This is a genomic window from Ignatzschineria sp. 22MB058224, from assembly GCF_058188435.1.
In genome coordinates, this window is record NZ_CP187366.1 from 799,725 (window position 1) to 915,067 (window position 115,343).

The window sequence follows — 115,343 nt, forward strand, 5'->3', positions numbered from 1 at the left end:
TTTTTAGCAACTTCTAACAGCGCTTTTTCACCTTTAGCTTTAGTAGAAAAAAACGTTCCTGGCGCGTTTTCAGATGCTCCTAACGCACTAAAATGAATCATTTTTTTTATTCCAAGGCTATCCGCTATTTCATAAATCTTCGTTGGATAAGTAACATGTGCTTTCATTGCACGACGCTTACTATTATCAAACGTTCCGACAAGATTGATCACAAAATCTGATCCTTCCATATGATGACGAATAAGCGTTTCATCTTCAAGTTTACATTCATCAATAAATTCAACATATGGCATACAGGAAGCATCATTTTGCACATTGCGATTGCGTGAAAATACCGTTACTCGATAGCCATTTTTAGCTAATGCCGTAGTTAAGAGAGAACCTATAAAACCGGTTCCACCAAAAATGCTTACCTTTTGTCGATTCATTGTCACTCCTGAATTATCAATTATTAATTCCTAATTGCAAAACAGTATAACAAATTAAAATTCCCTGAATAGCCTAATTTAAGCCAACAAAATCGAATTTTAATCATAAAAGCAGTGAAATAAACGTGAATGTTTAACATCTTGAAAAGAAAGATTCTCCCATAAATAGAAATCTACGCTAGAATATTGCCCATTATTTGCTTTTAGAAGGATATTAATAATGAGCAGAACCTATTTTGGAACAGATGGCATCCGAGGAAAAGTTGGTGAATTTCCTTTAACGGCAGAATTTGCATTAAAACTTGGCTATGCTGCCGGTAAAGCACTTGCGAATGGCCAAAAAAAAACTTCTATCCTAATTGGAAAGGATACTCGTATCTCGGGGGATATGTTTGAATCAGCACTTGCAGCAGGATTAACATATGCCGGTGTTAATGTAATTCTTGCGGGAATTCTACCAACTCCCGCAATTGCCTATCTCACCCAAAAATATCACTGTATTGCAGGGATTGTCGTTTCCGCATCACATAACCCTTATTTTGATAATGGTATAAAATTCTTCAACAATCATGGTGAAAAACTCGATGATGAAATTGAATTACTGATCGAATCATTTATCGATGAAGAGCTGATCTTTGGTGGTGAAGTATGTCTTGGGACAATTACGTATCATCCATCTGCTGCGATTGAGTATATTGATTTTTGTTTAGAAAGTGCCAAAAATTTATCTCTCAAAGGTAAAAAGATTGTCATAGATTGTGCTCATGGAGCAACATCTTCAGTTGCTCCAGAATTGTTTGAAAAACTCGGTGCCACCGTGATTACGATTGGTGCATCTCCTAATGGAATAAATATTAATGATGCTGTCGGATCGACTGCCCCAAAAGCTTTACAAGAAAAAGTTCTCGCAGAATCTGCATATTGTGGCATCGCATTTGATGGGGATGGCGACCGATTACTCATTGTTGATGAGAGGGGCCGACCATTTGATGGGGACGATATACTCTACCTTCTGGCAATAGCAAACCAAGAAAAGCGCATCGTAGGAACCGTTATGAGTAATTTAGGATTTGAAAATGCCTTAAAAGAAAAAGGTATTGACCTCCTTAGATCAAAAGTTGGAGATCGTTACGTACTTGAATTATTAAATCGAGAAAAACTCACTATTGGCGGCGAAAATTCAGGTCACATACTCTGCTTAAATATTCACTCAACCGGCGATGGATTGATTGCTGCAATCCAATCACTTAAAGCAATTGAAACACTTAATTCATCTTTTGCAAAACTTCGTGATTCTATCTCGAAAACGACTCAAGTTATGCACAATGTTCGTATTAATAAAGGACAAGAGTGGAATACTCGCCTACTAAATGAACAAATTCAAAAAATTGAATCTCAACTAGGAAGCGAAGGACGAGTATTAATAAGAGCGTCCGGCACTGAACCTGTTGTGCGTGTTATGGTTGAATGCGGTAATTTAGAGCTTGGTGAAAAATATACATCAGAGTTAGCTGCAATCATTCAAAATCAGGCATAATAAAAAATCCTCAGAATAATAAATATTCTGAGGATACCCCTAACCCACCCATATAGAAAATCAGTACTTGGTAGTAAATTGTAACGGTAAATGTTCTGTAGCAAGCTACTGTGTAAACTGTTCTTAACGTTACTTGTTAAGAGTTTGCGCTGTTAACGCTACAGTGTATTTTTTTGCACTCGCCTTTTCTATACTGCCTATTTCAATTGTATCTAAACGAGTTCCGTACGCCAATTAATCGCTTGAATTTTGTTATCGAGCTCTCGCCAAGATTTTGACAGTGCATCATATTCTTTAGTCAATGCTTGAACATCTACAACTGTTAGGAACTTGATCTCCGACATACTGTATCGATTCTCATTTTCCGATGCTTTTTCAATCATCTGATTAATTACTTGTCTTTTTTTAAGTAGATTCTCACGCTCTATCAAAGCATCAGCTAATGATTGACTCTCGGAAAATTGTGTTTGATTGTTGGTTTCATTAATTTTACCAACTAGCTTTCCCAATGTATCAATAGCGATAAAAATCTCTTTTTTAAGATCCGCTGGAAAAAGCGTGGGGTCATCACCTTCCTGAACTTTTATATTTTCTGCCAATCTCGCGCTCAATTGACTAATTCGTGTTTGTAAATCTGATCGCACATTAAGTGCCTCTCCAAGTGTCATAAAATTTCCTTTCTAATATTGTTTATGAGTTCATTATAAAAGATATCGGGAAAAGTTTTTAGAACTTAGCGCTAAAAGCATTAAATTTGTAAATTTTTATAAATTTAATAGTAATATTACTAATTGGCACGTTTTAGATTACCGACAGAGATGAATTTAGCTCAACTTCAAAAATTTCTTACAAAAATTATTCGCAAATTACTTAAAAAAAAGCAATGGACATATCTCATTGCAGCATTAATTTGTATTATTATAGGCAATGTTTTTTGGACGCTAGACTATACACAATTCATTATTAGGAACGAATCGTCACCAAAAACATCTCTTCAAAACTTTCAAAAAGCTAAAAATTATCTTACAAAGATCTATCAAAGTCATCCTCAACAACGAGAATTTTACTGCGATTGTAAATTCATTTGGGAAGGGAAAAAAGGCATCATAGATCTTGAAAGTTGCGGCTATAAAGTACGAAAAAATAACGTACGTGCTAATCGCATCGAGTGGGAACATGTTATGCCAGCACATACTTTCGGTCATCAATTACAATGCTGGCAACAAGGTGGCCGAAAAGGCTGCAAAAAATCGACCAATTATAGCGAAAAGTTTAATAGAATGGAGGGCGATATGCATAATATACAGCCCGCGGTCGGTGAAATTAATGCAGATCGCTCTAATTTCAGATTTAGTGAATTTACTCGCGATTTTAATCAATATGGGCAATGCCAATTTGCAACAGATTTCAATCACCGAATTGTTCAACCCCGCGATGAAATTAAAGGTATTATTGGACGAGCATATCTCTATATGGCACAAAAGTATCAATTGAATTTAGCAAGACAAGAAAAACGATTAATGCAGACTTGGGACAAGCTATACCCACCTACAAAATGGGAATGTGAACGAAACCAACACATAAAGAAAATTCAAGGAAACGATAACCCTTTCATTACTCAAAAATGCCAATGACCAACCATAAATCTACATGAAATAGGCACATCAACAGTGCCTTTAATGATTATTTCAATATTGACTTTATCCAAAATATTATTCAACAATTGTTGCCGCAAAGCCAATATCATCTATTACTTCAATAATTTCTCCTTCAGTTATCAACTTTTCTTCAAACTCAATAACCGTCTTTTTTTCATCAATACTCGAAGTTACAGAAATAATCCCCGTCAAATCTTTTAGTGCATTATCAATGCTTGAAGTGCAATGGCCACAACTAATTTCTGGAATACTCAATACAATTTTTTTCATAGCTTCCTCCTAAATAATATTTCAAATTTATGCATTCAGTTTAACAAAAAAAGATCACCGTATGATAAATTTTCGATTTAATTAGCCATTTATCAACTATTTTAAAAAATATTTAATAATATCCATTCAATAATTTGTTAAGATCAATAGTACATTTAAAATCTCCATAAAGATTTACGTCAACGGACATATTTTTCTATTGCGAAGTAATAATGCAAACATTAAAGGATAAATCAAAAGTCGCTATCATTGGCGCAGGCTGGCTCGGATTCCCACTTGCTACAACGCTTTCAAAAGACGGTTTTTCCGTAATAGCTACTAAAACATCCCCTAAAATAACTCAGCACTTGCAAAAGCAATATGGCAAAGATTCATTGGAATTTTTACCATTTGATCTTTTTGGTATGTTCAAAAAGCGCTCGATAGATATTTCGGATCATACTTACTATCAAAAACTTTTTTTCGATCGCCATATCATTATAAATATTCCGCCATCACCTTTTATCGAAACAGCCCTACATGAAGCGGCTTTTTCCTACTCTGATGCTATTGAGTACATCGTTTTGCAAGCGAATAAGTGGGAAGCAAAATCAATTTTTTTTACAAGCTCCATATCTGTATATGGTAAAAGTAGCGGCCTTATCAATGAGGAGCTTCCGGTAATACCGGAGTCAATTAATGCAAAAGCAATCGTTGAAGCAGAAAATACATTGCGCTCTCACACATCACTTCCGACCGTAATTCTCAGGCTTGGGGGTTTAATCGGTAATGGCCGCCACCCTATTTATTCTCTTACTGGCAAAGAAAATATACGGGAACCCAATAATGCTATTAACTTAGTACATATTTCTGATGTTATAAACGCTATTAGAGCCTTACTTAAACGCAATATAGCTGCAAAATATCAAGTTTTTAATATTGTTGCACCTGTCAATCCTAATCGTCAGCCGTATTATAAGGCAATAGCGCAACATTTATCACTAACAGCGCCAAAATTCACAACAGAACAACCACTTTTGAAACGAATTATTGATGGTAATCGAATTACTGAAAAAGGTGATTTTACTTATCAAGTCTTAGATCTTGTTAAAGCGCCTTTATAAAAAATTATTTTTTGCTGAGTTGTTCACCATGCAGCTTGATACTTGAAGGTTTATTATGAGTCATTCAAAAATCCACATTCACTACTTTCGGGATAGTTTCGTTTTTTTCGGTAGTATGCTTTTAAGTGCCATAATTGCAGCCCAATTTATTGGAATTCGTAGTGCAATTGCCTGGACATCATTTTCTGTGCTGTGTACTTACTCCCTTTACAATGCTAAACCTGACCGCAGCAATCTTCTCTATGTCATTTTTTGGATGTTATTAGTACTTGCTAGCGCCTACGTCGGACGATTCTTTCATCTATCATGGAAATATTATCTCTACCTTTTTGGTATAAGCTACTTCTATTACTATTTTTTTGGTCAAGATCCTGTTTTTGATCGAGCAATTCGGTTTATTATTATTCTTTCCACAATAGGCACTGCACTTCCTCAAATTACAGATGGTCTTCCCATTGGATCCTCAATCGGTACCTTGTCTGCATTATTTGTTTGCCATCTGTTACTCCGAAAAAACACTGATTTAGAGGCATTCAAACAAGGACTTTTTAGCCATGATATTTTTCGTCTTCAAACACATCTTATACCTAGAGCTTTCATATATAGTCTTGGGCTATTTTTAACACTTTTAATTCCGCATTACCTCGGCATTGAAAAAAATTATTGGGCAACTATTACCTATTTGATGGTCATGCCTCCAAAGGCAACAACCGTTTTTAATAATTCTGTTACCCGTTTTACAGGCAGCATTTTTGCAGTTATTGCCCTATTTTTACTATTTCAAATTCCCTATCAATCAGTCCATATTACCACAACCCATTATTTAATCTCTTTACTCTTCCTATTTTCCTTCTTTTTACCACTCTCTTTTAATAAAAGTTTCGGCGTTATTACATTTACAATGACTTGTTACAGTCTAGTTCTTGTTGAACTTGCAATGTATTGGAATCATCCAGTATTAGGATTATTAATTGATCGTGTGACCGAAACAGCAATCGGTGGCACTATTGCCGTTATAATAAGCTATCTTCTAAAATGGATTCGAGGTCAATAATTGATATTTTTTCAATGATAAAAAAGAGCCAGATCCCAAAAGGTCTGACTCTTCTCTAATGCGCATGTTATTAGATTAATACTTAAAATAATACACTATTCATTCGGGTTAGATCCCACTTCATAGTCTGAACGCATCTCATAATTTTGAATGAAATAATGATGGCTTGTATATTGGTCAACAATATCATTCATCACATTCTCTTTTGTGTAACCCATGATGTCATATCCCTTACTACCATCATCTAGATAAACTTCTGCTCGGAAATATTTTTGATCTTCCTGATCAGACTCCTCATCTAAAAGGGTAAAGCTTGGTTTGAGATAGTGTTTTGCTTTCACACGATAGACAAAGTTTGCATTTTCACCGTGATCTACTTCAAAAATAATATCATCATCATTTTCAGTATTAATCGTAACATTCAACCCTTGTTTTGTGAGCTCTGTTTTTACTTCTTCAAATGCTGGAATAACTACTAATTCCATGAATTTAACAACATTTCCACGACGTGGATAAACCATCACATTACGAAGGCGTTTTTGCCACCCACCTGAATCAACTGTCGAAGGTTGAACAAACATATTTGCTTTGCTACGAATATCAATTTTACCAACATCCATCCGAAGCGCTTTAATCAACCCATAGATAGAGATCAAAATCACAATACTAAATGGAAATGCCGTAGTTGTTGATACTGCTTGTAATGAACTTAAGCCACCATTCAATAATAGGACAATAGCAATCACACCAGTAATAGATCCCCAAAATATACGTTGCCACAGAGGTGTAACTTCAACCTCTTTTTTACTTGAGAGCATATCCATTACAAGCGCCCCAGAATCAGCACTTGTAACAAAGAATACAGCAACCATTACTACTGAGATAAATGAGATTGTGGCACGAATCCATTCAGCTGGAATAATTGTTTGCACCCAATCAGATACTGGGAAATGACTAATAAATGCAAAAAGAGCCTTGGAACTACCATCTTGTCCTAAAAGTGTTTCTTTTAAGCTGAGGATCTTATCCGTCTCAATCATATCGATTGCTGAGTTACCAAAGACTGTCATCCAGAAGAATGTAAAGCCAGCAGGAATTAATAAGACACCACCAACAAAGTTACGAATCGTACGTCCTCGAGAGATTTTTGCAATAAACATCCCAACAAATGGTGACCAGGCAATCCACCACCCCCAATAAGAGATTGTCCAACCACCTAGCCAACTATCGATACTCTGGCGCAATTCAGGCGATGATGCTGCTTCATAGCTATACATATTGAAAGTACTACCAAAAATACCCGAAAAATAATTCCCAATATTTTGGAGTAGTACTTGTAACAAGAAAAGCACTTTTCCGCCAAATAAGAAAACGAATAAGACTAGTGCAAATGCTAAAATCAAATTCAATTCCGAAAGGAATTTAATTCCTTTATCAAGCCCTAAACTCACCGACAGAGTTGCACATGCAGTTGTGACAATAATCAATACAACCTGTGTTGTCGATGCAACGGGAATAGATGGGAAAAGATAATTTAATCCCGTGTTAATCTGCATCACACCAAAACCAAGCGTAGTTGCTACACCGAAAACTGTACCAATCACAGCAAATGTATCAATTGCATCTCCCCAACGCCCATAGATACGATCACCAATCATTGGATAAAGCGCAGAACGTAAGGCTAACGGTAAATTCATACGGAAACTAAAATATGCCAATATTAAACCGACAACCCCATAAATTGCCCATGCATGAATGCCCCAATGGAAAAAAGTGATATTCATTGCGGTTTTAGCGGCTTCGATTGTTTCACCATCACCTACCGGTGGACTTAAATAATGTAATAGCGGCTCGGCAACTCCAAAGAACATGATTCCAATACCCATTCCGGTAGAAAAGAGCATTGCAAACCAACTCTTATCACTGTATGCCGGCTCAGAATGATCTGGCCCTAATTTAATTGTGCCATAACGACTTAAAGCGATATAAATAAATGCTAAAAGCACCACCCCTACGGCTAACAAGTAATACCACCCAAGATTTTCAGTAATCCAGCTCAACACTGAGGCGAAAAAACTTGGTGCTGAAGGATGGAAGATTGCTATTAATATTATTGCTAAGATAATCAGATTTGCACTAATAAAGACGGGAAGATGTAAGGAAGAAAATATCCCTTTACGTTCTTCTTGGGATGCTGCTTCTTCCTTCGGCAAATTCCCTTTAATATTTGTTGCGACCATAAATATATTCCTTTCTCAATTCAAATATTGAGACCTTTAACATCTCAAAGACCCCATGTCTTTATGGAGCTAAAGGCTATTTCAATTTAGAATAACTGGAAAATAATAGCACAATATCAATAAGTTCTCATTTAAAGGCGCCTAAAAAAAATATTTTATGCTTAATTTTTAAGCATTTTTTTGCAAAAAATAACCACTTTTTAATACTTTTGGGCGTCAAGCGAACTTATTGAAAGAAAAAAATATCAACGGATATTAACATTAATATTCAATAAATTAATCACTATGTTGAGGATAAAAAATTATTAGAATTTTTATTATTTATACTAGTATTCTCTTGAATCAAAATAAAACATTAACGATTATAAATTAATAAAATTTATACAAATGCTTGACAGACAATTGTGAAAATTAGATTCAAGATACATATTCTCTACCTAGTACACTTTATATATTTGAGGCAAGTTATTTATATAACATATAGATGGCGCAAGAAAGGCAAGATAAAATCTTGCCTTTCAACACTGCCGAATTCACATAAATTATCGTTTAAACTGTTTATAGCCGATATCTGATCGGTAAAAAGTGCGCTCTACTTTAAGCTTTGGCATATTACTATAAGCTTTTTCAAAAGCACCTTTAAATGTATCAGCAATCGCAACATTAAGTAGAATTCGACCACCATCACTCAAAAGTTTGCCATTCTCTTCCCGAACACCGGCGTAAAAGATTAATTCATCTTCTCCATTAAATTCGACCAAATTTAATAGACTTCCTAAATTAGGAGATTCTGGATAACCTTCTGCAGCTAAAACTATACCGAGAGCATAAGCTTCACGCCATTCCATCATAGGAATATCTCTGCCATCGATCAGACTTACAAGTAATTCAATAAGATCTGTTTTTAACAGTGGTAAAATAATTTGCGCTTCGGGATCGCCAAATCGAGCATTAAACTCTATAACTTTAAAGCCATCATCTGTTAAAAAAAGTCCCCCATATAAAAAACCGGTATAAGATATCCCTTCTTTAGATAATCCATTTACAATAGGTTGCATAATCGTTGTAACGGCTGTTTTAACTTGCTCGCTATCAGCAGAAAATATTGGTGCATAAGCACCCATCCCACCGGTATTGGGACCTTTATCGTTATCATAAGCCCGTTTATGATCTTGAGCCATCACCATTGGTATAACTTGATTGTTATGTACAAAACACATCAAAGAGAACTCTTCACCTTCTAGCATCTCTTCAATCAAAATGCGAGAACCCGCTTCACCAAAAAGATTCCCTCCGAGCATATCATCAATAGTTAAAAATGCCTCTTCAAGTGTATTAGGTATAACGACCCCTTTCCCCGCAGCGAGTCCATCAGCCTTGATTACAATTGGTAAACCTATTTTTCGAACATAATCTTTTGCTATTTCGCTCTCTGTAAAACTCTCAGAGTGAGCAGTAGGCGCACCATATTTAACCATCATTTTTTTAGAGAAATCTTTACTACTCTCGATCTGTGCTGCTACTTGAGTTGGTCCCCAAACACGAAGATTTCGCTTGTTAAATTCATCTACTACTCCAGCAGCTAAACTTGCTTCGGGCCCTATGATTGTTAAATCAATTTGCTCTTTTAATGCAAAATCTGCTAATGCATTAACATCTGTTTCATCAATATCAATTAGTGTTGCATCTTTTTGCATACCTGCATTACCAGGCGCAACAAAAACCTTTTCCACAAGAGGACTCTGCCTACTTTTCCATGCTAGTGCATGTTCACGACCACCTTTACCAACTATTAATACTTTCATTCTTAATCACCTAAATACATTTGAACAGGAAGCGCTCAGGACAATTTTTAAACCTACAAATTTCGATACAAGCACATTTTTAATTGTAATATTGTAAATCGTAATTAATTGCAAATTTTAGCATATCTTAAAGAAGAAATATGCTGACACATAAAATCTCTTTAACAATTTTTAAACCTTATATAAAAAGCTGTTTCATTCATAGATTCAGCAAGCTTTTTGCCATTAGAGACAATAATTTTGTGATATGATTTAAACCAACTTTAAATTACTAAATCATAATCTTTCTATAAATGAATAGGTTGAAGTATGCCTCACATAAAGCCAACAGCATCTCTTTTTAACATTATCACTCTGTTGATACTGATATTAATGTTGAGTGCATGTAAACCCATCATTAAAGAAGAACTTTATAAAATCACCGACATATCCATCACATTCCCAGAAGTTTTACTGAATAGTGATGGAAAACAAGAATTTTTTGATAACTTAGGTTTTAAACTTGCTAACCGTTTTATCAATAGTTTCATTGACTTTCGGGAAGGAAATGTCCGTTTTTATCAATATTATGAACTTGATTCAGGAATACTAAAAAAAGATACTATCTATTTTACCAACGGTTCTTTTAAAATTGAACAAACAAATTCTGCAAATTCTCATAAAGATGAGGCAATTATTCTCTCAAGCAACAACTATGATTTATGTGCAAATTGGGGGTGTAAGATTCAAATCGAAATAAAAGAAGATACTGTTCATAATCCTGACTTTGCTTTTCTGATCACACAAATCGCAGAATCTAAAAAAAAGCTACAAAAAGCAGATCTTCAATTACAACATGACATTAGTAAACGCCTTAATGACGATTATATTGGTGAATGGGTAGAACTTCCCTTTCAATACTCTATAAAACTAACACCATCCCAAATTCTAACATTCACACCAGCCACTCTTTCAGATTACCGCCAATATCAAGGATTAATACTTGATCCGCACTCAAAAAATTTAAAGGTGTTTAATTTTTATAATTTTTCTCCTCAAAATGAGGATTTAGTAATTATTAATACATCGGCCATTTTAATCATTGCGCCTTCCGAGAAAGATACCGCTGCTTTTGATCATCTTAAAAAAAAGCTCACGAAAATTATCTTTGAAGATCAGTATGGGTTTATCGGAGAACATCCACTCTTAGGAACGGTCGCCTTTTATCATTATTATGACCCTGAACGCGGTTACTACATTCTCGGACAATCAAGCGGCGATAAACACACTGTCATTGATCATTTTATAAGCTTTACTACTATCTCTCATAAACGAATGAGAGATATACGAATATCACTTGAGGATATTATTCTTTCAAGCGAACAATTTGAGGATCGCTATGGTATAAGCTACCAATTTTTCACTCAAAATCAAACTGAAGTCCCGAGTTATTTCAATGCTATTGCAAATATTATACGCAGTCAAAATATAACAAATAACCAAGAAAACATAGCGCTTTCTGTTACTTTCGCCCCTAAAATATTAGCGCCTATCAATACTCAGATCAAGATTCATTCAGCTCCACTCAATAGTGTTATGCAAGAATTAGCAAAAAAATACTCCCAAAGCGCCCGATTAGATAACTTTTTAATTCATTCTTCTAGGCTCAAGACGCCATCAGGGATTACCTATCTTTATCCACTCAAAGAGCAACAGACTTTAGAGATTGAAATCCCATACTACATAGGTACAACTTTTGAAAAACTACTGTATGCTAAACAACTTGAAGCCTTAGATTTTTCAAAGTTGTCGAATTTGTAAGAAAAATCGCTGGTCTTTTGATGCTAAAAACAATTTGTAAATAATTTTATATGATAAACTGCGCATAGTTATCACCTAAATCATTCTATGCAACAGAAAAAGGAGAATATTAAATGCGTTTAGCAATTGCAATTTTTTTGCCTTTTCTACTCTTTTTTACCATTGAGCGACCACTCTCAGGGGTTATCTGTTTAATATTGCAAATCACCCTTATTGGATGGCTACCAGCCGTAATCTGGGCAGTTTATGCACTATCACAATATACAACTGATAAGAAGATAGATGCTTTTAGGCGTGAACGCGATAATTTTTAATGCATTCTTATTAAAATTTGCTGTCACGGTCAATTTTGACACTTTCATCTAATGTTTAGAGACAAAGCGAACCAATAGATTCGCTATATACTCTTAGTAGCCTTAAATCAAACGAAAGCTTCTGATCATTCAATCTCATAACTAACATCTATATATGTAAAAAACTATAAATTGATATATATAGACATAAATATGTAAATTAACTAATATGGATAAATATTTGTAGCAACTAAGAAATCTAATAGTCATCGTATAACTATTGTTTAAGGAATAGACAATTTTATTATTCACTCTGTAATACGTCTTGCTCGCAAATAAATTCTTTGAACAATATTAAGAGAAGTAATTATGAAAATTAGCCTTTACAATAGAGAGGATCAAGGCTCTATTTTTAGATCTTACCGTAATATCCTACAATTTTTAATATTTGTAGCTGCGTTGCTTCTCGTAATGTTTTTCTCATTATTCTATGGAAGTATACAAATTCCATTTATCGAAAAACTTTCGACAGTATTTAAAATTGTCTCGTTACAAATAGACCCGGAAAATCTTTCGCCAATTGAGACAATTATTTATCACATTCGCTTACCACGCATCATCTTAGTGGCTATTACAGGTGCGTCCTTATCCCTTGTAGGCATCTTAATGCAAACTATTTCGCGTAATGAGTTAGCTGATCCATACATTCTTGGGGTATCTTCTGGTGCAAGTGCCGGCGCTGTATCGGCAATTGTACTTGGATTATTCTCTTTTATCTCTCCCTATAATATCTACTTTGGAGCATTTGTAGGAGGTCTTATTGCAACAAGTGTAGTTGTTCTCTTCAATATTAATCGTAATAATATGAGCAATCTAGTCTTAGTGGGCATTGGAATTTCGAGTCTCTTTTCTGCAATCACTACCGCAATTATCTACCTTTCTAAAAATGAGAGCCAAGTAAAAAGTGCTATGTTCTGGATGCTTGGGAGCTTTTCAGGCGTTAAATGGTCATTTATTACTTTACCCCTTATTGCTCTGATTATTATTCTCACTTTCTGCTTACTCTTTAATCACATTCTCGATACGCTTTTATTAGGTGGTGAGGCATCACAACAGTTAGGAGTTAATGTTGGCGCGATTAAATTAGCCATTATCCTACTCTCTTCATTTGTCGTTTCGATTATTGTGGCAAATGTCGGAGTTATAGCTTTTATTGGCCTTATCATCCCTCACATTGTACGACAGATTATTTCTGTCAAACACTTTAAACTTGCTCTCTATTCAGCCTTTGTAGGGGCTATTTTCCTAGTCATTATTGATACGATTTCAAGAAGCTGGTTTAAACCTGAAGAGATTCCTATCGGCATTCTTACATCATTAATTGGAGCGCCACTCTTTGTCTATATTATTATTAAAGGGAGCCGTCGATCATAATGCACAATATCACGATTAATAATCTTAATTATAATGGCATATTGCATAATATTTCGCTCTCTTTGTCTAATCACGACTTTATTGGGATTATCGGCCCTAATGGATCCGGAAAAACAACCCTTTTACGCCATATCTACCGAGACATAAAGACAAAGAATACCGTTTTTTTAAATAAAAAGGATATTGCACATTTTTCGATTAAGTTGTTAGCACAAAATCTTTCTGTATTAACTCAATTTAATGAGCAAGTCGAAGGTAAATTAACTATTGAAGATATCGTCATTATGGGTCGTATGCCATATAAAAAATATTATATGGGATATCGGGAAGAAGATTTCAAAATTGCCGAGCGCTACATTCATCTTTTTGGGCTACAAAAGATGATACATAAGGAATATTCTCAACTTTCAGGTGGAGAGAAACAGCGCGTAATGCTCGCAAAATGCTTTTCGCAAGAAACAGATCTCTTAATTTTAGATGAACCAACTAATCACCTTGATATTCGCTACAAGGTTGAAGCCATGGAACTTCTAAAAAAAACGCCGGCGACTGCTATTGTAACGATTCACGATATAAATTTGGCATCTAAATATTGCCAATATCTGATCCTCATGAAGGATGGACAAATATTCACTCAAGGGACACCTCAAGAAGTCTTAACAAAGGAAAATCTGTGGGATGTATTTGAGGTTCATTTCAATATTCAACAGATGCAAGATCATATTGCTATTTTTTTATAAATGAGGAAATTATGAAGAAACTATTACTCAGTGCTGTTATTACAGCTTCTCTATTTTATAGCCCGTTAGCAGCAGATGAACAAAAAGATATTGCAACTGCTGCTAACATTCAGAAATCACCCGATAAGCCCATTGAATTTGAAGCAAATCTTGATGGTCAGCTCTATCAGTTTAAACTAAACCAATATCCCTCTCGTATTGTTTCTCTGAATCAAATCACCACAGAGATGCTACTCGCATTGGGATTAGAAGACCGAATGGTTGGTACGGCTTTTTTAGAAGAACCTATCTACCCCCCGATCAAAGATGCCTATGAAACTGTTCCTGTGCTTGCCGAACGTTGGCCATCATATGAGGTATTTATGGCTGCAAATCCTGATTTTACAACGGGTTGGGGAAATTCTTTTACAAAACTTGCACTTGAAGCAAATAAAATCGTACCTGAAGGCGTATCCATTTTTATTCCTGAATCAATGACTTCTTCAACCGCCGATGTTAATACCTATTTTAACGATCTTCAAAAATTTGGTGAGATTTTTGGAATTGAAGAAGAAGCCGCAGCTTATGTTGCCAAAGAACAGGAAAAACTTAATGATGTCATGGCTCAAATCGAAGAATATCCTGTTAAAACAGCATTTATTTTTGATGCCCAAGATGGCAAACCCTACACATTTTTTGATGGTTATACCACTGAGATGCTAAAACTGATATCAGTACAAAATATCTTAGCGGATAAAGGGGCTAATAAGACTTGGGCCGTTGGAAATTGGGAAGATGTTGTGATGGCTAACCCCGAATATATTATTATTCCAATTTATAAAGGATTCCGTAACGATGATGATTATGACCGTAAAATTGAGATTCTTGAATCAATGCCAGAAATGCAAGGTGTAACGGCAATCAAAAATAAAAACTATATTAAAGTGAATCTCTCCGAAATCGTACCAGGACCGAGATCTATCGACATTTTACCGCAACTTGCAAAAGAGATTCATAAGCCTGATGCCTCTCAAGAATAGAACGTAAAATAGATTTTGTCTGGTAATCAAAAGGTATCTTCCTCGTTTAAAAATAATCTAACAACGAATGAGATACCTTTGCTATTAATGGGTTACGATTTGCTCCTTTATCAAAGGATTTATGTTCTTTTCGTAAATAATGCCCCTAATCTATATCCTAATGCAACCACTACAAATCCAACTAACACACTGCTTGCGATATATATAATCGCAACCTGTATATTACCTTCACGCATTATCTCAAGTGCTCCATAGATAAAACTTGAAAAAGTCGATAATCCCCCCATAATTCCTGTTGCAATAAAAGCATTCAATCGAGTACTAATTATCTTGTGACTCATCAGTCCAGCGGTCACTCCTAATAACAAAGATGCGATAGTATTCGCAAAAAAGATATCCAGTGGAAAATGATCACTCATTGGGGGAATGAAGAGCATTAATGTTTCACGAATAAGTGCCCCGGTCCCTCCACCTAAAAAAACTAATACAGCAATTCTCATAAAGTTTCCTTATCTTGCTAAAAACACTCCGACAAAGGCAGAAACTAATCCTAATATAATTGAGACAAAAAGGTAGCATACCGCTAAAGATCGAGCACTTTTATTCACTAGTTTTAAAGTATCGAGCTGCATACTACTAAAAGTCGTATAGCCTCCTAAAAGTCCCGTTAATATTGCAGAATGAAGAAATGTCCCATATCGATTTTGCCAATCAAGCATAAAATAAGTACTTAAATAACCAATTGCAAAGGCCCCAGTAATATTAATTAAAAAAGTACTCAATGGAAACAGACCGTGATATTTTTCACTAACAATCTTGCCAATTGCCCATCTCACGACAGCCCCTATTCCACCGCCCAAAGCCACCAATAAAAAATCAAAAATATTCAATTTCATTCCCTAGATAAAAGAGATATCTATACTAGAAAGATAAAGCGCTACAATTGCTATCATCATGCAAATAAGCGCAATAGCACCTCCAGACTTTGTAAATTCCCAAAAAGAAATTTTAACTCCATGAGCTTTAGACTGTTCTACGGCTGTGATTCCAGCGATACTACCAAAAATAAAGATGTTACTCGTAAAGCACGCACCTAAAATTAATGCTGCTCCCAATGCATCAGCATTGCTGTTAGGTGTAACATACTGAATTATAAGCATTACAGCAGGAGTTGTCCCCACAAAAATGCTCATGATTGAGGTCACTAAAAACAGCGTAATAGGATGATTAAGATTGATACCTGCATTTATGAGATAACTAAGTGTTTCTTGTGGTACGCCCGTTTTTGATAGTGCAGCATTGACAATAAAAAGCCCCATTATTAATAGTAAAAGATTACCATCTACTTGCTTGAGCATATCGCTTGAGGCTATTTTTCGATTCAATAATAGAAAGCTTGCTGCTGCAAGCGCAGTCACTTCCCTTGGTATTTCTGTAAAAATAAAGCATCCCATTACAATAACGATAATCATTGTGGCTTTAATTGTTTCCCATCGATTAAAAGCAATAACCCCTGACATTTTATTTTGACTATTCATAGGTTTTATAGCTTTGTTCTGTATAGAAGATGCCATTACCCAATGATTTCGATAACGCCAAGTAATAATTCCCCAAATAATCATTAATGATAAAAGTACAGGAATCCAGGTTATTTCTAGGAGCCCTGAAAATGAGAGATGTAAACTCTGAGCTGTGATCATGTTCTTAGGACTACCAATCAAAGAGCCTGCGGCTCCATTATTCGCAGCAAAACAAAATGCAAGCAGAAATGGTACAGGATTCAATCCCCTAGCAAGAGTAATTGAGACAAGCAACGGTGTCATTGCCACAACAACGATATCATTTGTTAAAACAGATGCAAGCCCAGCGGCAACGATAATAAAAATTGCTAAAAGCTTAGGTGGTGATAGTGATAGACTAGCTACTTTATGAGCAGCTTTGTGGTAAAACCCTGATACAACAAAGGATGCTGAGATTACCATCAAGCCAAATAGAAGTCCAACTGCACCATAATCAATCGCATCCCAAGAGGCTTTGGGGGTAATCGCACCAATACCAATCATCGCTAGGGCACCTGCTACCGCTGCACCAGTACGATCAATTTTAATCCCAGGAATCATACCAAAAGCCATCGCAATATAGACAAGGATAAAGATAATAATTGTAAAATCCATAGATCCTAATCTTTTAACTATCTAAAACCGTACTAGAAAATAAAATATTTTCAATAACCTGATTGTCGATTCCTTCGCCAAAAAGCATTTTTAACAGCACTTCACTTCCCAACGAAGACAATGATATTAAAAGATCAGTGTGAAGTAATTTCATATTTTCAGAATTCTGATCATCATTCACTAATACAACACTCTTAATATTAGTGCCAACAAGTTCTTTAGCGGCAAGTACTGTCAAAGTATTTTCAGCATCAGAGTCTCCTAAGATAAAAATACCTTTTGCAGTCGTTAAATTAACTTTTCTTAAGGTCTCTTTTGTAGCACGATCAGCAACAATAACAGTTGCATCATCTGGGTATATTTTTCGCCCCTCAGCATCACAGAGAATCATGATATTAAGTTCCCTTTTTTTGAGTCCATAATATGTATGAAGTGATAATGGACTTGCCCCTACAATAACGTAATGATCCCGCATTTTAAATAACCTTTTTTTAACAATTGCTTGTGTGTCTTTTGCTAGCACTCCAAGAACATAGAGAACTGAAGTAGTGAAAATAGTAATACCTAAAACAACAATCGAAACAGTAAAAAGCCTTGCCTCGACACTAATGGGAACAATGTCACCAAAACCAACCGTAGTAATACAGACTAAAGCAAAATAAAATGCCGATGAAAAATCGGTAACATGCGGTTGAAATTGATCCCCAAGGTATAGTGTTCCAAAAACAGAAAAACCAAGTAGCGCAGTTAGGCTGATAAAGGCGACAAAACCAGCAGCCGAGAGACTATGCTGATGAAATAGTTTCCAATTAACCAATGAAAATCCTAAAAGCATCAAGGAGAATGTACCTACTAATACATTTTCACGTTCCAAGACTAAGTTTAGAAGGACAATCACAAAGAGAATAAAAGTACTAAATAACCAGCCAATACGCGTTCCTGAAAAAACAGGAAAGGCCAAAACTAGTAGTAAAATACCCATAGCAAAACGTGGGATATCGAGTAGCTCAATAATCCCAAAGGCTTGTAACCAACCGTTAATATCTCTCTGATGTATTAAATGGCTATCATAAGCAGCAAGCATTGGCAAAATAATGAGTAAACCATCAATAAAGAGCAAAATTGCTAATAAACCACGGGAGGTTCTAACTGCTTTAATATATTTATATAGTGTATTTTTAGTCATTGCAATAATCTAACCTGCTATTTACGATGGCTCGGCATGATATCGTGATTTGGCACTAAAAACAGCCACGAGGCTAAAACAAACGGCATGGTTAATGTTGGAATGCCCATGGGATCAAGCACAACATTTAATGCACCTTGTACAAAAACTGTAAAAATCACCCCAATAATTGCAAATACAATTACGCGAAGACTATTTGGCTTATTAAAAGTTGAACCCAGTGCAATAGCTGTTAAAACAGCACTAAACGAATAAAGCCCGGTATGAATACTAGTAACGTCGGCTTTAAGCATCATTGCGATTAAAAAAGCAAGTAGTGACCCTAAGACAGCAAATATAGCAGCCCAACAAGAGCTAACAGCCAAACCGATTACAAAAATAATACCAACCGTAACGCTACTGAAAAGAAAAACTTCTGAAATCCCTCTAAAAATATTCGCTATAAGATCACTATGAGGAATATGTCCCATAATTTCTACATATCGATGAGGAAATTCAGGTTCTGGTAATGAAACCCCTTCTATCCCTAAAAAGCTATAACTCGCTAATAAGATAGTCCAAGAAACGAGTACAAATGGAGCTGTCAATGCAGCAACTTTCCACTGCTTCAAAAAGTCCATAAGTGCAATCGTAGAAATCACCGAAACAATACTACCAAGGATAATTGATAACCACACAAAAGGACTATCCGCTAAAAAAGTAGGCAATGCAACACCAACAAGACAACCGTTATAACTAAATAATCCAACTCGTAAAGAATCTTTATCAAGTTTACTAATGTAAGCAGTTAACGTTGCTACCGATGTTCCTAACAAACATCCTAAAGCAACCTCTGGCATCTTTTCCAAAAAAGCCCCTGTAAAGATTGCAACCATAAATAACAATCCCGTCAAAGCATTATTTTGAAACATTACTTGTGAGTAACCACGTAATACTACATCAATAAACTGAATAATTTTATTGCTCTCGACGAGTCGTTGCCAAACAGATGGATTCATTACTTGAGCTCGCATAGAACTCTCCTTTTAATACAATATTAATCTTAGCGCCATAAAAATGGATCTTGTAACGTTACACCCAAAATTTCTTCACGTGCGATTTTCCAAAATTCTCGAACTGTATTACGAACATCATCACTATGCACTCCAAGAACTTTAAAGATAATACCCGATTGATTCGGCAATAAAGATGCACCATAAGCAATCTGTTTATCAGGCTCAAAAACAGCTTTTACACGCACCATAATTCTCTCGTGATTCTCTTTGGGAGTTAATAAGATCACATTTCCAAATATTTCAAACTTCCCCATTACTGCAATCGCAGTCAGTGGATCTTGTTTCGGTTCTAATATATATTTTTCAATAAATATCTCTTTTCCATCTGAAAATTGACCACGAATTTTAGAAGAGAAGATATCAAATCCAAATACTTCATCTGGATGATGGAACTTACGACCCGGCATTAAAATTTCGGAATAGATCATTGATGCCGATGGATCAATCAAAATCTCAGTGTCAGTTATAAAACGTGATTGCCGGTGAGGAATAATAGGATCTGGCAGATACTCAAGATATCCCCCCTCCTCTACTATAATCTTTTGATATTGCGTGGCGTAGTTACTATCCATCATATGAATTTTAGTAGCTGACTGCGTCGTTACATGAGCATAAGCACCTTTCTCTACAATAATATCGAGTGCTTGACGATCTCCTTGTAAAAGCCCACCTGAAGTCGAAATCATCGTAACACAGGGTAATACTGGCAATTTCTCATCCCAATAGAGTGCTTTTTGTGCCAGTGAGGGAACTCGACGCTCCATCTCCACTAATTCACTGCGATGAGAACCTTTTTTAAAGCGAAGTTTCAAATAACCACTTTTCCCAACTGCTCCACTTTGCATCTGTTTAGGCTCATCTTGATAAAGAGCCATCTCTAAAGCCTGGCTCCCTAAATAATGTGCTTTAAGACGAGAAGGGATTTTAGCAATTTCTCCTCTTAAATTTTCCATATTATTGTCTCGCTGCTGAGTGAGTGAAGAGAAATTTATCCATAATCATATCCACTAACTCTTCGATACCTTCACCCGTTTTGCAGTTGGTTAAGATATAAGGGCGATCGCCCCGAACAACCTTCGTATCATGCTCCATGACTTCTAAACTAGCCCCAACATACGGTGCTAAATCGATCTTATTAATAATAAGAATATCAGCTTGTACTAATCCAGGACCATTCTTACGAGGAATTTTCTCTCCTTCTGCCACATCAATCACATAGATGTAAAAATCCGCCAAAGCTGGACTAAATGTCAGAGTTAAGTTATCTCCTCCACTTTCTATTAAGATCACATCACTATCGGGGAATTTTTCTTCCATCTCTTCCACTGCCGCAATATTCATACTTGGATCTTCTCGAACAGCTGTATGAGGGCATGCACCAGTCTCAACTCCGAGGATTTTTTCTTCGTCCAAGATCCCTTTTAATGTACGTTTGACTTGCTTAGCATCTTCTGTCGTTACAATGTCATTTGTAATAATTAACGGCTTAACACCTCTTTCAATCAATAACGGAGTTATGACTTCAATAATTGCTGTCTTTCCCGATCCAACCGGACCACCAATTCCAATACGTGTCATTTTTTTCATAATAAATCCTTTAATTTTTTTAGTTCATAAATAAACGCACAAATGATTGTGTATGAATAGAAGCTAAGAGATCAATCACAGGAACATAGGTTGCCATCTGTTCCACATCACCACATTCTGCAATTTTACAAAATTGTTCAATTTCCTCATTCAACTCGAATAAAATATGCTGAGTTTCGTAATGGGTGACACGCATTAATCGCATTGCAGCACTTAATATAGTCATTGCAATACCATATTGATGCATGACCATGACATCGCGCTCTGCAATGCCTTGCTCCGCCATTAAAATTGCTTGCGTAACGGGATGTGTTCCAGGAACGTCTCCCGATTTAATAATTTTTAACCATTCAGTAATCTTCGGCATATCTGTTGTATGAGCGGAAATTTCAGCGAGCTTTTTCCCCATTCGCGTCGTCATTAGCCTCGCTTCTTCATTGAGCTTACGATTGAAAACCGCCCAATCAATTTTTTTTAGGGCATCAAAATCATTCTTCAGAAGTGCTCGATGAGCCGCTATTAGCGCAATACCGTCACTTTGAGCTGCAATCTTTAACGAAGTTTTAACAAAAGACCGCAAGGTCTCCTTATCTTTTACAACCCCTTTTTGAATTGCAGCTTCAACTCCATTTGAGAAGGTAAATCCACCAATAGGTAGTGCAGAGTCTGCAAATTGTAATATTCGAATAAGTTCAGATGCTTTCATACAGATCCCAAGATTATGATAAACAGTAAAAATTAATCACATCACATGTTATTTAATGCTTGCGCGCATGTGAGTGTAAATGTGGGTGATCTTCTGTATCATCTTTATGCAAGTGCTCATGCGAATACTCATGGCTATGTGAATGAGAGTGACTATGTGAATGCTCATGAGAATGAACGCCAGAAACATGAATATGCGTATCAGTCTCTTCTGATCCACCAAAAAGTAATCTTGCTTCTGAATGTGACATTTTTGGAAGAATTGCATCTCCAGAGACAAACTCAAAAGAATCTTCACCGAAATTATGAGTCTTCATCACTGAACGCATTACCTCTTTACTCACCGAGAGCGGTACATAAACAAAGTTATCTTTCAATACAGCTTTCCAATGTTGATTTCCTAATGCGTGACCGAGCTCAAAAGAAACTCGAACCTGCTCTTCTACTGGAAGTGCTTTTAACCCTGCCAAATTTACAACCATCACTTCACGAAGAGATATCTCGACGACAATCATTGTATTGGCACTTTCATCAAAAAGGATCACATCACCATTTGTCAATAAAACATTGCGGTCAAGAGCAATACCTAAATCTTGCCCTTTCTCCGTGTGTTTACGACAACGACTTTTTTGCGCATCGCGTTGGTCGAGTATTAGCATATCAACATCGGCTTGCTCTTTGCGAGCCTTCCAGATTGGATCTTTGTAGATATTGCCTAGGATATGTTCGATAATAATCATCTGTTTGCCCTTTGTATATCAAATTTCTGCCCACAAACAGATGTAGGCAGAATTTTTATTAAGATGTTCATTAACTAAAGAAATAACGTTGGTTCATAGCCGCTGTCGAAATTGGTTGACATGTTGCATGTTTACCATCGACTTTTACAGCGAACGTTTCTGGATCAACATCGATATGAGGAGTAACATTATTGCGCACAAGATTATGTTTTCCGATTGCACGGCAATTATTGACTGCCATTACTTGTCGATCTAAACCCGCTTTTTCCTTAATTCCATCATCAAGAGCTGCTTGCGATACGAATGTCACACAGGTATCTTGCATAGTTTTACCCATTGCACCAAACATCGGACGATAGAATACGGGCTGTGGTGTTGGGAGTGAGGCATTTGGATCCCCCATTGCAGCCCAATTAATCATTCCGCCTTTAATGACTAATTTGGGTTTAGCTGCGAAGAAACGTGGATCCCATAGTACTAAATCAGCCATTTTTCCAACTTCAATGGATCCTAAAACATGACTCACACCTTGTGCAATTGCCGGGTTAATCGTAATTTTTGCTACATAACGTAAAACGCGGAAATTGTCATTGCCTGGTGCATCTTCAGGAAGCTTACCTCGTGCGGCCTTCATAGCATTTGCGGTTTGAATGATACGCAGCCAATTTTCACCAACACGACCCATCGCCTGTGAGTCACTTGAGAACATCGAAATAACGCCCATATCATGAAGAACATTCTCCGCAGCAATTGTTTCTGGACGAACCCGACTTTCAGCAAATGCAACATCCGATGGGATATTAGGATTAAGATTGTGACAGACCATAATCATATCGAAAAGCTCTGCCTGACTATTTACACCAAAAGGTAATGTTGGATTAGTCGAACTAGGTAAAACATTCGGTTGACTCACAACCTTTAAAATATCTGGAGCATGCCCACCACCAGCACCTTCTGTGTGATACGTGTGAATTGTACGCCCTTCGAATGCTTCGATAGTATCCTCAACATAACCGCCTTCATTAAGACTGTCAGTATGCACCGATATCTGTATATCATATTCATCGGCAATTCTTAATGCATGACGAATTGCATTACCGGTCGCCCCCCAGTCTTCATGAACTTTTAAACCTGCGGCTCCTGCAACAAGCTGTTCAATTAAGGGGCCTCTTGCATATGAGTTCCCCTTCCCTAAAATACCAACATTAATGGGTAAACCTTCAACTGCACGAAGCATTTTTCGCATATTCCATGGACCTGCTGTTACAGTTGTTCCATTGGTTCCATCTGTTGGTCCAATACCACCACCAAAGAAAGTTGTAACACCATTCGAAAGTGCTGCATAGGCTTGCTGAGGTGAAATATAGTGAATATGTGAATCAATGCCAGCAGCAGTCAAAATAAGATGTTCGCCGGAGATAGCATCTGTTGAAACACCCGCCACCATGCCTGGAGTTATATTATCTTGGATATTAGGGTTTCCACTCTTGCCGATACCAGCAATTTTTCCATCTTTTATCCCAACATCTGCTTTAATGACGCCTAAACGAGCATCAACGATTGTGACATTTGTAATTACTAGATCTAGTACACCATTATCACTTGTTAAAGTATTATTAGCACCCATTCCATCTCGGAGTGATTTTCCACCACCATACACAGATTCCTCTCCGTAACCACGGAGATCTTTTTCAATCTCAATATACAGATCGGTATCACCTAAACGAATTTTATCACCGACTGTTGGACCGAATAATCCACTATACTGTTGTCTAGAAATTTGAGGCATAACTTTTTCCTTCTAATTTATCGAGAGCTTCACTGCGAAATAAAGAAATATCTCGCAACTATCCCATTTCATTACTCTGGACTATTTTTAAAACCGTGCGCAATTGCTTTTTCCAGCGCAATTGCTTTAGCTGGTCTTTCAGTTTTAGCGACATTTTCGCCCGTCCATCCATCAACCACATTATTAAATCCATACACCGTTTGTGTACCACCGTAAGGGATTAAGCTAACCTCTATCTCATCACCTGGTTCAAAGCGAATAGCAGTGGTAGAAGCAATATTAAGGCGTTTTCCATAGGCTTGGGCTCTATCAAACTCCAAAGCGCGATTTACTTCAAAAAAATGAAAATGTGAACCAATTTGTATTGGTCGATCTCCTGTATTTCTCACTTTAAGTTTAGTAACAGGTTTATCTTCATTAAATGTTATAGGCGCATCGGCTAACACAACCCCACCAAGTGGCGTTGGAATAGGTGTATCATTAATGTTTGCTTTACTAGGAGTAGACGGTGCTACTTTTGTGCTTTTTTCCGCATCAATTTTTGTATTACTCATTTCAACACCTCATCAACTATTTAATAGGATTATGAACCGTTACAAGGCGTGTTCCATCGGTAAAGATAGCCTCAACCTGAACTTGAGGGATCAAGTCACCAACGCCTTGCATAACATCATCTTTTGTTAATACTGCTGCTGCCTCTTTCATCACATCTTCAACAGACTTTCCATCTCTTGCGCCTTCTAGAGCTGTCACGGTAATAATGGCAACGGCTTCTGGATAATTTAATTTAACGCCTCTAGCACGACGTTTTTCTGCGACATCTGCCAAGGTATACACCATTAATTTTTCGATTTCGCGGGGGGTTAATTGCATAACATCTCCTAAATTCACATAATCAAGAACTCAAAACAGTAAGGATTTTTTGTAAATTACGACTAAAAATTCAAATATCACAAAATAAAAAAACTGCTTATTTTATTAAGGGCTTAAATCAACAGTTCGCAGTCATACGACATGTGGATTATATTTCTCAGTGTATCCAAACAACCAATAATATCAAATATTAATTTATAATCGTTGACTTAAATTTAATATATCAAACTTCTTAATCAACCATTGCGAAATTGAATATTTTTGAACTCTAAGATCAGAGAAAATCACACAGAGTCATTCCTTTTGATTTACCCCATGTTTTTTTGATTGAAAAAATAGACTTTGACAATCCAAGGTGTTATCATCCCGTATCGTTAAGTGTTTATTAGTTATTATTACAATCAAAATTAAAACCTTTCATATAACGACACTTAGAGATAATTCAGGTATCTAATTGCGAGCAATTAGAAGTTTTAGACAAACATCATTAAAAGAAAATTAGACAATTTTAATGAATGTTAAAAATGTGTTTGCAACACATCCAATGTATATTCTTTCTGTCATATGATAATGAGTGGAAAATGATAGAAATGAAATTAAGCAGATAAATATCATTTAACAATGTACGAATGTAAAAAAAACATTTAATGTAAACTAAGCTTCATTCAATTAAATATTTGAAGCTTATTGCAATGAAAAATCTTTTGCGTTGCATCCTACCAATAAAAACAATAATTATTAGGAGATTTTAATTATGAATATAAAACAACCCATTGATAGAAATGGAATTACTGTGACTGTTGGCAATAGTCTAGTAAAAGAAAATCGCTGCGAAACAATCATTCGAGTAGATAATAATACCGAACAAGTTTGGTACAAGAATGGCGGCTTTGACTGGTTCGAAGAGATGAAACACTATGTTCAAAAGCCAACAGGATCCTGCTAATCATGGACACTCAATCATTATATTATGAATTACAGTTCATTGATAATGAATAAAAGCCCGCAAAATGCGGGCTTTTTTACTGTTTCAATCCACTAAATATTTTGGATAATTTTGCTAAGAATTTAAATAACCAATTGTAAACTTACTATTAAGCTAAAAACCTTTAAAATCTAATATAAAACATCCCGCTTTTCACGGGATGTTTTAACAATTGAGACCTTTAGAAAACCTTAAGGCAAGTACTATTAATCGCTTAAACTATGAAATGTAAAAATTTACTGGTTCCAAAATTCTGTAACTAATAGAGATGTTGAACCTTCATAGCTACTAAACACTAGATCTACTCCATCGTATTCCTTAAATAATACTGAATCAAACTCCGCCAAAGGAACTACTTCACCTTCAAAAATTAACTCACATGCCTCAAAAACTGTCACCAACGTAAAATCACCTTTACGATTATAGACATCACCTTTCTGAAGGGTAATACATGAAAGTTCATGAGTACTATTCTCATCGCGGCTCATCACGTTATAATCAAGAACGGGACCATTGACACTTAAAACCTCAGCATGATCACCACCATCAAATTTAACTATGGGGCCTTGATATGAGAGTATTTGTTTCATCCCCCCTAATTTAAGCTCTGCACTTTTACCAGCTAAAACACTAAGACTACGAGAAACACCGGGATAGTGTGAGAAATTTCCAGGGAAGATAATGGAAGCCGCGCTAACTCGCCAATGGAAATTCGCTAAGTCGGCATCTAATGGCCAAATGATGATCTGCCTCGTTGTTCCAAGTCCATTTTTCCAAGGTTTTTCATCCAAAGTGCTGTATTTAATCAGTTCCATAATATAAATATCTCTTTAAAGAATTAAAAGAATCTATCAAAATCCCAAAAACGAATTCAAATAAGATACAAAAAATAATTGCCTACCCCTTAATGATATTGATTTTTACAATCTTTTGCAAAGATTCATCAAAAAGTAACCAGCATTAAATGCCCTGCTTTTCAAGCTAAGAATTTTTCTTGTAATTTAGTTATAAAAATCCGTAAAATGATAGGTTAATAACTTTTCATTAATAAAGAGAGTCAGTAAATGTGTGGAATCTTTGGTGCAATCAGCCAGCAGAAAAATATTCTCCCAACCCTTTTACAGGGCTTAGAACAACTCGAATACCGAGGTTACGATTCTGTTGGGATTGCTTTTTTAGAAGATGGTGAGTTACGACGAATCCGTGCAGTTGGTCGCGTGCAAAATCTCCTCAAAGATGCAGAAGGGCTATGCAGTCATATCGGCATCGGCCACACACGCTGGGCAACGCACGGTGGTGTTTCTGTTGAAAATGCTCACCCACATCAATCGCACAACTTAATGATTGTTCATAATGGCATTATAGATGCCTATGAAGAGCATAAAAAACGTCTTGAAAAAGCAGGATATCTCTTTACTTCTGAAACTGATACTGAGGTTTTAGCACATCTTCTACATGAAGCAACAAAAAGCACACCTGATCTTCTTAGTGCTATTAAAAAAGTAATCACTACTGTTTCGGGAAATTATGCACTATTAGTTCTTGATCAAAATAACCCAACCCAATTAATCGCAACAGCCCAAGGCTGCCCTTTAATTGTAGGGTTAAAAGATGATAGTACCTTTATCGCTTCAGATATTGCAGCAATTGTTTCAGAAACTGATCGCCTCATTCACCTTGAAGTAGGTGATATTATCGTAATGGAAGCCGATCAAATTCCTTACTTTTCAAATCTTGCAGGTCAAGAACTAACGGCAGCAGAAATCTCTGCTAAAGTGCATATTTCGAACCTTACCATTGAAAAATTAGATATCGGTAATTACCAACACTTTATGCTTAAAGAGATTTTTGAACAGCCAGTCGTTATTGAAGACACAGCTAAACAAGCATTAACAAAAAAATTTGATGCTACACTCTTTGGAAATAAGGCAGAAAGTATTTTTAAAGAGATTAAGCAGATCCAAATTCTTGCATGCGGTACCTCCTATTTTGCAGGATTAGTTGCAAAATATTGGTTAGAATCTATCGCTAAGATCCCTACATCTGTCGAAATTTCCAGCGAATACCGTTATCGTAATATTTTAATGGGTGATAAAACACTTATCGTTACTATTTCACAGTCCGGCGAAACCCTCGATACCATCGAAGCGATGAAGCACGCAGAAAATAGTGGTGCATTTGCAACACTCTCGATCTGTAATGTCAAAGAGAGCGTTCTACCTCGCACAAGTGATTGCCATTTCTATACAGAAGCAGGTATTGAAGTTGGTGTTGCTTCTACTAAAGCCTTTACAACCCAACTAGTTGCTCTCTTTATTCTAGCCAATAGCATTGGAAAAACTCAACGTATTCTCGATGAAAAAACTTTAACTAAGAATATTCAACGACTACATGAGTTACCAGCGATGATCGTTCAAAGCTTTAATTGCCAAGAAGATGCAAGTCAATGGGGAAATCTTTTCACCAATGCTCACAGCGCCCTCTATCTTGGGCGTGGAATCCATTTCCCTATTGCAGCCGAAGGTGCTCTAAAACTAAAGGAAATCAGTTATATTCATGCAGAGTCCTATCCTGCCGGTGAATTAAAACATGGACCTTTAGCATTGGTCGATGATCAAATGCCAATCATCGCCCTACTTCCTGACGATGAACTTTTTGAAAAGGTACGTGCAAATTTACATGAAGTTCTTGCTCGTAAAGGTCAACTCTTTATTATAACGGATAGTAAAGTTGCATTAGATGATTTGAAAGGTGCGCATATTATGCATGTACCTGAGGTATGTGATGCACTAAGCCCTATTTTATTAACTATTCCTGTGCAGTTAATTGCCTATTATGCCGCATTAGTGCGTGGAGAAGATATCGATAAACCTCGCAATCTAGCAAAATCTCTGACTGTTGAATAAGTTTACTCCATCAAGGTAAAATCACCCATAAAGTATTATAAAAACGACTTTTTGGGTGATTTTTGTCATTTTATTACTACTTTTCGAGCTACTCCTTGCGAAGATACTCCTATAACTCTAACTTTGTCGATATAAAACTAAAACGATTTATAAGAGATTTTCAAATCCATTCAATAAATTGATGAACCAGTAGAATCAAATTAATGATAAAGTAGATAGAACTCTATTTTCAATGACTAAACTCATCTGATGGGTGGTTTTAGCCTCAATTAGATATACCAATATCTATATCAATCCATAAAGGAACAAATAATTAGTGAATGATGTAACCAAAAATCTTGAATATTTTGCCAAATATTTTGAAAATGACGCAGAATACCAAGAACAAAAAGAACAATACGGACGGGCTATACCGAGCCGAGCATTTATTTTAGAATTAATACAAAGCCATTCTAATCTTGATTTTGAAGGGATGGCAAAAATTTTTAAACTCCGTAAAAATTGGGAGCTTGATGCATTAGAAAATCGTCTTAATGCAATGATTCGTCAAGGTGCACTCTATCTTGATCAAAATGATAAAATTCATATAATCAATCAAGAGCAAATATTTACCGGTATTGTTTCAGGACATGCTGAAGGTTATGGCTATCTTGATATTAAAGGTGAACCTTCTCTCTACCTATCGCCCCAGGAAATGAAAAAAGTGCTTCACGGAGATACTGCCGAAGCAGTAATTTCTGGAATCGATAATCGAGGTCGTCGAATCGGTACCATCACGAACATTGTGGAACATGCTCTTGAAGAGATTATTGGCCGTTTTTATCGTGAAGATGGGAAAAATATTGTTATTCCTGAAAATAGAAAAATTGCTCAAGAGTTTTTCATCTCGGAAGATAAAACCTTAAAAGCTAAGAATCTTGATATTGTTCGCATTAAAATCACACAATATCCTTCAGAAACAAAACCATCTATGGCAGAAGTTTTAGAAGTATTTGGGAATGAGATGACCGTTGATATCGAAATTATGCAGGCAATTTTAGAGCATAATATTCCCCATCAATTCTCGAAACAGACAGAGAGTGAGATCAATAATATTGCTGACTCTGTATCAGATAAAGAAGCAGCAACACGAAAAGATTATCGCAATCTACCATTAGTCACCATTGATGGAATTACCGCGCGCGACTTTGATGATGCGGTCTATTGTGAGCCTTTAACTAATGGGCGTTATAAACTCTATGTTGCGATCGCTGATGTTGCGCATTATGTCCATCGAGATTCCGCAATTGATCAAGACGCATATCTTCGTTCAACCTCTGTCTATTTCCCAAACTATGTTGTACCGATGTTACACCATAAACTTTCAAATGGTATCTGTTCACTCAATCCTGATGTTGATCGTTTGACAATGGTGGCTGAATTAATTATCGATTCGCAAGGCGACCTCATTGAGTATGCATTTTATGAAGGAGTAATGCGTTCTCACGCACGCCTGACTTATGAACTTGTTCAGCAAATCATCGATGGTGATGAAGCATTAAGGACGAGTTATAAATCACTAACGCCTCATCTTGATCACCTATATGAACTCTACAAAATTCTTCGTAAAGCTAGAAATGAACGAGGCACTATCGATTTTGATACCGTTGAAACACTTGTTTTATACGATAATGATGGAGAAATTTCCAAAATTGTTCCCGATGCACGATTTAATTCTCACAAAATTATCGAAGAATGCATGATTACTGCCAATATTGCAGCAGCAAAATTTGTAGAAGAGAGTGGACTTCATACTCTCTACCGCGTCCATCCAAAACCTGATGAGAAAAAACTTAATACATTAAGAGAATTTCTTAAAGAATTTGGTCTTGGTCTTGCTGGAGGGCTTGAGCCAACACCAATGGATTATGCCAATACTTTAAATGCCGCAAAAGAGTTGCCAGCATTTAACATGATTCAAACAGTGATGCTCCGCTCATTGAGTCAAGCAATCTATCAACCTGAAAATGATGGCCATTTTGGTTTAGCTTTGAGCCATTATGCACATTTCACTTCACCAATTCGTCGTTATCCAGACCTGCTACTTCATCGAGCCATCAAAATATTGCTTCGAAAAGAAGATAAACAACAGTTCTATAATGAAAAACAGATGATTGAAATGGGGGAGCATACATCAATGGCAGAACGCCGAGCCGATGATGCAACTCGAGATGTGATGGACTGGTTAAAAGCAAAATATCTCGCTCGTTTTATTGGTGATGAATTTGAGGGAAAAATTACTAGCATCACAAGTTTTGGCATGTTTGTAGAGCTCGATAATATCTATATCGAAGGTTTAGTCCATATCTCTAAACTTCAAGGAGATTATTTCCTGTATGATGAAACTAAGCATCGTCTCATTGGTGAAAGAACTGGGCAGCAATATCGTCTTAGTGATATCGTTCGGATCAAAGTTGCAGATTCGAATCCTGAAACGAAACATATTGATTTTGACTTAATCTCACCAGTAATCGAAGGTAGTGAAAATAGTAAATCAAAATACTCAGTCCCCAAACATTCAAAGAAATCTTCTAAAGAACGCGAGAAAAAACATCGTCCTAAAAAAGGCTCGCGTATCAATCGCAGTGAAAAAGGTTCTGAGAAAAAATCTCACAAGAGACGGAAAAAGAAATAACACTCTATTCGTTCAGTAATTATTACAAACGTCTTAAGGTACATTTCAAAAGTAGCGTTTTCCATTTAGAAAACGCTATTTCTCCTATAACAACCACTTCATTTTATAAAGGAACTAATGATGCCTAATCAAAAATTAGACTTTCATACTGCCGCCTGTAAGGGCGATATCAAAACTTTAGAAACGCTACTTGCAAAAGGATTTGACATCAATCATACCAATCGTCAAAAACAGACAGCTATTCTTCTCGCTGCGATGTTTCAACAATATAGTGTAATCGAGTTTTTAATCAAGAAAGGAGCCGATATCAATGCTCAAGATGAAACCTGTCTTAATCCATTTCTATGGGGTTGTTTAAATAATGATCTAAAGTTAGTGCAGATAATGCTAAATGCTGGTGCAGATCTTGAACGATTAACGCGCTTTGGAGGCGTTGGTATCACTCCAGCTGCAGAAAAAGGCCATCTTGAAGTTGTTAAAGAACTTTTAACCACTGATATTAACCTCAATCATACTAATTTTGTAGGATGGACGCCGCTCATTGAAGCCATTATTCTCAATGATGGCGGGAAAAAACAACAAGAAATTATATCCCTACTGCTTCAACATGGAGCAAATCCCACAATGACCGATAAGTATGGTAAATTGCCAATAGAACTTGCTAAAGAGAAAGGATATAACGAAATCGTATCACTTCTCGAACAAGCGATGAATGGGAAGATTTAGTTCTACTAAAGCAATTTCACCATTTAGGGCTTTCAGTTTATAAATAAGCTTATGCACGATAATATTATTACCGCCCGTAAAATTGTACATGTCGATATGGATGCTTTCTATGCTTCCATTGAGCAACATGACCATCGTGAATATCGCAATAAACCACTTGTTGTCGGCTCAATGGACGGACGCGGTGTCATTGCTGCTGCTAGCTATGAAGCTCGTAAATATGGTATTCATTCTGCAATGCCGGCGCGCAAAGCTCAAGAACGCTGTCCTGAACTTATTTTTGCAACACCGCGATTTCCTCGTTACCGCGAAATTTCCCAACACATTCGTAAGATATTCCTTCAATATACTGACCTTGTAGAGCCTTTAGCATTAGATGAAGCGTTCCTGGATATCACGCAAAATCATGCGGGAATTGATGATCCTGTTGAGATCGCATTAAAAATTAAAACACAAATTTTTGATGAGCTCGGGCTGACTGCTTCTGCTGGAATTTCCTACAATAAATTTCTCGCAAAAATTGCTTCTGAACAGAATAAACCTAATGGACATTTCCACATCTCTGAAATGGATGCCTTGCCCTTTCTCGATACACTGCCTGTTGAGAATTTCTTCGGTGTAGGAAAAGTTACAGCACAAAAAATGCATCAAATGGGGATTAAAAATGGGCTTGATCTTCGAAATGTTGAACAGAAAATATTAACCCAACACTTCGGTAAAGCCGGAATAAGTTATTATAACTACGCAAGAGGCATCGATAACCGTCCAGTACTGCCGAATCAACCTCGTAAATCTGTCGGCGTTGAGGAGACATTTTTTCATGATCTACTCATTAAAGAAGAAGTGATTGAAGAACTGGAAATTGTGGCACAAGAATTGATTCATCGCGCGGAACGAGCACAGTTTCAAGGACGAAATTGTACTCTGAAAATCCGCTATAACGATTTTACACAAATATCCCGTAGCCAAACGACCCATTTCCCGCTTGGAAACGACCTTGAGGAATTATGGCAAGTAGTATTATTACTTTTGAAAAAAATAGATTTACGTCCCAAAAAAGGCATTCGCCTTTTAGGATTAAGTATTGCAAATATTGATATCGATAAGGATGCCTTTAATAATGTCCTTAACCAAGAACTATTGCCGCTTTAAGATTTCAAATGTGCTATGAGATGCTCTTTCCACCAATTAAGCGCCAATCCTTCATCTTTGGTACGCCATGCCAAATAAAGCATTTCTGTTCGATGTTCTTCCATCACTTCTTTTTGAACTAATTGACCGCTTTCAATATAACGCTGCGCAATGGTACGTGGAATAAAACCATGTCCGACACCACATAGTTGAAGAACGATTTTGTCTTCAAAAGTTGAAACAACAATACGACGTTGTTCTTTATATAAACCTGCAGTTCTCAAAGGCATATATCGGGCACTATCGGCTAAAACAATCGCCGGATATGCAAGTAGATCATTTTTGGTTAAAACACGATTCATCGACGCTAATGGATGAAAAGGGGCAATGCAAAAAACAAAGTCTATCATTCCAATTGGATAAGTGCGATAACCACCACCAGAGGGTCCTTCCCCAGCGGCGATAATTAAATCCGACTTAAATTGCAGTAATGATTCCCAAGTACCCATCATCACTTCCCGATTAATATTGAGATGAGTATCACAGGAAGAGTTTTTAAATTCTTCTATTAATGGCGTTATTGATTCAATTGGAAAAACTGAATCAAACGTTAGAGTGATAGATTCTTCGATACCTTGAGCCATTTTCTGAAGGCGGCTTTCAAGTTCATTTGCTGCTGAGAGCAGTACTCGCCCCTCTTCTAACAAAATTTTCCCTATTGCTGTTAATGAAACATGAGGACCATTTCTGTCAAAAAACCGAATATTTAACTGTTCTTCTATCTTTCCAACACTATAAGAAATTGTTGATGGCGCTTTATGTAACAACTCAGCAGCCTTTGCAAATGAACCAGTATTGGCAATCATATCAATTGTTTGAATCGCTTCTAATGTTAGTTTCATTATTTTTTGTCTTTACGATAGCTATATTTTTATGTTCGAAAATTTAGATGATAACATTGAATTATATTCATTTTTAATCATGAAAAAGACAACTTATAATAGATTTATTCGATAACTTCAAATATTTAATTAATTTAACTAATAGGAGCAATCTATGTTTATCCTTAGAGCGGCAAACGAGCGAGGCTATGCCAAACATCGTTGGCTAGAAACTTTTCACACTTTTTCGTTTGCAAATTACTATGATCCTGCACATATGGGATTTTCGGATTTACGAGTTATCAATGATGATCGGATTTCACCCAACAGAGGTTTTGGCGCACATCCACACAATGATATGGAAATTTTTACCTATATTCTTGAAGGTGAATTAACACATCAAGATTCCATGGGAAATGGTTCCACGATAAGACCCGGTGATATACAGCTTATGAGTGCAGGAACAGGTGTTGTTCATAGTGAGGTCAATAGCTCACTGACTACCCCCGTTCATCTTTTACAAATTTGGATTTTACCCAATCAAAAAGACTTAACGCCAAGCTATCAGCAGACTCATTTCTCACCTAAAACGTTACAAAATCAATTACGTTTAATTATTTCTGAAGATGGGAGAGAAGGTTCATTGAAAATTCATCAAAACCTTAATATCTACGCATCAAAGCTTGAACAGAATCATTCAATTACGTTTAACACCATGGAAAATCGAACCTATTATCTCCATTTAGCCACAGGGAAAATAACGCTCAATGGGAATATTCTCTCTGCTGGTGATGGTGTAAAAATTATCGATGAAAAGACTCTTGATTTTCATGCTTCAGAAAATGCTGAATTTTTGCTCTTTGAATTACGAGCCGAAAATTAATATTTATAAAAAAGGTTTCTACGATGAACGTGGAAACCTTTTTTATTAACTTCACATACCCTTTAAACGGCTTATGATATATCTTTTAAGATTCTAAAGCGTGCATGCGCCACCTGCACATCCTGTATCTTCAACCTCTTCTGGTTCTGAAGTATCAATTGGGTTTGCAGAGTTCCCAGCAACACCTTCATATAAATTATCAAGGTCAAATGTTAAATCATCTAGATTATCGCTCATTACAATACTCCTTTTTTCAAGTTCACTAATTATATCGTAGTTACTATTGGAATATGAGGATTTTACGATTCTTTATTATGCATTTAAAAGTATTTATTTTCATAAAAATCCCGAAAAATCGGGATTTTTTAGAATTATTTGCTATAAAACCAGTATGAAGCAATATAAAACTAAAGCGTTGCTAAAATCTCATTAAAGATCACACTTGGACGCATAGCTTTTTCAGCTTTAGCATCATCTAAGTGGTAATATCCCCCAATCTCTTGTGCTTTACCCTGAGCATCTATGAGCTCTTGGTTAATACGCGTTTCATGGTCAAAAAGTTGTTGATAAACCTTAGTAAAAATTGCTTTCAACTCAGCATCCTCGGTTTGCTCTGATAATGCTTTTGCCCAATACAGTGCTAAATAAAAATGAGAGCCACGATTATCAAGCTGACCAAGTTTACGTGCAGGTGATCGATCTTCTTTTAGGAATTGGCTATTTGCACAATCTAAAGCTTCCCCTAAAACCATTGCCTTATTATTATTTTGTGTACGTGCTAAATGTTTCAAGGATTCTGCTAGAGCCAAAAATTCTCCGAGTGAATCCCAGCGTAAGTAGCCTTCTGTCAAAAATTGCTCAACATGTTTTGGCGCTGAACCACCCGCACCTGTCTCAAATAGACCACCACCTTGCATTAACGGAACAATTGAAAGCATTTTGGCAGAGGTCCCAAGTTCTAAAATCGGAAAAAGATCCGTTAAATAATCACGCAAAACATTTCCTGTCACAGAAATCGTATCTTTCCCTTCACGAATACGCGCTAGACTATATTTTGTCGCCTCAATAGGATTCATAATTTTGATATTAAGTCCTTTAGTATCGTGATCCTGAAGATACTTCTCCACTTTTTTGATCATCTCGCGATCATGTGCTCGATTATCATCTAACCAAAATACCGCCGGAGTATTCGATAATCTTGCACGAGTCACCGCTAATTTTACCCAATCTTGAATCGGCGCATCTTTGGCTTGGCACATTCTGAAAATATCACCTTGCTCAACAGATTGAGACATTAAAATATCACCATTTGTAGTCACAACATTGATAATCCCATCAGCTTTCGCTTGAAACGTTTTATCATGTGAGCCATATTCTTCTGCTTTTTGTGCCATCAGACCAACATTAGGAACACTACCCATTGTACGAGGGTCGAGAGCACCATTTTCAATACAATCTTCAATCGTTGCTGAAAATACTCCCGAATAACAGCGATCAGGAATCAATGCCAAAGTATCTTCTTGTTGATTATCCTTATTCCACATTTTCCCGCCAGCTCGAATCATTGCCGGCATAGAGGCGTCCACAATGACATCTGATGGAACATGGAGATTCGTAATACCCTTATCAGAATCAACCATTGCGAGACGTGGCCCTTTCGCAATAATCGCATCAATCATGCTAAGTACTTCAAGCTCTTTTGCATGGCCTTTTACTTTAACGTAGATGTCGCCTAAACCATTGCGAGTATCCACCCCTAATTCATGAAAAAGATCACCATATTTTTCAAATAACTCTGCGAAATAGACCTCCACAATCGCACCGAATATGATAGGATCAGAGACTTTCATCATTGTTGCTTTAAGATGAGCCGAGAGTAAAACATTATCCGCTTTTGCTTCTTTAATCGTTTCTGCAACAAATGCCTTTAATTTTTTTAAACTCATGACTGAGGAATCGATAATTTCCCCTTTCTGTAAAGGTGCAAAATCTTTGAGTAATATTTCACTTCCATCTTCTGCTATAAATGTGATCTTATATTCGGTTGCTTCTGGTATTGTGACTGATTGCTCTGTTCCGTAAAAATCCCCCTCATCCATTGAGGCAACACCTGTTTTAGACGTAGAGCGCCATTCTCCCATCTTATGCGGATTATTACGTGCAAACTCTTTAATGGCAGCAGGTGCTCTTCGATCTGAATTCCCTTCCCGAAGAACAGGGTTCACCGCAGAACCTAATACCTTTGAATAACGTTTTTGGATTGCTTTTTCTTCATCTGTTTGAGGAACCTCCGGGTACGCAGGAATTGCAAATCCTTGGGCTTGTAACTCAGTAATTGCCTTTTTCAACTGCGGAATAGATGCAGAAATATTGGGGAGTTTAATAATATTCGTAGCTGGATCTTGAGTAGCTTTACCAAGTTCTGCTAATGCATCTTCTGTACGTTGATTCTCCGGCAATATGTCAGAAAATAACGCCAAAATACGTCCACTTAATGAAATATCTTTAACTTCAATAGCAATTTTTGCAGGTTTAGTAAAGGCCTTCACAATTGGTAAAAAGGAATATGTTGCCAATAATGGTGCTTCATCTGTCTTCGTATAAAAAATTGTCGCTTTTGACATGAGTAATATCCTTCCTTACTTGATTAAAAAATAGTTAATGAGTTCTTTAGAGAGGCTCTGACTAAATGGTGCCTTGAGCCATTATTACATTTCAGATTATGGCTTTAGATAAATCGATAATTCTCTCATTTTAGGTATTTTTATCGTTTTGAGAGGTACATCAGAGCTTCCATTTTGACATTCTTTAGCAGTATATAAGAGAAATCTTCATAGAACAAATAGGGGATAATATCGCACGCGATTGGAGAGACTTATACAGCGATTGTCATTCGAATATAATCCATCACAATAGAGAGGGCTCCTTGATTATTGAGCATTGTTCTCTTAGCAGAGCTCCCAAATTCAACGGCCATTTTACGATCGTTATAGAATTGAAATACCGACTGTGCAAGATTTTCAGCATCAGTTTGCACAATCGCTCTACTATCCAAAAACAGTTGTAATGTCTCTTCATTCTCTTCCATATGAGGCCCCACAATAATTGGCTTACCAAAATAAGCGGGCTCCAAAACATTATGACCACCAATTGGAACAAAACTACCACCGACTGTAACAATATCTGAAAATGAATAAAAAATTAGAAGTTCACCAAGAGAATCAAGCAACCATATATCGGCATTTTTATCCAACATTTCTAAGCTTTTGCTACTTCGCACATCAACTTTAAAGTCATGTGCGTCAGCATATTCTGTTAATAGTGATTGAACGGTATGGAAGCGTTCTGGGTGCCTAGGTGCTATTAAAAGCTGCAAGTTAGGTACTCTCTTTTTTAACTCAATGTACGCGTCCATGACAATCTCTTCCTCTTCATCATGAGTGCTTGCACAGAGCCATCTTTGTTCATCACGCCCATAGGTTTCAAAAAGCAAATTAGAGGCCTCAAGCACCTCCGGTGCAATAGTCATATCATATTTGATATTCCCCATTCGAATTGCGGATTTGACCCCTAACATCTCAAAACGTAGAACATCCTCGTTGGTCTGCGCTAAAACATCCACATTTTGTAGTAAGTATCGTGCAGTTTTAGGTATTTTCCGAAACCGTCGATAAGAACGATCCGATAAACAAGCACTGATAATTGCTATGGGGATTTTCTGTTTTTCAGCCTCTTTAAAGAGATTTGGCCAAATTTCAGTCTCCATGATTAATATCGATTTTGGTTTAAGTCGTTTTAAAAACGAACGAATTGATAAATGGAAATCAAGAGGAAGATAGGTATGTGTTAATTGATCTTCCTGTAACTCTTTGGCAAAAGAGCGTTGAATTTGCTCACTGCCCGTTAAGGTTGTAGCCGTAAAAAGAATTCGAAGTGTTGGATAATCACTTAAAAGTTTTTTAACAAGCGGCGTAACTGCGCGCACCTCGCCTAATGAAACAGCATGAATCAATAGATCTGATGATGGAATATTTTGTAAACCAAAACGCGATGAAAAATGGCGAACACCGAGCGGTGAGCGCCAATCTTTAAAAAATCGCAGTAAAACAATCACCGGTAATAATACCCACCATAAAATGCGATAGAGGGTAAGAATGATCATTTTTTGCCTTTATATACTATTTAATTAACAACAATCAATTATTAAATTCTACAACTACTAAATTTTATCCGACTCTACATTTGGTGTATTTTTATAGCCAAACTCAGGTAAACGCGCATCATATGGAAAATTGAAACGCAAAACATCGATGCTCTTTTTCGCTAAATCAGGTAAGCCTAGTGCTTCATAGGCTTTTGCTTGTATATAGAGCGCATTTGAAACTGAAGTTGTTGCATCATAATTATCTAACACATATTGCGCACGATTAATCGCTCCAACATATGCATGACGATCATAATAGAAATTCGCTTTATGTATTTCTGCTTGAGCAAGCAAATTACGAAGATAGATAATACGTTTTGCGGCATCCTCTGCATATTCACCATCAGGATATCGATCAACCACAGTCATAAATGATGCAAGTGAATCGCGCATTTGTCGTTGATCAATTTTTGAGCGATCTGGTGGCATTAATTTATCCAGAATTGACTTTGCTCTATCAAAGTTGATTAAACCCTGAAGATAAAAAAGATAGTCAATGCTCTCGTGGTTTGGATAAAGTTTTATAAACTCATCAATACCCTGTAATGCTTGATCAAATTGACGATCATTATAGTTCGCGTAAATTTTATTTAGCTTTGCTTGTTGTGCCAGAACAGTATGTGGAAAACGAGCCTCTATTGCCTCATAATGTTGAACGGCAATTTCATAACTTGAACCTTCTAGGTTCTTGTTCCCTTCCTCTAGCAATTCCTGTCCTGTCATTGCATAGTACTTATCATCTTTCTTTGCCGAAGATGAACTACAAGCAGTTAAGATCCCCGCAGAAATCAGCACTACAAAAAATTTTAGTGTTTTAGCTTTCATTTTATTACTATAGACCTAACAAATTGAATTAATTCTCCGAGATTATACAGATAAAATATGAAACAGTCAGAAACTTTTACCATTCTTGTTCCAGATCACTTAGATAATCAACGTCTTGATGTTGCTCTACCTGTTTTACAAGAAAACCTCTCCCGTAATCAAGCACAAAAATTAATTAAAAATCATAAAGTGTTACTAAATGATGAAATTCCCCGCCCTAAAGACCCTATTTCTACCGGCGATAAGATAACAGTCACCATTGAAGTTCATGAAGATGTTCCTACAATGATGCCAGAAAAGATAGCTCTTGATATCATCTATGAAGATGAAGACTTGATTGTCCTCAACAAGCCCGCTGGCATGGTTGTCCATCCTGGCGCCGGCAATAACCAAGGAACTTTAGCAAATGCGCTATTACATCATTGTCCTGAACTCGCTAATTTAACTCGTGCAGGCATTGTACATCGATTAGATAAAGAGACATCAGGCTTACTTATTATTGCTAAAAATTTAGAGGCAGAAACCGCTCTTATCGAGCAATTTAAGGAGCGTACACCGGAAAAAACTTATCATGCACTAGTCATTGGTGAACTTATTTCGGGCCGCACTATTGATGAACCGATTGGCCGAAACCCCTATCGACGTAAACATATGTGGGTTCCTGAGCCTGATGAGGATGGAAATGTTGATGGTAAAGAGGCGATTACCCACATCCGTGTAAAAGAACGTTTTCGGGCGCATACTCTTGTAGAAGCAAAAATTGAAACTGGACGAACACATCAAATCCGCGTGCATATGCAACATATTAATTATCCGATAGTAGGTGACAATGACTACGGAGCTCGTTTAAAATTGCCTAAAAAGTTTGGTCCGCATGCTGAAAATGTTTTAAGAGGATTTAAACGCCAAGCGCTCCATGCATTTGCAATTGGATTTAAACATCCGCGCACTAGCGAAGACCTCTATTTCGAACAACCTTATCCTAGTGATATGACACAACTCATCGAAGCAATTCGCCAAGAGAGTATTGAATATGAGCAAAATAATTAAGGAAACGACAAGTGGAATTGAAGTAATTGCTCCCAATTGGCCACTTTCCTCGAAAATTAAGGCCTTTACGACGACTCGTAAAGGCGGTGTGAGTGAAGGGGCATTTGCTGGATTAAACTTAGGCTTAAGCACACAAGATGAGCCTCGCAACGTGATAGCGAATCGAGCATTACTCTATCAAGCCATGAATGTTCCCGCTAATAACTTCTATTTAACCCAGATTCATTCTAATATTTGTGTACCAATCGCAGAGAAATGGAATCATACTGGTGCGGATGCTTCTTACACTGAATTAGTCAATCAGCCTTCTATAATTTTAACCGCTGATTGCTTACCAATACTGATTGCTGATGCTAAAGAGACAATTGTTTGTGGTATACATGCTGGTTGGCGTTCCCTCCTAACAGGAATAATTGAAAACAGTGTTGCATCTTTAACAAGAAAACCTGGAGAGCTTTTTGTTTGGCTTGGTCCGGCGATTTCCCCAAAAGCATTTGAAGTTGGGGCTGAGGTGATGACGGCATTTCAATTTTGTAATTCCCAGTTAAAAAATATCTCGATAAAAAAGAAATTAGTGCAAGAACTCTTCCCCCCCTCTAAAAACGAGGGAAAATATTATGCTGACATCTATCAGTTAGCACGATTAAGACTTCTGAATCTTGGAATCCCTGAGACGCAAATATACGGTGGCGAGTTTTGTACTTACAGTGAACCTGATCGATTTTATTCTTATCGCCGAGACGGTCTACTTTCAGGCCGACTTGCAAGTTTTATCTGGATTGATAATTCCTAATGTTATTTCAATATTCTTCAAAATAAATATCTTTTAGCAGTATCGTTAAAACGGTACTGCTAATTTTTTACACATAAATAAAGTAACCTGAAGTTATCCCTAAAATAGGGTAAAATACTCTATTCAAATATTGACATCCAACTACGAGATTTACTTAATAATTATGTCCACAGCGCAATATAAAAATTTCTATATCCAAACTCAAGGCTGCCAGATGAACGAGTATGACTCCAAAAAAATGGCGGATTCCCTAAAAGCATTTTGTAACCTTGAACAAACTAAAGAGATCGATAACGCTGATGTCTTCATTCTTAATACTTGTTCTATTCGTGAAAAAGCACAAGAAAAAGTCTTCTCAGAACTTGGTCGTTGGCGCAAACTTAAAGAAGAAAATCCACATATTGTAATTGCAGTTGGCGGCTGTGTTGCTTCCCAAGAAGGTGAAGCAATTAAAAAACGTGCACCCTTTGTAGATATTATCTTTGGACCACAAACACTGCACCGTTTACCTAAAATGCTTCACGATGTATGGCAAGGAAATGGAACTCAAGTCGATGTTTCATTCCCAGAGATCGAAAAATTTGATCATCTTCCAAAACCACGAGCGGAAGGCGTTACGGCATTTGTCTCGATCATGGAGGGATGCAATAAATATTGCTCATTCTGTATTGTGCCCTACACTCGTGGAGAGGAAATATCACGACCTTTTATTGATGTAATCGCCGAGATTGCAGAACTTGCAGGTCAAGGTGTAAGAGAAGTGACACTTCTTGGGCAAAATGTGAATGATTACCAAGGAGAGATGCCCGATGGAAAAATTGGGGATTTGGCACTGTTAATAGAATATGTAGCACAAATTGAAGGTATCGACCGTATTCGTTTTACAACATCACATCCAATAGCGTTCTCTGATCGTCTTATTGATGTCTATGCACGTGTACCAGAGCTAGTATCTCATCTCCATCTGCCTGTACAATCGGGGTCTGATCATATTTTAATGATGATGAAACGTAATCATACTGTCCTAGAGTACAAAGCAAAAATTAAAAAATTACGGGAAATTCGCCCCAATATCTCTATTTCGACAGACCTAATTGTTGGATTCCCAGGAGAAACAGCCGCAGATTTTGAGGCTACAATGAAACTTGTAGAAGATATTCATTATGATTTTTCGTTCAGTTTTATCTATTCAGCTCGCCCTGGTACGCCTGCTGCAAATCTTCCTGACGACGTCACAATAGAGGAGAAAAAAGAGCGTTTAGCTCGATTACAAACAAAGCTGACAGAACAAGCAAATGCAATATCACAAAAAATGGTGGGGACAATTCAGAAAATTTTAGTCGACCGCCCTTCACGCAATAATCCTAAAGAGCTTGCTGGCAGGACGGAGAATAATCGCGTAGTAAACTTTGAAGCACCAGCAGAACTAATCGGTCAATTCTGTAATGTACTCATTACAGAGGCGCAACCAAATTCTCTCCGTGGCCGTTTAGTACTCGAACAATAGATATTAAATTATTTGTAAATTACATTGGATCCTTGGGGTCAACCATTTAATTACCATTAATTAGGAGTTATATATGAACTTAAATCGTAACGCTTACCACTTGGCGAAAGAAAGTGTTCTTAAACACGAAAGCGATTGTCTTGTTGTTGGCGCTTTTGAGGGAGCTCTTACTGATACCGCTAAAAAAATTGATGAGACACTTAACGGTCAACTTTCTGCTTTAGTTGAGAGCGGTGATATTAGTGGTAAAATCGGGGAAGTTCTTCCACTAATGAGTATTCATGGTATTACCGCAAAACGTCTGATCGTTGTCGGACTTGGAAATAGCAAAAAATATAACGTCGATGTTTTACGTAAAGCTACTCAAGCGGTTACGCGTTGTGCAAAATCAATGCCAATCAAATCTCTCTCTTTTGCGCTACTTGAAAATTGCAAAAACAAAGATCGTTCAATTCCTCAACTGATCCAGGCAGTGAATGATGTGCTGTATCAATTTAATGCACCTAAAAAAGAAGCTGTTAAAGCCTTAGATCTTACAGATATTTTCATCGTTGATGAAAATGCAGACCATAATGTGAAAACTGCTGTTGAGTATGGTCAAGCACTCGTCAACGGTATGACACTTACAAAAGATCTTGCAAACATGCCTGCAAATATGATGACTCCGAAAGATTTAGCAGAAGCTGCAATGGATCTTGCAGATGAATTCCCAAGCATTAAGGTCACTGTGCTTAAAAAATCTGAAATTAAAGAGCTTGGCATGGGAGCATTCTTAGCAGTTGCGCAAGGCTCTGAAGAGAAACCACGCTTTATTATTCTCGAATACATCCATGATGATATGGCTGAAACTGCGCCAATTGCACTTGTAGGTAAAGGCGTTACCTTTGATACAGGTGGTATCTCATTAAAACCTGGCGCTGCAATGGACGAAATGAAATACGATATGGGCGGTGCTGCATCGGTGATTGGTACATTCCGCGCGCTTGCTGAACTCAACTTAAAAACAAATGTTATTGGTTTAATTCCTGCAACAGAAAACATGCCATCTGGCGATGCCGTTAAACCGGGCGATGTTATCACATCAATGTCTGGTCAAACTATTGAAGTACTAAATACTGATGCTGAAGGGCGTTTAATTCTTTGTGATGCACTCACTTATGCAACACGTTTTAAACCTAAAGCAATCATCGATATTGCCACATTGACGGGAGCAATCATTGTTGCTTTAGGTCATGAAGTTTCAGGTCTATTTAGTAACAATGATGAATTAACTACTAAAATAAAATCATCAGCTGATACAACACGGGATCATGTATGGCAATTCCCTATCTGGAGTGAAATTTTCCAACCCATGTTAGATTCAAACTTTGCAGATATGGGGAATATTAGCGCTGGTCGTGGCGCGGGGTCGATTACAGCAGCTTGTTTCTTAGAACGCTTTGTCGAAGAATATCCTTGGGCGCATCTTGATGTTGCCGGTACTGCATGGACATCTGGTAAAGAAAAAGGTTCAACAGCCCGCCCTGTACCATTATTACTTGATTTTATCAAAAATCATCAAGAATAAATTTCTTTTTTAAATTTCTATATATGTTATTTTGTTTTTGTAAAAGTAATTTCCCAACTCAAAAGGAGATGTCACATGGCAATTCGTGTAGGTATTAATGGTTTTGGCCGTATTGGTCGTTTTGTTTTCCGTGCTGCATGCGAGCGTAATGATATTGAAATTGTTGGTATCAATGATTTAATTGATGTTGACTATATGGCATATATGCTTAAATATGACTCAACACATGGCCGTTTCAATGGATCTGTTGAAGTGCAAGATGGCCATCTTGTAGTGAATGATAAAAGAATTCGCGTCACTTCAGAGAGAGATCCTGCAAATCTTAAATGGGACGAGATCAACGTTGATGTAGTTGTTGAAGGTACAGGACTTTTCTTAACTGATGAGGCTGCACGCAAACACATCACAGCTGGTGCTAAAAAAGTTGTTATGACCGGCCCTTCAAAAGATAAAACACCGATGTTCGTTATCGGCGTTAATGAAAACACATACAACGGTGAAGATATTGTTTCAAATGCATCTTGTACTACAAACTGTCTAGCACCTATTGCGAAAGTTCTTAATGATACTTGGGGAATCGAGTCAGGTCTTATGACAACGGTTCATGCGACAACAGCGACGCAAAAAACTGTCGATGGTCCATCGGCGAAAGATTGGCGTGGTGGTCGTGGCGCATCACAAAATATTATTCCATCTTCGACAGGTGCTGCAAAAGCAGTAGGTGTAGTTATTCCTGAGCTTAATGGAAAATTAACAGGAATGTCATTCCGTGTTCCAACACCAAATGTTTCCGTTGTAGACCTAACTGTAAATCTTAAAAAACCTGCAAAATACGAAGATATTTGTGCAAAAATGAAAGAGATGGCAGAAGGTGAATTAAAAGGTATTTTAGGCTATACCGAAGATGCTGTTGTTTCAACAGATTTTCTTGGTGAAGTATGTACTTCTATCTTTGATGCCAAAGCAGGTATTGCCTTAACAGATACTTTTGTCAAAGTTGTTTCTTGGTATGATAATGAAATCGGCTACTCAAATAAGGTTCTCGATTTAGTTGCACATATTTCTAAATAAATCGGACAATAATTGCATTTTAAAATTTATATAAGCTCCATATTTTGGAGCTTTTTTATTATTTGAAAATATTTAAAAATAGGCTAATAATAAATGTAAATAATTGCAATTTTGATTATAATAAAAATAAGTGTTTATGGTTGTTTAATCTACTTTTTAGGAGAATGGTATGAGTTCACATTACAATACAATTTTAGTACCTGTCGATGGTTCTGAAGCTTCATTAAAGGCACTTCATCGTGCAATTGAATTAACAAAATTTTACGATAGTAAATTAATTATCGCACATGTAATTGATGTACGATCTTATTCACTTGCTATTGCTTACCGCGAACCTCTTGAGCAATATGCTGAAGATAATGCTAAAAAAATATTAGAGGATGCTGAAAAACGGGCTAAAGAGGCGGGTCTAACAAATGTTGAAACGATGACAAAAGAAGGATCTCCTCGCTCGGTAATTGCAAAAAAAATTGCTCCTGAAGTTCAAGCAGATCTCATTGTTATGGGCGCTACTGGTTATGGGATGGTTGAAAGAATGTTTGTAGGTTCGGTTTCAGAAAGCACTGTTCGTCACTCTCATTGCGATATTATGATCGTTCGCTAATTATTACAATAAATATAAATAAATAGAGCCCTTTTTATAAAGGGCTCTGTTATTATGGACTTCCTTTTCTTTCTATTTCACTAATATTCTCATGCCAAAATTAATCGTTGATGCAGATGCAATTCCTAACGCACTGAAAGAGATCCTTTGTCGCGCTGCTATTCGTGAAAAATTTAAGATTCTTTTTATCGCCAATCAACCACTAAAACTACCTCGCTCATCTTATATTCAGTCATTACAAGTATTGTCCGGATTCGATGTAGCGGATCATAAAATTGTCGAAATGACACAAGAAAATGATTTAATCATTACCGCAGATATCCTCCTTGCGAAAGATGTTTTACTCAAAAAAGGGTGTGCGCTTAATCCTCGCGGCAATTTTTATGATATTGGCACCATTGATGCTAAGCTGACTATGCGCGATTTTAACGATACACTTCGAGGCAGTGGCATTCAAACAAAAGGCCCAGCACCTCTTACAGCCAAAGACCGGCAACTATTTACCAATGGGTTAGATAAATGGTTAAGAGATTATATTCGCTGAATAATCTTACATAATTTTCTCTTTTACTCTCAACACTTCTTCGTATCATTAGCTCAATTAATAGGTGATAACATAATAATTCCACTCAAAAATTGGTACACTTAAGATAATCATTTAACACATTATTTATAGAGGAATCCGATAATGAAACTCATTCGTAATATTCTCGGGAAAACAATTATTTTCTTTGACAATACCTTTGCACCAACACCTATTAAAAGAAATCCTGAAGCACAACAAAAAATCAATGAAAAGACAAAAAATTTAGTGCTTTTTCAATATCATATGTGTCCATTTTGTGTCAAAGTTCGCAGAACCATTAAGCGTTTAAATTTAAATATTGAATTACGGGATGCAAAAGATGACCTCTATGGTGCTGAACTCGTAAATGGCGGCGGCAAGAAACAGGTACCATGTTTACGTATTCAAAATAGTGATGGGAGCTTTAATTGGATGTATGAATCTGATACCATCAATCAATACCTTGAAAATCTCGTTCGTACACAATAATATGCCTCATCCCTCAGCTGATCTTGTTCCAATCCTTTATAAACGATATGGTAAATTATGGCGTAAACTGCGGCGGCAGACAGAGTTTGTTGAAAAAAACTGGCTTGATTCTTTTAGTAATTTTATCGCGCCGGAAGGAGAGATATTAGACCTTGGTTGTGGCGATGGTTTTCCCATTGCGGAATATTTAATTTGTAAAGGATTCTCCATTACAGGGGTTGATATCTCCAGACCTCTTATAAAGTTAGCTAAAAAACAATTTCCTGAACAGCAGTGGTTTTTAGAAGATATGCGTTATTTTGAACCACAAAAAAAGTTTGATGCCATCATTGCATGGGATTCTTTATTTCATCTACCACAAGCTGATCAACATCATTTAATAGAACGTTTTGCTCAGTGGCTTACAAAAGATTCCCCACTTCTCTTCTCTACGGGACATATTGAAGGAGAAGCAATTGGTGACTTTAATCATTACCCACTCTATCATGCAAGTTTATCTGAGACTGCATACCGTCAACATTTAATTGAAAATGGCTTCGGTGTGCTTAATTATAAGGTTGAAGATCCTCATTGCGGCAATCGAACAATTTGGCTCGCAAAAAAACGCTAATCCCTTTAGCACTTTTTTATTTTACTGCTGGCGTTAATAAAAAAGACATACAGATAGCTCTATATGTCTTAACTGTATACAATCAGGTATAAGATAACTTATCTTTATTTCATACTCTACTTATTTAAAAAAAGCTGCTTGAATTGCTCTTCAGAAAAGCCCACAGATACCTGATTATCTGTAATAATTAATGGACGTTTAATTAGAGTTGGATGAGCTTGTAAAACTCTAATTGCAGTTTTTTCATTCATCACAGCCTGTTTTTCATTTTCTGTTAATGCTCGCCAAGCAGTACTTCGCTTATTAACTAGTTGATCAAGACTAATCAAAGTTAAGATCTTTGTCATCTCATCTATAGTTAAGCCTGGTATACGATAATCTTGAAAAGTATATGTCATAGAATGGTTATCTAACCAATCAAATGCTTTTTTCATCGTACTACAATTTTTGATTCCATAAACAATCATATTTATCTCCTTCATTATTTATTTTCTTCATTAAAGATCTACCAATCGCTTTTAAACTAATATACCGCTATTCTAGCACTCAATTTTATCGCCCTTTTAAAAGCAATTGCGCATCAATTGAACAAAATTTTTATAGGGGATCGAAGCAAACTTTAGTACACTAATTTTTTTCACACCTGACTCAATTGTAGGAGCCTAGATGTACAAAACTATTAAATATTTCTTTTCCTTACCTACCGCCGGTGGCATTATCTTAATGCTCTCCGCAATTATCGGCTTAATTGTCGCTAATAGTGGATTATCCGACGCTTATTTTGGTATTCTTAATACTTATATTGGCGGTTTAAGTATTCTTCATTGGATCAATGATGCCTTGATGGCGATTTTTTTCCTCTACGTTGGTCTTGAGCTAAAACGTGAGTTTATCAATGGTGAACTTGCAACAAACTCTCAACGAATTCTTCCAGGATTAGCTGCATTTGCTGGTCTCGCAGTTCCTGCGATAATCTACTTTATCTTCAACAGTGATAATGACCCAGCAATCAATGGCTGGGCCATTCCAACAGCAACAGATATCGCATTTGCTCTTGGAATTGTCGCACTCCTTGGCAGCCGAGTTCCGTTATCATTAAAGATCTTTTTAACAGCACTTGCCATTATCGATGACCTAGCAGCGATCTTAATTATTGCACTGTTCTATAGCAATGAATTGAGCGTAGTCTATCTTTTAGGTGCATTAGTATCACTCATTATTTTAATTTTCTTAAACTTCAAAAAAGTTACATATCCTATTTTCTACATTATTATCGGCCTATTTCTTTGGTTTTTTGTTCTTAAATCAGGAATTCATGCAACACTTGCTGGTGTTGTTTTAGCAATGACGATTCCATTAAATAATGTAAAAGAAAATACAAAAGGTGAAACACCACTCATTGCATGGGAACATTCTCTAAGCAATTGGGTCAGCTTTCTAATTATCCCTCTATTTGGTCTTGCTAATGCAGGTGTTTCCTTTGCTGGGATCGAACTTTCAATGCTAACGCATCCGATTGTATTAGGCGTAGCTTTAGGACTCTTCTTCGGTAAACAGGTCGGTGTATTTGGAATGGTCTTTATCGGTGAAAAACTTGGTGTATTTAAACGCCCTACTGGCGCAAGTTGGTTACAAGTTTATGGTATTGCACTTCTTTGTGGAATCGGCTTTACCATGAGCCTTTTCATCAGTATGTTGGCCTTCGCCGATCCAACATTACAAGATCTAAGCAAGATTGGTGTTTTTATAGGTTCTATCCTTTCGGGGGTTTTAGGATATCTTATTCTTCGATTCCATCCTGAAAAAAAATAGAAAACTAATAACAGTTTGATTCAAGAAGCAACATATTATTGAAATATAAAAAAACCTATTCATATTCTGAATAGGTTTTTTAGTATTCATTGATAGGTGAAAATTACACAACTGTCTCTAGCGCTTCATCTTCAGATACCTTACCATCTAATGCATCATATAACTTATCATAATCAAGCGCATTATCCCAACGTGCGACAACAACAGTTGCACATGCATTACCTACAAAGTTTGTTAGAGCCCTACATTCAGACATAAAGCGATCAATACCAAGAATCAATGCCATTCCTTCAATTGGTACAGCTGGAACAACGGATAATGTCGCGGCTAACGTGATAAAGCCGGCACCGGTTACTCCCGCAGCACCTTTAGAGCTGAGCATCGCCACTAAAAGTAGCAAAACCTGCTCACCAATACTTAAATCAATGCCACAAGCTTGAGCAATAAAGAGCGCTGCCATCGTCATGTAGATATTTGTGCCATCAAGATTAAACGAATATCCTGTTGGTACAACTAATCCCACAACAGACTTATCACATCCCGCTCTTTCCATCTTTTGCATTAATGTTGGAAGCGCTGCTTCAGAAGAACTTGTTCCTAAAACCAACAATAATTCTTCTTTAATGTAACGAATGAGTTTCAAAATAGAAAACTTGTTATAACGTGCAACTAACCCTAAAACAACTAACACAAATAATAATGATGTGACATAAAAGGTAATCACTAATAAACCTAAGTTAAGCAGTGTATCAATACCATATTTACCAATCGTAAACGCCATAGCTCCAAATGCACCAATCGGAGCAAACTTCATAAGCATTGAAACAATTTTGAATACCGGCGCGGCAAATTGGTTTAAAAAATTCACAATCGGAACACCCTTCTCACCAATACTCGATAATGCGATACCAAAAAGTACCGCCACAAATAAGACTTGAAGAATATTCCCTTCAACCAATGGACTCACTAATGTTGTTGGCAAAATACCCATTAAAAATCCTGTTAAAGAGCTATCTTGTGCTTTTTCAACATACCCTGCTACTTGATCTGCATGTTTTGAGAGCTCTACCGGATCAATGTTCATCCCTGCACCAGGTTGCACAACATTAGCAATAATCATTCCGATAATAAGCGCGATTGTTGAAAATGTTAAGAAATAGATCATTGCTTTGCCAGTGACTCGGCCAACTGTCTTCATATTATTCATACCACCAATACCTGTCGATACAGTAATAAAAATAACCGGAGCAATAATCATTTTTACAAGTTTTATAAAAGCATCGCCTAGCGGCTGCATTTTTTGGCCGATATCCGGTGCAAAGTGTCCTAATAAAATACCAATAACAATAGCGGCAATTACTTGAACATATAAGATTTTATAAAAACGTACCTTTTTTTTTTCGCCGGGTATGTTTTTAGGTGGTATTTCTGCAACAATGGAACTCATTCGATGAACCTCTCCTTGGTATTTTAGAAAAATCAATACTCTTTGAATGTCTTAAGAAGTGCACTGTTTACAGTGGCAAAACTTAGCCATCATCCTTATTTGTTTCTCACTACAACAATTTTCAGCAAAAATGCTCTAAACCCCTCGTAGCGTAACCGTTCTATGTTGCCGAATAAAATGTAAAAAAACATAAAGTTACAAGTGATTCAATAGCGTGATTATTCATCAACTCGTCCCTCCTTTTTGTGTCAGTACACAATTTATCGATATTTTTATTCCTTTTTTATAGAATGAGATACTTTCGTGTTTCGTATTATTTCTATTGAACAAGAGGAAAAATTAGTCAATAAATAAACGATAAACCCCTTTTAAATATGGATAGGAAATCTCTACCTTTAAAGATTGGATCACGTAAAATAGAATTGAAGAATATTTTATATAAAACCACTTAAGAAATAAGGAAATAAGATTTATGAGCGCACAAAATATTAAAAAAATTGTTGTTGCAGGTGGCTGTTTCTGGGGAGTTGAAGAGTATTATAAACGCCTTAAAGGCGTTATTTCCACGCGCGTTGGATATGCTCAAGGAATTACTGACAATCCAACTTACCAAGAAGTATGTACTATGGAGACGGATCATGCAGAAGTGGTAGAAGTCACCTATGATGCCGATACTATTCCTCTTGAAATGATTTTAGAACATCTATTTAGAATGATTGACCCGCTTTCACTCAATCAACAAGGCGGTGATGTTGGTACACAATATCGAACCGGTATTTATTATAGTGATCCTCAAGACTTACCGACGATTAAATCATTCATTGCAAAAGAACAGCAATCCTATTCAGCACCGATTGCCGTTGAAGTTGAACGCTTACAATCTTTCTGGCAAGCAGAAGATATGCATCAAAAATATCTAGAAAAAAATCCAAATGGCTATTGTCATATTAATTTTAACCTCATAAAACCGCGTGAATTGAAAGATTAAAGTAGCTTTAAAATCTTAATGATATTTTTCGTTATCTGACCTCTGTCAGATAACGATCACTTATTTAACAACTTCCAGAATGATTGCGCTAATATTTTCAGAGTAATATTTTTAATGTATCTTCATTAACATTAAGGATATGTACTAACCTATATTTCTTCCCTAAAACGTTTTTTGGTTGGAATTAGCAATTCGAGGATAGTATGCAATCTACATTGAATAATAGTGACATCATTCATCTTTATAAGACAGTGAATCAATTTAAAGAAATTCATTCACTCAAAAATGCTATTAAAAATAAGCAAATCGATGAGACCTCTTCCGAAACGATCGCAATTATTGTCGAAAAATTAAAAGCACTACCAATGAGTGAACTCTTACACTTTCGGCTCTGTAATTATAATCAAACGCCAATTACGTCTAAACTGTTACTTGAAGCACTATTATTAACACAAGAAGTACAAGAAGAATTACAACAAACGATCGATCTATCTCTCTCTATCACCACTTTACTTGATCTGGCAATCTTTCAGTCTGCTAAAGAGGATAATAGCCATCAAAAAATTAATGATATAAGAGAACATCTATTCTCTCAGGAAGATTATATTCTACAAATTGAGTATACCATTGAGCTTCGTTCAACTTGTCATAATGAAGATGTACATGATCAACTCCAAGAGAAATTAATCGAAGATTATCATAATATGAAACAATATTACGATGAGGTTGATAGGCTATATCAGGCACTTTTAAAACAACTAGATAAATAACAAATAGCTACTTATCATGCGAAGTTCTCTAATTTAAAAAAGAGCACACTACTCACTTCAACATAGGCGCTCTTTTTTAAAACCTTAGCAAACACGGTTATATTGCTAAAGGAAATAGAATAGGAATCAAGAATACCGCAATAAACATTACAATAATTACAAACGGAACGCCTATTTTAACGAAATCTCCAAAACTATATTTACCGGGTGCAACAACAAGTGTATTCACCGGTGAAGAAACAGGAGTCATGAAAGCTGCGGAAGCTGCAATTGCAATCACCATCGCAAATGGATATGGCGATACACCAAGAACTGCGGCTGTTTGAATAGCTATTGGTGCAAGCAATACTGCTGTTGCAGTATTGGAGATAAAGAGACCAATAATTGCGGCAAAGGCAAACATAATACCAAGCAATACACGGGGACTTGAATTGCCACTAATATCAAGTAGGAAATTTACCGCTAAATCGACACCGCCGGTATTTTGAAGAGCAATCGCAAATGGGAACATTCCGACAATCAAAATAATACTTTGCCAATGGATCGATTTGTAGGCACTATCCATCGTAATGCAACCAAATGCCCCCATTAACAGGGCACCAAAAATAGCAATCAGAACATTTGGGAAAATTCCTGAAATCATTAATCCTACCGTAATCAGAAGCGCAACAATTGCATAAGGAGCCTTGTCCATAGCTGGTGCAACTTCATCAATTTCTGCTGGCACAGTTAATACAACGAAATCGTTTTTCATGCCTTGTAATTGCCGGATAGCTTTCCACATTCCTACAACAAGCAATGTATCACCTCGTTTAAGTTTTTCATCTAGCAGTTCTGTTTCAAGCACTTTTCCCTGACGTTTAATCCCCATGACGTTTAAACCATATTGAGATCGAAACGCATTTTCTAATACAGTTTTATCAATCAGTTTTGAATCGGGATGAATTGCAACTTCAACCATCCCAATTTCTCGTGCATGTTCATTGAAGTAACTATTCATGAGTGGCAGCGAAATGAGATTAAATTTTTGTAGAAATAGACCGACCTGCTCAGGATAAAAAAAATCAAAGAGCAAGACGTCATTTTCTTGAATAACCCTGTCAGGAACGGCATCGAGTACAACATTACGAAGACGGTTTAAACGCCGTTCAACAGCAACAATATTCGCGCCATGTTTCTCACGAAGATGCATCTCTGAAAGTCGTTTACCAATCAGTGGCGAACCTTTGCCTACTTGCGCTCGGTAATTACGCCCTTTGAGTTGATATTCATTAACAAGATCATCAAAATTAATACGCGTACTACCGACAGTCTCTTGCTCAGGTGCTTTTTTCCCTAAAAAACGGCGAGCAAAAAGCATATAAAAAATACCCACAAAGAGAACCACTAACCCAATCGGCGTAAAGGAAAAAAATTGAAAAGGATTAAATCCCGCCAATTGTAATTGACTCGAAACAACTAGATTCGGAGTGGTTGCAACCAGGGTTAACATGCCACTAATCAAACCAGCAAAACTCAATGGCATCATTAAACGACGTGTATCAGCTTTCATTTTTGCAGCCACACTAAGGACAATCGGAATAAAGATCGCCACAATTCCTGTTGAACTCATCACAGAACCCAAAAGTGCTACCGCTAGCATAAGAAGAACAATTAATCGTGTTTCACTATTCTTCGATTGTTTAACCAACCAATCTCCCACTCGAAAAGCTACACCCGTTCGCACTAGGCCATCACCAATCACGAAAAACACAGCCACAATAATGACACTGCTATCACTAAAACCAGCAAGGGCTTGCTCAAGCGTCACACTACCTGTTAACGGTAATGCTAATAACGCACAAACCGCCACCACATCCATTCGTGGTTTGTTCATCATAAAAGCAATAATTGCCGCGAAAAGCAGTACTAAAACAATGATCAGCTCTTGTGTCATATTCACTCACTCATACATGGAGAAATTACAGAAAATTGATTGCGCTTATTTAATCAACTTACTAATAACTTTAAAATCATCACGATTATCTGCAGACTCAAGTAATTCAAAGAGTGCCATCTCGACACTGGTTAAATCAGCGCCTAATTGAATTAACTTATTCAGGCCAAGTTCAGTATTGGCTTCTACTCGAGACGAGACTGCATCGCTTACAATTTCGACATCATATTCATTTTGTAATAGATCACGCGCAGTTTGATAAACACAAATATGGGTTTCAATCCCTGCAACCATAAAATGGACATGATCATATTGTTCGATCGCTGCTTGAAATTCAGGATGAGCATAACCACTAAATGTCATTTTCTCGATTGGTTTTAAGCCTCTCTCTTCTAATAAAACGCGTAAAGATTCAACGGTTCTCCCAAGCCCCCGTGGATATTGTTCTAACCAGATAATTGGTACACCAAGTGCAATAGCACCCTGTAACAGTATTTCAAGATTTTTCAGTAGCTGCTCTTTTTTGTTCATCACGGCAAGTAATTTTTCTTGAACATCCACTAAAATTAAAACAGTATTCCCTCGATGTAACATTTTATCCTCCTCATATTTTATGACATAAAAAAATATCACTATTAATTTATAATAGCGATATTTTTAAAAGTTACTCTTTTTTCTGTTGCATCCCTTTGGTTAACTCAACCTCACGGTGATAGAGAGATTCTAATCCTGTATCGGGGACATAATACTCAACGACCTCAACTTCTTCAGCATGATCTTCATAGAGCATAATAAAAGGCATTGTAATCATATAGATTAAGCCGATCACTAACACGGCGAAGAATATGTAGAATAATTTACGCATCTAAAAACCTTTTGATAATAAAATTGAAACATGATTTCTCAGTATCTTTATTTTTCTAAGGCTGATTATACGATAAATTCGGGTATTATGTTATTTCTCATTTGAAAATCGACCGTCTCACCATTCTTTAAAAAAGATCAGATCGTTGCTGCTTTCATTGACTTTGTAAAATCCTTCACAACATCAATCATTTTTGTCGTATCGCCTAGATTTTCACGAATCAATTTCGTTACTGCTGATCCACTTATAATACCGCTAATGTTACTTTCCATAAAATGCTCCACCTGTCTGGGTGTTGAAATACCAAAACCTTGAATGATCGGTGGAGCACCTGCATTTTTCAATCGTGCAATATTGTTTGTAAGTGATTGATCCTCTTCAAAATGATCAACCCCCGTTACGCCTGCCCGCGAAACTAAGTATGTATAGCCTTTTCCTAATCGAGCAATCTCATAAATCGTTTCATCGGTTGCATCCGGAGGACAGATAAAAATCGGTGCAATATTATATTTATTAGCAATGGCAACAACTGATTCAGATTCTCGCAATGGGATATCTGCCACTAATACAGAATCTACGCCAATATTTTGACAACGCTGATAGAATCGTTCAAACCCATAAGCATTGATAAGATTAGCGTACATCAATAAGCCGATAGGAATATCAGCATTAATCGCTCGAATCTCTGTAAGTAATTGAAATGATTTTTCTAAAGTCATTCCATTGTTAATTGCGCGTAATGTTGCCGCTTGAATTTCTGGTCCGTCGGCTAAAGGATCAGAAAATGGAATACTGAGTTCCAATCCATCTGCACCTGATGCCATTAACTCTATAATAATTTGTTTCGACTCCTCATAACTAGGATCACCTAACACCACAAAAGGAATAAATGCACCCTCTTTTTTGGCTTCCAATGCCTCAAATTGTTGTTGATAGCGATCCATTATGCTCTCTCCTCTAAAATCTTAATTACTGAAAATATATCTTTATCGCCACGGCCCGATAGATTCACCACTAATAGTTGCTCCTTTTCAGGATTTTCCTGAATCATTTTAAGCGCATAAGCTAACGCATGAGATGACTCTAATGCGGGTAATATTCCTTCTTGAGAAGCGAGTTTTTGAAAAGCCTCTAACGCTTCATCATCAGTTACTGAGACATATTCAGCCCGACCTATCGTATGTAGATGTACATGCTGTGGGCCGACTGATGGAAAATCGAGCCCAGCAGAAATAGAGTATGAGTCTTTAATCTGCCCCTCCTCATTTTGCATTAGATGCGAACGCATTCCAAAATAGATGCCAGGCGTTCCAAATTTCAATGACGCGCCATGCTTTTCAGTGTGTATTCCTTTGCCTGCTGGCTCAACGCCTATCAAGCGGACATCTATTTCTGGAATAAAATCCGTAAACATTCCAATAGCATTTGACCCCCCACCAATACATGCAATAACAGCATCAGGTAAACGTCCTTCTCGACGTAAAATCTCGGCCTTTGTCTCTTCTCCAATCATTTTTTGAAATTCACGCACAATCGTTGGAAATGGATGGGGACCTGCTGCTGTGCCTAAGAGATAATGCGTTGTTTTATAACTCCCCGACCAATCACGTAACGCCTCATTACAGGCATCTTTTAATGTGCCGGTGCCGCTATCAACCGAAATAACTTCTGCACCCATTAAACGCATACGAAATACATTTGGCGATTGGCGCTCCATATCTTTTGCGCCCATATAAATACGGCATTTCATATTTAGGAGCGCGCATGCTAATGCCGTAGCAACTCCATGTTGACCGGCTCCCGTTTCAGCGATAATCTCTGTTTTGCCCATGCGTTTTGCGAGTAATGCTTGACCTAAAACTTGGTTGGTTTTATGCGCACCACCATGAAGTAGATCTTCCCGTTTCAAATAAAGTTTTGTATTAGTCCCAGCAGTTAAATTACGACACAATGTTAATGCAGTCGGTCTACCAGCATAATTTTTTAGGAGATCCATAAATTCATGCTGAAATTCAGGATCATTTTGCGCTTTAATAAATTCAGCTTCGAGTTGATCCAATGCCGGGATCAATAACTCAGGGACATATTGCCCGCCGAACTCACCAAAATAAGGATCTAATTGTCTCATTTTCTCTCTCTTTTAATTTTAATCTTTAATATATATAGATGTTTTATTGGTTGACTACCCGAAGATATACGACTGTTATAGTCTGTTGTAATATTGCTCAATCTCATTAAAAAGCGCTTCTAACTTAATCGGGCATTTCTCCCCCGGTATTCGTTCAACGCCTGAATTAATATCTAACGCAAACGGTTTCAACCTTAATGCATCAATAATATTGTTAATATTCAAACCACCCGCAAGGATGATTCGCGAAAGATCGTTTTCTTGTAACAATCGCCAATCGAAGGGTTCTCCACTTCCCCCTTTTTTGCCATCTAAAAGATAGTAATCTACATTGTCATAATTCATACTTGGAAGTGATTGCATCGAATCGTCAATATTGAATGCTTTAATAATTTTGACTGTGTGTGGCAATTGATGACGTAACTTTGTTATGTACTCCTGCGGCTCTTGCCCATGTAGCTGCACTGCATATAACCCCACTTTTTCTGCAATAAATGCAATGGTGTCGATATCATCATTTTGAAATACACCGATATAATTCAGCTGTACCGATTGAGTGATCTGTTCTGCTTGCTTGTATGTAACACCACGAGGACTTGATAAAATAAAGATTAGACCACCATAAGTTGCGCCCGCTTTCTTCGCCGCTTGTGCATCTGCGATTGTTTTCAAACCACAAACTTTATGCCCACCGATTAATAGCTCACGAAGCGCACGATCGAGATTATCACTTCCCATTAAATGACTCCCAATCAAGAACCCATCAACAATTGCTGAAAGATGGCGGATAGTACTATTATCACGAATACCTGATTCACTAATCACTAATTGATCGGCCGGCATCAGAGCTCGTAATCTTGCTGTTTTAGTCAAATCAATCGAAAGATCCCGCAGATCACGATTATTGATTCCAATTACTTTGGCTTGTAAACGTAATGCCCGGCGAACTTCATCTTCATCATTAACTTCAGTTAAGACCCCCATTCCTAGCTCATGAGCAATATTTGCAAAATAACGGTATTCATCGTCTTTTAATACCGAAAGCATTAATAAAATCGCATCAGCACCATAAAAACGCGCAAGATAAATCTGATAGACATCTATTACAAAGTCTTTACATAAAATGGGGCAGCTCGTGTTCTCTTTTGCTATGACTAAATCTTTAAAATTCCCACCAAAATGAGCATTTTCGGTTAATACAGAAATGGCTGTTGCAAATGGTGCGTAACTTTTGACGATTTTAGGCAAATTAAAATCAGCCTTTATGAGCCCCTTCGATGGTGATGCTTTTTTACATTCTAAAATAAAGGCAGGTTTTCTTTCGTCGCGCTTGCCCTCAATTGCTTGATAAAAACTTCGTTCGCTCTTTTGTAGCGATATTTCAAAGTTTGTCAGAGGCTGCTCTAACTTCATTACTTCAATGTCTACTCGACGTTGTTGAGTGATTTTCATTAAGATTGACTCGTTCATTTTAGACTCACTATTCTTTTTATATTTAGTACGCAGATTATGCTTCTTGTAAAATTTCGTTAAATTGATTGCCGGTGATTTTTTCGAGTAATGCCAATCCTTTACCAGTTCTAATCGCATCGAGAGCTTTTACTGCATTCGCTTTTAAATCATTGTGGCCAAAAAGTGTTAACAAGAGTGCTACATTAATAGCAACTGCTTCTTGATGCGCTTTAGGGGCTTTACCATGCAACAACATTAATAGAGTACGGCGATTTTCTTGAGCATCACCACCTTTAAGAGCTTCTATTGGGTGCACACCTAAATTAAAATCTTTGGGTGAAAGATAGTAAGTCGTGACTTTCCCTTCTCTTAATTCGCTCACTTTTGTTGGTGCATGTAAAGCAACTTCATCCATGCCACCACCATGAACCACTAACACATGTTTATATCCAAGAAGCTTAGCAGTTTCTGCCACTAACTCTGTCAGTTCAGGAGCATAAACACCCATCAAAGCACGCTTAGGACGGGCAGGATTTGTTAAAGGACCAAGGAGATTGAAAATTGTACGCGTTTTAAGCTCGGAGCGAGTTTTAGCGGCATGCTTAAAACCCGTATGATAATGCGGTGCAAACAGAAAAGTAATATTGTTTTCATCAAGTGATTGCCTTGCAACTTCAGGCGGTACTAAAAGATCAACTCCAAGTGCTTGCAGAAGATCTGAAGAGCCCGTTAAGCTCGAAACACTACGATTTCCATGTTTAACAACTTTAACACCACATGCTGCGGCTATAAGAGCACTTGCTGTTGAAATATTAACTGTATTAAGTCCATCGCCACCGGTACCAACAATATCAGCAAATGGATAATCTGGAGAATCAAAATTCTTAGCAGAGGCAACAAATGCAGAGGCAGCACCGGCAACTTCGGCAGCAGACTCTCCGCGGAGTTTTAAAGTAACAAGCGCTGCACTTAATTTAGACTCTGATATCTTTCCATTCGCAATCGCACTAAAAAGTGTAAAACTCTCAACTTGCGATAATTTATCACCGGCATAGAGCTTAGTAAAAATTGCAGGGATACTATTTGTATAATCTTCAATCTGTGGCATTTTCAATTCCTCTTAAAACGACTCATTGCGATATTTGGTATAACTCAATACTTTTCTGCGCGCGGGTCTTAAGATTATTGCTATTGAAGACGTAAAAAACCCGCAGCTAGTGCGGGTTTAGGTACAGTTTTGTGCGCTATTTTTAACGCATAAAGTGACCATCCCGCATTTGCGAGATTTGCCACCAATAACTATAAAATCGAACTGTACTCATGAAAATTCCTTATTTTAATTTTATCTTGCTGACACAAGTTCTTAAATTAACTTGTTAATAGATATATAACGATTTTTTTAAAGAGTCAAATTATTTTTAATTCTCTTTCAGAAAAGGCTTACTCGTAAAAAATATTAAAAACCAAATTGTTTAAACATATCATTACTTGCCGCATCAAATTCATTCATACTATCAATTTGATGAATCATTCCTAAAACGGCACCAATCGGGCCATTAACATTTACACCAACACTGCTTGAACGACTTTTAGTCTTACTGGTACTCTTTGTTTGACTGCTACTATTACACTTACTGCTGCGAGTCGTTGACATACCATTGTCATGAGGAGTAGAAATTTCAGACCCTGTACAACTCCCTTGTGAAGTTGTATTACTATCATGCTTTGTGGAACTACTTCCTGTTGTGTGCCATTCATTATAATTACCTGTCGGCATAATAATTGCCGGCATTGCTTGATAAATAATTGGAGAAGCACCAAAATCCTGTATCTCCATTGATGAACCCTGATATGGTTGCGGCATTGTGCCACATGCACTAAGAATAAAGGAAACTGTCATAATCGCTATAAACTTTTGGGAAATTGAATTTTTCATACTGTTTCTAAAATTAATCTATCAAAAAAGATTGAGGATCAAAAATATAACATAATTTTACTTATGTTTACAAACTTTATCTATTGTTTTTTCATGATAAATTTCAAACATCTCTAAAAATCAGTTATTTCAAATATATGTTTGTGCCATTTATAAAAAACTGTTATCGACTTAATAGCAAAAGTTAAATACCACATAATCCGAATGTGTACCAAATCGGAACTTACCTCCCCATAGACCTAACCCTGGACTAATCACAAAATATGCCTTATCAATAGAATAAAATCCCGAAAGAATGCCATTAACCATCTTTGCAACATATTGGAAAGGCCAAATTTGTCCATCATGAATATGTCCTGAAAATTGTAAAAATGGCATTGAATATTGACCGTCATAAATTTTATACGGCTGATGATCGAGTACAATCATCGGCTTATTCCGATCTAAACCTTGTATCAATTCCGCAAAAGATAACCGATCTCGATTGGTACGATCATCACGACCTACGAGATAGATTCCTTCATCTAAAAGTTGCACTTTATCTCGAAGCAGCGTGATATTACTCTGTTCAATAAAGCGAATGCTCTTTTCCACACCCGCATGATATTCATGGTTACCTAACACCATATAGATACCTTTTGGAGCTTTAATTGTGTTCAGAGCTTCGATAACATTCTCTTGATACAGTGGACGTACATCTGTATCAATCAGATCCCCTGCTATAAAGAGATAATCAGGATTTTCACTGTTAATGAGTTTTATCCACTCTTCAAGTTCACCTCTGTGAATCATATACCCTAGATGAAGATCGCTAATCATAATGATTTTTAAAGGGCGTTTGTCTAATTCACATTTATTAACACAACTGATTAACTCTGATTTTTGAAGATCAAACACATATTCTGTCCGAACCTTATTATGATAATTTTGATTGCCCCAATAGAAAAATAGTGAAAAACCAACTAATAGGAGTATTGCAGTTTTGCCATTATTCAGACGAATATGATCGAGAATATGCGGTTTTACCAATTTTGTAAGACGATTGAATAGACGAAATAGATCCATCAAAAATGGCGGCACGACAAAATAGACAAGTCCTACCATCCACGAGGTACCAAGAAAATAGAGAGGTGTGATCAACCACAGCGGTAAAGATTTCCCGAAAAATAGCGCGACCGGCATACTAAAAAAGAGGATGACTGATACCATTAAACCTAAGCGTTTAAGCCATTTTTTTTGCGGTAATAATTGATAGTACCGATATAAAATATAGGTTTGCACTGTAAAATAGAGCACAAGAATCAGATAAAACATACAACTCCCTTTTCAAAAACAGAGAGTTATAATATGAGAAATTGATTTCAGACGCCAATTTTTATCCTCAATACAATTCATTGAAGATATTCCAGAAACTTTTTAAATCAAGAACGACAAGGTGTTTTCGGAAAACGCGGCATCGCTCGCTTATGATGGGAACGATTATGCCAATAATCAATTCGCTCAAGCACCTCCGGAGAAACTGCCTCACCTTTTAGATGGCGATTAAGCTCTTTATAAGTAACCCCCATCTCATCTTCATCTGTCTGTGCTTCCCATAGCCCTGCCGAAGGTTTTTTATCGATAATTTTTTGCGGGACACCTAGAATTTTTGCAAGTTCAAAGACTTCTTCTTTATCAAGATGAATTAAAGGCGCAATATCAACGCCACCATCACCAAACTTCGTAAAGTAACCAGTATGCCATTCAACCGCATTATCTGTCCCGACGACAATTCCATTTTTGACCTGTGCAATAGTATAAAGCGTTGTCATCCGCAAACGAGCACTAGCATTTCCCATAATCACGCGATCTTTTTTGGGGTCTCCCGTATGCGTGAACGCTTTACCTATCGCTTGCATGAGTTGATCATGCGTTTGGGTAAGATCCACAATATGATATGGAAGATTTGCACTCTCCATCACTAGTTTGGCATCATCAAGATCATTACGATGACTATGCGAAGGCATCATAACTCCGAGAGTCTTTTGGGGGTATTTACGTGCTAATAGAAAAGCAATTACCGCTGAATCAACACCACCACTGACACCAAAAATAAATGAATCTGCATGTCGATATCGCAATTCAGATGCTAACCAAGTTTCTAGCTCTTCAATATAGCGCTCTAAATAATTCATACAACATTCTCTCTTTAATTAGGCTTTTTCAACACTGTTATCGTTGTAAAACACCCGTTCTAATCGGGGATTTGGTCGATATTTACGACCAGCTTTCGCTTGTTTTTCACCATCAAGCAATACGTTATCGCCCGTAAAACTCATATTCACTTTTAATAAACTAGAACCTACACCATAAAGATCAACCGGCGTATTCAGTGCTTCAAAAAGTGCTATTTTTTCGGCATTAAAACCGCCACTGACAACGATTTTTACATTTTGGAATCCTTCATTATCCAATGCTTCACGCAATGCAAAAATCAATGTTGGATTTGTTCCTCGAGGATCAAATGTACCGAGTTTTTCTTGATGACGCATAAAATATTGATCCACCATTGTATTTGAGGTATCAATTCGAACTGCGGATAATTTATCCCCAAAATGACGCGCAACACGAAGTGATTCTTCCACTGCATCATTATTGTAATCAACTAACACCATTAATTTATCGTCAGGGAAAATTTTATGGTACGCTTTGGCTGCTTCTAATGTATCACCATTAAACAGCTGAATAAGTGCGTGTGGCATAGTACCTAACCCTTCTATTCCCCACCACTCATTCATTGCATGGGTAGCTTGAGCGGTAGAACCACCAATAAATGCGGCATAACCATCCCCTGCTTGTTGACTAAAATGATCATCGCGATCCCCCATAAAGATGACTTCTTTATCGCCTGCTGCCTCAACTACTTCTAATACATGTGTTGCGACCGATGTTCTACGAGCAAGAATTCCATCAATAATTCCTTCAAGGTAGCCAAAGTCTTGATAATGTCCGGTAATCGTCAGTACCGTTTCAAAAGCATCAATCCGATCACCATCATTGAGCGCCCAGATTTCAAGATTTTCTGGATTATGCGCGAATGTATGCAAGAGTGAGATCGCCTCATCAATACCGCATAAAACAGCCCCATTTTTACGTTGAAAAAATTGCATCGTAACAATTTTTTCAGGTGCGGATTGTTTGGCAATTTCTGCCGTTTTGAGAAAATAAACTGCAGAAAACCAGCCATCACCAATACGTTCATCAAATTTGAAAGTTTTATTGGTTAAACGCTTAATCTTGCCGCTATGCTTTAATTCATACTCTTTAATATCATTTTTCGCTGTCATTTTCTGATCCAGTTACCACCAAAGAGGGGGAATCCCATTAATTACTCTAGAATAAGCTACTATAACAACTATCCACTTCTATTTTCAACGACTATCATCTTTTCAAAGATCATTGCGAAAATTGATCATTTTTTAAATATAAAAAAACCGAAGTATCACTACTTCGGTTTTAATTTGGCTCCTCGACCTGGGCTCGAACCAGGGACCCCTTGATTAACAGTCAAGTGCTACTACCAACTGAGCTATCGAGGAATTGAGAAACAATTATAGCTAAATTTTTCAATAAGACAATAGCTCTATTCGTATATTTTTTATACAAAAAATCTATCTCATTGATTTATAACTTTTCTAAGCGGGAAATATCCCGTACTGCACCAAATGCAGCAGATGTTGCTAAAGCACCGTAGACTTTTAATGCATTAGATACTTTACGAGGACGCTCTTTTGCAGGTTTAAAGCCTATCGCACGTTGCGCTTCAAGTCGTTTTGATATCTCGGCTTCTGGAACATTTAACACAATTGTACGATTAGGAATATCAATTGTAATCTCATCTCCATTTTCAACTACTGCAATCACCCCCCCTTCAGCAGCTTCAGGCGATACATGACCTATTGACAAACCAGATGTACCACCAGAGAAACGTCCATCTGTTAATAATGCACATTGAGCATCTATCTTTTTGCTCTTTAAATAAGAGGTTGGATAGAGCATTTCCTGCATTCCTGGCCCACCTTTAGGACCTTCATACCGAATGATAACAACTTCCCAAGGATGCACTTCATCTCCTAGAATTCCAGCTACTGCGGCATCTTGACTCTCATAAACGCGCGCTTTACCGGTGAATTTAAGAATAGATTGATCAACGCCGGCAGTTTTAACAATACAACCATCAGTTGCAAGATTTCCATAGAGAATTGCAATACCACCATCTTGACTATACGCATGAGCAATCTCTCGAATACAACCATTCTCTCGATCTAGATCGAGCGTTTCAAAATAACGATCCTGTGAAAAAGCTTCTGTCGTACGAACACCACCCGGCGCTGCACGATAGAATTCATGATGTTTATTCGAACGGCGAATATCCCACTCTTCAAGCCCCTCTTTTAATGAAGAATGAAGGACGGTTGGTTGATCTGTATGCAGACGTCCAGCACGCTCAAGCTCACCTAAAATTCCATAAATACCGCCGGCACGATGGACATCTTCCATATGGTATTTATTCGTTGAAGGCGATACTTTTGAAAGATGTGGTACTTGTCTTGAGAGACGATCAATATCTTTCATCGAGAAGTTTACGCCCGCTTCATGTGCAGCCGCTAGCAGGTGTAATACTGTATTACTTGATCCACCCATAGCAATATCAAGCATCATGGCATTTTCAAATGCATTGAAATTCACAATACTTCGAGGAAGTACTTTATCATTACCATTCTCATAATAATCTTTAGTAATCTCGACAATTTTACGTGCTGCGTCTAAAAAAAGCTTCTTACGCAGAGCATGCGTTGCCACTAATGAACCATTACCTGGTAAGGCTAATCCCAATGCTTCAGTTAAACAATTCATGGAATTTGCTGTGAACATCCCCGAACAAGAACCACAGGTGGGGCATGCAGCACTCTCAATTGCCGATATTTTCTCATCAGATGCATCATCACTTGCGGCAATCACCATAGCATCAACTAAATCCAACTTTAATTCATTCCCTTCCCATGAAACCTTTCCTGCCTCCATCGGACCACCTGAAACAAAGATTGTTGGAATATTCAGTCGGAGTGCCGCCATCAACATTCCTGGAGTTATTTTATCGCAGTTTGAAATACAAATTAATGCATCTGCACAATGTGCATTGACCATATATTCTACTGAATCAGCAATTAAATCTCGACTTGGCAAAGAGTAGAGCATGCCGTCATGTCCCATCGCTATTCCATCATCTACGGCAATAGTATTAAACTCCTTCGCAACACCTCCAGCAGCTTCGATTTCTCTTGCAACCATTTGACCAAGATCTTTTAAATGGACATGCCCCGGTACAAATTGAGTAAATGAGTTGGCAACAGCAATAATAGGTTTTTTAAAATCTTCATCGTTCATGCCTGTTGCGCGCCAAAGTGAACGTGCGCCAGCCATATTACGACCTTGCGTTGATGTATGTGATCGATATTTTGGGTTGTGAACCATTTTTTCCTCTGCTCTCCAAAAAATTTGGGTCAATCATTCAAAAAAAGTGTCGATACAAGCTCTTCATGAATATTCTATTTCATTGAATTATATTTTATTTATCAATTGAACAGCCAATTTTCATTGATGAAATCATAAAATAACTATTCTTAATTTAAAAATAACACGCTCACACAATAAAACAAATGGAGAACAAAAAAATTTCAATTCAAAATTTTGATTATCCCCACAGCGATTAGAATATCTCACCATCAATATAGACTAATTGATCATTTTCTATGATAAATCGACTTCGTTCCTTCAATTTCCCGACGCGATTATCTTTTCGAAAGCGAGCCTCAAATGTAACAAATTGTTCACCAATTTTATTTGAATCTACTGCGATGATCCTTAAATAAAACCATTTTGCATCGCTCTCCTCTAACTGCTTAGGCCGTGTTGAAGAATGCCAACTTTTTAAAATGTAGGGTTTTAGATCAAGCGCAAAAGCGCTATATCTAGAGCGCATTAAAGATTCTGCTATCATCGTAACTTCGCCTAAATGGAATCTTTGGCAACAATTTCGATATTTTGCTCCACTTTGACATGGACATTCAAGTTGCTCTAACATTTTCGCTCTCATTCGTTAGCCTCTTCATTCTTTTCTTTACCAAAATGCCAAATTTAGCTCTACCCTTATCACAGTATTATCATCACCTGTGAACCACATCCTTATGATCCATATTACCATCGCCTTTCTTTTGTCTGCTTTATGGATTATTTTTTCCCCATATTCTCTCGGAGTTACTCTCTTATCCATTACAATGGTCACAGGGATTCTCTTATTCGTGTTAATCTATCATGGATTAAAATGTCGAATCCATTTTGCAAGCTGTTTTGCCTTAATTGGCATTTTATTAGGAAGCTACCTGTATAGTAATGAACTCCAAAAATATCAATTAATATCCAAAAATCTTCCGTTAACCATCTGTGCAAAATTTAATATTAAACAGAAAAATAATTACTCTGTAACAGTCACGCTTCAATCTATTGATGATGTTAAGACAACGCCTCAATCTTTCGACATAAAAGATCGTTTAAAAGAGGTTCTTAAAGGTCGTGAAATTACACTCTACTCTGCTAATCATCTATTCCCTCAAAAAACATCAATTGTCGGCCAGTATTATACGGCTAAAATCAAAATAACGCCGCGAACCTACCGCAACATCCCAGGTAATAGTCAGCAAGTCTTGCGAGATCTTGGACGCAATAATATTGGCTATGGGAACATTATCTCTGAACTAAACCTCGATCAACCCGCCTCGACCATTACTAAATTACGTTATAAAATTAGTGATTATTTAGTAGATAACTTCACTACTGGTGCTTATCTAAGTGCTCTTTCAGTTGGAATTACCGATCATTTAACGCCGAAAGATTGGCAGATCCTCAGACGAACCGGTACGATTCATTTAGTATCAATATCCGGTTTACATCTTTCATTAACTGCTTTCTATGCATTTATAATTTTTCGCATCATATTCGGATTAACGCTACCACGATTTTGGATTTCTCCTTATAAAAATGCTGCATTTTTAGCAATTGTTATTGCTTGGGGTTATACGTTACTAGCAGGAGGTAGCTTACCGACCATCCGAGCAGCTATTATGTTCTCGATTGCAATGGTAATACTCATTCTCGATAGACCAATATTTTCCTTCCAATCACTTGCTGTTGCAATTTTAGTTGTTCTTTTCATCATGCCACTTTCTATTGTAACCGCCGGTTTTTGGCTCTCATTTTCTGCAGTAACAATTTTAGTAGTCTGTGCACAACGTATCCACTCACCATTAGCCGTACTATTGTTAACACAGCTTGTTATTTCTCTATTACTGATTCCCTTATCAATCGCTTTTTTTGGAGAATTTTCATTAGTCAGCCCGATTATTAATCTTTTTGCTATCAGTTGGACAGCGACAATGATTATGCCCTTTCTTCTTATCGGCGTTTTACTGCTATTTTTTACCTCTACCATAACAGCACCTTTTCTATCAATTGCTAATCAAGCAATATGGGTATTAATGATTTCCATAAATTACGCTGCCCAATTGCCCTTTGCATATATAAAAATGGCCAAAATCCCATTAATTTTATCCATAATAATCACTTCTTTTTTAATAATAACGCTTTATTTTTCAAATAAATCTATCAAGTACTTTAATGTATTATGGCATCATCTAAAATATTTAAGTACTTTCACCATAAAACGGTCAGCATTACTGATATTCACTCTCCTCTGCCTTTTTAGTTCAGCTAAAATTACTCTCAAAAACACGAATTACAATCAGATTAAAGTCTATCTTTTACCCGTTGGTGAGGGACTTTCGGTACTATTTCACTCTAAAAATATCACCTTTTTATATGATACGGGCAATCGCTTCCGACAATTTGATGCAGGCAAACAAATTGTTATTCCCCTATTACAAAATTTAGGTATCGAAAAAATTGACTATATCATTCTCAGCAATGATAGTTGGCAACATATTGGCGGAAATCGAACAATAAGAGGCAACTTCCCTGAGGCAAGTATAATCGCCTACCCTAAACTACTGCCTTTCTTAGATAAAGGGTTCTCTTGTAATGGTTTCTCTTATAAAGAACAAAATATTCTGATCGAGGCGATTAAAACATTTTCTACAAGCTGCGGATTTAAAATTACACTATTTGATCACACTGAACTGTATCTAATATCAGATCTTACAAAAATAGAATGGTTACAATTTATTTATGAATTAAACCAAAAACAAAATATTCATACTTCAGATTTATCACCAAACAAAGACCATCTTCAACTAAATAGCTTTATTCAGAACAGCAAAATTTTTCTTTTTCCTCATCAAGGACGACATCATTATCCGTTGATGGAACGATTACAGAACTTTTCTGATATAACCTATTTATTCTCAACAAAAAAAATTAATACTAACATTTTCAATCAATTATCGAACAGTGATTTTACTATCTATAATGCATATTATGGGGCTATTGAAATATCAATTCCTAAAATAAATGCGAAACCTTATAGAAGATTTCGCATTAAAGAATACTCTGATAAAAAGCAGTTCTGGTGGTACTCACCCACCCATTAATTCTCTGAAGTCAAAAGTGTAATATTACGATTATGCAACATCATTGTAATATCAGCAGGCAAAGGTTTATCTGTAATAATTGTATCAAATACACTAATCGGTAATGCTAAATAAGTTGCCACTGCTCCATACTTGGTATTATCTGCGACTAAAATCAGACGTTTAGAGACATCAGGTAGGATCCGTTTAATAGGAACTCTATCCTCTGTTGGTGTTGAAATTCCCTTAATTCCCCAAGATGCTGTTGAGACAAAAGCAACATCGATCAAATAATTCTCAATACCACGCGCAGCACTTTCACCGATGCTACAGTTTGTTTTGGTGCAGACTGTACCACCTGTATGAATAAATTTCCCACGACCATTTTCGATCAAATAATACATAATAATAAAATCGTTGGTGATGATTGTTAAATCTTCACGATCTTTAATTTGCCGTGCAATCGCAAGCGTTGTTGTTCCTGAATCTAAAAATACACAACTATTTTTAGGAATCTCATTTGCAGCTAATATGCCAATAAGGCGTTTGCCTTCTTCATTCATCGTTTCTTTCACCTTATGTGAAAGTTCTGTCGATAGTCTTTCCGCCGCTTTAACTCCACCAGATACCGTAACTACTTTGCCTTGCTTCTCTAACTTCTGTAAGTCACGCCGAATTGTCATATGAGAAACATCTAGTAACTCAATTAATTCATTTATGGTGGCAATACCTTTTTCTGCGACTACAGATAAAATTGCTTCATGTCTTTCTATGGGAATCATAGCCTGCCTCATTCGTTTCTTATGATCTAAACCTTACTACAACATTCGACAGATGATGTAATGTTGAAATATTCCATTTTTCTTTATAACTCATTTACACCAACTAGGTAAAATAAATTATTTTTTGTAATTATACTTCAAAAAAAGAACTTAACATACAAATAATAACAAAATTATTTATTTACTCAATTTAATTTAAAAATAAAAATTTTATTTGGATAAAATAAATATTAATCTCAACACATCATTAAAACAATATAAAAAACAAATATATCACTGATTTATATAGACATATCACTTCATAAAATTTATCAAAAACAACTTTTTATCTACACAAAAGCTAATCTATATCAAAAACTCTCAAAAAAAACACCTCAAATTTTATACAAAAAAATTTGAGGTATCAAAATTTAACGTATTAGTTTATTGAGAAAAAGTATTAACATTATATCAAAAATATTAATTTAACTTACTAATAATTATTTTATTAATTATTGCAGGATCCGCTTTTCCTTGACTCTTTTTCATCACTTGACCGACAAAAAAACCAAGAATCTTAGTTTGCCCGGATTTGTACTGCTCAACTTGCTTTGGATTATTCGCAATAACTTCATCAATCCAACCTTCTATTGCGCTCGTATCTGTTACTTGTTTTAAACCTTGCTCTTCAATAATTTCATCAGCCGATTTATCACTTGAAACTAATAAACCAAACACTTTACGTGCGATATTATTCGAAATTGTTTTATCGGCGATACGCGCTAAAAGTTGCGCTAAACGCTCTGGCGCTACCGGCAATTGAGCAATATCTAATTCATGTTCGTTCAAATAAGCAGAAATATCTCCCAATAACCAGTTAACAGCTATTTTAGCATCAACATGTAAGTTCAATAATGCATTAAAATAATCCGACATTGCCCTCGATTGCACAATGATACCCGCATCATAATCAGATAATTCATAATCTTGCATCAACTTAGCTTTTAGCTCTTCCGGCATCAATGGGAAGTTTGCTTTAACCGCTTCAATACGTTCATCTGAAATAATAATAGGTGGTAGATCTGGATCATGAAAATAGCGGTAATCATTTGCTTCTTCTTTTGCACGCATTGAGCGCGTCTCATTCTTATCTGAATCATAGAGACGCGTTTCCTGAATAATTTTACCACCAGATTCAATCACTTTAATTTGACGAGCAACTTCATAGTTGATCGCCTGCTCGATAAACCTAAAGGAGTTGATATTCTTTAATTCAGTACGTGTTCCTAACGGCTCTCCGGGACGACGAACAGAAACATTCGCATCACATCTAAATGAACCTTCTTGCATATTACCGTCGCTTATATCGAGCCATGTTACAATTTGATGCAATTGACGAAGATAACTAATGGCTTCGCTTGCAGAACTAATATCAGGCTCGGACACAATCTCAAGAAGTGGTGTACCTGCACGGTTTAAATCAATACCCGTCATTCCTGGAACGACGCCATGACGAGAGCTACCGGCATCTTCCTCTAAGTGTGCACGATTAATACGAATTTTTTTCAATCCACTATCTGTTTCAATCATCAAGTAGCCATCATAAACAATCGGCGCATCCATCTGACTTGTTTGATAGCCTTTAGGAAGATCTGGATAGAAATAATGTTTACGTTCAAAAATTGTACGTTGTTGTACTTTCGCATTTGTCGCAATAGCAAGACGAATAGCTTTATCAATGACCGCTTCATTTAATAATGGCAAAACACCCGGTAACGCAATATCAAAAATACTTGCCTGTGTATTAGGTTCTTGTCCGTACAGTGTGCTTGTCCCTGAAAATAATTTTGTCTTTGTTGTTAACTGGGTATGGACCTCTAATCCGATGACAACTTCCCAACTCATAATAAATTCCTCTTAATGATCTTTATAGATTTTGAATTCTCAGTCTAAGCAAAGTTTGTTGGACGTAATGTATGCCACTCACTATTTTGCTGATATTGATGGACTGCTGCTAATAAACGAGCTTCATCAAAAGCACGACCGATTAATTGGAATCCAACAGGCATTCCTTGGCTCATTCCCATTGGGTGGCTAATTGCCGGAAGTCCAGCGAGGTTGGCACCAATAAGGTTTGCATCGAATAATGAGTTTTGAATACTAGATGCTTTATGATTTTTACTAAATGCAGCTCCTGCAACTGTTGGTCCTGCGATAAAATCTACATCTTTTAAAATTTCATGATATTCATTAGCAATTAAACGGCGAATTTTCTGTCCTTTAATAAAGAAATCTTTATAAAGAATTTCTGTTTTTGCGTATGTACCCATTAAAATTCTACTTTTGACTTCATCGCCAAAACCTTCTGTACGTGTACGACAATAAAGGTCACTTAAATTTTGCGCATCTTCAGCACGATAACCAAAACGAATACCATCAAAACGTGATAGATTACTCGCTGCTTCTGCCGGGGCAATCACATAATAAACAGGCGTAACAAGATCATGATATTTAAGATCGACTTCCACAAACTCCACACCCAACTTACGATATAACGCTAAAGTTGTATCAATCGCTTTCGCGGTATCAGCATCTATTTCCCCTGCAAAGAAATCACGAGGAAGCGCCATTTTCATCCCTTTTAACGAAAGGTCTAAAGAGCGTGAAAATTGAGGTTTTGGTTCATTCGCTGATGTTGGATCTTTAGCATCAAACCCTGACATTCCTTCTAAGACAATTGCGCAATCTTCAGCCGTTTTTGCCAGCACACCACCTTGATCTAGGGAGGAGGCAAAAGCAATCATTCCAAAACGAGATACCCGACCATAAGTTGGCTTAATCCCCGTTACACCACAAAAGCTAGCAGGCTGACGAATTGATCCGCCGGTATCGGAACCCGTTGCTGCCAACACAAGTCCTGCTGCCACTGCTGCTGCAGAACCGCTCGAAGAACCACCGGCAACATGATCTAGGTTCCAAGGATTACTTGTAATTCCATAAAAACTTGTACCACCCGTCGATCCCATCGCAAATTCATCGAGGTTTAATTTCCCTAATGATACTGCACCTTCTTTACGAAGATTATCCGTAATTGTTGCATCAAAAGGAGGCACATAGTTGCTTAACATTTTAGAAGCTGCAGTTGTTAATACCCCTTTTGTTGAAATGAGATCTTTATGAGCAATTGGCACCCCAGTTAATAGACCGATCTCTTTTTTAGCAATCTGTTGATCTGCTAATTTTGCTTCTTCTTGGGCATTTTCAAATGTCGTTGTAATAAAACTATTGATCTTAGGATCAAAGTCTTCAATTCTTTTTTGAAAATATGATTGAACCTCAACAGCAGAGACTTCACCTTTATCGAGCTGTTGGCGTAATTCTGTAATACTTTTAGTATGCATAATTTAAAACTCTTCTATTCGATAACTTGAGGGACTAAATAAAGGCCACTTTCAACACTTTGAGAGAGTTTTTGTAGCTCATCACGTTCATTTTTCACAGTTACAACATCCGCACGTAAGGTTAATGTTGCGTCAAATGGATTTGTCATTGGAGCAACATTATCGGTGTTAACCTCTTGGATTCCACGAATAACTTCTGCCATATTTTCAAGACGCATCTGTTGATTCGCAACTTTTGTACTATCAACACTTAATTGCGCTAAATATGTCAGCCACTCTACTGTCTTATGATCTATTTTCATCTTTTAACCTTTTTTGGGTGTCTCTATTTTTTCACTATTCAAGGATTGTTGGTCAAGAGTATCTATTTTTTTGTTTTTTTCATCTTCAAGAGGACGAATATCCTCATCAAATAAAATTTGATGTGCAGGACCTTCAAGATCATCAAATTGATCTGAACGAACCGCCCAAATAAAAGCATACGCCGCTGCAATCATACCGGCAAGCGTTAATGGTAACAATATAAATAAAGCATGGCTCACTTTGCTCGCCCCTCCCGAATCCTTAACGTATTTCCAACTACAATCAGAGAGCTTAAACTCATTCCTAATGCAGCCATCCATGGAAGTACAAAACCTGTCATTGCGCATGGAATCGCTACAATATTATATAATAACGCCCAAAACAGATTTTGAGTAATAATTTTATCAGTTCGTTTAGCGAGCGTAAGCCCTTCAATCAATGGCTTTAAATGATTATCCATCATCAAAATCATGTCTGCTGTCGATTGTGCTAAAAGCGCCCCTTGTCCAATTGCAATAGAAACATCCGCTTTCGCTAACACCGGTCCATCGTTAATTCCATCACCAAGCATTGCTACAATTGCTCCTTTCGATTGAAGTTGCGCTACATACTCTAACTTATCTTGCGGTAACAAATCCCCTTTTGCCTGGGAAATACCCAATGTCTCATTAAAGAGATTCACGGTTTGTTGTCTATCACCGCTCAAGATATGCAGTTCATAACCTGATTGATGCAAGCTATCGATAACTTCTTTGGTGTCATCTTTGAGATGATCAAGTAATGAAAAAGCTGCTAATAACTGATTACCCACTCCTAAACCAATCCATAAACCATTACTGAAATCTACTTTATCACCATTTTCAAACCAATCTAATCGACCAATTTTATATGTTTGCCCATCAATCACTCCGGTTATCCCCTTACCCACGACATTATCAATGTCGCTTACCGAAAGCAGTTCGACACTATTTTTATAGACCCACTCATTGAAACCAAATGCAATAGGATGATTCGAGGACGCTTCTAATGTAGCAGCAACAGTTAAAAGCTCTTTGTCTGAAAATAATTGTGAAAAATTTCGTATTTCATCTATCGTTAAACGCCCTTCTGTAAGGGTTCCTGTTTTATCAAAAACAATGTCTGTCACTTTACCCAACGTTTCAAGCGCCCCCCCACGAGTCGCAATCAGGCCTTTCTCAATAATAGCTTGGTTACCAGCGCTGAGTGCAGAAGGTGTTGCTAATGCTAATGCGCAAGGACACGAGACAACTAATACCGCAAGTGTCACTTCAAATGCCTTCGATGCTCCATCTAAATAGAACCAAATACCAAATGTTAACGCACAACAGATTAATAATCCGAGGACAAAATAGGTCGAAATGATATCAGCTAATTTCGCCATTTTAGGTTTTTCACTCATTGAGCGATCAATAAGACGTGACATTTGTGATAAAACGGTTTCTGCACCGACCTTAGTCACCTCCATCATTAATGGCTGTTCATAATTCACAGATCCCCCAATTAAAGGATCACCAAAGTGCTTTTCTATTGGCAAGCTTTCACCCGATAAGAGTGATTCATCAACCATTGCAATTTTATCAAGTAATACACCATCCACAGGAATACTATCACCGGGTTTAATCCGTAATTTATCTCCAACTGCAAGACGGCTAGTCGCTATTAATTCATAAGAACCGTCTTCTAAAAGCCGCTCTGCAAAATTAGGTTTTAATTTTAAAATATCATCCGAAATCAATAATGATTTATGGCGTGCACTTGTTTCTAATACTCTTGCACCCAAAAGCAAGAAAACAAACATCGTAACACCTTCATAATAGGTTTCACCAATCCCCATAACGGTATTGTAGGCACTCCACACGGTACCTGCAATCACCGCTAAAGAGATATTAACATTCATCGTCAATCGGTGATTTTTAAGATCAGAATACGCGGATTTATAAAAGCTTCGACTTGAATAAGTAGCGCAAGGTATTGTTGCAAAAAGGCTAAACCATCGCAAAAGACTCAATGAGCTATCAGTCATATCTCCAGAATAATAACCGAAATAAAGCGCAACAGAAATTGTCATTACCTGCATTGAAAATAGTGCTGCGATACCAAATTCCATTAATAACGAACGCCATTCTTTCTTTATTTTACGTTGCTCTATTTGTTCATCATAAGGAGTACCTTGGTAACCCAGCTTTAAAATCTCAATAAGTATCTCAGATATTTTAATTTTTTCAGGATCAAATGTGAGATGCGCCCGATGAGTAGTCAAATTAATATCAAATCGAGTGACTCCAGCGAAACGCTTTATGCTATTTTCGAGCAACCAAACACACGCAGCGCAAGTAATTTTATCAATGATTAAATAAGCATTTGCTAAAGTTTTGCCATTTTTATCTTCAGATTTCGATATAAATTGGACAGCGACATCAGGATGGTCATAAAAATGCATCTCCTGTTTCAGAGCTTCAGGGATAAGCATCATTTCTGTATCTGGTCGAATTGCTGCTTCTGAACGAAAGTCATAGTAGCGAGTTAAACCAGATTGATCAATCATCTCAGCAATAGCTTTACAGCCTGCACAACACATTGGCTGATCTTTATTTTGAATTTTAGCGGTAAATGGAGCTCGACCATTAATTGGGAGCTCACAGTGATAACACTTAAGTTTAGCTACTGTTGCCATATCATCCTATGATTCTTATTTTTTATTTTTCCATTATAAAGCAATCTTGCCACTACAAAAATAGAGTTATGGCTTAATAGTATAACTCTACATAAAATTGGTTGAAAAATCGTAGCTACTCTGAAATAGAAAAAGAGCATTGCTGCTCTTTTCTAAATATGTCTTTTCAATGAACTCTGAGCTTTTCTTCAAGATCACATTGTATATCAGGAGGACAATTTATCAAGGTTCGCCCTACCAATTCATGAGTATCTTCACCCCGCAGAATATCTAATTCCAATCCCCAAGGGCCAACACGTTCAAATTGAACTGGAATAGAATACAGACCAGGTTCAATCATTTCAAGTGTATATTCTCGATCAAGCTCCTGCTCTGCTGAGCGATTAAATTTTGCAACAATCTCAGCATTATCGAGAGGAACCCCTTCCTTATCTTTTAATTCAACAATAAAAAAATTTTCTTGATCTACAAACGGCTTTTTAGCAAAACCAAAGTTCACTTTCCAACCACGAGCTTCTTGTTCTGCAAGACGTTTTTGATAAGCATTATAATAAGCTTCTTTCTTATGATATGCATTCGGCACCTCTCCTGGGAATCGCGTACTAACAAAAGAATCTTCCGCTTTACTCTTAAAGATCAAGCCCTTTTCAGCCATCACAACAAACGCACCATTCTGAATAGTCAACACTAAAAAGAAACCCAAAATTGTAATGGGCGCCCAATGCATTCGCTTCCCATCTTTACCACGCAAACTTTTGACTCCACCAGAACTAATCAAGTAATAGGCAAAAGAAGTCATCAAGTTACAAGTGATGTAAAGTGTAAATACATCTCCACCACGCCAATGTAAAATTGAGAATGGGACAACAACTGCAATCCCCATTAACGCAGTAATACTTGCTGCTTGCATTGGAGTAAACCGTAAAAATTTATGTAAAATTAAACATAAAACTAATACGGCCACTACACCAAATAGCATAATCGCTACTGTTTCATTCATTTAAGTCAATCCTTTGGCTCTTATTTTTTTAAGAAAATTGCTTTCAGTTTCTGCGTATCAATCACATCGCCTGTTTCAGGATTTGTAATGGTCAGAACGAAAGTTACATCCGGAATAAATGGTACATCTTTATCTTTACGCACACTAGCATTCAGTGCAACTCTTTGACCTGGTTTTAACTCAATATCATTAAAACTCATTGCCAATTCGTAACCAGGATCTTCCACTGCGACATGAAGTTTTTGTGGATCAAGTGTTAGATTATTAAACTTCAGTTCGTAAGTATTTTGTATACGGCCATCACTTAGCACAGTTGCAGGTTTTCTTGATGATTCTACAATATAATGAGCTACATCGCGATGCGAAATACTCCAAGCCAAAATTGCTGCAATTACGATAATTACAACACCATAACCAATATTACGAGGTCTAAAGTAATTCGTTTTCTTACCCTCTAATCCTGCTTCTGAATCATAGCGAATGAGCCCTGTTGGGTATTTTAAACTAGTCATCATATTATGACATGCATCAATACAAAGACCACAAGTAATACAGCGATAATTAATACCTTCACGGATATCAATACCTGCCGGGCAAACCTGTACACATAGGTCACAATCGATACAATCACCATAACCTTGTTGGATTCGCTCATCATGATCACGTAATTCTTTTGTAGGCTTTGCACGACCCTTTTCACGCTCACCTCGCTTAAAATCATACGTTACAATTAATGTATCGCGATCAAACATTACCCCTTGGAAACGTGCGTAAGGACACATATAGGTACAGACCTGCTCTCGTGAGAAACCCGCCATAATAAATGTTGCAGCCGTAATAAATGCGATCGTTCCATATGCTGCAAATGGCGCATCACCAATAAACACAACTTTAATCAACTCAGGTGCTGGCATCCAATAAGACGTAAAAGAAAAACCAGTCCAAAAGGCAACCACTAACCAGGCTAACCATGTTAAGCTGATCTTTGTGATTTTTTCAGCATTCCAGGGACCTTCATGCAGTTTTTTACGAACATTTCGATTTCCTTGAATCCAACCTTCAATCATAATAAAAGCATCGGTCCAAAGAGTTTGGAAACAAAAATAGCCGCAAAAAACACGCCCTAACACTGCGGTAACAAAGAAGAGTAAAAAAGCAAAAATTGCCAACACCCCGGCAAGCCAAAATATATTCTGAACATCTACCGGAAGGCTAAAAATATAGAAGGTTTTTGCTGTTAAATCAAAAACAACTGCTTGCCCTGGAAGTCCTGGCCCACGATCCCAAGGCACCCAAGGCAATAAATAAAAGACTAAAAATGCTATCAAGAGCACCGAGCTCTTGAAAGTTCTAAATTTTCCCTTAACACTTCTTGGGTAAATAGGAATACGTTTTGCGTATAAATCACCGCTACTTGGAGCTGTCTGCTCAGATAGATTATTTGCCACTTTAACGACCTTTCTCTAGTAATTATTATTATCAGGTATTATAACAAAATTTATTCAAATCTTAAGCAATCACCAATGCCTATTTATCTCTTTATATAGCTCTAAATCAAAAAAAAGCCCTTTATCAATATAAAGGGCTTTAACATCTGAAGCAATTACGATTAATTATTCGTTTTTTCTGGTACTTTACCACCACCAAGTTGGTGAACATATACAGCCAATGCACGAATTTGCTCTGGACTTAAACGGGTCTCCCAACGAGGCATAACACGATTAGTTGTATTTGGATCTACCCCATCACGAATTTGAGGGATCATTGCCGCAACTTTCTCTTCAGGGGTTTCCTTAGAGTTAATATCAACAACTTCCCAAATTTGATCTGTTAAATTAGGAGCCCCTAACATAGGATTACCTTGAGGCTTACGAGGATCTTTAGTAAAGTCTACATGACATGTGAAACATGCACCTTTACCAAAGAAAATCTCTTCACCCCGCGAAGTTGCTTCATCGGGTGTATAATTATTTGATAAAGTTAAAGCATATTTAGCTACATCTTCAATCTCTTCAGGTGTCAAACTTAACTTACCAGCAGGCATACTACTACGTCTGCCACCTTCTTTACCATTTACACCTTGCGTGATTGTTTTCTCGATATCAGCAAGACTTCCACCCCAAATCCAGTTGTCATCATTGAGGTTAGGATATAAACCAACAACACCCTCCGCCTGAGGACCATGACATGTTGCACAGTTATCTACGAAAAGCGTCTTACCTGCATTCTCTGCAAACTTAATCATATCAGGATCATTAATAATTTCTTCTTCTGTTTTAGTCATTAGCTTTTCGAAATGTTCATGACGTTTTAACGCTTCAGGAGAAAACTGTAATTCATTGACTAAACGTGCACGAGTATTCCAATGCACCTCTACTTTTTCCATCGCAGCATTATCAGGATCACTAACATCAACTAAAAGATCTCCTGATTGTTGAACAACAGGGCGTTCAATTTCAACTTTATAAACCCCTTTAGTAAAGGAATTTGGTAAAGGCCACGTTGGGAATAAAATCCAGTAACCTATCGCAAAAATAATCGTTCCATAGAACGCATAGAGCCACCATCTTGGAAGAGGATTATTATACTCTTGAAGATCTCCATCCCAGACATGACCAGTAGTTTCTGCTTCAAGATTGTTTAAATCTTTTTTGTTTGTATTATCACTCATTATTGTTTCCTCAATCATTTTGATAATGAAGAGCGGTAAGTAAATGTATTTCTACTCATCTTTTTTCGCTTTATCATTTGATTCTTTAGTCTCTTTCTGATCAAAGATAAACTCTTCATCATCCATAAATGGGATATATCGATATTCATCAAATCGTTTTTTCCGTGCTTTACCGGTAAATGTGTAAATGATGATCCCAATAAAGACCGCAAAGAAGATTACTGCAGCTAAGGTTTTACTATTACCTAAATCTGTAAACCACATAAAGAAATCCATCATTACACATTCTCCTATAAATTAACGGAATTCACTAAATTCGATACCTTGATCTTCTTTAAACTCAACCATTGTTCCCAACACTTGCAAATAAGAAACTAATGCATCCATCTTTGTAAGACGTGATGGATTCATATCATAATTTCCTGCCTTTGCTTGTGCTTCTAAGTTTTGTTCAGCGAGATCAATAACAAGCATATTTGCCACATCAACTCCGAAACGCTCAATGTTCGCTTCATACTCTTCTTGCGTTTTTGAATATGGAACACCTGCGATTCTAGCTGCACTCATTTGCTCTTTCACATCTGCTATATAAAGATCATCTTCAAGCAACCATGGATATTTAGGCATAATTGATGCAGGTACACGGCTTTTTGGATTTACCAAATGGTCTACATGCCATTGATTGTCCATTTTCCCACCTACACGTGCAAGATCAGGACCAATACGACGTGACCCCCATTGGAATGGTTTATCAAATTGCGATTCAGCAGCAAGTGAATAATGGCCATAGCGTTCATATTCATCTTGCATAGGACGAATTTGCTGTGAGTGACAGTTATAACAGCCTTCTGAAACGTAGATATTACGCCCTAAAAACTCTAAAGGAGTATAGGGTCGAATTGCATCCACTTCACGAGTAACCATTACAGCATTACCATTTTCATCTAAAACTGGTTTGAAATTCTCATCTAGCTTTACCTCAGTGACGTTTTTTTTCACTTCTTCGATTGAACCATCAATATAGAAGAGAGGTACAATCTCGATCAAACCACCGATACTAATTACCACAAGCGTAAAAAGTAGTAAAAGCCCAGTATTTTTTTCTAAACGTTCATGTTTAATCATTTAATTTTCTCCCCTATTATGCATGAGCTTTTGCATCTGGAATAAGCGCATTATTATCTGCTTGCGCACGTGAACCAATGATCATAGTCATAATGAAATTAAAGATCATAATTACTGCACCCAGTAAGAACATGCCACCGCCAATTGCTCTGAAAATATACGGAGTATGCATAAATTTAACAGTTTCAATAAACTCGTATGCGAGAGTCCCATACTCAGGATTAAACGCACGAAGCATCATACCTTGTCCGATACCGGCAACCCATAAAGAAACGATGTAGATAACGATTCCAATTGTAGCTAACCAGAAATGAGCAAAGATTAATTTTTCACTATAAATTTTGCCACCAAAAATACGGGGAACCATATGATATAACGAACCAAAAGTAATCATCGCAACCCAACCAAGAGCCCCAGCATGAACATGACCTACTGTCCAGTCTGTATAATGAGATAACGCATTTACCGAGCGTAAGCTCATTAATGGACCTTCAAATGTACTCATACCATAGAATGAAAGCGATACAACCATAAATCGGATAATTGGATTTGTACGAATACTATCCCATGCACCCGATAACGTCATAATCCCATTGATCATACCACCCCATGATGGAAGTAATAAGATAATTGAGAACGTCGCTGAAAGCGATGAAACCCAATCTGGAAGAGATGTCCAGTGAAGGTGATGCGCACCTGCCCACATATACAGGAACGTTAACGCCCAGAAGTGAACAATAGAAAGACGGTATGAATAGATTGGACGACCTGCCTCTTTTGGTACGAAGTAATACATCATTCCTAGGAATGCAACTGTCAAGATAAACCCAACAGCATTATGACCGTACCACCATTGAACCATTGCATCCTGCATACCGCTAAATACGTTGTATGATTTGAGGCCCGCCCCACCGAATACAGGGATAGAAATGTTATTAAATACGTGTAATAAAGTTGTTGCCAAAATAAATGCAAGATAGAACCAGTTTGCAACATAGATATGTTTCTGTTTACGACGCATGACGGTGGAAACATATACAAAGAAGTATGTCAACCAAATAACCGCTACGGCCCAATCGAATATCCACTCAAACTCTGCATATTCTTTACCTTGTGTATAGCCCATCATATAGCTAATTGGAACAAGCGTAAAAACAATCGTCCAACCAATCCATACTGCGTAAGCCAATATAGGATACGCTAAACGAACTTGACAAGTTCTTTGAACAACATAAAAAGATGTTCCGATAAGCGCAGAACCACCCATACCGAAGATTACTAATGTTGTATGAACAGGTCTAAGGCGTCCAAACGATAGCCCCGGTAAATCAAAGTTAAAAATTGGCCAAGTCAGCTCAAGTGCTGCCCAAAGCCCCGCGGATAAACCTAGTGCTCCAAAAAACAGAGTACTAATTACGAGACCACGGATAACACCGTACTCATAATGATCATGAAGACTGTTACTTTGTCCCATAGTTCCCCCAAAAATTAATAAACATCATATTAAATGCATCCCATACTAATGTTACTCGAGTCCTCATCTTACTAGAATTTAAGTCCTAAGTATTGACATCTATCAAAATAAATACCCAAATACTTTCGGCAATCTAACGAGGAATAGCGCATATTAAACAAGAGTTATACTGGCAAATCAACCCCTGTTATCATTTTAAATACTTTCACGGCATAGCGATCGGTCATACCCGATACGAAATCGGTAACATGCTGAACTCGCTGATAAGGATTATCACTTATCATTCGCTGATCTTCAAAAAATTGTTCTGGTAAAAACTTCAGCAACATTTTTGTTCGTGCACCACTACCCTCTTTTCCTTGTTCCATCGCACCGACAAATGCTTCTAATAATGTTTCGATCACTTTAAAGCCTGCAATGCCGACCTCAAGAACTGTGGAAGAATGATAAATATTCTCCTGAGAGTATGCTTTTATTTTACTCAAAGCTTCAGCCGCAGGAATCAGTTCAAGTAAGCTTGTTGTTAATTGACCATTTAAAATAGCACTCTCGTTTTTAATAAAAATCTCAATCGTTTGCTCAACTAATAGGCCAATCGTAAAGGCTCGCAGATATTCAACCCGATCTTTTGTTCGTTTGATGGTTTCTAATTTTCGGGTAGGCAGTTCACTAGTAGCCGTAATCAATTCTTCCAAAAACCCTAAAATTTCGTCACTACTAACAAGTGATAATCGGTATGCATCCTCCATATCAACAATGTGATAACAGATATCATCAGCAGCTTCCAATAAATATGTTAGCGGGTGACGATACCATGAGCATTCAACCGTTGGATGAGGCTTCATATTACAACTGGTAGCAACTTTGTGAAAAAGTTCTTTTTCAGATTGAAAGTAATTAAACTTTTTAAATGCAATATTCTTTTCAATCGGCTTGGGCGAACTCCCACAAGGATATTTCATAATTGAAGCAAGGACCGGTAAAGATAATTGCAATCCTCCGACATTATCGGAGCTTTGAAGTTTTGTCAGAACTCGAAAAGCCTGAGCGTTTCCTTCAAAATTTAAAAAATCAGATTTTTCTGAATTTGACATGGGCTCTAAAGCAGTAACACCAACACTATTTCGTTTAAAAAAACGACTGATCGCTTCTTCACCTGCATGTCCAAATGGTGGATTTCCAATATCATGTGCTAAGGCACCTGCTGCAAGGACTGCTCCTAAATCTGCTGGTGCAATAGAAGTCAACTGATATTCCCGCTCTAAGTATTCACCTAAAAGTGTTCCTAAACTACGACAAACACTACTGACCTCTAGACTATGTGTCAATCTTGTTCGGACATAATCTGTTTGCGCTAAAGGAAAGACTTGTGTTTTATCTTGCAATCGCCTAAAAGCTGCAGAAAATATTAGACGATCAAAATCTTTTTGAAAACTTGTACGATGCGTTTGTGATCGCTCTCGGTGCTCAACTCCTAGTCTTGCCTGAGGAAGGTATGCTTCCCATTCATACCGCCTCTTTAATTTATTCATTATGAACACCTTGTTTGCTGCTCGAGCTGTAAGTTGATAACTGATCAATTGGCCAACGTGCTAACAATTTTACCTGATCCGTTTTCTCTCCTCTAGAAAGTCGCTCATACCCTAAATATGCGACCATCGCACCATTATCAGTGCAAAACTCTGAACGAGGAAAAAATACTTTTAATTGTTCTTTATCTTCTAACTGCTTCAATTGTGACCGGAGATGTTTATTTGCACCTACCCCGCCAGATACCACTAATGTTTTGCAGTCCGTTTCTTTAAGAGCTCGAAGAGATTTTAAAATCAATGTGTCGATCAATGCTTCTTGAAATCCAGCTGCAATATCTGGATACTCAGCCTGATTTACAGATTCAATTGTGAGCAATGCTTTTGTTTTAATACCACTGAAACTAAAATCCAACCCTGGTCGATTCATCATTGGTCGAGGAAATTCATACTTTGAGCTATCGCCCTGCTCAGCTAGACGTGCAAGCTCTGGCCCACCAGGATATGGCAAGCCCATAATTTTTGCAGTCTTGTCAAATGCTTCACCAACAGCATCATCAAGGCTTTCGCCGAGTAACGTATAGTCGCCAAAAGCTTTTACAAGAACCAACTGTGTATGACCACCAGACACAAGAAGCGTAATAAAAGGATACTCTGGTTTTTTTTCTTCAAGCATTACCGCCATTAAGTGTGCTTCCATATGATTGACCCCTAAAATTGGGATATTCAAAGCTAAACCTAAGCCTTGAGCGTAAGTCGCCGCCACCATTAACGCACCGATCAATCCAGGGCCTTTTGTAAACGCAATGCCATCGAGATCCGAAAAGCGCAAGTCCGCATCTTCCATAGCCGCATTAACGAGTATCGGAAGTTTACGAATATGATCCCGTGATGCAAGCTCAGGAACGACGCCGCCGTAATTAGCATGTAAACCAATTTGTGAATAGAGTTGATGCGCAAGCAACCCCTTATCTTTACTATAAATAGCAACGCCAGTTTCATCGCATGAACTCTCAATTCCTAAAACAATCACTCTCTAACCTTTATGTATAAAAATATGTACTTGCCTAATTTAAGATCAATCTTACAGCACCGGGAAAAAAAGAATCGCACCCCAAACAGCAGCCCATAATATGAATGCGATAAAAACAAGTGCAGATCCAATATCTTTTGCTTGCCCAGACAATGGATGAATCTCAAAACCAATTCGGTCGATAATCGTTTCTATTGCTGAATTAATCAATTCCATTAAGAAAATCAAAATTGTTGTACCAAGCATGAGCGCAAGTTCAACACCTGATTTTGCTAAATAAAATGCTAATGGAATAATCAATATTGCTAGCAGTACTTCTTGACGAACCGCGGATTCATTTCTATACGCAGCTTTAAGTCCTTTTATCGAATAACCTGCCGCCGCTACAATTCGACCTAATCCCGTACGATTAGGTTTATTCATCTGTTCACTCATAAATATCTGATTAAATTCCTATAAACAGCGCATTATTTTAGACAAACGATATAAAAATGTTTAAATTATCGAGGAAGCTCTACTTCGATAACTTGATTAGCTTCATTCTCTTTATCGGTGTCATCAAGCATCACCCATATGATAAAGGCGATAATGATTACAAGAAAGAGCCATTTGAATGAGCGTTTTGATTTTTTTTGTTCGTAATACATAAGTGATAAATTCTACTTTCTAGGTTAATTTAAAGAGATCGCTTGAAATATTGAATTAAATTACTCAAACTACTACTTCAATTTTGAAGTATGCGAATAAAAAGTCATTGTAGCAAATCCGAACTTTTTTGAACGATAAAAAATAGATAATAAACATTTGTAGGATTACTGAGAACAGATAGATGAGTAAATCATTAGTTATTGTAGAATCACCCGCAAAAGCGAAAACCATTGAAAAATACTTAGGCAAGGACTATACAGTTCTTGCCTCTTTTGGACATGTTCGAGCACTCGTTAGAAAACAGGGATCTGTCGATCCCGATCACAACTTCGCAATGAAATACGAAGTGATTCCACAGAATAAAAAGCACCTAGCAGCCATTGAAAAGGCCTTAAAAAATGCCGATACTTTAATGCTTGCAACTGACCCCGATAGAGAAGGTGAAGCAATTTCATGGCATATTCTTGAATATTTAAAGAGTAAGCGGGCACTAACTGGCAAAAAAGTCTGTCGCGTTGTTTTTAATGAGATTACTAAAAATGCGGTCCAATACGCTGTTGCTAATCCACGTCAACTCGATATGGACTTAGTAGAGGCACAACAAGCACGAACAGCTCTCGACTATCTTGTCGGCTTTAATCTCTCACCACTTTTATGGAAAAAGATAAACCCAGGTCTCTCTGCTGGACGCGTTCAATCCCCTGCTCTTCGTCTTATTGTAGAGCGAGAAGATGAAATCAATGCCTTTGTGAGTCAAGAATACTGGTCTATCTTTGCCCAGCTTGAGAAAGATAACAACAATTTCTCCGGCCGACTAACAGAGTACAAAGGTAATAAGGTTGAACAGTTTTCATTTACAGATGAAAAAAGTGCATTAGAAGTTCAGAAGACATTAACCGATAAATTTGGGCATACAATTCCCGTTTATAATGTTGAAAAGAAACAACGCCGCCGAAATCCTGCGGCACCTTTTACCACATCAACCTTACAACAAGAAGCTTCTCGTAAGTTACGATTTAGCACATCACGCACGATGCGTACAGCGCAAGATCTCTATGAAGGAATTAATCTCGGACATGATACAATAGGTCTGATCACTTACATGCGTACAGACTCGGTTGTTTTATCAAATGAAGCGTTGGAAGACATCCGCAAATATATTCTTTCAAAACATGGCAAAGAATATCTACCCAAAGAATCTCGTGAATACAAAACGAAAGCAAAAAATGCACAAGAAGCGCATGAAGCGATTCGCCCTACATCTATCTTCAGAACCCCTGAGTCTGTAAAAGAGCATCTCTCTTCTGATCAATATCGCCTCTATGAATTGATCTGGAAACGGGCAGTTGCGTCCCAAATGGAATCGGCAATAATGGATACCACTTCTGTTGATCTTGGAGCAAAAGGATTGCACACCTTTAGAGTAACAGGTTCAACTATTGCTTTTCCAGGATTTATGAGTCTCTATCTCGAGGATGTTGATGATGAAAAAGAGGATCAAAAAGAAGAAGATCGCATTCTTCCGGAGATGGCAGTGGGAGATATCATTGTTCTTGATGGAATTCAACCAAATCAACACTTCACTGAACCACCCCCCCGTTATACAGAAGCCTCTTTAGTGAAATCATTAGAAGAGTTCGGTATTGGCCGCCCTTCAACCTATGCATCAATCATCTCAACATTACAAAATCGTGAATACGTAATCCTTGATAGTCGCCGATTTATTCCAACGGACATGGGTAAAATTGTTTCTCGATTCTTGAGCTCTGAATTTAAGCGAATTGTTGACTATGAATTTACAGCCCTCATGGAAGATGGTTTGGATGAAATTTCTCGCGGTGAAAAAGACTGGATTCCACTTCTAGAACATTTCTGGGAACCTTTCATTAAACAATGTAATTTCGTTGAAGAAAATGTGACTCGAGCGGAAGTAGCACAAGCAAAAATCCTCGGGGAAGATCCTAAAACCGGCAAACCTGTTTCTGTCCGTATTGGAAGGTATGGGCCTTTTGCGCAAATTGGGGACAAGGATGATGAAGAAAAACCACGCTTTGCCTCACTTTTACCCGGCCAAAGTATCGATACCATTACCTTTGAGGAGGCAATGGCGCTATTTCGTTTACCCCGAGTATTAGGTCAAGGAGATGATGGCTATGATATTCGCGCTAACATTGGACGATTTGGACCTTATATCCAATACGGACCACGGAAATTCGTCTCGCTTAAAGAGGATGATCCTTATAGTGTGACCTTTGAACGTGCGCTAGAAGTTGTGGAAGCGCATAAAGCCGCTGAAGCTGCAAAATTTATTAATTCATTTGAGGTAGGTGATGTGACCATTGAAGTGATTAATGGACGCTATGGACCTTATGTTACCGATGGTACTAAAAATGCAAAAGTACCCAAAGAGACAGATCCGGCAACGCTCACTGTTGAGGATTGCCAAGAACTTCTCGCAAAAGCACCAGCAAAAGGCCGCAAAAAAACTGCGACAAAGAAAAAAACCACCAAAAAGGGGACTAAATCTGAGGACAAAGCGGATAATGATAATTCTAAAAAAACGACAACTAAAAAAGTAAGTACCACGAAAAAAACAGCCGCTAAAAAGAGCCCTGCTAAGAAGACTGCGGCTAAAAAAACCGCAACAAAAACGACAACTAAAAAAGATTCTTAAATTTGGTTATACTAAGAGGGAGTTTCAGCTCCCTTTTTTTATGAATATATTTTAAGAGATAACAACAGTATTCGTCTTAATATCCACTTCTTTATGCGAGAACAAAAATAATATGTTGCCTAAAAATCCGTATATTCTGATCGTTGATGATGAAAAAGATATCTGTAACCTTGTCAGTGATATTTTACAAGATGAAGGATATGAAGTTGCAATGGCTTACAATGGTAAACAAGCACGAGCCCTTAAAGCGGAACGAGAACCGGATCTTATTCTTCTCGATATATGGATGCCTGATATTGACGGCATTTCACTACTTGAATCATGGAAAATAGATGGAGAGTTACGCTGTCCTGTTATTATGATGAGTGGGCATGGAACTCTCGAGCATGCTATTGAGGCAACAAAACTAGGTGCTTCGGATTTTTTAGAAAAACCATTAACGCTTGCAAAACTTTTATTAGTTGTTGAAAAAACGCTACAAGAGTCTGAAGTATCTTCTTCGACTCTTCACTCAGAACAGATTCAACCCATCGATATTGTTCCCTTTGAACCGATCGGACGCAGTCACGCAATGAATAATCTGCGCCAAAAATTAAAAGACGCTTCGAAAACAGATACCAATGTTCTACTTGTCCATACCTTTGGTTCAGAAGTTGCGGGTATTGCTAGTTATATTCACCTCAATTCTTCTCGAAAAAACACACCATTTTATGAGCTAAGTTTCAATACCCTCACTCTAAGTGAAGTAAAGGAATTAATAGAAGATACAGATAAGCGTTCCAAGCTTCTACAATCAATTGATGGTGGGACGCTCTACATATCTAATATTGAACAAGCTGATAATCATGCACAAAAGTTACTCTATGATTTAATCCAGACTAAATCATATGTACAGCCACAAAACGGTGCAATAGTTCCGTCTAATATTCGCTATATTTTTTCTGCTCAACCTGCGCTTTATGGCTTAGTCGATAATCAAGAATTCAATGAAGCACTTTGGCATCTTATCAATGTAGTAGTCATCGAAATCCCTTCATTGGCGGAACATCCAGAAGATGTACCTGAATTAATTAGCTATTATGTACATCACTTTGTCGAGGATAAACATCTTACCTATCGACACTTCTCAATTGCGGCGCAAAATAGACTACGTAATCACCATTGGAAAGGTAATCATCTTGCACTTAGAAACATTATTCAGCGACTATTAATATTGGGCAAAAGCGATGAAGTAACACTTGAAGAGGTCAATAGCACCCTCGAACAAGAGAGTAAAGTAGATCAGGTCAATCTTTTAAATACAACTGATCATCTACTTCTACATTTACCACTTCGTGAAGCTCGAGAACAATTTGAAAGAGCATATCTTATTGCTCAATATGAACGCTCTGAAGGGAATATTGCTAATCTTGCTGAGCTAGTAGGAATGGAGCGAACAAATCTCTATCGAAAACTAAAATCTCTTGATATTGACCCCAAAAAAGGCTATTAATTTTGGATAGTAAAAAATCAACATCTTTTTTATCTGTGGCACTTCACCTAAACCTTGAAGTGCCCTATTTTTATTCTTCATTTTAAAGATTATGAATAAACAAAAAACTATCGAGCAATCGGCAATTTTACAAAATATTGAGCGAATCAATGAACGTATTGAAAAGGCTGTTTATGCAAGCGGGCGAGCTCGACAAGAAATCAAACTTCTCCTTGCAACAAAAACGCAAAACGTTGAAACAATCAATCATGCACTTAGGCTTGGTTACGGTCTCATTGGCGAAAATCGTGCGCAAGAATTAGTCAAAAAAGCACCATTTTTACTCAATGAACCGACCGATATTACTCCTAGAGAAACACACTTTATCGGATCCTTGCAAGGAAATAAGGTAAATGAGGTTGCCGCACTAGCCGATTGCATTCAAACCGTTGATCGCGAAAGAATTGCCCGACGAATCAATCAATACGCGTTAAATCATCATTTTAAACAAAAAATTATGATTCAAGTGAATAGCAGTCGTGATCCACAAAAACAGGGCCTTCTTCCCGAAGAACTACCTTTTTTTTTAGAAAAAATATCAGAATTTAAAAATCTTGAAATCACCGGCCTCATGACCATTGGCTTGCAATCTCGTGAACATCAAACCATCCAGAAGGGTTTTGCTAACTTACGTATTTTAAAAGAAAAAATGCATTCTAAAGGACTTTTAAACAATTCAGCCACAGAACTATCGATGGGGATGAGCCAAGATTTAGAACTTGCAATTTTAGAAGGTGCCACCATACTACGTATCGGCAGTGATATCTTTGGTGCTCGATGACAATCAAATGTCGATAATATAAATTCTTATAAAAAAATTAATAAATCGACTTGAAGTTCAAAAAAACGTTCCCATATTGTATTCAAATGAAGTGAAGACTTACTTGAACATAACTGATAAAACTCGAAAATCTAGTAAATAAACACTATTAAAATAAATAATACAAAAGGAAATTAATAATGGCTAAAATTATTGGTATTGACTTAGGTACTACTAACTCTTGTGTTGCTGTAATGGAAGGCGATAAAGTTCGCGTTATTGAGAATGTAGAAGGTGATCGTACTACACCTTCGATCGTTGCATATACACCAGACGAAGTATTAACCGGCGAACCTGCAAAACGTCAGGCAATCACGAACCCTAAAAACACGCTCTACGCAATCAAGCGTCTCATCGGTCGCCGTTATGATGACGCAGAAGTTCAAAAAGATAAGGAAATTGTGCCTTTCTCAATTATCAAAGCTGATAATGGGGACGCATGGGTCGAAGTTTTAGATAATCAAAAGATGGCACCACCAGAAGTTTCCGCACGCGTCTTAATGAAAATGAAAGAGACCGCCGAAAAATATCTTGGTGAAAAAGTGACGGAAGCAGTTATCACTGTGCCCGCATACTTTAATGATGCTCAACGTCAAGCAACAAAAGATGCGGGTAAAATTGCAGGACTTGATGTAAAACGTATTATCAACGAACCAACTGCGGCAGCACTTGCTTACGGTCTTGATAAAGATACAAAAGGCGAGAAAAAAGTAGCGGTATTTGATCTTGGTGGTGGGACATTCGATATCTCAATTATTGAAATTGCAGACTTTGATGGTGATAAACAATTTGAGGTTCTTTCAACAAATGGGGATACATTCCTTGGAGGGGAAGATTTCGATAATGCCGTAATCAATTATCTAGTTGCTGAATTCAAAAAAGAGACAGGTATCGACTTACAAAATGATCCATTAGCGTTGCAACGTCTTAAAGATGCAGGTGAAAAAGCAAAAATTGAACTCTCTTCTGCACAGCAAACAGAGATCAATCTTCCTTACATTACTGCAGATAACACTGGACCCAAACATCTGAATATCAAAATGACTCGTGCAAAATTGGAGTCTCTTGTTGATGATTTAGTTGAGCGCACATTAGAGCCTTGCCGCATTGCCTTAAAAGATGCAGGACTTTCGGCGAGCCAAATCGATGAGGTAATCCTTGTTGGTGGTCAAACTCGTATGCCTAAAGTGCAAGAGAAAGTAAAAGAGTTCTTTGGCAAAGAGCCGCGTCATGATGTTAACCCAGATGAAGCTGTTGCTTCAGGTGCTGCAGTACAAGGCGGTGTTTTGGGTGGTGATGTTAAGGATGTTCTTCTTTTAGATGTAACGCCTTTATCATTAGGGATCGAAACAATGGGTGGCGTCATGACAAAACTCATCGACAAAAATACAACCATTCCAACCAAAGCAAGCCAAGTGTTCTCAACAGCGCAAGACAACCAACCGGCTGTGACAATTCATGTATTGCAAGGTGAACGCCCACAAGCATCTGAGAACCACTCTTTAGGTCAATTTGATCTTGCGGATATTCCACCTGCTCCACGTGGTACACCACAAATCGAGGTAACATTCGATATCGATTCAGACGGCATTATGAATGTTTCTGCAAAAGATAAAGCAACCGGTAAAGAGCAATCTATTCAGATCCGTTCTAACTCAGGTTTATCAGAAGCAGATATCGAAAAAATGGTAAAAGATGCTGAAAAGCATGCTGAAGAAGATCGTAAGTTCCAAGAGCTCGTATCTGCACGTAATATGGCTGAACAGATGATTCATGCCTCTGAAAAATCCTTAAAAGATTTAGCAGATAAAGTTGAAGAATCTGAGAAAGTAGCTATTGAAGCAGCAATTGAAGAATTGAAAGAAGCTGTAAAAGGCAGTGATCTTGATGAAATCAAAGGCAAAACAGAAAAACTTACTGAGCTTGCCGGAGCATTAGCACAGAAAGCCTATGCTGAACAATCAGATAGTGCTGATGCAGCTACTGATGATAAAAAAGAGGATGTTGTTGATGCAGAATTTGAAGAAGTTAAAGATGAGAAAAAAGATCAATAATTCTTTAACTTCCTCATAAATGCACGGGATACCTCCAATTGGAGGTATCCTCTTTTATCAAGTAATCCTTTTAGAATTAATGTAAACAGCTCATCAATAGCGATTTATCAGGTCTCTAATGATGATATGTTTTCAGATAATTGACCCTTAATTATTTATAACTATCATTTAAATCGAAATTTTGAACTCTATATTTCATTCTATTGATTAATATAGTTCTCTCATTTTATTAAATGCACATTATAAAACAGACAGTAAGGAATAAGCATATATGGCTGAACGCGATTATTATGAAGTCTTAGGCGTTGCAAAAGGTGCAACACAAGATGAAATTCGTAAAGCTTATAGACGTCTTGCCGGGAAATACCATCCCGACCGCAATGCGGATAATAAAGAAGAAGCTGAAGAGAAATTTAAAGAGGTTCAGAAAGCCTATGAAGTTCTTTCAGATGATGAAAAACGAAAAATGTATGACCAATTTGGACACGCTGGTGTAAATGGCCAAGCTGGTGGCTTTGGTGGTGGTCAAGGTGGATTCGGCGGAGGCTTTGGTAGTGCTGATTTCGGTGATATCTTTGGAGATATGTTTGGTGATATCTTCGGTGGTCGCGGCGGCGGTGGACGCAGCAGCGGACCTCGCGCATATCGTGGTGAAGACATCGGGTATCAACTCGATATTACACTTGAAGAAGCTGTTTTTGGTACAAAAACGCGCATAACGGTTCCAACTACTGTTCACTGCCACTACTGCAATGGCACCGGAGCGGCTGAAGGATCTGAGCCTATCACCTGCCCAACGTGTCATGGTGCTGGTCAAGTACGTGTATCTCAAGGATTCTTTTCAGTACAACAAACATGTCCAGATTGTCATGGTCGTGGTAAGAAAATTACTAATCCATGTAAACATTGTCATGGTACTGGTAATATCAAAAAAAACAAAACATTGGAAGTCACTGTTCCTGCTGGCGTTGATACAGGCGATCGTATTCGCCTCTCTGGTGAGGGTGAGGCAGGCGAAAATGGCGGACCCAATGGGGATTTATACGTTCAAATTCGTGTAAAAAAACACGCCATATTTACACGTGAAAATGAGAACCTCTATTGTGAAGTTCCTGTAAGTTTTACAACAGCAGCATTAGGTGGTGAGATCGAAGTGCCTACACTTGATGGTCGAGTAAACTTAAAGATCCCAGCAGAAACTCAAACAGATCGAGTATTCCGTCTTCGTGGTAAAGGTGTTAAACCGGTTCGCGGTGGTTCACAAGGTGACCTTTACTGTACAATTAAAATTGAAACACCCGTTAAACTCAGTAATGAACAAAAAGATATGCTTCGTAAATTTGGTGAAACACTCGGTGAAAACCATGCACCAAAACAAAACGGCTGGCTCGATAAAGCAAAACGTTTTTTCGAAGACTTAGGAAAATAATTTTTTAAACGAAAAATTATACGTCTTATTTATCTTATTAAATTAAAAGTCCCTGTACTATTTAGTCACAGGGATTTTTAATATCTTGCAATAAAATTAAATCATCAGTAAATACTCTTCGCTGAAAGAAATCGGTTATTGTGCATTTTCTGGAACCTTATACTCTTTCCAAGGTTGAAAAAGAAAAAAGTATGCAATCGCACCTAGCATTCCTGAAACCCCCATCACAATCGTTAATAACTCTTGATGTTGCGTGACAATTGAACTCGCAACAGCTCCAACGAAAAACTGTGTTGCTGAATTTAGCGCCATTGCTGCACCTGCTCTGTCATAATTCAGTTCAATAATTTGTGAGACAATGTTGTTTCCGATGAAACCAGATACACACATTAATAAGAAGGTAGAACCAAAAAATGCCCAAAGCGAAAAATCACCGATCAGCAACATAACCACACCGGCGATACTAATCCATACAAGCCCAAAGATAATAAGTGACAAGGTACTAAAGCGGCGTAAAAGAAAGATATTCAAGAGTGCGCTGACAATGACACCAATGATATTAAGCCCAAAAAGAATACTAAAGTGAAACTCGGTTAGGTGATACTTTCCTTGATAGAGATACGATGAACCCGTTACATAAGCAAATACGACACCTGCAGGAAGTGCGCAACCTAACATTGCACCGAGTGAACGGCGATCTTTAAGAATCAAAAGATAATTATAGAAAGTCCCTTTGAGCGTAATCGCTGGACGATCTTCTTTCGCATACGTCTCTGGAAGAAAGAAGAAAGTCAGTAGAAATGCCATTAAACCAAAAAGCGTTAACACAGCAAAAAGCGCTCGCCAGTTATCAAAGAAATAGAGCACCATAACGCCGATTATGGGGGCTAACAGCGGAGCGATCATCATTATGACCTGCACAACCGACATCATTACTGCAACTTTTTTCCCTTTAAAAACATCCCGAATAACTGCTCGCCCGACCACCATGCAAGCTCCTGCTCCAATTGCTTGGATCAAACGTAAACCTTGCAACCATGCAATACTCGTCGTTTGAGTGCTAATAATACTGGTGATGGTATAGATAATAGAACCGATTAGAATAATATTTCGGCGCCCATATTTATCTGAAAGCGGCCCATAAAACATCATCCCTATACAGAGTCCGATTAAGAAAAAAGTTAAGGTCTTTTTCACTTCAGAATCAGTTGTTCCCAATCCTTCTTGAATTTTTAAAAATGCCGGCAGATAGAGATCAATCGACATCGGAGCAAAAGCCCCCATTAACGTGATGATAACAACTAGGAGAAAGATATGAGGAAGCTTTTTAGGCGTAAAAATCTGCATGAAATAACTCTTTCAAAAAGGGATTGAATCGATCAAACGAAATTTATAATCTATTAGAGTTCTAAACTTACGTCTAAACATCTGCCAAAATTGTAACATAATTCAAAATATTACCGTGATCGTTCATAATACCAACTCTATAAAACTCCCTTTTTCTAGCCACTTCATACCAATATTAAGAGGGATACGGTAAAATAAACAATAATGTTGATAATCATTAATCGATAAACCCATTACACTGAGTTCAATAAATATGATCCAAATCTATAATAGCCTTACACGTCAAAAAGAACCTTTTGTTCCTCTTAAAGAAAATGAGATCAAGATGTATGTTTGCGGTATGACCGTTTATGATTACTGCCATATTGGCCATGCTCGCTCATTAATTGCTTTCGATATGGTGAATCGCTATTTTAGACATCGTGGCTATCAAGTAAAATTTGTCCGAAATATTACCGATATCGACGATAAGATCATAACTCGGGCCAATGAACGTGGTATCACTATCCAAGCATTAACAGCAGAATTTATCGCTAAAATGCATGAAGACTGTGCGACCCTGAACATCATGCCTCCTGATGAAGAACCTCGCGCAACAGCCTACGTCGATGGAATGCTTAAAATGATCCGTACGCTTATCGAGAAAGGACTTGCCTATCATGCCGATAATGGTGATGTATACTATCGTGTTCGTGAGTTTAAAGAATACGGTAAACTTTCAAATCAATCCATTGATGAATTACGATCTGGCGAACGTGTTGCCGTGGATCAATTTAAAGAAGACCCTCTTGATTTCGTGTTATGGAAACATGCTAAAGAAGGCGAACCAGCATGGGATTCGCCTTTCGGTTCAGGCCGCCCTGGCTGGCATATTGAATGTTCAGTCATGAGTGCAGCGACACTTGGCGAGCATTTTGATATCCATGGTGGAGGTATGGATCTTAAATTTCCACATCATGAATGTGAAATTGCGCAATCAGAAGGGTGCAATGAAACCAAAATGGCTAACTATTGGATGCACAATGGATTCATCAATATCGATAATGAGAAGATGAGTAAATCACTCGGAAATTTTTTCACAATTCGGGAAATTTTAGAAGAGTATCCAGCAGAAGTTTTACGCTTTTTTATTCTTAGCACCCATTATCGTAGCCATATTAACTATTCAACAGAAACTATATCGCAAGCAGGAAATGGTTTGCGCCGACTCTACACTGCCCTTAGTAATGCACCTACTGAGATCGTACCTTTTGATAAAAATCATCCTTTAGTGATTAAATTTTACTCAGCAATGGATGATGACTTTAATTCTGCCCTTGCCATCTCCATATTATACGAAGCAGCAACAGCATATAACAAAACCGGAGATGCGACCTATTATACTATTCTTAAAGAATTAGGCAGTATATTAGGAATTTTACAGCAATCTCCCGAGCAATTTTTGCAAGGCGATAAAGAAGAACTCGCGATTGATATTGATGCCATGATTGCTGCACGTAACAGCGCAAGAGCTGAAAAGAACTGGGCAGAATCGGATCGTATTCGTGATGAACTCGCAGCGCTCGGTATCGCTCTTGAAGATAAAGATGGTAAAACTACATGGAGAAAAATATCATGATAAATCCTGAAACTGGCGAATCTCTCGTCGAATTTCCAACTCACTTCGCTTTTAAAGTAACCGGCGAAAATAATGATGATTTTGAAGAGACAATTATTGCCTTGATGACTCAAGTAGATCCTAATCTTGATCATGATCGAATTAAACGTAACTTGAGTAAATCAGGAAAATATCTCTCGTTAACGATTGATGTATTTGTCACAGAACAAGGTCACATTGATAAGGTTTACGAGTTACTGAAAGATGAGAAACGTGTTCTCTTCGCAATCTAAAATGATAAAATTATAATATGTACTAAAATCCCCAATATGGGGATTTTTTATTACTCTATAAATTAATTTATCTCTCGACCAATTATTCGAAAAAGAGTCGATGAACTCCTTGAAAAAAGGTGCTATGCTTTCTATTGATTTAATCAAACGATTATCGCTTCATAAAAAATAGATACCATAATAGATCCAATTACTTATAAAAAATATGAGGAATACCAAGTATGTCGGGGAATAGCATCGGAACATTATTCACAGTTTCAACCGCTGGCGAAAGTCATGGCAAAGCTTTAGTTGCAATCGTTGATGGATGCCCAGCAGGAATTGAGATTGATGAATCCATGTTACAAATCGATTTAGATCGCCGTAAACCTGGGCAATCTCGTCATACAACTCAACGCCGAGAAGCCGATAAAGTGACGATTCTTTCAGGAGTTTTTGAAGGAAAAACAACCGGTACATCAATTGCACTCATCATTGAAAATGAAGATCAACGCTCAAAGGACTATCATGATATTAAAGATCTGTTCCGTCCTGGACATGCCGATTTCACCTATTTTCAAAAATATGGTTTTCGTGATTATCGTGGTGGTGGGCGCTCTAGCGCACGCGAAACTGCTATTCGTGTTGCAGCAGGCGCTATTGCCAAAGCGGCTTTGAAAAAACTCTTTAATACTGAAATCTATGGTTACCTATCGCAGCTAGGTCCATTAAAACCCTCCTCATTTAACCAAGATGCAATTGAACATGAAAATAACCCATTTTTTTGGCCAAACCTTGAAGATATAACAGAACTTGAGCAATACATGGATGAACTTCGTAAGTCTGGTAATTCAGTAGGCGCTAAAGTAACTGTTATTGCAAAAAATCCACCGGTAGGTTTAGGTGAACCTGTATTTGATCGTTTAGATGCAGAGATTGCACATTCCTTAATGAGTATCAATGCTGTTAAAGGAATTGAAATAGGTGATGGTTTTGATGCCGTTGAGGCACTAGGAACTGAATTCCGCGATGAAATGACAAAAGATGGATTTCTCTCTAATCATGCCGGCGGTATTTTAGGTGGTATCTCTTCTGGTCAGCCAATTATTGCACATATTGCACTTAAACCTACCTCCAGTCTACGTATTGAAGGAAAAACTGTTGATATATATGGGAACGAAGCAACCGTCATCACCAAAGGCCGTCATGACCCTTGTGTCGGTATTCGAGCAACACCGATTGCCGAAGCGATGCTCGCAATTACTCTACTAGATCATGCCCTTCGCCAACGTGGACAAAATGGTTACTAAATTAAGTTATAACCCTATTGCAAAGAGGAGTAATCTCCTCTTTTTTTATGTAAGAGTATAAATCAATGAGAATATTTTCTTGATAAAATCTCAATCACTCTAAATTCAAGCCCCATTCTTAAGTAAATGGTAAAATATTACCTAGTATTTTCCACTATTTAACGTTTCTGACCAAACTCTATAACACGAATTTTCACTATAACGAATAAGGAAACTTCATGGTATTACAACGCGCATTTATTAAAATACTCTGCTTAATCCTCTTTGCTTCGACATTTTCCTTCTCCTCTATTATATTTGCTGAAGATCTTGCAGAAGGTGAACGTATTGAAAAAATCAATGATATTGAGGTAAAAATTGCAGAGATCAATACACGCAAAAAAAGTCTCCAAAAACAGTTAGATGACAAATCATTGTCAGAAGAAGAAATAGCCGACCTTAATCAACGTATTCAAACACTTACCAATCAGACAAAAGAATTTAATCTTCTTTTTGAACAAACAGTACTTGGCGGTATTGACCTAACCCTCTTCCAAGAACCTAAAGAAGAGGAGACTTCAACAAATGCTAATTACAATTGGCAACAAGAAGTCTTACAGATTCTTCAACCATTTTTTGCCCAAATGCAACGAATGACAGAGAAAGCACGCACTCGCGATCAACTAATCGAAGATCGCCGCGAACTGACGAAAAAAATTGATACTGCAAATATTGGACTTACTACACTACAAAGCATCGATAAGACACAACTATCAGAACAGGCAGTTAAACAGATTACAAAACTTGATGATGAATGGATCGATAAACTCAAATCACTTGAACACCAAAAAAGTATTGTTGATCTCAAACTCGAAGATTTAACAGACAATCGGAGTTTCTTCACCAAATTTACTGATAATCTTTGGAGTTTCATCAAAAATGAAGGACTCGCTATTGTTGCTGCTGTTGTTTTTGCATCACTCTTTTATTATATTTTCAGCCGCATTATTCTACTTCTCACTCATTATATTCAACAAGATAAAAAACGCGTTACTAACTTCAAATGGCGTTTTACACTTTTAGTATGCCAAGCGGTAAATATCGCATTTACATTGGCGATCTTTATGGTTATTCTTCATACAAGTGGGAATATCATGCTTTTTGGTATTGTCGGCTTAATTCTTTTAATGTTAGCGATTAGCTTTAGAGCAAAAATCCCCGCTTATTTAAACCGATTACGTGTATTTCTTAACCTGGGACAAGCACGTGAAGGGGAACGAATTATCTACAATGATATCCCATGGGAGATCTCAAAAATCAATCTCAATACTGTATTTCTCACTAACCCACTTCTTGATAATGGTGAATTACGTGTCACGATTGATCTCATCGATAAACTCTACTCCCGTGAGACTAAAACGGATGAACTGTGGTTCCCAAGCCGTAAAGGCGACATCCTTCTCCTTCCAGACAAACGGATTGTTAAAGTCATGCGCCAAACACCAGAATCAATTTATCTCAATCATGACGGATCAACAATTGTAATGGGAACAGCTGAGTTTTATAAATTAAAATTTAGTAATTTATCTCGTGGTTATAGTCTTACACTCAACTTCACAATTGAAGATACCGAAGAAAATCGTGTACTTTTTGAAGCAGTTGATGCGAATATCACCGAAGGAATTAAAGATGAGATGCATGCTGCTGATGAATCACTGCTTGCTTCTATTAAAACAATCTCCTTATCCACTCGCCAATTAATTAGTGCCAACGCAACAAGCTACCAAGTCATTGTTGAAATGGCATCAAATTCAGCCACTAAGTATCTTATTGCAAAAAGTGCCTTAAATCGTGCAGTTATCAATGAAGCACGGAGTAAAAATTGGTCTATATTACTCACTGAAAATATTTAAAAAACAGTCCCCAAAAGAGGATTGGATCTATATTATCTATAAATCCAATCCTTTCAATTTTTTGAGCCCAACAATGGGAAAATCACCTAACCCCTGTGCTGCCGCTGTCGCTGTGGCAATGCGATATTTTCGCTCATTTTATTAGTAAATAATCGCTCATCTGGTCGTTCGCCTAAATATTTAGGCCAACCTTTAATACCTGTCCGTAAGAAATCTTCCCTCATTGCTTCACGAACAACCGTTTCATTCAGTAATAATTCCCCTACAAGAAAATCAAAAATACCTCTAAATAGCCTATCAAGCGCAATCCCATAAGCTCGACCAAAAAGCATCGAAAGATTTACTGAAAGAGCCCTAAAATTTTCAAATGGCTGATTTCCCAAAATAATTGGTAATGTATGTTTAAAGCGCCCTGAGTTAGCAACGCTATCCCAAAATTTTGCAAAACGTTCCATCTCCATCACTTGAGCAAATGGTAAATCACGATTTTGCAAAACCGAATATGGTGGTACTTGACTAAAGCTAAATTGATATTCATTCGTATGGCGAATAATCGGTACACCCTTCAAGCGCTTTAAAATCCCTACTTGTATTTCTTGGGGTTTCCACGACCATAATTCATTAAATCCTTGAGCAAAGCTCTCTAAATCCTCATTAGGTAAACCAACTATAAGATCAACATGGAGATGAACATCCGTATGTTCCGACAACCAAGAGATATTCTCTTTAGCAATTGGCAAGTTTGTTCGGCGGGAGATCAACTGTTGAGTCGTTGTATTAAGGGTTTGTATCCCAATTTCAAATTGTAATGAACCATCTGGAAATTCCAAAATCTTCGTCTTGAGTTCATCTGAAAGATAATCAGGCACCAATTCAAAATGTAAAAAAAGTGGTTCATCTGGATTTTTCTCAATTTTATCAAGGAAAAAATCCAAAATAGCTAATGTGAAATCTTTCTTGAGATTAAATGTACGATCAACAAATTTAAACTGTCGCAATCCCCGTTGGTAAAGATCATCCATTGCTTCTAAAAATGGCTCAAGTGGAAATCGCCAGGCAGTTCGATCAAGACTTGAAAGACAAAATTCGCACTTAAATGGACATCCGCGAGAAGCTTCAATATAAACCGTTCGATGCGCAATATCCTCATCATTATAAAGATAATATGGTAGCTTAATCTCTTCTAATGGCGGTTCAATACCCTTGATAACTTTTGTTTGCCAAGGCTGATTATCAATCAAAAGTGATTTTACGAGTTGATAAAAACTAATATCCCCCCAACCAGTAATCAAATAATCGACTAAAGGGAAAATCTCGATTGTTTCATATTCATAAGAGACTTCTGGCCCTCCTATTGAAATAATTAACTCTGGCATTAAAGCACGAAGATCCTTAATCAGATCACTTGTCTCTGTAAAATTCCAAATATAGATACCAAAACAGACAACTTTTGGCTGCCGTTTGTAAATCTCCTCGAGCATTGCTTCTCGGTTCTGCTGAATCGTAAACTCAAGAATTTCCGCGCGATTTTCAAGCTCATGCAAATTTGCTTTTAGATATCGCAAACCTAAGGATGCATGCGCATAGCGAGCATTCAACGTTACAAGTAAAATATCTTTCACATCCATCCTATACATTTACGCTCTATTCATCTTCTGCAAATTGAACCTTTCCATCTTTTAGTGAAGATACACGTGCTAAGGATTGAATATTGATTCCCGCCTCTAAAAGACGATCGCGTCCCTCTTGGAAGCTTTTTTCAATAATAAAACCCATTCCGTAAAGTGTTGCACCCGCTTGATCAATAAGTGATTTCACACCAAGCGCGGCATTACCGTTTGCCAAAAAGTCATCAATAAATAATACATTATCCTCTTTTGAGAGATACTCTTGGCTCACACAGACATCGTAAGTACGATCTTTTGTATAAGAATAAACAGAAGAAAGATACATTTTTTCCATTGTTTTAGGTGTTTTTTTCTTTACAAAAACAACAGGTAATTCAAGAAGATACCCCAACATAATCGCCGGAGCTATACCACTTGCTTCAATCGTAATGATTTTATTGATTGGAAGATTGGCAAATCTTCGAACAAACTCAACCGCAATCGATTTCATAAGAATAGGATCCATTTGATGATTGATAAAACTATCAACTTTTAAAGTACCATCATCAAACGCTAATCCATCTTGAATAATTCTATCGTGAAGTAACTTCATAAAAAACCTTCGATAAACACCTAAGTGCTATCAACAAATTAATAAAAAACGCTTTTTCTTTGACTTAAATAAGACAAATTGCTTATAAAATTTGTGCAACATTGTAGCTCAAATAGAGTTTTTATGCCTGCTTTCTTCTGCATACTTTTCAGGTATCCAATAGAAACCTACCGTTTATTATGCCTTCATGATCAAGCTAAATCCCGTAACTTTACGAAATTCAAACTTTATAATGCTCGTTCAGTTAAATACCAACCTGTCACGCTCTCTCTTGTCGTATGGGCGGGTAACACCTCGTGGGGAAAATCTTCCGCCACAAAAAAGATAATACGACCAGCAAGAGGTTCTAAAGTCAAAAGATGCTCTTGTTTCATATTATAAAGCACAAGTTCACCACCATCGCCTCTTTGCCAATTTTCATTAAGATAGAGCACCGTCGTAATTTTTCGACGGCTCTGTCCTTGAGGATTATCAATATGTTTTTTATAAAATGCACCTTCTAGATACCGACAATAATGCGTTTCAAAATCTTGCAGACCAAGATAAAACTCGCGATTTAATAGCTTGCGGACTTCATCCATTCGCTCAAGATAATAAGCAACTGCTGGACCAAATGCTGGATCTAGCCATATCGTTTGGTCACCACGAATAGTTTTATTACCTTGTAAAGTCGCTTTATATCCAATTTTTGCATCGTTCAACTGATCAGGAATTGCTTCTTTAATCGCTTGGATCTCTTTTCGATCAAAAAAATCATCCCAGATGTAGTAGCCTTTAGTAGAAAGCGAAGATAAAAAATCTTGAGTTTGTTGTATCGACATTGTCATTGTGTTTTATCGTCCAAATTAGATGGAAAAAACGAATTGCAAAAAAACTAAATTCTTTTAGAAAGGCCTTTAAATTGATGATGTTTGAAACCTCCTTCAATATGGAATAAAGCGAGTTATCATAGACTTACATCCTATCTATATCGTATTTTTTTTCTCATCACAAGAAAAAACAAATAATCTCGTATAATGGGGTTGTTAAGGTACTGAATAGTGAGTTTAAAAAAAATGAATTTTGCAAAAATTAGACACATATTTAAGGCCGCTTTAGCCGTCAACAACAGAGCATTCCCATGGGAAAGGGCTATCGGTGCAGCTCTAACAATGTCACTACCAATTTTTTTAGGACTCTGGTTTGATCAACTAAAGTTAGGGCTACTTGCAGGATTAGGAGGCTTCACTTATCTCTACGCTTTCAGACTTCCTTATGCTCATCTTTCTAAAAGGTTACTCTTTGTTGGAACCGGCATCGTTCTTTGTGCATTTCTAGGTTCAATGGCTGCTCCTTATCCTACGGCTGTAATCGTTATACTTGGATTAATTGCGGCAGTAACAATATTTATATTCAATGCATTAAAGTTTATCGGTCCTTCTGCGATCTTTTTTGTTCTAATTTTTGCACTCACAGCAGATATGCCGCAAACAGATTTGATGGGAGCACTACTGCGCGCAAGTCTTGTATCGCTTGGAGCAATACTCTCTTGGTTAATCGCTATGAGTGGTTTTTTAATCAATCCTCATCGACCAGAATTACTGGCAACAAAGCGTTCATTGACACAGTTTATTCGCTTTATTAACGCAATCGGGACTGAACGTTTCCAGCATGAAAAATATCTTACAATGAGTTCTCTAAAAGAGACTATTGATACATTGATGGCTGGTGAACTTCCTTGGTCACCTTCTGAAACGTATCAACGTCTTTTGTATTTTACTCTAGAACTCAATGAACTCTTTCTCTATCTTATTGAAAATTACTCTGATGAAAATTCTCCCACTCAAATAGATTTAGCGCATTTTTTAACAGAAATTGAACAACAAATAAAAAAAAGATTAAAATCAAAAAAATGGCCTAATCCTCCCTCTTTAAATGATTCAAACCTAGAAAATTATACAAAGAACATCATCAAAACACTTCAACAACCCGTTGCTGAGTTCCCCAAAATCACCTTAGAACGAAAAGAATCCATTAAAGATCTTTTAATTAATGCTTTTGACCGTAATTCCCTCGTCTTTTTAACAGCAATTCGCTTTGGCGTCATTAGTGCATTCGCTACTTTTATCGCCCATAGTTTTGATTTCACTCGTTCTTATTGGATTCCCCTTTCTTGCGTCGCTGTTATGTCTGGTGCATCAATGATTGCAACATTTCATCGAGCATTACAACGCTCTCTCGGCACAATTTTGGGAATACTCATTGCGAGCTGTATTCTCTATTTCTCTCCTTCCGATTACATCATTGCTCTATTTATTCTTATTTTCACAGCACTTACAGAATTATTCATTGTTAAAAACTACGGATTAGCAGTAATTTTTATCACACCGAATGCACTACTCTTAGCAGAAACAATTACTGGCGGGGAGTTCTCATTTTTCCACTTTTCAAGCGCCCGCATGATTGATGTGTTTATTGGAAGCGCTATTGGTCTAATCGGAGTAATACTGATGGGCAAACGAACTGCATCTGTGAGAATTCCTCGCATTATAATGCGCACACTTCGTAATCAGTCACAGATGCTTTTATTACTATTTTCAACCCCAAAACCATCAACAGACATACAAATAAAATCTCGCATCATTAAAATGCGTACCAATATTAGTAATCTTACAGCACTATATAATGCAGCTATCGGAGAAATTCCTCAAAAAAGAGCACTTATCGAATATTATTGGCCTATCATCTATTCAATGGAAAAACTTGCCTTTCTCTTAGAACATGCAACAGAGGTGAAACCTAGACCCATATTAAATGATCAATCGCTTGCATCACTACTCTTTATTTTTGAAACACTTGCAAATTCTGCAAGATATTTTGACAAAGAAGAAATTAAAGCCGTAGCGGAAATTCCGGGATTTTCAACGATTACCAATGAGATCGAAACGCTTCAAAAAGCCTTTATTGTTACACCTGATGAGATAAAAAATTCTAAAACATAAATATAAAAACGCTTTCTCAAAATAGACAATACACCAATTATATTCACTTTTAAAAACAAATTAAGACAAAAATTTTTAATGAATTGATTAAAATAGTAAGTGAATAAATCCTATCTATTATTTTGTTAAACAGGAACATAAAATGAAAAAAGTAATTGCCGCAATTATGTTACTCACCACAAGCACCATCGCAATGGCAGCAGACGTTACAATAATCAAAACAGAAGATATTGAGAATGGTACAAAAAAAGCGATCAATGTAGAAATATATGCGCCAGATGCTAAAACTAAAACAGATCGCGAAGAAGTGATGAAAGAAGTTGCACATACATTTGAAACTAAAGGTTATGAATTTATCAATGTTATTTTAAGACCAACGGATAATTCAGAACACTCCAATCGGTTTGGATCTTTTGGTGTTGTGCAATATTCAGTGGATGGCTGTGATATAAATGGTCAACAATGTGATGAAAACGGATGGAATATAAAAGTCACCGACTATCAATTAACAGATAAAGATCTTAAAAATATTAATGATGCAATTAATGATATAAAATATTAACATAATTTTATATCATAAATAGCACAGCTTAAATCCCATTAATATTCTATATTTAATGGGATTTTTTATAATCTACTTTCGTAAATATCCATAATTAAGATAGAAGCTATCTTTCATTTACGCTACAATGCCGCTCCGTGGTTCGAAACCCTCCCACGCAAAAAAACTAAGGACACAATATGACTAAAAAAGCACTTGTCATCTTTTCAGGTGGACAAGACTCAACGATTTACTTACTGCAAGCAATCAAAATGTATGGTCAAGAAAATGTTGAAACTATTACTTTTCAATATGGACAAAGACATAATATTGAGCTCGATAAAGCTCGCAAAATTGTGCAACTGCTTCAAGTAAGACAGACAATACTTGATACCTCTGTTATTAACAATATCACCCATAGCGCTCTTACTGATTCAGATACTAAATTCGTTCAAAAAGATGGTGAAAACTACCCAAACAGCTGTGTAGAAGGCAGAAATGCTCTCTTTCTATTGCTTGCCGGTATTCATGCTAAAACACACAATATTAGCACGCTTATAATAGGTCTTAGTGAAGCTGATTCTAGCGGCTATCCTATCTGTCGAGATATTTTTATTAAATCAATAAATGTAACACTGAATCTTGCTATGAATTATACATTTAATAGCTCAACACCTTTGATGTATCTCTCTAAAGCTAAAACATGGGCACTTGCAGATCAATTAAGGAAATTAGAATTTATCGAAAAGTATACCCAGACTTGCTACGAAGGTATTGATTGTAGCTGTGGTGTTTGTCCTAGTTGCCAACTTCAAAATCGAGGAATAGCAACCTATTTAGCAAATCAATCGAATAAAGATGGAGAGCTATAAATGTACCAATTTACGCAAGAACAACGCCAAAGAGCACTTTATCAGCTCTCCTTTTTCCATATTTTAATAATTGCTTCAAGCAATTATTTAGTACAAATCCCCTTCACTATTTGGGGATTCCATACAACTTGGGGAGCATTTACCTTTCCATTTATCTTCCTCACTACTGATTTAACAATTCGCATTTTTGGTTCTTCCCTTGCTCGCAAAATTATTTTTATAGTGATGATTCCTGCACTTATTCTCTCTTACGTCATATCGGTCGTTTTTTTCAAAGGAGAATGGCTAGGACTCGAAGAACTTTCCTCGTTTAATCTATTTGTCGCACGTATTGCATTAGCAAGCTTTGCTGGCTATCTTGTGGGACAATTGATGGATATCACTGTTTTTAGCTATCTTCGAAAATATCATCGTTGGTGGGTCGCACCAAGTGCTGCGGCAATTGTTGGAAATCTGATTGATACGATTGTTTTCTTTTTTATCGCATTTTTCCAAAGTGATGATGATTTTATGGCACAAAATTGGCTTGAAATTGCATTTGTGGATTACTTCTTTAAATTGCTTATCTGTGCAATTTTCTTCCTACCACTATATGGCATATTGCTCAATTATATTTTGAAAAAGATGATTTCGTTTCAAAAACAACCAATGAGTTAATCAGGTTTTGAATTATTCTTGAAGCCCATCTTGCATACAAAAGTCCAAAGGTATAATTCTTTGGACTTCTCTTTTATCATGACATAATTGAAAAACGACTACCGCGCAACTTGTATACCACCAGTAACGCCATTAGGACTCCAAAGAATCTGCCATAGCTGAATACTACGGGCTCTGAAAGCACCGGCACATGCATTCAAATAATAGGTAAACATCCGTTTAAAACGTGGAGTATAGTTGCTTTCAAGCTTTGGCCATGCCTCTAAAAATCGATTATTCCAAGCCATCAATGTTCGATCATAATCAGCGCCAAAATTATGCCAATCCTCCATAACAAATTTTCCCTGACTCGCATTCGCAATTTTTTGAATTGAAGGTAGTTCACCATTTGGAAAAATATATTTTTCAATCCATGGATCAACATTATATTGATTATTACTCGAACCAATTGTGTGAAGCAAAAACAGGCCATCTTCTTTAATATTACGTCTTACAACGTCAAAATACTCCGAATAATTTTTAGGACCAACATGCTCAAACATTCCCACTGAAACGATACGATCGAACTGGTCATTAAGATCCCGATAATCTTCTAGAATGATATTGACATCTAGGTCTTTACATCGATTTTGTGCCCATTTTTGCTGTTCTTTTGAGATTGTGACACCCGTTACGGATACACCATAGTTTTTTGCGGCATAAGCAGACAACCCACCCCAACCACAACCAATGTCGAGCAATCTTAAACCAGGCTCAAGTTGCAATTTCCGACAAATAAGGTCTAATTTTGCAATCTGCGCATTTTCTAAATTTTTAGCATTAGCCCAATAACCACAAGAATATTGCATATAAGGATCTAACATTTCTGTAAAAAGATCATTCCCCAAATCATAATGCTCCTTACCAACAATCCATGCACGTTCTTTGCTCTGTAAATTTCGTAACCGTGCAAAAACAATCTTTAGAGTATCTTTAAAACTATGTGGTAATTTTTCATCAAGCTTTGCAAAAAGTACTTTAGTAAAAAAAAGATCTAAGGCTTCGCAATCCCACCAACCATCCATATAACTTTCACCTAATCCAATCGAGCCATCTTTTAAAACTCGTTGATAAAAATCATCATTATGAATTTGAATATCATATGGTTTATCACCATTGATCGTTATATCTGCCTGATCTAATAAATCTTGTGCTATCCTTTTCCAGTCAGCTGTCTTCTCAGATTTTTGATTAGTACTACTCATTTCTACTCCCCAATAATAAAATTGTTTACAAGATAGATCGGCATGATGATCTACTAAGGATTTAAAAATAGTCCGTCATTTCCTTAACCAACATTGAGAAACTTCAGATCGCTTTCAGTAATTTTTGCCTCACTAACTTACTAATCATTAAAAATTAAATTTCTTTAAAGTCTATATTTTACTACTATTTTCAATACTATTCACAATAACATCAATCAAATGATAATTTTAAAAAAATTATTATGATAAAAATAAATAAACATTAATAAAAAATTAATGATATTTATTTTCCAACACCTTCTAACTAAATAAACTATTTAATTATATTCTTAAAATAGCGACTCATACTGATTTTTACTTGCGCAGAGGCTTTACCAAATGATCGAGTCCATCAACCTTTAACATTAAAGTCAACTCCATCAATTTCCCTAATTCACCCGCTGGAAATCCTTTATCTGCGCGATTAAACCAGAGAAGATATTCTTCAGGAAGATCTATTAATAACGTGCCTTTATACTTACCAAAAGGCATACGGATCTGCACTAATTTCACCAAATTTTCTTTCGTTAACATCAATTGATCGATCCTATTCTTCTTAATTGAAAGATAATTATTACTTGCCTACACAAAAATTGGAGAAAATTTCTCCTAACAGCGCATCTGTTGTAAATTCACCCGTAATTTCACCTAATGCAATTTGTGCTAAACGTAATTCTTCAGCAACTAATTCAATCGCTACACCTTCCTCAATGATTGTAAGGGCAACAGAAAAGTGCTTCAAGACCTCCCGAAGTGATTGTAAATGACGTTCACGAGCACTAAACATGCCTTCTTGCCCTTCGTAATTAACAACTTCTAGAATCGTTGTTTTAAGAATATCAATTCCCTGCTCTTCTTTTGCACTAATAGCAATATAATCTTCATAATTACCTGAAGGTTGCCCGGAAATATCAATTTTGTTATGAATGCGAATAATCGGTATATTTAAAGCGAGTATATCTTTATCAATACCTTCAAAAGCTTGTGAATCATCGTGCATCCACAATACCAAATCGGCCCCTTCAATCGCTTTTTTTGCACGTTTGATTCCTTCAGCTTCGATAGCATCTTCAGTATCTCTTAATCCAGCTGTATCTATAATATTAAGAGGAACTCCTTCAATAATAATTTGCTCTTTTAGAATATCGCGTGTAGTACCCTCGATCTCAGTCACAATTGCTGTTTCTTCACCTGAAAGAGCATTTAAAAGACTCGATTTTCCGGCATTTGGCTTTCCAGCGATAACAACTTTTAATCCATCTGTTAAAACTTTTCCATTACCTGCATTTTTAAGCAAAGTACTCACTTGTGAATAGAGTGTCTTTAGACCCGTGACAACATTGCCATCAGAAATGAAATCAATATCCTCTTCACTAAAATCGATAGATGCTTCGATATAGACCCGTAAATTTACCAAAGTCGTTAAAAGTTCATTTACTCGTTTAGAAAATTGTCCCGTTAAAGAGTTAATAGCAGCTTTTGCTTGTGCTTCACTTTGGCTAATAATAAGATCATGAATCGCTTCTGCTTGTACTAAATCGAGTTTGCCATTAATAAATGCACGTTCTGAAAACTCCCCTCGACGTGCCATTTTTGCACCTAACTCCAAAACGCGATTCAAAACTCTTGTTAAGACAACAATCCCGCCATGCCCCTGAAGCTCAACCACATCCTCGCCTGTAAATGAATTAGGACCTTTATAAAAAATAACAATACCTTCATCCAAGGTTTCATGATTACTCGAAATAAATGATGAAAAATAAACTTTACGTGGTTCGATAATTGTAAGCTTTGTCATTGCTTTTGCAATAGATAACGCTTTCGAACCTGAAATACGAATAATCCCTATGCCACCAATGGCTGTACTAGTTGCTATTGCTGCTATTGTTTGATCTTTTAACATATAAACCTCTAGATAAAAAACAATCCCCATAAAGGGGATTGTGATTCATTAATAACTAGTTGATTGATCAATCCCTAGTTTTTACTCTGTCTTTCAACACGTTTCATAATAAAACTCTGTTGTAAGATCGTTAGTAAGTTATTTGTAATCCAATATAAAACGATACCTGCAGCAAACCACATAAACATAAATGTGAAAACAACTGGTAACCATTTCATCACTTTTTGTTGCATCGGGTCTGTTGGGGCTGGGTTCAAACGCTGTTGGAAAAACATCGTAACACCCATAATCACAGGTAAGACAAAGTATGGATCTCTCAGTGACAGATCGTTAATCCATAAAATCCATGGTGCTTGACGCAACTCAACACTCTCCATTAACATCCAAAATAGTGCAATAAATACAGGTATCTGAATAATAACCGGCCAACAACCACCAAGCGGATTAATCTTCTCTTTACGATAAAGTTTCATCATCTCTTCAGATTGTTTCTGACGGTTATCTGCATACTCTTCACGTATTAACGCTAGCTTCGGTGCGACATTGCGCATTTTCGCCATTGAAGTGTAACCCTTGTTTGCGAAGTAAAAGAGTGCCAATTTAACTGTTAAAGTTAAAAGAATAATCGACCAACCCCAGTTTCCTACAAATGAGTGGAAGAATTTAAGCACCCAAAGCATCAATTCTGAAATTGGACTAAACCAACCGTAATCAAGCGTCAAATCTAAATACTCGGCCGTCTCTTCAAGCTGTTCTTTTAATTTTGGGCCAATAAAATAACGACTTTCAAAAAGATGTGATTCACCAGGTTTCACCGAAATTGGTTCCTGATCCATCATACGAATCACGTAAGTATTTTGAGAAATATCTTTAAAATTTCCAAATTGTAATGTTTGAACGACGTTATGAGTCTGTTTTGTCGCATCTTTATCTTTACCAGGAATTGAAGCTGTTACAAAATACTGCTCAATCATTGCTACCCAACCACCTTCACCACGGAATTCTTTGGGAACATGATTAACAACTTCTTGCCCTGCTGAGTTAAAACCACGCTCCGTAAAGGTCATTTTGTCATATGCTAATTTTTCATATTTATAATCATTGTTAGGCAATGAGAAAACGCTTCCATCAAAACTTGATGCTCCAATAGCACTTCCTTTTGGAAGATGAGGTTTTTTCGTTGCAATCTCACGATATTCACCACCAACCCATACGCTATCTGAATTGTTTTGAAGATTTTGACTAAATCCTACAGTATAAAGACCCCGTTTAAATTCATATGTCTTAATAACCGTTAAACCAGACGTCGAGTCAACATATGTCAAAGGAACAATCAACGTATCTGCATCATCGGCCATTTTGTACTGATTGCTACTCGATGTGAAGACTGCATTTGTATGATTTGGCGTGCCCTCATGTGTTTGGCTTGACAAACCTGTTCGTGCTACTTGATAACGACGTGTAGTATTATCCATCACTTTAAAAGGTTTATCTTGCTCTTCCAGACTTTCAGGATATTTTAATAAACCTGCTTCGATAATATCCCCGCCTTTACGTGCAATTTTAATTTCATACACATCTGTAAGCACAGTGATGTAATCATCAATATCGGTAACGGCTTGACCATCTTGAATTGTGCCACCTATTGTTGGGACTGCCCCTGCACTACTATTTTCTGATGAACCATTCTCCATTACCTGCTCAATAGCTGTTTCTGGTTTTGGATTTTTGTAATCGACCCATTTTGTATAAAGAAAATAGACGATGACAGCTAAGATCAATACAAGAAAAAGACGCTGCTGATTATTCTGCATAAATTGTTTCTTTAATAAAAGTTAATACACATAGAGAAAAACCCCTAAGGAACAGGATCTTCCCCTCCTTTACATAATGGCTGACAACGTACAAGACGTTTAATTGTCAACCAACTACCCTTTATCGCGCCGTAACGCGTAATAGCTTCCATTGCATAAGTAGAACATGTCGGTTCAAAACGACACTGATTACCTACTAATGGGCTTAAAAAAAGTTTATAGCCTTTAATAAGCCAAATTAAGATTGTGCGCATAATGTAATAATTTTTTCCCAATGTCGAGCTAATGAACTCGCAAGTGCTTTTTTATCAGACACCCGAGTTGTTCCTCGACTCATTACCACAATATCAAGGCCTTTTAAGGCACTTTGATTTAAACGAAAAGACTCGCGAATAATACGCTTTATCAAATTTCGATCAACGGCTCGTTTAAAATTCTTCTTAGAAACAGCCAATCCTAAACGTGCTGTTTTTAATTCTACTGCAGTATGATCATTCGATACTAACCGTTTCCGTACTAAAATCAAAAAATCACGATCTTTAAAGACCGAATTTTTATCAAATACATCTCGATACTGTAATGCTGTAAGT

105 protein-coding genes, 1 tRNA gene and 1 riboswitch (2 of these 107 cut by a window edge) are annotated in these 115,343 nt (G+C 37.0%); of the genes, 41 read left to right on the forward strand and 65 right to left on the reverse strand.

The window, feature by feature from the left end; translation table 11 throughout:
* On the reverse strand, nt 1–428 hold the 5' portion of the coding sequence (locus ACPF7B_RS03285) for a complex I NDUFA9 subunit family protein (RefSeq protein WP_490506211.1). Its footprint begins 535 nt before the window's first position; the window shows 428 of its 963 coding nt (coding positions 1–428); the start codon lies at nt 426–428; its stop codon lies off the left edge, out of view.
* A gap of 220 nt (nt 429–648) precedes the next feature.
* Between ACPF7B_RS03285 and glmM the strand changes: the two genes are divergently transcribed.
* Nucleotides 649–1,965 (forward strand): phosphoglucosamine mutase, encoded by a 1,317-nt coding sequence (gene glmM, locus ACPF7B_RS03290; protein WP_490506212.1) that lies wholly within the window; start codon nt 649–651, stop codon nt 1,963–1,965.
* A gap of 212 nt (nt 1,966–2,177) precedes the next feature.
* Here the strand turns inward: glmM and ACPF7B_RS03295 are convergent, their stop codons facing one another.
* The gene (locus ACPF7B_RS03295) at nt 2,178–2,633 is read right to left on the reverse strand and encodes a DIP1984 family protein (RefSeq protein WP_490506213.1); all 456 of its coding nucleotides are present in this window, start codon (nt 2,631–2,633) and stop codon (nt 2,178–2,180) included.
* A 123-nt stretch (nt 2,634–2,756) separates the two neighbouring features.
* On the opposite strand from ACPF7B_RS03295, the gene ACPF7B_RS03300 reads away from it, so the two are divergent.
* Nucleotides 2,757–3,599 carry an endonuclease gene (locus ACPF7B_RS03300; protein WP_490506214.1) on the forward strand — a complete coding sequence of 281 codons (843 nt, stop codon included), beginning with the start codon at nt 2,757–2,759 and terminating at the stop codon, nt 3,597–3,599.
* A 78-nt stretch (nt 3,600–3,677) separates the two neighbouring features.
* Here ACPF7B_RS03300 and ACPF7B_RS03305 read toward each other — a convergent pair whose 3' ends face one another.
* Complete coding sequence (locus tag ACPF7B_RS03305; protein ID WP_490506215.1) at nt 3,678–3,893, reverse strand: heavy-metal-associated domain-containing protein; 216 nt, start codon at nt 3,891–3,893, stop codon at nt 3,678–3,680.
* 212 nt (nt 3,894–4,105) lie between these two features.
* Here ACPF7B_RS03305 and ACPF7B_RS03310 point away from each other — a divergent pair, with 212 nt between their 5' ends.
* The gene (locus ACPF7B_RS03310) at nt 4,106–4,996 is read left to right on the forward strand and encodes a Rossmann-fold NAD(P)-binding domain-containing protein (RefSeq protein WP_490506216.1); all 891 of its coding nucleotides are present in this window, start codon (nt 4,106–4,108) and stop codon (nt 4,994–4,996) included.
* A 55-nt stretch (nt 4,997–5,051) separates the two neighbouring features.
* Nucleotides 5,052–6,050 (forward strand): FUSC family protein, encoded by a 999-nt coding sequence (locus tag ACPF7B_RS03315; RefSeq protein ID WP_490506217.1) that lies wholly within the window; start codon nt 5,052–5,054, stop codon nt 6,048–6,050.
* Between the two features lie 95 nt (nt 6,051–6,145).
* Here ACPF7B_RS03315 and ACPF7B_RS03320 read toward each other — a convergent pair whose 3' ends face one another.
* Both ACPF7B_RS03320 and purD read right to left on the reverse strand, forming a co-directional pair.
* The gene (locus ACPF7B_RS03320) at nt 6,146–8,290 is read right to left on the reverse strand and encodes a BCCT family transporter (protein ID WP_490506218.1); all 2,145 of its coding nucleotides are present in this window, start codon (nt 8,288–8,290) and stop codon (nt 6,146–6,148) included.
* 542 nt (nt 8,291–8,832) lie between these two features.
* The gene (gene purD, locus ACPF7B_RS03325) at nt 8,833–10,095 is read right to left on the reverse strand and encodes a phosphoribosylamine--glycine ligase (RefSeq protein WP_490506219.1); all 1,263 of its coding nucleotides are present in this window, start codon (nt 10,093–10,095) and stop codon (nt 8,833–8,835) included.
* 309 nt (nt 10,096–10,404) lie between these two features.
* Here purD and ACPF7B_RS03330 point away from each other — a divergent pair, with 309 nt between their 5' ends.
* The 5 genes from ACPF7B_RS03330 (at nt 10,405) to ACPF7B_RS03350 (ending at nt 15,381) form a co-directional block, all read left to right on the forward strand.
* Complete coding sequence (locus tag ACPF7B_RS03330) at nt 10,405–11,895, forward strand: hypothetical protein (protein WP_490506220.1); 1,491 nt, start codon at nt 10,405–10,407, stop codon at nt 11,893–11,895.
* Nucleotides 11,896–12,008: 113 nt separating this feature from the next.
* Nucleotides 12,009–12,209, forward strand: a complete 201-nt coding sequence (locus tag ACPF7B_RS03335; RefSeq protein ID WP_490506221.1) for a YqaE/Pmp3 family membrane protein — start codon at nt 12,009–12,011, stop codon at nt 12,207–12,209.
* Between the two features lie 348 nt (nt 12,210–12,557).
* Complete coding sequence (locus tag ACPF7B_RS03340) at nt 12,558–13,622, forward strand: FecCD family ABC transporter permease (RefSeq protein WP_490506222.1); 1,065 nt, start codon at nt 12,558–12,560, stop codon at nt 13,620–13,622.
* A complete protein-coding gene (locus tag ACPF7B_RS03345) occupies nt 13,622–14,362 on the forward strand; it encodes an ABC transporter ATP-binding protein (RefSeq protein ID WP_490506223.1) in 741 nt (246 codons plus the stop codon). Before ACPF7B_RS03340 ends, ACPF7B_RS03345 begins: the two co-directional genes overlap by 1 nt.
* Before the next feature lie 11 nt (nt 14,363–14,373).
* On the forward strand, nt 14,374–15,381 hold the full coding sequence (locus tag ACPF7B_RS03350) for an ABC transporter substrate-binding protein (RefSeq protein ID WP_490506224.1): 1,008 nt from the start codon (nt 14,374–14,376) through the stop codon (nt 15,379–15,381).
* Between the two features lie 119 nt (nt 15,382–15,500).
* On the opposite strand, the gene ACPF7B_RS03355 is transcribed toward ACPF7B_RS03350, so the two are convergent.
* From ACPF7B_RS03355 to ACPF7B_RS03410, 12 genes are all read right to left on the reverse strand, one after another.
* Nucleotides 15,501–15,881 carry a CrcB family protein gene (locus tag ACPF7B_RS03355; RefSeq protein WP_490506225.1) on the reverse strand — a complete coding sequence of 127 codons (381 nt, stop codon included), beginning with the start codon at nt 15,879–15,881 and terminating at the stop codon, nt 15,501–15,503.
* 9 nt (nt 15,882–15,890) lie between these two features.
* A complete protein-coding gene (gene crcB / locus ACPF7B_RS03360) occupies nt 15,891–16,271 on the reverse strand; it encodes a fluoride efflux transporter CrcB (protein WP_490506488.1) in 381 nt (126 codons plus the stop codon).
* 9 nt (nt 16,272–16,280) lie between these two features.
* Nucleotides 16,281–17,555 (reverse strand): ArsB/NhaD family transporter, encoded by a 1,275-nt coding sequence (locus ACPF7B_RS03365; RefSeq protein WP_490506226.1) that lies wholly within the window; start codon nt 17,553–17,555, stop codon nt 16,281–16,283.
* 13 nt (nt 17,556–17,568) lie between these two features.
* Nucleotides 17,569–18,741 (reverse strand): ion channel, encoded by a 1,173-nt coding sequence (locus ACPF7B_RS03370; protein WP_490506227.1) that lies wholly within the window; start codon nt 18,739–18,741, stop codon nt 17,569–17,571.
* A 17-nt stretch (nt 18,742–18,758) separates the two neighbouring features.
* Nucleotides 18,759–19,754, reverse strand: coding sequence for an urea transporter (gene yut / locus ACPF7B_RS03375; RefSeq protein WP_490506228.1), 996 nt, complete (start codon nt 19,752–19,754; stop codon nt 18,759–18,761).
* A 29-nt stretch (nt 19,755–19,783) separates the two neighbouring features.
* Nucleotides 19,784–20,749, reverse strand: a complete 966-nt coding sequence (locus tag ACPF7B_RS03380) for an urease accessory protein UreD (RefSeq protein WP_490506229.1) — start codon at nt 20,747–20,749, stop codon at nt 19,784–19,786.
* A gap of 1 nt (nt 20,750) precedes the next feature.
* Nucleotides 20,751–21,383, reverse strand: a complete 633-nt coding sequence (gene ureG, locus ACPF7B_RS03385; protein WP_490506230.1) for an urease accessory protein UreG — start codon at nt 21,381–21,383, stop codon at nt 20,751–20,753.
* Nucleotides 21,384–21,402: 19 nt separating this feature from the next.
* Nucleotides 21,403–22,089, reverse strand: coding sequence for an urease accessory protein UreF (locus tag ACPF7B_RS03390; protein WP_490506231.1), 687 nt, complete (start codon nt 22,087–22,089; stop codon nt 21,403–21,405).
* Between the two features lie 52 nt (nt 22,090–22,141).
* The gene (locus ACPF7B_RS03395) at nt 22,142–22,828 is read right to left on the reverse strand and encodes an urease accessory protein UreE (RefSeq protein WP_490506232.1); all 687 of its coding nucleotides are present in this window, start codon (nt 22,826–22,828) and stop codon (nt 22,142–22,144) included.
* A gap of 70 nt (nt 22,829–22,898) precedes the next feature.
* Nucleotides 22,899–24,617 (reverse strand): urease subunit alpha, encoded by a 1,719-nt coding sequence (locus tag ACPF7B_RS03400; RefSeq protein ID WP_490506233.1) that lies wholly within the window; start codon nt 24,615–24,617, stop codon nt 22,899–22,901.
* A gap of 71 nt (nt 24,618–24,688) precedes the next feature.
* Nucleotides 24,689–25,171 (reverse strand): urease subunit beta, encoded by a 483-nt coding sequence (locus ACPF7B_RS03405; protein ID WP_490506234.1) that lies wholly within the window; start codon nt 25,169–25,171, stop codon nt 24,689–24,691.
* A 16-nt stretch (nt 25,172–25,187) separates the two neighbouring features.
* Complete coding sequence (locus ACPF7B_RS03410) at nt 25,188–25,490, reverse strand: urease subunit gamma (protein WP_490506235.1); 303 nt, start codon at nt 25,488–25,490, stop codon at nt 25,188–25,190.
* Nucleotides 25,491–26,244: 754 nt separating this feature from the next.
* Here ACPF7B_RS03410 and ACPF7B_RS03415 point away from each other — a divergent pair.
* Entirely contained in the window at nt 26,245–26,436 is a 192-nt protein-coding gene (locus ACPF7B_RS03415; RefSeq protein ID WP_490506236.1) for a hypothetical protein, read from the forward strand.
* Nucleotides 26,437–26,711: 275 nt separating this feature from the next.
* On the opposite strand, the gene ACPF7B_RS03420 is transcribed toward ACPF7B_RS03415, so the two are convergent.
* Complete coding sequence (locus tag ACPF7B_RS03420) at nt 26,712–27,290, reverse strand: HutD/Ves family protein (protein ID WP_490506237.1); 579 nt, start codon at nt 27,288–27,290, stop codon at nt 26,712–26,714.
* 249 nt (nt 27,291–27,539) lie between these two features.
* Here ACPF7B_RS03420 and glmS point away from each other — a divergent pair, with 249 nt between their 5' ends.
* The 4 genes from glmS to dinB all read left to right on the forward strand — a co-directional run bounded on the left by glmS (nt 27,540) and on the right by dinB (nt 33,933).
* Complete coding sequence (glmS, locus tag ACPF7B_RS03425; RefSeq protein WP_490506238.1) at nt 27,540–29,381, forward strand: glutamine--fructose-6-phosphate transaminase (isomerizing); 1,842 nt, start codon at nt 27,540–27,542, stop codon at nt 29,379–29,381.
* A 316-nt stretch (nt 29,382–29,697) separates the two neighbouring features.
* Nucleotides 29,698–32,055: a ribonuclease R gene (gene rnr, locus ACPF7B_RS03430; protein WP_490506239.1), complete on the forward strand. Its 2,358-nt coding sequence runs from the start codon at nt 29,698–29,700 to the stop codon at nt 32,053–32,055.
* Between the two features lie 117 nt (nt 32,056–32,172).
* On the forward strand, nt 32,173–32,781 hold the full coding sequence (locus tag ACPF7B_RS03435; RefSeq protein ID WP_490506240.1) for an ankyrin repeat domain-containing protein: 609 nt from the start codon (nt 32,173–32,175) through the stop codon (nt 32,779–32,781).
* 51 nt (nt 32,782–32,832) lie between these two features.
* Nucleotides 32,833–33,933, forward strand: coding sequence for a DNA polymerase IV (dinB, locus tag ACPF7B_RS03440; RefSeq protein ID WP_490506241.1), 1,101 nt, complete (start codon nt 32,833–32,835; stop codon nt 33,931–33,933).
* On the opposite strand, the gene ACPF7B_RS03445 is transcribed toward dinB, so the two are convergent.
* Complete coding sequence (locus ACPF7B_RS03445) at nt 33,930–34,814, reverse strand: LysR family transcriptional regulator (protein ID WP_490506242.1); 885 nt, start codon at nt 34,812–34,814, stop codon at nt 33,930–33,932. The two genes, dinB and ACPF7B_RS03445, sit on opposite strands and share 4 nt — an antisense overlap.
* A 154-nt stretch (nt 34,815–34,968) precedes the next feature.
* Here ACPF7B_RS03445 and ACPF7B_RS03450 point away from each other — a divergent pair, with 154 nt between their 5' ends.
* Nucleotides 34,969–35,676, forward strand: a complete 708-nt coding sequence (locus ACPF7B_RS03450; RefSeq protein ID WP_490506243.1) for a pirin family protein — start codon at nt 34,969–34,971, stop codon at nt 35,674–35,676.
* Nucleotides 35,677–35,769: 93 nt separating this feature from the next.
* Here ACPF7B_RS03450 and ACPF7B_RS03455 read toward each other — a convergent pair whose 3' ends face one another.
* The 4 genes from ACPF7B_RS03455 to ACPF7B_RS03470 all read right to left on the reverse strand — a co-directional run bounded on the left by ACPF7B_RS03455 (nt 35,770) and on the right by ACPF7B_RS03470 (nt 40,705).
* A complete protein-coding gene (locus ACPF7B_RS03455; RefSeq protein WP_490506244.1) occupies nt 35,770–35,913 on the reverse strand; it encodes a hypothetical protein in 144 nt (47 codons plus the stop codon).
* 170 nt (nt 35,914–36,083) lie between these two features.
* A complete protein-coding gene (locus ACPF7B_RS03460) occupies nt 36,084–38,300 on the reverse strand; it encodes an NADP-dependent isocitrate dehydrogenase (protein ID WP_490506245.1) in 2,217 nt (738 codons plus the stop codon).
* 251 nt (nt 38,301–38,551) lie between these two features.
* The gene (locus tag ACPF7B_RS03465) at nt 38,552–39,838 is read right to left on the reverse strand and encodes a 3-deoxy-D-manno-octulosonic acid transferase (RefSeq protein ID WP_490506246.1); all 1,287 of its coding nucleotides are present in this window, start codon (nt 39,836–39,838) and stop codon (nt 38,552–38,554) included.
* A gap of 57 nt (nt 39,839–39,895) precedes the next feature.
* A complete protein-coding gene (locus tag ACPF7B_RS03470; protein WP_490506247.1) occupies nt 39,896–40,705 on the reverse strand; it encodes an outer membrane protein assembly factor BamD in 810 nt (269 codons plus the stop codon).
* 57 nt (nt 40,706–40,762) lie between these two features.
* On the opposite strand from ACPF7B_RS03470, the gene ACPF7B_RS03475 reads away from it, so the two are divergent.
* The 9 genes from ACPF7B_RS03475 to ACPF7B_RS03515 all read left to right on the forward strand — a co-directional run bounded on the left by ACPF7B_RS03475 (nt 40,763) and on the right by ACPF7B_RS03515 (nt 48,961).
* Nucleotides 40,763–41,755 (forward strand): RluA family pseudouridine synthase, encoded by a 993-nt coding sequence (locus ACPF7B_RS03475; RefSeq protein ID WP_490506248.1) that lies wholly within the window; start codon nt 40,763–40,765, stop codon nt 41,753–41,755.
* Nucleotides 41,739–42,548 (forward strand): peptidoglycan editing factor PgeF, encoded by an 810-nt coding sequence (gene pgeF / locus ACPF7B_RS03480; RefSeq protein ID WP_490506249.1) that lies wholly within the window; start codon nt 41,739–41,741, stop codon nt 42,546–42,548. Before ACPF7B_RS03475 ends, pgeF begins: the two co-directional genes overlap by 17 nt.
* 163 nt (nt 42,549–42,711) lie before the next feature.
* Nucleotides 42,712–44,055, forward strand: a complete 1,344-nt coding sequence (gene miaB / locus ACPF7B_RS03485; RefSeq protein WP_490506250.1) for a tRNA (N6-isopentenyl adenosine(37)-C2)-methylthiotransferase MiaB — start codon at nt 42,712–42,714, stop codon at nt 44,053–44,055.
* Nucleotides 44,056–44,128: 73 nt separating this feature from the next.
* Nucleotides 44,129–45,622, forward strand: coding sequence for a leucyl aminopeptidase (locus ACPF7B_RS03490; RefSeq protein WP_490506251.1), 1,494 nt, complete (start codon nt 44,129–44,131; stop codon nt 45,620–45,622).
* A 75-nt stretch (nt 45,623–45,697) separates the two neighbouring features.
* The gene (gene gap, locus ACPF7B_RS03495; protein ID WP_490506252.1) at nt 45,698–46,693 is read left to right on the forward strand and encodes a type I glyceraldehyde-3-phosphate dehydrogenase; all 996 of its coding nucleotides are present in this window, start codon (nt 45,698–45,700) and stop codon (nt 46,691–46,693) included.
* A gap of 169 nt (nt 46,694–46,862) precedes the next feature.
* On the forward strand, nt 46,863–47,297 hold the full coding sequence (locus ACPF7B_RS03500) for a universal stress protein (protein ID WP_490506253.1): 435 nt from the start codon (nt 46,863–46,865) through the stop codon (nt 47,295–47,297).
* 91 nt (nt 47,298–47,388) lie between these two features.
* The gene (locus tag ACPF7B_RS03505) at nt 47,389–47,841 is read left to right on the forward strand and encodes a YaiI/YqxD family protein (protein ID WP_490506254.1); all 453 of its coding nucleotides are present in this window, start codon (nt 47,389–47,391) and stop codon (nt 47,839–47,841) included.
* A gap of 144 nt (nt 47,842–47,985) precedes the next feature.
* Nucleotides 47,986–48,351 carry a glutaredoxin domain-containing protein gene (locus tag ACPF7B_RS03510; RefSeq protein WP_490506255.1) on the forward strand — a complete coding sequence of 122 codons (366 nt, stop codon included), beginning with the start codon at nt 47,986–47,988 and terminating at the stop codon, nt 48,349–48,351.
* 1 nt (nt 48,352) lies between these two features.
* Entirely contained in the window at nt 48,353–48,961 is a 609-nt protein-coding gene (locus ACPF7B_RS03515) for a class I SAM-dependent methyltransferase (RefSeq protein WP_490506256.1), read from the forward strand.
* 116 nt (nt 48,962–49,077) lie between these two features.
* Here the strand turns inward: ACPF7B_RS03515 and ACPF7B_RS03520 are convergent, their stop codons facing one another.
* The gene (locus ACPF7B_RS03520; protein ID WP_490506257.1) at nt 49,078–49,428 is read right to left on the reverse strand and encodes a Spx/MgsR family RNA polymerase-binding regulatory protein; all 351 of its coding nucleotides are present in this window, start codon (nt 49,426–49,428) and stop codon (nt 49,078–49,080) included.
* Between the two features lie 199 nt (nt 49,429–49,627).
* On the opposite strand from ACPF7B_RS03520, the gene nhaA reads away from it, so the two are divergent.
* Entirely contained in the window at nt 49,628–50,773 is a 1,146-nt protein-coding gene (nhaA, locus tag ACPF7B_RS03525; protein WP_490506258.1) for a Na+/H+ antiporter NhaA, read from the forward strand.
* Between the two features lie 103 nt (nt 50,774–50,876).
* Here nhaA and ACPF7B_RS03530 read toward each other — a convergent pair whose 3' ends face one another.
* The gene (locus ACPF7B_RS03530) at nt 50,877–52,220 is read right to left on the reverse strand and encodes a dicarboxylate/amino acid:cation symporter (RefSeq protein ID WP_490506259.1); all 1,344 of its coding nucleotides are present in this window, start codon (nt 52,218–52,220) and stop codon (nt 50,877–50,879) included.
* A 472-nt stretch (nt 52,221–52,692) separates the two neighbouring features.
* On the opposite strand from ACPF7B_RS03530, the gene msrA reads away from it, so the two are divergent.
* The gene (gene msrA, locus ACPF7B_RS03535; protein WP_490506260.1) at nt 52,693–53,208 is read left to right on the forward strand and encodes a peptide-methionine (S)-S-oxide reductase MsrA; all 516 of its coding nucleotides are present in this window, start codon (nt 52,693–52,695) and stop codon (nt 53,206–53,208) included.
* Between the two features lie 203 nt (nt 53,209–53,411).
* A complete protein-coding gene (locus ACPF7B_RS03540; RefSeq protein ID WP_490506261.1) occupies nt 53,412–53,978 on the forward strand; it encodes a hypothetical protein in 567 nt (188 codons plus the stop codon).
* A gap of 97 nt (nt 53,979–54,075) precedes the next feature.
* Here ACPF7B_RS03540 and ACPF7B_RS03545 read toward each other — a convergent pair whose 3' ends face one another.
* The 14 genes from ACPF7B_RS03545 to ACPF7B_RS03610 all read right to left on the reverse strand — a co-directional run bounded on the left by ACPF7B_RS03545 (nt 54,076) and on the right by ACPF7B_RS03610 (nt 68,431).
* Nucleotides 54,076–55,914, reverse strand: coding sequence for an SLC13 family permease (locus ACPF7B_RS03545; protein ID WP_490506262.1), 1,839 nt, complete (start codon nt 55,912–55,914; stop codon nt 54,076–54,078).
* Nucleotides 55,915–55,959: 45 nt separating this feature from the next.
* The gene (locus ACPF7B_RS03550; RefSeq protein WP_490506263.1) at nt 55,960–56,508 is read right to left on the reverse strand and encodes an isochorismatase family protein; all 549 of its coding nucleotides are present in this window, start codon (nt 56,506–56,508) and stop codon (nt 55,960–55,962) included.
* A gap of 70 nt (nt 56,509–56,578) precedes the next feature.
* Nucleotides 56,579–56,779, reverse strand: coding sequence for a hypothetical protein (locus tag ACPF7B_RS03555; protein ID WP_490506264.1), 201 nt, complete (start codon nt 56,777–56,779; stop codon nt 56,579–56,581).
* 137 nt (nt 56,780–56,916) lie between these two features.
* Nucleotides 56,917–57,723, reverse strand: coding sequence for a tryptophan synthase subunit alpha (gene trpA, locus ACPF7B_RS03560; protein WP_490506265.1), 807 nt, complete (start codon nt 57,721–57,723; stop codon nt 56,917–56,919).
* Complete coding sequence (trpB, locus tag ACPF7B_RS03565; RefSeq protein WP_490506266.1) at nt 57,723–58,907, reverse strand: tryptophan synthase subunit beta; 1,185 nt, start codon at nt 58,905–58,907, stop codon at nt 57,723–57,725. Before trpB ends, trpA begins: the two co-directional genes overlap by 1 nt.
* A gap of 75 nt (nt 58,908–58,982) precedes the next feature.
* A complete protein-coding gene (gene trpCF, locus ACPF7B_RS03570) occupies nt 58,983–60,377 on the reverse strand; it encodes a bifunctional indole-3-glycerol-phosphate synthase TrpC/phosphoribosylanthranilate isomerase TrpF (protein ID WP_490506267.1) in 1,395 nt (464 codons plus the stop codon).
* Between the two features lie 37 nt (nt 60,378–60,414).
* A complete protein-coding gene (trpD, locus tag ACPF7B_RS03575; protein WP_490506489.1) occupies nt 60,415–61,437 on the reverse strand; it encodes an anthranilate phosphoribosyltransferase in 1,023 nt (340 codons plus the stop codon).
* Between the two features lie 378 nt (nt 61,438–61,815).
* A complete protein-coding gene (locus ACPF7B_RS03580; protein ID WP_490506268.1) occupies nt 61,816–62,295 on the reverse strand; it encodes a hypothetical protein in 480 nt (159 codons plus the stop codon).
* 171 nt (nt 62,296–62,466) lie between these two features.
* The gene (locus ACPF7B_RS03585; protein ID WP_490506269.1) at nt 62,467–63,609 is read right to left on the reverse strand and encodes a metallophosphoesterase; all 1,143 of its coding nucleotides are present in this window, start codon (nt 63,607–63,609) and stop codon (nt 62,467–62,469) included.
* Nucleotides 63,610–63,716: 107 nt separating this feature from the next.
* Nucleotides 63,717–64,469 carry an NAD(+) synthase gene (nadE, locus tag ACPF7B_RS03590; protein ID WP_490506270.1) on the reverse strand — a complete coding sequence of 251 codons (753 nt, stop codon included), beginning with the start codon at nt 64,467–64,469 and terminating at the stop codon, nt 63,717–63,719.
* Between the two features lie 18 nt (nt 64,470–64,487).
* Complete coding sequence (locus tag ACPF7B_RS03595; protein WP_490506490.1) at nt 64,488–65,603, reverse strand: nicotinate phosphoribosyltransferase; 1,116 nt, start codon at nt 65,601–65,603, stop codon at nt 64,488–64,490.
* 193 nt (nt 65,604–65,796) lie between these two features.
* Nucleotides 65,797–65,873 (reverse strand) — tRNA-Asn (locus ACPF7B_RS03600).
* 85 nt (nt 65,874–65,958) lie between these two features.
* Complete coding sequence (gene ilvD / locus ACPF7B_RS03605; protein WP_490506271.1) at nt 65,959–67,809, reverse strand: dihydroxy-acid dehydratase; 1,851 nt, start codon at nt 67,807–67,809, stop codon at nt 65,959–65,961.
* A gap of 235 nt (nt 67,810–68,044) precedes the next feature.
* Nucleotides 68,045–68,431, reverse strand: coding sequence for a YchJ family protein (locus ACPF7B_RS03610; RefSeq protein WP_490506272.1), 387 nt, complete (start codon nt 68,429–68,431; stop codon nt 68,045–68,047).
* 205 nt (nt 68,432–68,636) lie between these two features.
* Here ACPF7B_RS03610 and ACPF7B_RS03615 point away from each other — a divergent pair, with 205 nt between their 5' ends.
* A complete protein-coding gene (locus ACPF7B_RS03615) occupies nt 68,637–70,937 on the forward strand; it encodes a ComEC/Rec2 family competence protein (protein ID WP_490506273.1) in 2,301 nt (766 codons plus the stop codon).
* Here the strand turns inward: ACPF7B_RS03615 and ACPF7B_RS03620 are convergent.
* The 16 genes from ACPF7B_RS03620 to ACPF7B_RS03695 all read right to left on the reverse strand — a co-directional run bounded on the left by ACPF7B_RS03620 (nt 70,934) and on the right by ACPF7B_RS03695 (nt 87,555).
* Complete coding sequence (locus ACPF7B_RS03620) at nt 70,934–71,698, reverse strand: DeoR family transcriptional regulator (protein ID WP_490506274.1); 765 nt, start codon at nt 71,696–71,698, stop codon at nt 70,934–70,936. The genes ACPF7B_RS03615 and ACPF7B_RS03620 overlap by 4 nt on opposite strands.
* A gap of 459 nt (nt 71,699–72,157) precedes the next feature.
* Entirely contained in the window at nt 72,158–73,582 is a 1,425-nt protein-coding gene (gene gatB, locus ACPF7B_RS03625; RefSeq protein ID WP_490506275.1) for an Asp-tRNA(Asn)/Glu-tRNA(Gln) amidotransferase subunit GatB, read from the reverse strand.
* Nucleotides 73,583–73,626: 44 nt separating this feature from the next.
* Nucleotides 73,627–75,078 carry an Asp-tRNA(Asn)/Glu-tRNA(Gln) amidotransferase subunit GatA gene (gatA, locus tag ACPF7B_RS03630; protein ID WP_490506276.1) on the reverse strand — a complete coding sequence of 484 codons (1,452 nt, stop codon included), beginning with the start codon at nt 75,076–75,078 and terminating at the stop codon, nt 73,627–73,629.
* A gap of 14 nt (nt 75,079–75,092) precedes the next feature.
* Nucleotides 75,093–75,380 carry an Asp-tRNA(Asn)/Glu-tRNA(Gln) amidotransferase subunit GatC gene (gatC, locus tag ACPF7B_RS03635; protein WP_490506277.1) on the reverse strand — a complete coding sequence of 96 codons (288 nt, stop codon included), beginning with the start codon at nt 75,378–75,380 and terminating at the stop codon, nt 75,093–75,095.
* 3 nt (nt 75,381–75,383) lie between these two features.
* Complete coding sequence (gene ccoS, locus ACPF7B_RS03640; RefSeq protein ID WP_490506278.1) at nt 75,384–75,620, reverse strand: cbb3-type cytochrome oxidase assembly protein CcoS; 237 nt, start codon at nt 75,618–75,620, stop codon at nt 75,384–75,386.
* Nucleotides 75,617–78,076, reverse strand: coding sequence for a heavy metal translocating P-type ATPase (locus ACPF7B_RS03645; RefSeq protein ID WP_490506279.1), 2,460 nt, complete (start codon nt 78,074–78,076; stop codon nt 75,617–75,619). The genes ccoS and ACPF7B_RS03645 overlap by 4 nt, the downstream gene beginning before the upstream one ends.
* Nucleotides 78,077–78,242: 166 nt before the next feature.
* Nucleotides 78,243–79,076, reverse strand: coding sequence for a FixH family protein (locus ACPF7B_RS03650; RefSeq protein ID WP_490506280.1), 834 nt, complete (start codon nt 79,074–79,076; stop codon nt 78,243–78,245).
* Between the two features lie 20 nt (nt 79,077–79,096).
* Nucleotides 79,097–80,524 (reverse strand): cytochrome c oxidase accessory protein CcoG, encoded by a 1,428-nt coding sequence (gene ccoG, locus ACPF7B_RS03655; RefSeq protein WP_490506281.1) that lies wholly within the window; start codon nt 80,522–80,524, stop codon nt 79,097–79,099.
* Between the two features lie 161 nt (nt 80,525–80,685).
* Nucleotides 80,686–81,747, reverse strand: a complete 1,062-nt coding sequence (locus ACPF7B_RS03660; RefSeq protein ID WP_490506282.1) for a cbb3-type cytochrome c oxidase N-terminal domain-containing protein — start codon at nt 81,745–81,747, stop codon at nt 80,686–80,688.
* A gap of 51 nt (nt 81,748–81,798) precedes the next feature.
* Nucleotides 81,799–82,026 (reverse strand): cbb3-type cytochrome oxidase subunit 3, encoded by a 228-nt coding sequence (locus ACPF7B_RS03665; protein WP_490506283.1) that lies wholly within the window; start codon nt 82,024–82,026, stop codon nt 81,799–81,801.
* 18 nt (nt 82,027–82,044) lie between these two features.
* A complete protein-coding gene (ccoO, locus tag ACPF7B_RS03670; protein WP_490506491.1) occupies nt 82,045–82,869 on the reverse strand; it encodes a cytochrome-c oxidase, cbb3-type subunit II in 825 nt (274 codons plus the stop codon).
* 19 nt (nt 82,870–82,888) lie between these two features.
* Nucleotides 82,889–84,346, reverse strand: coding sequence for a cytochrome-c oxidase, cbb3-type subunit I (gene ccoN, locus ACPF7B_RS03675; protein WP_490506284.1), 1,458 nt, complete (start codon nt 84,344–84,346; stop codon nt 82,889–82,891).
* Between the two features lie 164 nt (nt 84,347–84,510).
* Nucleotides 84,511–85,878 (reverse strand): deoxyguanosinetriphosphate triphosphohydrolase, encoded by a 1,368-nt coding sequence (locus ACPF7B_RS03680; RefSeq protein ID WP_490506285.1) that lies wholly within the window; start codon nt 85,876–85,878, stop codon nt 84,511–84,513.
* Complete coding sequence (gene tsaD, locus ACPF7B_RS03685) at nt 85,871–86,908, reverse strand: tRNA (adenosine(37)-N6)-threonylcarbamoyltransferase complex transferase subunit TsaD (protein WP_490506286.1); 1,038 nt, start codon at nt 86,906–86,908, stop codon at nt 85,871–85,873. The genes ACPF7B_RS03680 and tsaD overlap by 8 nt, the downstream gene beginning before the upstream one ends.
* A gap of 51 nt (nt 86,909–86,959) precedes the next feature.
* On the reverse strand, nt 86,960–87,331 hold the full coding sequence (locus ACPF7B_RS03690) for a diacylglycerol kinase (RefSeq protein WP_490506287.1): 372 nt from the start codon (nt 87,329–87,331) through the stop codon (nt 86,960–86,962).
* 77 nt (nt 87,332–87,408) lie between these two features.
* Complete coding sequence (locus ACPF7B_RS03695; protein ID WP_490506288.1) at nt 87,409–87,555, reverse strand: hypothetical protein; 147 nt, start codon at nt 87,553–87,555, stop codon at nt 87,409–87,411.
* 182 nt (nt 87,556–87,737) lie between these two features.
* Between ACPF7B_RS03695 and ACPF7B_RS03700 the strand changes: the two genes are divergently transcribed.
* From ACPF7B_RS03700 to dnaJ, 5 genes are all read left to right on the forward strand, one after another.
* Entirely contained in the window at nt 87,738–90,230 is a 2,493-nt protein-coding gene (locus ACPF7B_RS03700; RefSeq protein WP_490506289.1) for a DNA topoisomerase I, read from the forward strand.
* A 112-nt stretch (nt 90,231–90,342) separates the two neighbouring features.
* Nucleotides 90,343–91,722 (forward strand): sigma-54-dependent transcriptional regulator, encoded by a 1,380-nt coding sequence (locus tag ACPF7B_RS03705; protein ID WP_490506290.1) that lies wholly within the window; start codon nt 90,343–90,345, stop codon nt 91,720–91,722.
* A 91-nt stretch (nt 91,723–91,813) separates the two neighbouring features.
* A complete protein-coding gene (locus ACPF7B_RS03710; RefSeq protein WP_490506291.1) occupies nt 91,814–92,542 on the forward strand; it encodes a YggS family pyridoxal phosphate-dependent enzyme in 729 nt (242 codons plus the stop codon).
* Between the two features lie 179 nt (nt 92,543–92,721).
* Nucleotides 92,722–94,635, forward strand: coding sequence for a molecular chaperone DnaK (dnaK, locus tag ACPF7B_RS03715; protein WP_490506292.1), 1,914 nt, complete (start codon nt 92,722–92,724; stop codon nt 94,633–94,635).
* A gap of 271 nt (nt 94,636–94,906) precedes the next feature.
* Nucleotides 94,907–96,064, forward strand: a complete 1,158-nt coding sequence (dnaJ, locus tag ACPF7B_RS03720; RefSeq protein WP_490506293.1) for a molecular chaperone DnaJ — start codon at nt 94,907–94,909, stop codon at nt 96,062–96,064.
* A gap of 135 nt (nt 96,065–96,199) precedes the next feature.
* Here the strand turns inward: dnaJ and ACPF7B_RS03725 are convergent, their stop codons facing one another.
* Nucleotides 96,200–97,411, reverse strand: a complete 1,212-nt coding sequence (locus ACPF7B_RS03725) for a multidrug effflux MFS transporter (RefSeq protein ID WP_490506294.1) — start codon at nt 97,409–97,411, stop codon at nt 96,200–96,202.
* A gap of 253 nt (nt 97,412–97,664) precedes the next feature.
* Between ACPF7B_RS03725 and cysS the strand changes: the two genes are divergently transcribed.
* The 4 genes from cysS (at nt 97,665) to ACPF7B_RS03745 (ending at nt 102,482) form a co-directional block, all read left to right on the forward strand.
* Nucleotides 97,665–99,029: a cysteine--tRNA ligase gene (gene cysS / locus ACPF7B_RS03730; protein WP_490506295.1), complete on the forward strand. Its 1,365-nt coding sequence runs from the start codon at nt 97,665–97,667 to the stop codon at nt 99,027–99,029.
* Complete coding sequence (locus ACPF7B_RS03735) at nt 99,026–99,301, forward strand: HP0495 family protein (RefSeq protein WP_490506296.1); 276 nt, start codon at nt 99,026–99,028, stop codon at nt 99,299–99,301. The genes cysS and ACPF7B_RS03735 overlap by 4 nt, the downstream gene beginning before the upstream one ends.
* Before the next feature lie 221 nt (nt 99,302–99,522).
* Nucleotides 99,523–100,590 carry a chorismate synthase gene (gene aroC, locus ACPF7B_RS03740; RefSeq protein ID WP_490506297.1) on the forward strand — a complete coding sequence of 356 codons (1,068 nt, stop codon included), beginning with the start codon at nt 99,523–99,525 and terminating at the stop codon, nt 100,588–100,590.
* A 218-nt stretch (nt 100,591–100,808) separates the two neighbouring features.
* Entirely contained in the window at nt 100,809–102,482 is a 1,674-nt protein-coding gene (locus ACPF7B_RS03745; protein WP_490506298.1) for a coiled-coil domain-containing protein, read from the forward strand.
* Between the two features lie 86 nt (nt 102,483–102,568).
* On the opposite strand, the gene ACPF7B_RS03750 is transcribed toward ACPF7B_RS03745, so the two are convergent.
* The 3 genes from ACPF7B_RS03750 to ACPF7B_RS03760 form a co-directional block, all read right to left on the reverse strand.
* Nucleotides 102,569–104,104, reverse strand: coding sequence for a B12-binding domain-containing radical SAM protein (locus ACPF7B_RS03750; RefSeq protein ID WP_490506299.1), 1,536 nt, complete (start codon nt 104,102–104,104; stop codon nt 102,569–102,571).
* 22 nt (nt 104,105–104,126) lie between these two features.
* Entirely contained in the window at nt 104,127–104,702 is a 576-nt protein-coding gene (gene xpt, locus ACPF7B_RS03755) for a xanthine phosphoribosyltransferase (protein ID WP_490506300.1), read from the reverse strand.
* Nucleotides 104,703–104,929: 227 nt separating this feature from the next.
* Nucleotides 104,930–105,523: a 2OG-Fe(II) oxygenase gene (locus ACPF7B_RS03760; RefSeq protein WP_490506492.1), complete on the reverse strand. Its 594-nt coding sequence runs from the start codon at nt 105,521–105,523 to the stop codon at nt 104,930–104,932.
* A gap of 219 nt (nt 105,524–105,742) precedes the next feature.
* On the opposite strand from ACPF7B_RS03760, the gene ACPF7B_RS03765 reads away from it, so the two are divergent.
* From ACPF7B_RS03765 to ACPF7B_RS03780, 4 genes are all read left to right on the forward strand, one after another.
* A complete protein-coding gene (locus tag ACPF7B_RS03765) occupies nt 105,743–107,683 on the forward strand; it encodes an FUSC family protein (protein WP_490506301.1) in 1,941 nt (646 codons plus the stop codon).
* 142 nt (nt 107,684–107,825) lie between these two features.
* Entirely contained in the window at nt 107,826–108,245 is a 420-nt protein-coding gene (locus tag ACPF7B_RS03770) for a DUF4875 domain-containing protein (RefSeq protein WP_490506302.1), read from the forward strand.
* 131 nt (nt 108,246–108,376) lie between these two features.
* Nucleotides 108,377–108,421: riboswitch (PreQ1 riboswitch) on the forward strand.
* 3 nt (nt 108,422–108,424) lie between these two features.
* Nucleotides 108,425–109,096 (forward strand): 7-cyano-7-deazaguanine synthase QueC, encoded by a 672-nt coding sequence (gene queC, locus ACPF7B_RS03775; protein ID WP_490506303.1) that lies wholly within the window; start codon nt 108,425–108,427, stop codon nt 109,094–109,096.
* The gene (locus ACPF7B_RS03780) at nt 109,097–109,753 is read left to right on the forward strand and encodes a 7-cyano-7-deazaguanine/7-aminomethyl-7-deazaguanine transporter (protein WP_490506304.1); all 657 of its coding nucleotides are present in this window, start codon (nt 109,097–109,099) and stop codon (nt 109,751–109,753) included.
* A gap of 98 nt (nt 109,754–109,851) precedes the next feature.
* On the opposite strand, the gene cfa is transcribed toward ACPF7B_RS03780, so the two are convergent.
* The 6 genes from cfa to rnpA all read right to left on the reverse strand — a co-directional run.
* On the reverse strand, nt 109,852–110,997 hold the full coding sequence (gene cfa / locus ACPF7B_RS03785) for a cyclopropane fatty acyl phospholipid synthase (protein ID WP_490506305.1): 1,146 nt from the start codon (nt 110,995–110,997) through the stop codon (nt 109,852–109,854).
* 354 nt (nt 110,998–111,351) lie between these two features.
* Nucleotides 111,352–111,570 carry a DUF3820 family protein gene (locus tag ACPF7B_RS03790; protein WP_490506306.1) on the reverse strand — a complete coding sequence of 73 codons (219 nt, stop codon included), beginning with the start codon at nt 111,568–111,570 and terminating at the stop codon, nt 111,352–111,354.
* 40 nt (nt 111,571–111,610) lie between these two features.
* The gene (gene mnmE, locus ACPF7B_RS03795; protein ID WP_490506307.1) at nt 111,611–112,939 is read right to left on the reverse strand and encodes a tRNA uridine-5-carboxymethylaminomethyl(34) synthesis GTPase MnmE; all 1,329 of its coding nucleotides are present in this window, start codon (nt 112,937–112,939) and stop codon (nt 111,611–111,613) included.
* A 74-nt stretch (nt 112,940–113,013) separates the two neighbouring features.
* On the reverse strand, nt 113,014–114,753 hold the full coding sequence (yidC, locus tag ACPF7B_RS03800) for a membrane protein insertase YidC (RefSeq protein WP_490506308.1): 1,740 nt from the start codon (nt 114,751–114,753) through the stop codon (nt 113,014–113,016).
* A 44-nt stretch (nt 114,754–114,797) separates the two neighbouring features.
* A complete protein-coding gene (gene yidD / locus ACPF7B_RS03805; protein WP_490506309.1) occupies nt 114,798–115,007 on the reverse strand; it encodes a membrane protein insertion efficiency factor YidD in 210 nt (69 codons plus the stop codon).
* A protein-coding gene (gene rnpA / locus ACPF7B_RS03810) for a ribonuclease P protein component (protein WP_490506310.1) crosses the window boundary here: on the reverse strand, nt 114,992–115,343 show its 3' portion. 35 nt of this gene lie beyond the right edge of the window; only the last 352 of its 387 coding nucleotides appear in the window; the start codon falls outside the window, past its right edge; it ends in the stop codon at nt 114,992–114,994. The genes yidD and rnpA overlap by 16 nt, the downstream gene beginning before the upstream one ends.

Bases quoted from the DNA above. Each gene is read 5' to 3' on its own strand.
- miaB (WP_490506250.1), top strand. From the start codon at position 42,712: ATGTCCACAGCGCAATATAAAAATTTCTATATCCAAACTCAAGGCTGC.
- ACPF7B_RS03610 (WP_490506272.1), bottom strand. From the start codon at position 68,431: ATGAGAGCGAAAATGTTAGAGCAACTTGAATGTCCATGTCAAAGTGGA.
- ACPF7B_RS03450 (WP_490506243.1), top strand. From the start codon at position 34,969: ATGTTTATCCTTAGAGCGGCAAACGAGCGAGGCTATGCCAAACATCGT.
- dnaK (WP_490506292.1), top strand. From the start codon at position 92,722: ATGGCTAAAATTATTGGTATTGACTTAGGTACTACTAACTCTTGTGTT.
- ACPF7B_RS03580 (WP_490506268.1), bottom strand. From the start codon at position 62,295: ATGAAAAATTCAATTTCCCAAAAGTTTATAGCGATTATGACAGTTTCC.
- gatA (WP_490506276.1), bottom strand. From the start codon at position 75,078: ATGCATACTAAAAGTATTACAGAATTACGCCAACAGCTCGATAAAGGT.
- glmM (WP_490506212.1), top strand. From the start codon at position 649: ATGAGCAGAACCTATTTTGGAACAGATGGCATCCGAGGAAAAGTTGGT.
- ACPF7B_RS03780 (WP_490506304.1), top strand. From the start codon at position 109,097: ATGTACCAATTTACGCAAGAACAACGCCAAAGAGCACTTTATCAGCTC.
- ACPF7B_RS03770 (WP_490506302.1), top strand. From the start codon at position 107,826: ATGAAAAAAGTAATTGCCGCAATTATGTTACTCACCACAAGCACCATC.
- nhaA (WP_490506258.1), top strand. From the start codon at position 49,628: ATGTACAAAACTATTAAATATTTCTTTTCCTTACCTACCGCCGGTGGC.
- gatC (WP_490506277.1), bottom strand. From the start codon at position 75,380: ATGAAAATAGATCATAAGACAGTAGAGTGGCTGACATATTTAGCGCAA.
- ACPF7B_RS03520 (WP_490506257.1), bottom strand. From the start codon at position 49,428: ATGATTGTTTATGGAATCAAAAATTGTAGTACGATGAAAAAAGCATTT.
- nadE (WP_490506270.1), bottom strand. From the start codon at position 64,469: ATGAATTATTTAGAGCGCTATATTGAAGAGCTAGAAACTTGGTTAGCA.
- ACPF7B_RS03500 (WP_490506253.1), top strand. From the start codon at position 46,863: ATGAGTTCACATTACAATACAATTTTAGTACCTGTCGATGGTTCTGAA.
- dinB (WP_490506241.1), top strand. From the start codon at position 32,833: ATGCACGATAATATTATTACCGCCCGTAAAATTGTACATGTCGATATG.
- msrA (WP_490506260.1), top strand. From the start codon at position 52,693: ATGAGCGCACAAAATATTAAAAAAATTGTTGTTGCAGGTGGCTGTTTC.
- yidC (WP_490506308.1), bottom strand. From the start codon at position 114,753: ATGCAGAATAATCAGCAGCGTCTTTTTCTTGTATTGATCTTAGCTGTC.
- yidD (WP_490506309.1), bottom strand. From the start codon at position 115,007: ATGCGCACAATCTTAATTTGGCTTATTAAAGGCTATAAACTTTTTTTA.
- ACPF7B_RS03305 (WP_490506215.1), bottom strand. From the start codon at position 3,893: ATGAAAAAAATTGTATTGAGTATTCCAGAAATTAGTTGTGGCCATTGC.
- ACPF7B_RS03455 (WP_490506244.1), bottom strand. From the start codon at position 35,913: ATGAGCGATAATCTAGATGATTTAACATTTGACCTTGATAATTTATAT.
- ACPF7B_RS03790 (WP_490506306.1), bottom strand. From the start codon at position 111,570: ATGTTAACGAAAGAAAATTTGGTGAAATTAGTGCAGATCCGTATGCCT.
- mnmE (WP_490506307.1), bottom strand. From the start codon at position 112,939: ATGTTAAAAGATCAAACAATAGCAGCAATAGCAACTAGTACAGCCATT.
- ACPF7B_RS03475 (WP_490506248.1), top strand. From the start codon at position 40,763: ATGAAACAGTCAGAAACTTTTACCATTCTTGTTCCAGATCACTTAGAT.
- ACPF7B_RS03705 (WP_490506290.1), top strand. From the start codon at position 90,343: ATGTTGCCTAAAAATCCGTATATTCTGATCGTTGATGATGAAAAAGAT.
- cfa (WP_490506305.1), bottom strand. From the start codon at position 110,997: ATGAGTAGTACTAATCAAAAATCTGAGAAGACAGCTGACTGGAAAAGG.
- ACPF7B_RS03365 (WP_490506226.1), bottom strand. From the start codon at position 17,555: ATGGATTTTACAATTATTATCTTTATCCTTGTCTATATTGCGATGGCT.
- ACPF7B_RS03460 (WP_490506245.1), bottom strand. From the start codon at position 38,300: ATGTCAAAAGCGACAATTTTTTATACGAAGACAGATGAAGCACCATTA.
- cysS (WP_490506295.1), top strand. From the start codon at position 97,665: ATGATCCAAATCTATAATAGCCTTACACGTCAAAAAGAACCTTTTGTT.
- ACPF7B_RS03530 (WP_490506259.1), bottom strand. From the start codon at position 52,220: ATGAGTTCCATTGTTGCAGAAATACCACCTAAAAACATACCCGGCGAA.
- ccoN (WP_490506284.1), bottom strand. From the start codon at position 84,346: ATGGGACAAAGTAACAGTCTTCATGATCATTATGAGTACGGTGTTATC.
- ACPF7B_RS03660 (WP_490506282.1), bottom strand. From the start codon at position 81,747: ATGAGTGATAATACAAACAAAAAAGATTTAAACAATCTTGAAGCAGAA.
- ACPF7B_RS03470 (WP_490506247.1), bottom strand. From the start codon at position 40,705: ATGAAAGCTAAAACACTAAAATTTTTTGTAGTGCTGATTTCTGCGGGG.
- ACPF7B_RS03345 (WP_490506223.1), top strand. From the start codon at position 13,622: ATGCACAATATCACGATTAATAATCTTAATTATAATGGCATATTGCAT.
- ACPF7B_RS03405 (WP_490506234.1), bottom strand. From the start codon at position 25,171: ATGAGTAATACAAAAATTGATGCGGAAAAAAGCACAAAAGTAGCACCG.
- ACPF7B_RS03410 (WP_490506235.1), bottom strand. From the start codon at position 25,490: ATGCAATTAACCCCCCGCGAAATCGAAAAATTAATGGTGTATACCTTG.
- ACPF7B_RS03760 (WP_490506492.1), bottom strand. From the start codon at position 105,523: ATGTCGATACAACAAACTCAAGATTTTTTATCTTCGCTTTCTACTAAA.
- trpCF (WP_490506267.1), bottom strand. From the start codon at position 60,377: ATGAACGAGTCAATCTTAATGAAAATCACTCAACAACGTCGAGTAGAC.
- ACPF7B_RS03400 (WP_490506233.1), bottom strand. From the start codon at position 24,617: ATGCCTCAAATTTCTAGACAACAGTATAGTGGATTATTCGGTCCAACA.
- dnaJ (WP_490506293.1), top strand. From the start codon at position 94,907: ATGGCTGAACGCGATTATTATGAAGTCTTAGGCGTTGCAAAAGGTGCA.
- ACPF7B_RS03420 (WP_490506237.1), bottom strand. From the start codon at position 27,290: ATGGAACTGATTAAATACAGCACTTTGGATGAAAAACCTTGGAAAAAT.
- gatB (WP_490506275.1), bottom strand. From the start codon at position 73,582: ATGAGTTGGGAAGTTGTCATCGGATTAGAGGTCCATACCCAGTTAACA.
- ACPF7B_RS03355 (WP_490506225.1), bottom strand. From the start codon at position 15,881: ATGAGAATTGCTGTATTAGTTTTTTTAGGTGGAGGGACCGGGGCACTT.
- ACPF7B_RS03695 (WP_490506288.1), bottom strand. From the start codon at position 87,555: ATGTATTACGAACAAAAAAAATCAAAACGCTCATTCAAATGGCTCTTT.
- ACPF7B_RS03650 (WP_490506280.1), bottom strand. From the start codon at position 79,076: ATGAATGAAACAGTAGCGATTATGCTATTTGGTGTAGTGGCCGTATTA.
- ACPF7B_RS03690 (WP_490506287.1), bottom strand. From the start codon at position 87,331: ATGAATAAACCTAATCGTACGGGATTAGGTCGAATTGTAGCGGCGGCA.
- xpt (WP_490506300.1), bottom strand. From the start codon at position 104,702: ATGAAGTTACTTCACGATAGAATTATTCAAGATGGATTAGCGTTTGAT.
- ACPF7B_RS03445 (WP_490506242.1), bottom strand. From the start codon at position 34,814: ATGAAACTAACATTAGAAGCGATTCAAACAATTGATATGATTGCCAAT.
- ACPF7B_RS03725 (WP_490506294.1), bottom strand. From the start codon at position 97,411: ATGCAGATTTTTACGCCTAAAAAGCTTCCTCATATCTTTCTCCTAGTT.
- trpA (WP_490506265.1), bottom strand. From the start codon at position 57,723: ATGGATCGCTATCAACAACAATTTGAGGCATTGGAAGCCAAAAAAGAG.
- ureG (WP_490506230.1), bottom strand. From the start codon at position 21,383: ATGAAAAAAATGACACGTATTGGAATTGGTGGTCCGGTTGGATCGGGA.
- purD (WP_490506219.1), bottom strand. From the start codon at position 10,095: ATGAAAGTATTAATAGTTGGTAAAGGTGGTCGTGAACATGCACTAGCA.
- ACPF7B_RS03370 (WP_490506227.1), bottom strand. From the start codon at position 18,741: ATGACTAAAAATACACTATATAAATATATTAAAGCAGTTAGAACCTCC.
- ACPF7B_RS03490 (WP_490506251.1), top strand. From the start codon at position 44,129: ATGAACTTAAATCGTAACGCTTACCACTTGGCGAAAGAAAGTGTTCTT.
- ACPF7B_RS03745 (WP_490506298.1), top strand. From the start codon at position 100,809: ATGGTATTACAACGCGCATTTATTAAAATACTCTGCTTAATCCTCTTT.
- ACPF7B_RS03510 (WP_490506255.1), top strand. From the start codon at position 47,986: ATGAAACTCATTCGTAATATTCTCGGGAAAACAATTATTTTCTTTGAC.
- ACPF7B_RS03310 (WP_490506216.1), top strand. From the start codon at position 4,106: ATGCAAACATTAAAGGATAAATCAAAAGTCGCTATCATTGGCGCAGGC.
- ACPF7B_RS03550 (WP_490506263.1), bottom strand. From the start codon at position 56,508: ATGTTACATCGAGGGAATACTGTTTTAATTTTAGTGGATGTTCAAGAA.
- trpB (WP_490506266.1), bottom strand. From the start codon at position 58,907: ATGAGACAATTAGATCCTTATTTTGGTGAGTTCGGCGGGCAATATGTC.
- ACPF7B_RS03350 (WP_490506224.1), top strand. From the start codon at position 14,374: ATGAAGAAACTATTACTCAGTGCTGTTATTACAGCTTCTCTATTTTAT.
- ACPF7B_RS03735 (WP_490506296.1), top strand. From the start codon at position 99,026: ATGATAAATCCTGAAACTGGCGAATCTCTCGTCGAATTTCCAACTCAC.
- pgeF (WP_490506249.1), top strand. From the start codon at position 41,739: ATGAGCAAAATAATTAAGGAAACGACAAGTGGAATTGAAGTAATTGCT.
- ACPF7B_RS03340 (WP_490506222.1), top strand. From the start codon at position 12,558: ATGAAAATTAGCCTTTACAATAGAGAGGATCAAGGCTCTATTTTTAGA.
- ACPF7B_RS03395 (WP_490506232.1), bottom strand. From the start codon at position 22,828: ATGATTATTATCGAACATATCCTAGGCAATATCTACAAAGATCCAATC.
- ACPF7B_RS03620 (WP_490506274.1), bottom strand. From the start codon at position 71,698: ATGATTCCCATAGAAAGACATGAAGCAATTTTATCTGTAGTCGCAGAA.
- ACPF7B_RS03680 (WP_490506285.1), bottom strand. From the start codon at position 85,878: ATGAATAAATTAAAGAGGCGGTATGAATGGGAAGCATACCTTCCTCAG.
- ACPF7B_RS03545 (WP_490506262.1), bottom strand. From the start codon at position 55,914: ATGACACAAGAGCTGATCATTGTTTTAGTACTGCTTTTCGCGGCAATT.
- ACPF7B_RS03665 (WP_490506283.1), bottom strand. From the start codon at position 82,026: ATGATGGATTTCTTTATGTGGTTTACAGATTTAGGTAATAGTAAAACC.
- ilvD (WP_490506271.1), bottom strand. From the start codon at position 67,809: ATGGTTCACAACCCAAAATATCGATCACATACATCAACGCAAGGTCGT.
- queC (WP_490506303.1), top strand. From the start codon at position 108,425: ATGACTAAAAAAGCACTTGTCATCTTTTCAGGTGGACAAGACTCAACG.
- gap (WP_490506252.1), top strand. From the start codon at position 45,698: ATGGCAATTCGTGTAGGTATTAATGGTTTTGGCCGTATTGGTCGTTTT.
- ACPF7B_RS03335 (WP_490506221.1), top strand. From the start codon at position 12,009: ATGCGTTTAGCAATTGCAATTTTTTTGCCTTTTCTACTCTTTTTTACC.
- ACPF7B_RS03435 (WP_490506240.1), top strand. From the start codon at position 32,173: ATGATGCCTAATCAAAAATTAGACTTTCATACTGCCGCCTGTAAGGGC.
- ACPF7B_RS03415 (WP_490506236.1), top strand. From the start codon at position 26,245: ATGAATATAAAACAACCCATTGATAGAAATGGAATTACTGTGACTGTT.
- ACPF7B_RS03315 (WP_490506217.1), top strand. From the start codon at position 5,052: ATGAGTCATTCAAAAATCCACATTCACTACTTTCGGGATAGTTTCGTT.
- ACPF7B_RS03320 (WP_490506218.1), bottom strand. From the start codon at position 8,290: ATGGTCGCAACAAATATTAAAGGGAATTTGCCGAAGGAAGAAGCAGCA.
- ACPF7B_RS03380 (WP_490506229.1), bottom strand. From the start codon at position 20,749: ATGGAAAATTTAAGAGGAGAAATTGCTAAAATCCCTTCTCGTCTTAAA.
- ACPF7B_RS03465 (WP_490506246.1), bottom strand. From the start codon at position 39,838: ATGATCATTCTTACCCTCTATCGCATTTTATGGTGGGTATTATTACCG.
- glmS (WP_490506238.1), top strand. From the start codon at position 27,540: ATGTGTGGAATCTTTGGTGCAATCAGCCAGCAGAAAAATATTCTCCCA.
- ACPF7B_RS03710 (WP_490506291.1), top strand. From the start codon at position 91,814: ATGAATAAACAAAAAACTATCGAGCAATCGGCAATTTTACAAAATATT.
- ACPF7B_RS03645 (WP_490506279.1), bottom strand. From the start codon at position 78,076: ATGGCAACAGTAGCTAAACTTAAGTGTTATCACTGTGAGCTCCCAATT.
- ACPF7B_RS03555 (WP_490506264.1), bottom strand. From the start codon at position 56,779: ATGCGTAAATTATTCTACATATTCTTCGCCGTGTTAGTGATCGGCTTA.
- ACPF7B_RS03700 (WP_490506289.1), top strand. From the start codon at position 87,738: ATGAGTAAATCATTAGTTATTGTAGAATCACCCGCAAAAGCGAAAACC.
- aroC (WP_490506297.1), top strand. From the start codon at position 99,523: ATGTCGGGGAATAGCATCGGAACATTATTCACAGTTTCAACCGCTGGC.
- yut (WP_490506228.1), bottom strand. From the start codon at position 19,754: ATGCGAGCTCAAGTAATGAATCCATCTGTTTGGCAACGACTCGTCGAG.
- ACPF7B_RS03540 (WP_490506261.1), top strand. From the start codon at position 53,412: ATGCAATCTACATTGAATAATAGTGACATCATTCATCTTTATAAGACA.
- ACPF7B_RS03585 (WP_490506269.1), bottom strand. From the start codon at position 63,609: ATGTTTTATCTGATTCTTGTGCTCTATTTTACAGTGCAAACCTATATT.
- ACPF7B_RS03295 (WP_490506213.1), bottom strand. From the start codon at position 2,633: ATGACACTTGGAGAGGCACTTAATGTGCGATCAGATTTACAAACACGA.
- ACPF7B_RS03505 (WP_490506254.1), top strand. From the start codon at position 47,389: ATGCCAAAATTAATCGTTGATGCAGATGCAATTCCTAACGCACTGAAA.
- ACPF7B_RS03515 (WP_490506256.1), top strand. From the start codon at position 48,353: ATGCCTCATCCCTCAGCTGATCTTGTTCCAATCCTTTATAAACGATAT.
- ACPF7B_RS03330 (WP_490506220.1), top strand. From the start codon at position 10,405: ATGCCTCACATAAAGCCAACAGCATCTCTTTTTAACATTATCACTCTG.
- ACPF7B_RS03390 (WP_490506231.1), bottom strand. From the start codon at position 22,089: ATGAAAGCATCTGAACTTATTCGAATATTACAATTTGCAGACTCTGCA.